This window comes from Oceanobacillus sp. E9 (genome assembly GCF_001741975.1).
In the GTDB taxonomy this organism is placed as follows: Bacteria; Bacillota; Bacilli; order Bacillales; family Amphibacillaceae; genus Oceanobacillus; species Oceanobacillus kimchii.
This window is the reverse complement of the sequence record NZ_LSNA01000008.1, coordinates 115343-230685: the sequence shown is the minus strand read 5'-3', so window position 1 is coordinate 230685 and position 115343 is coordinate 115343. Positions and strand designations below refer to the sequence as shown.

Here is a 115343-nt window from a genome sequence, read left to right as displayed (position 1 = left end):
CAATATTCATGGATAAACTGAATGAGTACTTCGTATTGTAACTTTTCTTTACTCTCAAAGTAATTGTATATGGTCACTTGCGATACATTTGCGTGTGTTGCAATTTCATTTATAGATACATTTTTAATTCCATTTTGTTGGAATAATTCTAAACCCGCATGGATAATGGCCTGTTTCTTCATCTGTTTTCTTCGCTCAAAACCATCCACATAGACACCTCCACTATTATCTTAATAGATTTTTTGAAATATAACAATGAGATTATTTCAAAACTTTTGGAGGAGTTCTATTCTATAGAAAAGGATGTTTCTTTTTCTATAGAGTTTTTATTGCGCCTAACGTAACGTGAGGTGATATGATTTACTTAGGAAAGGGGATAATTCATGACAAACGATATTTTTTCTGTGAGTGAATTTGCTGAATACACAGGTTTATCGATACGAACATTGCACTATTATGATGAAAAAGGGATATTACAACCAAAAAGGGATAAGAATACAGGACATCGTAAGTACGTAAAAGAAGATATGCTTCGTCTGCACCAGATTTTAACACTGAAATTTTTGGGATTTACATTAGAAGAAATTAAAGAAATCATCATCTCAACAAGTGTTGATTTGAGTTTTATTGAAACATTAAGATTACAAGAAGCAAAATTAGTAGAAGAGAAAGAGAAAATTGAAGTGTCTTTGGAGATGATACAACGATCAGTACAACTTATTGAAGATGAAAAAGAAATTGACAAAGACATGTTAGTAAGTTTGCTTGCAAGTATGCAAACGGAAAAACAACAGAAAGAAATATCAAAAGGGATTATGTCAGACCAAGCGATTGATGAATTATTTAAAGCAACTAGTAGTGAAAAGTTGCTCTGGGAGAAAGAAATGTTGCATTTCTATAAAGAAACGAAACGATTAGTAGGAAAGTCAAGTGATGATTCAGAAGTAATGAATCTATTTCAGCGTTTTTTAAATTTTGTTCTAGATATTTTTAAAGTGGAAGGATTTGAGGAGCTTGAAAGCATATTAAAATCTGAAAAAGTGCAAGACGTCAGTGATGAAGAGTTGAATCGTTTTATCTTAGAAATGGAGAAGCTAGTTCCGACACCGTTAACAAAGGAAGAAGAACAGTGGCTCGATGAAATGATGACAACATATATGACAGAAAACAGCGATTTCTGGAAGGGAGAAGCATGGAGTGGAAAAAGATCAACGTAATAAAAAAGCATTTCTATCTTTAATTTTGACTGCGAATATCCCAAAGTTTATTCTTGCTTTAGGATTAATTGGAAGTATTATCACGACGTTGGTAGGACTTACAATACCACTGTTAACAAGGGAGTTAGTCGATGGATTTTCATTAACTTCACTAACCTTAAACTTTATCTTACTCATTATAGGTATATTTGTATTACATGCACTGATTGATGGTTTTTCTACTTATGCATTAGCCTATGTCGGGCAACGAGTAGTGGCGTATTTAAGGGAGTCTATTTGGCAAAAGATGATTCGTCTACCTGTCAGGTATTTTGATCAACAACCCAGTGGGGAATCCGTTAGTAGAGTAATTAATGATACGGGTATTGTAAAAGATCTCGTATCGCAGCACTTTCCACAATTTATCTCCGGACTAATATCTATTATCGGTGCAGTCACCATCTTATTAATAATGGATTGGCGTATGACATTAATGATGCTGGTAGCTGTACCGGTTACAGTAATTGTAATGATTCCATTAGGAACACGAATGTCAAAAGTTTCACGTAAATTACAAGATGAAACGGCTTCTTTTCAAGGGGATATTCAACAAACGATTAGTGAAATTAAGTTGATGAAATCATCTACCGCTGAGGAAGCAGAACAACAAAAAGGTTTAAAGGGTATTGGTAATTTGTTTCGCACAGGATTAAGGGAAGCCAAAATCTTCTCTGTAATTGGTCCGTTTATGTACATGGTCGTGATGCTCGTTATTGTAGTTATTATAGGATATGGCGGAATTCGAGTAGAAGAAGGAACGATGACGACTGGGGCATTAGTCGCTTTCTTACTCTATTTATTTCAAATTACATTTCCAATAACTACATTTGCCATGTTCTTTACTGAATTACAAAAAGCAAAAGGTGCTACTGGAAGAATTGTAGAAATTCTGGATGAGGATGTAGAAGAGACACATAAAGGAATCGATAAAAAAATTGATAATGAAGCTTTACAGTTTTCCGACGTATCCTTTTCTTATGAAAATGGGGAAGAGGTACTTAAAAATATTTCTTTCCAAGCAAATCCAGGTGAGATGATTGCTTTTGCTGGACCAAGTGGTGGAGGGAAGACAACGGTATTTGGTCTTATTGAGCAGTATTATCAACCTGGTAAAGGTGAGATTTTAATTGGAAGTCAACCGATTAATGAAGTATCCATGTTATCTTGGCGTACTCAGTTAGGGTATGTTTCTCAAGAAAGTTCTATGATGTCAGGGACAATCAGGGATAATTTAACTTACGGGCTTCGAGATGCGGATAAAATAAACGATAGTCAGCTGTGGGAAGTTGCGGAAATGGCATATGCTGACCAATTTATTAAAGAACTTCCAAATGGTTTAAATACTGAAGTAGGGGAGCGGGGAACGAAATTATCTGGTGGACAACGACAGAGGATTAATATAGCAAGAGCTTTTTTACGTAATCCAAAGTTGTTGCTTCTAGATGAAGCGACAGCTAGCCTTGATAGTCAATCTGAACAAGTAGTTCAAAAGGCGTTGCAGCGTCTAATGGAGGGGAGAACAACATTTGTTATCGCCCATCGATTGTCAACGATTGTAGATGCGGATCAAATTATTTTTATTGAGGATGGACAAATAACAGGAAAAGGAAATCATCAAGAGTTGATTGAATCTCATCCATTGTATCGACAGTTTGCGGAACAACAGTTGACTTGATGATACAAATGCAAACCATTGATTCTGCTGGATTTGAATAATGTCACAGCGTAAAATGTGAGATGCTCCTCCCTGCAAGCACGAAACTATGGGAAATGATTTCGGAGCTTGTGCTTTCCGTGTGGAGACACTCACATTTTATTGCTGTAACAAATTTGAAAGCCATTAAGATTTTAAATAGTTGTTACATTACAACTGTAATCTCTTTAATGAGTCGGTGATTAATGTACAACAAAATTCCTGCAAACACAATACTCAATACAATGGATAATGGGAAGGATTGTAAAGATAAATGTGGGAAGAAATTAATATGAGATAGCCCCCACAGTAAACCAGTAATATTTACAAATATTAGTGCTAGCGGTACAAAAGCTAATGTACCGAGAACCCAGCCCAATCGATAATATCCTAAACCAATCATCCAACCAATCAAGTAGTATAGTGCGTGGATTAGTGTGTAACTAATAAACACTTCGATAAAGGAAAAGAACCCTGTGGGTGATACTTCATTTGTCCATGTAATATCCCATCCAGCATTCTGAACTAATAGGTGCAACAATCCATTCATAAGAAATATGGTTATAGAAATTGCTATAGCAAGTAACACTGAGGCACCAATGGTTGCCTTGAAAAAGTTTCTCCGTGTAATACCTTGTTTTGCAAAGTAATCGAAAAAGCTATAAGTGGATAAAATTCCAATTATTAACATAAATATAGAAGACGATCCATTAGAAAACATGGAAAAATCTGTGAATTCAATTGCTTCTACATATACTTGATATAATAATACAGCAATATAGATAAGAAGAATTGTAAATGCGTACCATAAAGACCATTTGAATTGCTCTCTGAATATGCCTAACCCAAGTTTTTTTGTATTCATGCTTCATCTTCCTCCTTTGTTAAATGAATAAATAAATCATGTAATGAAAGAGGACCAATATCCAAGTCTAAATCTTTTGCTTCCCTTCTTTTTTGTTCAGTTAATTCTCCGAACACCATTACTGATTTTGTTCCACCTAAAATTTGACTATTTAAAACTTCAAGTTCATTTGTGAATGCATCTACATGGTCTTTATTTCCAGTAATGGAAAAACCTTTAGAAATAACATTTTCATTTGTGTCTTGTAAGAGAATTTTACCGTGATGAATGATGGTAACTTCATCAAAAAGGTAATCCATCTCAGATACTAGGTGTGTGGATACGATCATCGTTCTAGGATGTTTTTCTTGATCAGCCAACAATTCTTTATAAAATAATTCTCTTGTTGGAGCATCCATTCCTAAATATGCTTCATCGAAAATGGTTAATGGCGTACGGCATGCTAAACCAATAGTTACTTGTAGCGCAGACTGTTTTCCTTTGGATAATTGATTAATCTTCTTTTTTAATGGAAGCTTGAATTTCTTGACTAATTCATTGGCATAGGATGCGTCAAAATTTGGACGAAAGTCGGAGAGCTCTTTTAACACGTCGCCTACTTTTTCGTATTCATAGGTTTGATCTTTATCATAGATAAAAGCAGTACCTTGCATAATACGTGGGTGGTCGAAAGGATCTTCCCCATCAATTGTAATCGTTCCTTCCTCTGCTTTGCGGAAGTTAGAAAGAATCGATAGTAAAGTTGTTTTACCTGCTCCATTTCTTCCAAGCAATCCATGGATTTTTCCTTTGTTAAGTGTAAAGCTAACTTGATTAAGTGCTTTAAAATCTTTATATCGTACTGTTAAATCATTGACTATTATTTCATAGCTCATGATTGAATCCTCCTTTTCGCTTGTTTTATTAAATCGAATATTTCTTGCTCTGATACTTTTAACTTCTCTGCTTCTTGAACGAGACCGATAACATAGTTATCCATAAAAGATTCTTTTCGTTTTTGAATCAACTTCTTTTTGGCTCCTTCCATAACGAACATACCTACACCTCGTTTTTTAAATAAGATATCTTCCTCAACTAACTGATTGATTCCTTTCGAAACTGTCGCATGATTTATTTTGTAAAACTGAACAAGTTGATTAGTTGAAGGAGCTTGATCTCCTTCTTTCAACTGGTCATTCACAATTTGATCTTCAATCATTTCTCGAACTTGGATAAATATTGGTTTATCACTATCTAACTGGTTCAATGTTTTCACCACCTACTATACCGTTATGGTTATATGGTTATATACTCATGTGTATAACTATAAAACTAAAAAAGATTAAAGTCAATAGGCAAGTGAAATATTTTGATATACTATGGTGATAAGAGGGGTGAGCGTCAATGAAAAACGTTGTTCGTGTGAAGAATTTATCTATCGGAGAGGGAAAACCGAAAGTGTGTGTTCCGATAACAGGAGCTACTAAGAAAGAAATAAATGACGAGTTAGATTTACTACAAACAATCAAAGTTGATTTAATCGAGTGGAGAGGAGATTTATTCCAAGAAATTGAAAATAAAGAAGCGGTAAAAAGTATGCTACAAAAAATAAACCAAGAAATACCCAATTTCCCTCTATTATTTACTTTCCGGACAAAAGAAGAAGGTGGAGGGAGAAAAGTCACTCTGGAAAAATATAAGGAAATTAATCGTTTCGTTATCGAGTCAGAGCTGACCAACATGATTGATGTTGAACTGCATCGAGGTGAGAAGTTAGTAAAAGAGCTTGTTTCTTTTGCTCATCTGCATAACCAAAAAGTGGTTATTTCTAATCATGATTTTAATCAGACGCCTTCACATGAAGAAATCATATCGCGTCTAAAATTAGCAGCTGATTACGAGGCTGATATTGGAAAAATTGCTGTGATGCCTCATAGTAATACAGATGTTCTAACTTTGCTTTCTGCAACATCTGATATGAATGAACAAAGTAAGATACCAATTGTTACCATGTCAATGGGAGGAGAAGGAGTAATAAGTCGTTTAGCTGGAGAAGTATTCGGTTCAGCAATCACATTTGCTTCAGGTAAACAAGCTTCAGCACCGGGACAGGTTGAAGCAAAAAAATTACATTCGATTTTAAATGTTATTCATGATTCCTTGAAAGGATAAGAGGTTGGGGCATAAAAAGTTTTGTTCAAAAGACGAGTGGATTAGAATGAACATAAGAAATATACGAAGATTTTTTTTGAGGAATACAAAGGTAAGTTTCCCGATGCATAGTGCAGTATATTTCTAAAGCAGTTCATTTAAATGTATCTTTTGAGTAAATACTATTGCCCTGACCTCTTTTTTTATAGTAAAAAAGTTTCCTTGGCGCAAAAAAGTATCCTGCATAAAATTTACTTGACAAAATAAAAAACTAAGCATAATGTAGGGATTAACGAATAAAGTTTACCTAAGGCAAAATTGAAAGGGGAACACAAAATGAAAAGTTTTAAGAAAAACATATGGGGATTAGCAATGATTGTTGGACTATTATTTTTAGCAGCATGTGGATCAAGTGAAGAGACTACTAGTAATAAAGAGGAAAAAATAAATGTAGTCACGACTATTGCGCAAATCGGTGAACCTCTATCTGTAATTGGTGGAGAACATGTAAATGTTGAAAGTTTGATGGGACCTTCGGTGGACCCGCATTTATACAATCCGACACAAAGCGATATCTCAAAAGTCGATAGTGCAGATTTAATCTTTTATAATGGGTTAAATTTGGAAGTGAATATGGTCGATGTATTTGATTCTATCGGTACTGAAAAACCTGTCTTAGCAATTGGAGATACACTTTCAGAAGAACAATTACTAGAAGACGAAGAAGGGGCGGTAGATCCGCATATTTGGTTTGATATAGACCTTTGGGAGAGCGCTCTAAATGCAGCGGTTGAAGAATTAAAAGAATATGCACCAGAACATGCAGACGAATTTGAAGCGAATAAACAAGCCTATTTTGAAGAGTTAGATAGCTTACGAGAGAGTGCAGAAAAGCTAGAAGAAATACCGGAAGAGCAACGTGTGTTAGTAACTGCTCATGATGCATTTGGTTATTTTGGAAACCAGCATGACATGGAAGTAGTTGGACTACAAGGTCTAAGTACAGAAGGTGAAATTGGCGTTTCAGATATTAATGAAACTATTGGATTAATTGAGGAATACAAAGTGCCGGCAATTTTTGTTGAAAGTAGCGTAAACCAAGATTCCATCAATGCAGTTATTGAAGGTGCTTCGAGTAATGATGTAGATGTACAACTTGGTGGAGAATTATTCTCGGACGCAATGGGTGAAAAAGGTACAGATGAAGGTACTTATATTGGCATGTATCAGCATAATATAGATACCATTCATGAAGCATTAACTAGGGGAGATGATTAAAGTGGGGTCATCTGTCATACATGTAGATGATTTATCTGCTTCTTATCAAAAAAATAAAGTATTAGAGAATGTTCAGTTTCGAGTGGAAGAAGGTACACTAACAGGAATCGTTGGACCAAATGGTGCAGGAAAATCAACTTTAATTAAAACGATGCTCGGACTTCATCCAATATTAACTGGTAAGGTAAACTTTTGGGGACAGACGTTCAAAAAAACGAAGAAAAAGATTGGATATGTACCGCAGCGTGGTTCGGTTGATTGGGATTTTCCTACTGATGCCTTAGATGTAGTGACGATGGGGCTCTATGGCAAGATCGGTTGGCTCCGTACACCTTCGAAAAAAGACAAAGGGAAAGCGATGGAAGCGTTGGATAAGATGGGGATGAATGCCTATGCGCATCGTCAAATCAGTCAACTTTCTGGAGGGCAACAACAGCGTGTCTTTTTAGCACGTGCTTTAGTTCAAAATGCTGATTTATACTTTATGGATGAACCACTAGCTGGAGTAGATGCGTCTACAGAAAAAGCAATTATGGCAATTCTCCAGGAATTAAAACAACAAGGAAAAACAGTAATGGTTGTGCATCATGATTTACAGACAGTTCCGGAATATTTTGATCATGTATTATTTTTAAATCGTACAGTATATGCGTATGGAAAGACGGACGACATCTTTACCAAAGAGAACATAGCGAAAACATATGGCGGTAATATGCAATGGATTGGAGAGGGAGATCAGTATGTGGTCCACACTACTTCATAGTAATACAATGTGGGTACTACTTAGCACTGCTATCTTAGGAATAGCAGCAGGTGTTATTGGCTGCTTAGCTTATTGGAAAAAACAAAATCTAATGAGTGATGCGCTTTCTCATGCCGCCTTACCTGGAGTAGTTATTGCCTTTTTAATCATTGGCGAGAAAAATTTATTATTGCTAGTGCTTGGAGCGGCTACGAGTGCGTTGCTTGGGGCCTTTTTAATCCAATGGATAACAGGATCTAGTCGAATAACCGAGGATACAGCAATGGGTATGGTTCTTTCTGTATTTTACGGTGTTGGAGTAATGCTGTTATCTATTGCTAATCGTTCTGCGGGTGGTAATCAAAGTGGATTAGACAGCTTCATCTACGGGCAAGCTGCCGCAATGGTTCGCTCTGACGTAGTGACAATGATTGTACTTGCTGGGATTGTTATATTTATCGTATTTATTGGATTTAAAGAATGGAAGCTTTACTTATTCGATGCTTCTTTTGCAAAAGGAATAGGGATGTCTATACGTGGAATGAATGCACTTTATACACTTGTTCTCGTAACCACGATTGTAATCGGGATTCAGGCAGTTGGAGTCATTTTAATGGCAGCGATGCTTATTATTCCAGCAGTTAGCGCAAGATACTGGACGCATTCCTTTAGATATATGATTCTACTATCTGCAACATTTGGAGGGATATCGGGAGCAGTTGGTTCATGGATTAGTTCAACAGGTAGTGGCCTGCCAACTGGACCATTTATCGTTGTAGCTTCTGCGATATTCTTTATTGGTTCTTTATTATTTGGAAAAGAGAAAGGTATTATCATTCGTTATATTCAATTTAAGATACAACAACGAAATTCCAATAGTATATTAGCTATAAAAGATGGTGATGCATCATGACGTATACAGCTTGGATTATTTTAACTGCTGCACTTGTTGGCCTTTCCTGTGGATTAATTGGTGTATTTCTGATTTTGAGAAAGCAAGCGATGATGGCGGATGCAATAAGTCATACGGTTTTATTAGGAATTGTGTTGGCCTATATGGTTACACAACAATTAAGTGGAACTGCGATGCTAGTTGGAGGAATTTTAGCTGGAATATTAACAGCATTTCTTGTTCAAATGTTAAACTCCCTAAAAGTACAACATGATGCCTCACTAGGGATTGTATTTACTACGTTATTTGCTATCGGTGTCATCTTAATATCTACTTCAGTTGGGAATGTTCATCTTGATGTAAAACACGCATTAATGGGTGAAATTACGTTTATTCCGTTTACAACTGTAAGTCTCCCGATAATCGGAGATATACCTCGGGCTACGGCATTATTAGCGATAGTATTATTGATTGTTATTTTCTTTATCGTTGCTTTCTATAAGGAATGGAAAATAACGTCCTTTGATCCAGCTTTAGCTGCAAGTATTGGTATACCAGTATTGTTACTACATTATGTGTTTATGACACTAGTCTCGGTAACCACTGTAGCTTCTTTTGATGCGGTAGGTGCGATACTCGTTGTGGCCATGTTAATTACTCCAGCAGCAGCAGCGTATTTATGGACAGATAAGTTGATTGTTATGTTACTGTTGAGTGGAAGTTTTGGTGTATTAGCAGCTATCGTTGGATATTGGATTGCAACTTGGCTAGATACATCTATTTCTGGATCAATGGCATTTGCAACTGGACTTATTTTCTTAATAAGCTTTCTTTTATCACCAAAGCATGGATTAGTATCAAGATGGATGAAACCATCTGAAATAGTAGAACATTCATCTTAACAGGAAAAATGCCGATGAGATGAGTGCCCATAATACGGAGGACGAGGCTGATAAGGTAACTCAAAAGCTTAATGAGTGCCCATAATACGGAGGACGAGGCTGATAAGGTAACTCAAAAGCTTAATGAGTGCCCATAATACGGAAGACAAGGCTGATAAGGTAACTCAAAAGCATGATGAGTGCCCATAATACGGAATACAAGGCTGATAAGGTAACTCAAAGGCATGATGAGTGCCCATAATACGGAGGACAAGGCTGATAAGGTAACTCAAAAGCTTAATGAATGCCCATAATACGGAGGATGAGGCGAAAAAGGTAACTTATAAGCATGATGAGTGCCCAGAATTCAAGAGACGAAGCGGAAATGGTAACTCATTAACATGGTCATATGAAAACCCGAACTACAGATTTGATAGTTCGGGTTTTCATATTTTTTAACTTAATAGGGATCAGCCTCATGTCCTTTGTCTATTGCTTTTTTCGGCGCTTGTTCAGCATCTTTTGCACCTAAAGGATTATGTGGTGTACCCATTTTCTTCGCTTCTGCTAATCCTTCGCGTAAACGTCTGCCATATTCTTCGTCTGCTTCTTCTGCTAACGCAATCATTTTATCTTGGATGCGTTGGTCACTTACAGATAAGTCACCGACTAAATTGGAAATTAATTCTGCTTTTTCCCATTCCTCGAATTCACGGAATGTATGTCCAGCTTGTTTTGTATTATCGTTCCGATCAATGGATTCGCGTACAAGATTCCCCTCAATGTGAGGCGTGTATTCTTTACCGGTTTGTTCTGTTTCTTCTAGGCCTCCAAGTACAGATGGCTCATAGTTGATATGTGGATTTTGTGCAGGTGCTTTATCATTTTTCTGACGCAGTTGACCACCTTCATGGTTGGTAGCGACACGTTTCTTAGATTCATTAACTGGTACTTGCAGATAGTTTGCTCCTACACGATAGCGTTGAGTATCGGAATAAGAGAACGTCCTTCCTTGCAGCATTTTATCGTCAGAGAAGTCTAATCCATCTACTAAAACGCCAGTTCCAAATGCGGCTTGTTCTACTTCTGTAAAGTAATTTTCAGGGTTTTTATTTAATACCATTTTACCGACTGGATGCCATGGGAACTGATCCTCTGGCCACAATTTAGTATCGTCTAAAGGGTCAAAGTCTAGTTCTGGATGTTCACCATCACTCATAATTTGAACAAATAACTCCCATTCTGGGTAGTCTCCATTTTCGATTGCATCGTATAAATCTTGTGTCGCATGGTTGAAGTTGGTAGCTTGAATCTCTTCAGCTTCTTTGGCAGTTAAATTTTTAATGCCTTGCTTTGGTTCCCAGTGATACTTCACAAGTACAGCCTCACCATCTTTATTAACCCACTTATACGTATTCACTCCAGAGCCTTGCATCATCCGGTAATTTGCTGGAATTCCCCAAGGTGAATATATAAACGTCACCATATGAAAGGATTCTGGAGAATTTGCACAAAAATCAAAGAATCTTTCAGAATCTTGAATGTTAGTTACAGGATCTGGACGGAAGGCGTGAATCATATCCGGGAATTTCATTGCATCTCGAATAAAAAAGATTTTAATGTTATTTCCTACTAAATCCCAATTTCCATCTTCTGTATAAAATTTAACCGCGAATCCACGTGGATCACGAACCGTTTCTGGAGAGTGATTTCCATGTACTACTGTAGAAAAACGTACAAATACAGGAGTTTGTTTACCTTTATCTTGAAATACTTTTGCTCGTGTATATTTGGACACTGGATCATTTCCAACAGTACCATACGTTTCAAAGTATCCATGGGCTCCAGCTCCTCGTGCATGAACGATTCTTTCTGGAATTTTTTCACGGTCAAAATGACTAATTTTCTCAATGAAATCATAGTTTTCTAATGTAGCAGGACCTCGGTTACTCACTGTGCGTATGTTTTGATTGTTTGTGACAGGATGACCTTGACGATTTGTAAGTGACATATCATTTTCTAAGTTACTTTTGTTCATAGATTCATCTTTTTTTGTCATGTTTGTTCCTCATTTCATTTGATTTTAGTCAATACAAACAAATATATTCTTTTTTATCTTTTCCAATGGGATTAAAAATAATCGGAATTTCAGTATTTTTTCTGTGTAAATCTCGGTCAATTATAAATGAGGGGTAAGCAAGAAATGGTAGGCATGTTAAAATGAATAAGGTAAATAGAAAGGAAGTTTTGTAAAAAATGAGTGTACGTACAATAAATCAACCAATGTCACCAACCAATGATCCATGGGAAGCTTACATGGATGTAAAGGAACACGGGAAAATGACATTATCTAATATTGAATTTACAACGACGTATATGTGTAATATGCGTTGTGCACATTGCGCTGTAGGGTATACCTTACAACAAATGGATCCAGATGCATTGCCAATGGAACTGATAGAGAAACGATTAGATGAAATCCCACATTTGCGAACGTTAAGTATTACAGGTGGGGAACCAATGATGAATAAAAAATCGGTTCGTCAATATGTCTTGCCTTTACTGAAATATGCCCATAGGCGTGGCATTAAGACACAGATGAATTCCAACTTAACTTTGCCATATAATCGATATGAAGAAATTGTTCCCTTTTTAGATGTATTACATATTTCACATAACTGGGGAACGGTTGAAGAATTTGCGGAGACAGGATTTGCATTAATGGACCGAAAACCTTCTGAAGAAAATCGTGCCAAGTATTTTGAAAGGATGGTAGAAAATGCACAACGATTATCCAAAGAAGGTGTGATGGTTTCTGCTGAAACAATGTTGAACAAACGAACATTTCCGCATTTAGAAAGTATTCATAATCATGTACTGGAAATGGGTTGTGCTCGCCATGAAATCCATCCAATGTATCCAGTAGATTTTGCAGAAAATCTAGAGATTCTGTCCTTAGATGAGATGCGAGAAGGGATTACTCGATTGTTAAATCATCGAAACCAAGACTTATGGATGTTATTTGGGACTTTGCCATTCTATGCATGCAGTGGAAATGATAATGATATCGAATTGCTCAAGCGTCTATACAAAGAACCCAATGTTTCCGTTCGTAATGATCCAGATGGTCGTTCCCGGTTGAATGTAAATATTTTTACGGGTGATATAATTGTTACGGACTTTGGTGATGAACCAAAGCTAGGAAATATAAAAGCGGATTCCTTACCTAACGCATACGATCGTTGGATGGAGACAAAGACAGCTAAAAGCTTAAATTGTCATTGTCCTGCAGTATCTTGCTTAGGGCCCAATGTACTTGTTAAAAATGCATACTATAAAGATGTTGATTTTCAACAGCGAAAAGCACGAATAAGTCAATCGAATTAGAAGGGCTACCAAAAGGAGTATCTATTAGATCATTATTGTACTTCTTTAATTTGCCTATTAACTTTCAGGCACTTCAAAGATTCAACCACCTAGAAACATAGTTAGGAAAGTTAGACCGTAAATAGACAACTATATTCTCACAGTAAAGGTGGCTTAATCTAATGGAAATATGGGATTTATATGATATAAATCGAAACAAAATAGGGAAAACACATCAAAGAGGAATAGAGATTCCCGAGGGGTGTTTTCATCTTGTGGTTCGTGCATGGGTAAAAAATGATAAGGATGAAGTTTTGTTATCAAAAAGGCATCCACATAAGCCTTTCGGAGGATTCTGGGAGAACACTGGAGGCTCAGCTATTCAAGGTGAAAATAGTCTCCAAGCAGTATTAAGAGAAGTATCGGAGGAAATAGGGTTGCAATTAATACCAGAAGATGGGAAGTTAATTCTTCAACAAACTAAAAATGTCTCGCATCAAGATATTTGGTTGTTTCGTTCGAATGTAGCTATTGATGAGCTATCTTTTCAAGAAGATGAAGTTGTCGATGCTATGTGGGTGGATAAAGGTAAATATTATGATATGCAAAATGAAGGTTTGATTGTTCCTACCATTTCAGTATTTTCGGCTTGGGAGGATAAACCATACATCTGAAGTTACAGAAAATGCTACTGTCCTAGTAGCATTTTTTTGTGCATGCATAGAGTTTATAAAAATTTGTGTACTGTGTATAACTAAATAACTTAAATAGCCATGTCCGGCGCATGCGCCTTTGTTCTATAAAATCGGTCCACTAGCCGACGACGAAAATATCCCGAGTCAATAGAATAAAGAGTGTGAGAAATATTCGAGGAGGAGCATACAGATGTTTATTTCAATAGATGTTTATAAAAGTTATGTAGATTATAAAATGGAGGACCTTCGTAAAACATCGGAACTCATCAAAAAAAGTAAAAAAGTAAGTGAATGAAAGGGTAATTATCTGTATCTTTTAGATGAAATTTTCAAAATAGGGTTGAACTTTTCACGTGAGGCTTTACAATAAAAATAACTTATTTGTAATTGTGGAGGGTACGAGAGATGCCGATTAAAATACCGATACACCTACCTGCAAAAGATATATTAGAAAAAGAGAATATTTTTGTGATGGATGAACAACGTGCGATTACGCAAGATATACGACCACTGAATATATTAATCCTCAATTTAATGCCTGAAAAGCAAAAGACAGAAACGCAATTATTGCGATTTCTAGGTAACACACCTCTGCAAGTTCATATTTCATTTTTACGAATGTCCTCGCATGAATCAAAGAATACGAGTAAGTATCATTTGGATACTTTTTATAAGAAGTTTAAAGAAATAAAATCCAAGAAGTTTGACGGGATGATTATTACAGGATCGCCTGTAGAGCATTTGCCATTTGAGGAGGTTGATTATTGGAAAGAATTACAGGAGATAATGAATTGGTCTAAAGATAATGTTACGTCAACATTGCATATTTGTTGGGGGGCACAGGCAGCTCTTTATCATCATTATGGTATTGATAAATATCATTTGCCACAAAAGTGTTTTGGTGTATATGAGCATAAGCTGCTTCATCCGCATGAACGTTTAGTGCGAGGGTTTGATGATTATTTCTTTGCACCACATTCTAGGTATACTGATGTATCTATAGATGAGATTGAAACACATCCAGATCTACAATTATTAGCAAAATCGGATGATGCTGGGGTATTCTTACTCGCTTCAAAAGATGGAAAGCACATTATGGCAACGGGGCATCTAGAATATAGTGCAGAGACTTTAGCAGAAGAATATCTTCGTGACCATCAAAGAGGTATTGATACGGCCATTCCAGAAAATTATTTTCCCGACGACAATCCGAAAAAGGATCCGAAATATCGTTGGAAAAGTCATTGTAGTCTACTATTTTCCAATTGGTTAAATTATTATGTTTATCAAGAAACTCCATATCAGTGGGGGGGATAGCACAGAAAAAGGCTTTCGAATTACTCGGAAGCCTTTTTAATATGACTTGGAGAAGAAATAAGTACGGGATGCTGTTCTAGAGTTGCTTGTTCATAGGCTTCTATAAGACCATGTTGTTGAATTTTTTGTCTGGATAATTGTTTATATTGAATAGAAATAGGAAAAGGTTTATCAAATGGAAAGTTATCCATAACAATGGTGTCTTCATTTTGCCAGTTTATTTGCAGCTGTTCATTGAGTACATGGTGTAAAGTATGATTCGTTGGAATTCCTTTTTTGAAAAATGGATGTTGTTTTTCTCCGGTAGCACCAGGCTCGTTCATACAAGCAAATAATGAAAGATTATCTGAAATTTGGAGCAGTCCGTAATGAAATTCAAACAAACGTTTGTTGAAATTCGGAAGTGTCCCTATGATACGTTCTTGTCTTGTTTCTTCATGTTCAACAAAAGCTTGTGCTTCAAGAGAAGTATTATTAGCTAAAAATCTTTTGTAATGTTCACTACACAGTAATGCAGCGTATAAATCCACTTTTTCTACTTCATTAATTCCATACTTATATAATACGGTTTTAGGTACATTAGGGAAATCGGCAAATGTATAAGGTTGATTGGTGACATCATTCCAAAATGGTTGGCGATCAAATTCTTTCCACCCCAAATCATGTTGGTAAGCAGCATAAAGAACAGAATTTCTCCATTCTTTACCTTGAAAGTGATCCAAATTCCAATTATCGAGTATATCTCCTGATATTTGAGCATGATCATCTTGTGTTATTAATATCAATTCATCTTCTCTTTCTCTAACAATCATTTTGTCCCATCCTCTCTTAAATGGTAGACTTTCAAAAAAGAACCTTAGACTTGTCTAAGGTTCTTTTTACTTTATATGAGCTTATCAAAACGTAGTCGCTTGTGCAAAGCATAGAATAATGGAATACCGATTAATAGTACACCAAATTCTCCAATTGCAGTTGTTAACCAAGTAAACCAAAAAGGAAGTTCTAGTGCAAGGTTCAATGCAAACGCAATGATAAACATATTAAACGTAAATACAATCGTATTTAGAAATAAGAGCGTTAATTTGTCCTTAATATATTTAGATAAGATAATAATAATTCCTAGTGAAATAACAGAGTGAGCAACCCCGAATACGAGGTCATACCAACCAAGTGGTGAATTAAGATTAACGATAAACACTCCAATTACAATTCCAAAGAAATAACGCTTATCAAATACGACTAAATGATTAAACATTTCTGAAATGCGAAATTGTATATTTGTAAAACCGAATGGTGCAATAGCTATAGAGACAACGACATATAAAGCCGCTATTAAGCCATTAATTACTAACGTTTTTACGTTCATATTTAATTGTCCTCCTAGTTTTTTTGCGTGGGATGGTTACGAACCACGTTAAACCTAAATTATGATAACAGTGTTTATCTAGATTTGTAAATAGTATTGTGTAAAATTTGTGTAAAAAGCATTCATAGATTCTCAAAAAACTAATTGCATTGTTTATTACTTTTTGTCCCTTACTAAATTTATAATAGTTGGACAAATATCTATATGAGGAGGGTTGATAAGTTATAGTAATATTTTTGCTAACATAATGTTTTCCCTACTAATTATGTTTTTTTTCGTACATGTATAATCTACATTTTTCTCGTAATTAACGATGAAAACTCTACTAAATCTCCATTAAAAAGAAGCGTGTTTAGGAACACGCTTTTTTAACTTCTTCTTATTTTTCTTTTATACTATAAATAACGTAGGCAATGATTCCGCTGGCAAAACCTAGTATAATTCCTATAGTTATTGACAAGAGTAAGTTTAATTGAAAGACAATGCCTAAAATGATACCGATAATACAACCTAATACCATACATAAAGGCATCACAATAGTCATGAGGTTATTAGCATTTTTTGAATTATCCATATCAAAACTCCTTAAAGCAAACTTCAAATAGTAACTTTTTCAGTTATTCATAAAATTCTAATATAAATTTACATCTTAGACAACCATTAATACAATAGTTGTAATGAACTATATTTGACAAAATTTCATTTAATTACTTATAATCGGTCAAAATGCATATAATCATTATAATTTAGTAAATAATATTTCTAACGGATTGTTAAGTATAGTAAAATTAATTTGATATTTAATAAAGTAGAAGTAGGAAAACTAGCTTCTACGATTTTTTCACGATTCTGTACTTTTGGTTGAGATAGGTTAGGCAATAGTAACTTGTAACTTTTTTTAAAGAAAGTGTGCTTTCTTACCCCTCTCTACGATAAAAAAATAAAAGGAGTGATAAAAATGACTGGAGTAGAAATTGATTTAGTAGTATCAGATAGCTTAAAAGCATTGGAGTATTACGAGAAGATATTTGATATTGAGCGAGTCGAGGTTTCAAAATTCTCGAAGGGTGAGAACGAGGTTATTTTCAGTCTCTATGGAGTACGTTTTCATATGCTGGATGAAAATCCAAAATTTGAATTAATAGCTCCAAGCCAAGATGATCCTAAAACGATATGGTTTAATGTATTAGTTCCTGACATTAATGACACATACACTAAGGCGATGGAACTGGGATGTGTTGAAGTACAAGCCGTGACAGACCTTCCTGACTACGGCGTTTCGAATGCTATGTTTATTGACCCTTTTGGATATTTATGGATGTTACATCAAGTATACAAAGAAGTATCACATGAAGAACGTTTAAAACTTTGGGAAGAAAAAAGAGATAGTATGTAAAAGAGTTTGTTTAAGGTTTTACTTTAACTTTTAAACATGAATGATATTGAATAGAAAACAGACTTTTTAAATGAAGGTCTGTTTTTATTTTACTGCAAATTATTTATCCCACAGGTAACAATAGATGGTAAGCTGGACAATATTGACCAGGTTCAATTATAAAGATATAATTAATTACATAAAGTAAGTTACTATTTAAACATAATAAAAGAGGGAATAAATATGGAAAATAAATTTTTTGAAACACCAACAATGTATATTCAAGACGTTACACTTCAAGTAAGTGATTTAGAAAGATCGATTTTATTTTATGAAGAGGTACTTGGGTTACATGTATTAAGAAAAGAGAATAATCAAGTAAAACTCAGCGCCAATGGTCAAGATGTAATTCTAACCTTGGAGCAACCAACGAACGTAATCTCAAAACAACGAAGAACCACAGGCTTATATCATGTGGCTATATTACTTCCAACCAAGGAAGACCTAGGAGCTTTTTTACGTCATTTTATGCAATTGGATATTTCAAATCAGGTGAAAATTGGAGCTTCTGATCATATTGTAAGCGAAGCGATATATATTTCAGATCCAGATGGAAATGGCTTAGAGATTGCAAGGGACCGTCCTTCTTCTGAATGGTCATGGAATGTAGATAATCAAGTCACCATGAGCACAGAACCCCTTGATGCGCATGGTTTATTAGAAGCTGCTATTCAACATAAATGGAATAGTGCTCCAGAGAATACCATTGTTGGGCATCTTCATTTACATGTGGACGATTTATCAAAAGCTAAGGAATTTTACACAGAGGGTCTAGGGTTTCAAATTGTCACAAAATACCCAGGTGCATTGTTTTTATCCGATGGGGGCTATCACCATCACTTAGCGGTTAATATCTGGAATGGAGAAGGTGCACCTAGCCCGCAAAAAAATGAAGTCGGGATTAAATATTATACGTTGCGTTATCCTTCTGAGGATAAAAAACAAGCTGCTATTCACCGATTAACTCGTTTAGGATACAAGGCAGAGGATGATATCGTCATAGATTCAGCAGGGAATATGATTTTATTAAGTAGTGAACAATAGAAATGGACGCAGTAACCATTAGAAGATAGAATGGATACAAGTTACTTTTTATAATCGAAAGGGTGGAAAACGTGGAGTATGTTTGGTTGGTAGTAGGATTTGCATTGTTAGTAAAAGGAGCGGACTGGTTTGTTGATGGTTCATCTAATATTGCAAAACTACTCCGGGTACCACCGATATTAATTGGGTTAACGATTGTTGCATTAGGAACGAGCTCACCCGAAGCTACTGTTAGTATTATTGCGGCATTACAAGGAACTGCAGATGTATCCATTGGTAATGTCGTAGGAAGTAATATTTTTAATATTACACTCACGGTTGGTTTAGCAGCTTTTATTTTTCCGCTTCGAGTACAAAATGAGACAATAAAAAAAGAAATTCCATTTACTTTACTAGCAAGTGTCGCTTTACTTATACTTATGTCCGATGTTTTTCTTCAAGGTCTTTCTTCGAATATGATAACAAGAAGTGATGGATTTATTCTGTTACTATTTTTAACTATCTTTATGTATTATATTATCGAAGTTGGCTTAAAAAGCCGGAAAGAATCGAGTGAGGAAGATTTTTCAAATGAAGATATTTCGTGGGGGAAGAATGGACTAATTACCATTATTGGTTTAGCTGGAATCATTGGTGGAGGTCAACTTGTTGTAACGAATGCTACTGAAATTGCTTATTCATTAGGGATGAGTGAAACACTTGTCGGTTTAACGATTGTTGCAATTGGAACTTCCCTGCCTGAATTAGTTACTTCGATATCGGCTGCGTTGAAAAAAGAAAGTGAAATTGCACTTGGTAATATTGTTGGAAGTAACATCTTTAACATTTTATTTGTGTTAGGTGCATCATCCGTAATTACACCGCTTGCAGTAAATGAAAAGATATTTACGGATATATGGCTTATGATTATTTTAACTGTCTTACTTCTTATTTTCTCAAGAACGAAATATCGAATTGGAAGAAAAGAAGGATTAGTTTTAGCTTTATTTTACATTGCCTATATGGTGTATATCATTATCCGAAATTAAAGGGGATTGGGGTCTAGAATAAGCGTAAGAAATTTACTCCTGGGAGTAAGGCATAGGTGAGACCCAGATGCATAAGCATCCGGAGGCTCGCCAGCCACCGCTGGATAAGCGAAGTATCTTTCTGAAGCGGGTTTTTTAGAAGTCATTCAATCTGATTTATGTTTTGAGTAAATACTTTTTTGTCCCGACTTCTTAAATTATATCATTTAGTTGTACCAGCTAGCTGCAGTTCTAACTTCGCTAATTGTTAACTGATGTCCATGATTCTCCCAATGAAGCTTTGTTTCAGCACCAGCTTCTTTGAGTAATTGTTCTAACTCCTCAGATTCCTTTGGCGCGCATATTGGATCATTGGTTCCAGCTGCGATAAATACACGTTTACCAGTTAAATTCGGAAGCTCGATCCCTCTTCGTGGCACCATTGGATGATGGAGAAGTGCTTGATCTAAAGAGTTTTCATAATGGAATAATAGACTTGCTGCTATGTTCGCCCCGTTAGAATAGCCAACTGCTGTTATTTTATTGCGGTCAAAATTATATTTCGCACTTGCTTCATTCAGAAATTGATGCAATTCTTCTGTTCGTTTAATTAGGTCCTCCTCATCAAACACACCTTCTGCGAGTCTACGGAAGAATCGAGGCATGCCATTTTCTAACACGTTTCCTCGCACACTGAGTATATTTGCTTCGTTATCAATAATTTCAGCTAGTGGCAGTAAGTCGTTTTCTGTTCCACCTGTACCGTGTAATAATAAAAGAGTAGGTTTATTTTTATTCGAACCAGGTTTGAAAATATGTTGCATTCTTTCACTTCCTTTCATTTATTTCTCCCATATTTTTTGTTCCTACTTTTTTTAATACATCAATAACAGTTTGTTTTTCTTCTTCTGAAATTCCATCAAATAGTTCTTCGATTACCCGTTGGTGTTTTGGAAAAATATCATCCATAATCTCTTTTCCCTTATCGGTAATTTCGATATAAACGGCACGACGGTCATCAGGATTACTCGAACGGGTAAGAAGTCCGTTATTCTCTAATTTATCAATGACATATGTGATAGAGCCAGTATTAATTAATACGGCTTCTGAAATTTCTCGAATAGTTTGCTTGCCTTTATGATACAATGCTTCTAATATCGTAAAATCTGAAGTGCGCATTCCGTGCTTTTTGATATCTTTTTTTGTAATTTCCTCTAGTGTGCGGGAAGCCTTCATAATGACAACAAATGCTTTTAATGAAAAGTTCTCAGACATTATTATTCCTCCTTAATATTTTTAATTAAACTATCTTTAATTAAGTTTATTTTATCGAATGTATATTACCTTGTCAACTAATCTGAAAAAAGAAGCTTGTACAATGATCACATGCTCCTCTAAAGAAAAATCTCACATGCTTTAGAGTGCAGTAAATTCTGTACAAGCTTCTTACTTTTTATACATCAACTATTATTTTGCAAAAAGCTCACTAATCATACTGAATTCATTATCAGTAAGTGTTACATCTAGTGCCCTAAGGTTATTAATGACTTGTTCAGGCCGTTTAGCACCAGGGATGACAGCATCAATTGCGTTATGCTTTAAATACCAAGCTAATACAATATGAGCAACTTCGGTATTTTTATCAGAAGCAAGCTGTTTTAACTGATCTACTTTGGCCAGTATTTGTTTAAATTGATCACCTTGATAATGTGGCATATCAGAACGGAAGTCTTCGAACGTACTGTTTACAGAATATTTACCTGCTAAAATTCCAGAAGCGAAAGGGAAGTAAGGGATAAAGGTAATATGATTATCCAAAGTGTAAGGGAAATAATCTGTCTCTGCATCTCGTTTTAATAAATTGTAATGTCCCTGTAGTACATCCACATATCCATCCTTATTGGCTTCTTTCACTTGTTCTGGTGAAAAATTTGATATTCCTATAGCTCGTATTTTTCCTGCGTCTTTTAATTCTTTTAGTGCCCCGACTGCTTCATCTTTAGGCGTCTTTTCATCAGGAAAATGGATATAGAATAAATCAATATAATCGGTTTGCAGTCGTTTTAGACTGTCGTCAACAGCTTCTTTTAAGAAGGTTGGAGAATTATTAACTCCTGCTTCTCCATCTATGACTGTTTGTGCAGCCTTGGTAGCAAGAACAACATCTGATCGATTTCCCATACTTGTTAATACTTGTCCAATTAACTCTTCTGAGCGACCATTTCCATAACCATATGCTGTATCAATAAAATCTAGCCCGTTTTCTATTCCAGTTTGAACCAGAGATTTTCCAACTTCTTCATCTAAATTTGGATAAATATTGTGGCCGCCAACTGCATTAGCGCCTAAACCAATCGGGTTAATGATTACATCTGACTTACCGAGTTTTACGTTTTGGGTCATTTGTATCTCTCCTTTAGGTTTTGATATTACTATTGTAAAAGTCTACAAGCGCATATACAAGCAAATAAACTTCAATTAGTTTCCTTGTTTCGTACGTAATTTTATCATTTGCATTTTTTCATTAAAGAGCGTTGGGTAAGATAAGAAACCGAGCATAATACTTGTTACGGAAGCAGTTGTTAGTAATAAGAATAAGATAAGTAATTGAAATTGAACCGCTTGAATTGGATCTGCACCAGCAATTATTTGTCCACTCATCATACCAGGTAATTGAACCAATCCGATTGTTTTCTGACTCTCGATAGTTGGAATCAGGCTTGCCTTAATAGAATGAATTAACGAAGTATGGATTGCTTGTCGGGGAGTACCTCCAAGCGAAAGAATTAATTCCGTTTCATTTTCTCTCGTTTCGATCTCAGAGGTAAAACGATTTAAAAATAAAATTGATAATACCATGGAATTCCCAACCATCATTCCGCTAATTGGAATAATATATTGCGCAGTTGCTGGTGTAATTTGAAATCCTAATAAAATTGTTTGCGTGAGCACTTCAATAAGGACAAAAGTTGTAACGAGCTTCCAAGTGATACCCTTAATAGAAGCTCCTTTTTTTCGAGCATTGTGTGTGGCTGCTGTAATCATTAATACAACCATAAGTATAATAAAAATGTAGTTGTCAGCTTCAAATACTAAAGCAAGCACATAACCAACTGCAAATAACTGAATGATGGAACGAATCGTTGCTATAAGTGTGTCTTTTTCTAATCCTAAATTTAATGATTTAGACAATACAAGGGGAATAAGGACGAAAATTAATGAGAGTGCCAGCGCTGCTATGGTCATGATAATTCCCCCTTTACAAATTCACGAACTGCTGGACTCTTAGGATTTTCAAGAAGTTTACTGTCACCTGATTCCAATAGTGATCCGTTCATCATTACCCAACTGTAATCACCGATGGATAAAGCTTGTTCAATATTATGCGTAATCCAAGCAATTGTAACGCCATTTTCTTGGTTTAGCTTTTTAATCAATTGCTCGATGTCTCGTTTAGATATACGATCTAACGAAGAGGTGATTTCATCAAGTAAAAGAATACTCGGTTCATTCACCAATGTTCGTGCGATTGATATTTTTTGCTTCTGACCTCCGGATAAATCTGCTACATTACGATGTAATAATCCCTTATCCAGTCCTACTTGTTCAAGAAGAGAGAGGGCTGTCAATTCATCTAGCGATTCTCCTTTTAATGTTTTAGGTAAAGCAAGATTTTTCATAACTGTTCCACTAAGCATAGTCGCTTGTTGCAAAGCTAGTCCCACATTTCTTCTTACGGTCGTAGGCTCTAATGTGGAAATAGATTCTCCAAAAAGACGGATTTCACCTTTATCAGGTGAAATTAGACCATTACACAGACGGAAAAGAGTTGTTTTTCCAGCTCCAGATGGTCCTACAAAAGTGGTGATTTTTCCTTTTGGAATCACCCCTGATACTTGTTTTATAATCGATATGTCACCATCAGAGAAGCTGACATTCTCTAAATGGAGGGCTGTTTCTTCATGATTGTGTGAATCTGACATGGTATGTTCCTTTCTTAGCTCAGTTTTCGTTGTATATGTTTAGTTATACCCTTAATATAATTTATCAAAAGTAAAAAGAGAACGCATTTCGAAAAGAAATGCGTCGTCAGTTACATTTTATTATTAATTTGCTCAATAACTGTTTTTTTCTCTTTTAGTAGTTCTTGAAATTGTTGATCTAATTCTTCAGATGGGTTTAAGCTAAGTTTCCCTAATACTTCTGTGATTTTATTTTCGATAATCAATTTTTGCTGCTCAAGAGCATCTTCTTGTTCATGGGTTTTAGTTTGTACATCTTGATATGATGAATAACTACCATCGAAGGCATGCAATTGTTTTTCTTTGATTTCTACTATTCGGGTTGCTATTTGATTAATGAAATGACGATCGTGAGATACAAATAGTATGGTTCCTTCATACCCTTGTAATAAATCTTCTAGTGCTTCAACTGCTTCAATATCGAGAAAGTTCGTCGGTTCATCGAGGACAAGCATATTAATATCACTCACAAACAGTTTTGCAAAAGCTACTTTGACTTGTTCTCCGCCACTTAATACATGTACCGGTTTATGCACATCTTCATGGAAAAAGTGCAGTCGAGCTAAAACGGTGCGAATCAGTGATTCTTGTTGCTTCGATGTTTCCTGAACGTTTTCAAGAATGGATTTCTCTGTATTAAGCACTGATAGATTTTGACTGAAATAACCAATTTTTATGGAGGGATTAATAGTAATTCCATTGGGATTATTACTAATGATTTTTTTTATAAGAGTCGTTTTTCCAGTTCCGTTTTCTCCTATGATTGCTAGTTTATCTCCACCTTTAACATAGAGGCTTGTGGATTCCCATAATAGTTTTCCTGATACCTTTCCTTCTACATCTTCCATTCGTATGATGATTTTTCCAGATATTTTATCTTGCATGGGTAAGGCCATTTTTATAGGAGGGGTATCATTTACTTTTTCTACTTTTTCTAAATTTTCTAGCCGTGTTTCCAGTGCTTTTGCTGTCTTCTGTAATTTCTTTTGTTTTTTCGCAAAGTAAGGTTTTGCACCTGTGATTTTAGCTTCAGAGCGGCTTACTTGTTTCGGTTTTTTGGTAGCTCTTTGTGCTCGATGCTCTTTTTTTTCGATTGCGGTTTCAAGTTGTTGTTTCTTTTGTTGATATTGTTCGTACGCATGTTGTTGTTGTTGTACCTCAAGATCTTTTTGTTCTCGGTAGTCAGAATAATTTCCTTTGTAGATTTTTATCTTACTATCTTCTAGTTCCCAAATGCTCGTGCAAAGCTTATCTAAGAAAAAGCGGTCATGGGAAACAATGATTAATGCACCTTCCCAAGCAGATAATTTTTTCTCTACCCATTCAATGTGTTTGGTATCGAGATTCGTTGTTGGTTCATCTGCTAATAAAAGTCCTGCCTTGGATTTTAAGGAATTAATAATATATTCTTGGGTAACCTCGCCGCCACTTTTTGTAGTGTCTTTTCTTTTTAGTTGAGGTAAAAGTTCAACTTGAGTATAGATCTCTATGCTTCCGGAATCAGGGTTTCGCTTTTTTGCCAATAATTCTAAAAGTGTTGATTTTCCAGTTCCATTGGGACCAACTAATCCAATGCGGTCATTGTCCGAAATAGACAGTTGATCAATATTTATTAATGTTCTATCTTTTATCGCATACTGAACATGATTGATTTCCAATATTGTCATATAATCATCTCCTTTTTATTTTTAGGAGACAAAAAAGCCCCCGTTCTTTTCCAGAACAGGGGGTAGCACCGGGTATTGTCTATGGGAAATAGAGCTATCCCATAGCACAAATACAAGGAAAGATAGAAGCTAATCCTGTTCTGGAAAATTCAATTAAACACAACAAAACATATCGATGGTGTTTACACACGATAGTCTCTTATGTCAATATGAATTTTCTTTGATTAATAACAGGATTAGTACTTCATGTTCCCTTGATTCACCCTTTCGATTCAAATGTTATTGTCATTATAACGGAAAGAAAAAAGAATGTCATCCTTATTTTGAAAAATAGGCGATAAAAAGAAGTAAAAGATACCCCCTCAAAACGATGAGTTTTGAGGGGGTATAAATAGCAGCTTACAAAGCCGTTGAAGCAGGGTTATTCATAGATTCTTTTATAGCGCAATTTCTTCCTCTTCCATGGGGAATACACATTGGTGTTCCAAAAATTGGATCACAGGCGATATTGCAACGCATACGAAATACGTCAGAAACCAACTCGCTTGAAATTGTATCTTCTGGTCTGCCTTGTGCATAGACCTTTTTATCTTTTATTGCTATGATGTGATGAGCATAACGGCTAGCAAGATTCAAGTCATGTAATACCATTATGATCGTACGATTATCTTTTTCATTTAGTTCGAATAGTAAATCTAGAACATCAATCTGATGAGTTAAGTCTAAATAAGTAGTTGGCTCATCCAATAGAATGATATCTGTTTCTTGTGCCAGTGTTAAAGCAATCCACGCACGTTGGCGTTGACCACCTGATAAAGAATCAACTGGTTCATTCATTAATTCACGCATATTGGTATCTTCAAGTGCACGTAAAACTGCATCTTCATCTTCTTGAGACCATTGTTTCATCATTTTGCGATAAGGATGTCTGCCTTGTTTTACTAGTTCATAAACAGTAAGCCCTTCAGGACTTGCTGGAGATTGTGGTAATATAGAAAGGTTTTGAGCAACCTCTTTCGTTCGCATTTTTGCTATATTTTGCCCGTTTAGGACAACCGATCCGTCCTTAGGCTTCAATAATCGAGCTAAAGAACGTAATAACGTTGATTTCCCACATCCATTTGGGCCGATGAATACAGTGATTTCTCCTTTTGGTATGGAGATATCTAGTTCATCGATGATGATACGATCACCGAATCCGAGTGTTAAGTTGTTCGCTGTCAATGTATCCAACGTAATCGCCTCCCGGTTCAAAACACGTACATTTTGACGCTATTATCATTTTATTGGTTAAAATGTCATTCGTCAATGATAATGATTTTCAATTAGATTAGAATGTCTCTAATTTATCATAAAAAGTTAACCTTCGACTCTTTAATTATAGCTAAGGAGAAATATCCATAAATGAGGAATCAATGAATAATTGGAAAAAGACTGAAACATAAGTAATCAATCAAAAGATAAATCCAAATAAATGACGTTTAAAATCTACTCAGCTCTTAAGTCTTTGAGTATTTCTTAATATCATTCGTCTTTTGAGCAATACTTTTTTGTCTCAGTCTCTTCTAGTTTTTTTATTTAAAGATATTAATTAATTCATCGATTGTTTGTTCATACGCTTTAATACCACTGTTTGTCCAATTGCTTTGGTCTTCTATGTGATAAACTTGATCATTTTGAACGGCTTTTGTATTTTGCCAAACATTACTATTGTTTAACGTTTCAATACCTTCGTCGTCTTCAAGTCCAAGGATGACTACATGATCTGCATCGAGTTCTGATAACTTTTCTAGAGAAATAGGATCCCAAGTAGCTTCTGTCTCGCCTAAGTCTTTCACTAGTTGAGGAACTTCTACCCCTAATTCTGAGTAAACCATGTTAGCAGCGTGACGATTTTCTTCAAATAAGAAGTATTGACCACCAACTACCCACATAAATGCTACTGACTCGTCTTCTAAAATATCCTCAAGCTCCGTATTTGCTTCTTCTACTTTAGTTTCATAATCAGCTATTGCTTGCTCAGCTTCATCTTCTTTACCAAGTAGCTCTCCAAAACGTGACAATTGTACTTGCCAGTCTGAAGTTTCTTCTTGGCTCATCACATAGGTAGGTGCGATTGCTGAATAATCTTCATAAGTTCCTTCATAGCTATCAAAACTATTTTCTAATATAATTAGGTCAGGTTCATAGCTTAGTACTTGCTCTAAAGGCATTGTCCATTCGATCGTTTCTACATCCTGAAGGTCTTCTTCTAAATAGTTTTGTACACTTTCACCAATTGCCCATTTTGCTGTAGGTGTAATTCCAAGCGCTAGCAGTGTGTCTTCGTGATAAGGGGCTAATATTTTTTCCGGATTCGCAGGGATGGTTACTTCTCCCATTTCAGAATCTACGGTTTGCTCTGTATTTTCTTCGGTATTACTGTCCGAATCGTTATCTGTAGCATCATTATTGTCATCGCTACCACAAGCAGCTAAAAGCAATACTATAGCAATGAATAATACGGCATACAGTCTATTTTTAGATAAGTAATTATACATGATTCAATCTCCTCTATGTTATAATGTTCACCTAACGCCAATGATAATTACTTTCAATTAGAAAGTCAATGTAATCTTCTGTTGTCAGGCAGACGTTTTATTACTTTGAAAAAACGTTCATAAGATACGTAGTTTAAATATATCAAAAAAGCTAAATGGAGCTTGAACACAATTATTCAAAATATGCTTATCTTACTTAGGAGTCTTTACATGAAAACTTTTACACAATCTACCATATCAAAATTGGGTTTAAATATAATTGGTTTATGTTTAATCGTTTTTTCAATTGGAATATCTATTTCCTATGGTGCCACAAACATAGATTTACATACAGTTTGGAACGCTGTTGTAAATTTTAATCCAGATAATCAATCTCACCAAGTTATCCAGGAGTTACGCATTCCTAGAGCATTATCTGCTGCCTTAGTTGGTGCATTTTTAGCAGTATCAGGTACTGTAATGCAAGGGATGACTCGAAACCCATTAGCTTCTCCGTCCATTATGGGTGTTACCGATGGTGCTGCATTTGCTCTGGTTATAATGATGGCTTTTTTTCCTTCAGTATCAAGTGGAGGACTGACGCTAGGATCGTTTATAGGTGCGGGTGTGGCTGTTACACTTGTATTTTTAGTTGGTTCGTTCTCAAGTAGTGGGCTAACTCCAGTGAAATTAGCTCTAGCAGGTGTAGCTATTGGTACGCTTTTACGATCTGTATCATCTGTAATTTCATTGCATTTTCAGCTGGAAAAAGATATTGGTTTTTGGCTTGCGGGTGGATTGGATGGATCAAACTGGGGATCCGTTCAACTGTTAGTCTTGATTGGCATTTTAGGAATGTTGATTGCATTATCTATTTCAAAATCTATTACAGTCTTAAGTCTGGGCGATGATTTATCAACAGGTCTAGGTCAAAATAATATGGTAATTAAGATAATGGGTATCATTTCAGTATTATTATTAACAGGAGTGGCGGTATCGATTGCAGGTTCTATTGGGTTTGTGGGTTTAATTATTCCTCATATCACTCGGTTTATTATTGGTACAGACTATCGATGGGTCATACCTACTTCAGCTGTGTTTGGATCTCTCCTTTTAGTAAATGCAGATTTAGTTGCGAGAATGATTAACGCACCGTTCGAAACACCAGTTGGTGCAATTACATCTATCATTGGAGTACCATTCTTCCTCTACTTAGCAAGAGGTAGCGGGGGTGACAAGAAATGAATGAATTAGAACAGGTAAAGTGGAAACGTTTTTGGACGATTAGTGGAGTATTAATTGTATTAATGATAGGTTTTTCTTTTCTCAGTTTAAATTTGGGAATAATCTCTATATCCCCAAAAGAGGTAATACAAACACTAATGCAAAATGGTACGGATCGGCAAGAACTGGTGTTATTTAATTTTCGGTTACCTGGAATTATTCTTGCATTATTAATTGGAGCAGGCTTAGCAGTTTCTGGAGCTATTATGCAAGGGATTACCCAGAATGGATTAGCCGATCCTGGTATTCTGGGAATTAACACAGGAGCAGGATTTGCGATTGTATTATTCTTATTTTTCTTTCAAGGTGTTATACCGAGTTTAAGCCCGCTGTCTATATTTGCAATGCCGTTTGTTGCTTGTTGGAATTGGTGTAAATGCAGCTTTTAGTGCATTACTGACTATTATGCAATTGAAAATGGACCCGCAGAATTACCGACAAGTAACTATTTGGTTATCGGGTGATATATGGAATGCTAGCTGGAATTTCGTATTTGCTTTATTACCATGGATGCTTATACTCATTCCTATTGCCATTAAAAAGTCAAAATCGCTTAACGTTTTTAACTTAGGGGATGATGTAGCTTCTGGCTTGGGTATCAAAGTGGAAAAGGAAAGAGGATTACTTTTATTCATTGCGGTTGCGTTAGCTGGAGCATCTGTAGCTGCAGGAGGAGCAATTGCTTTCTTAGGGTTAGTAGTACCTCATATAGTTAAAAAAATAGTTGGGCCCATGCACCAATATGTAATACCAATCTCAGCTTTACTTGGTGCAGTTTTATTAATGGTAGCCGATATAATTGGAAGCAATTTATTAGCTCCAAGTTCTGTTCCGGTTGGTATTGTAGTTTCGATAGTAAGTACTCCATACTTTATCTATTTATTAATGAAAACAAAGTAGGATAAACTAGAAAGAAGTTAGAGTTGTTCTTATTAGCCTAAATTTAGTTTTTGTGGCAAATTGGAAACCAATTAAAGTACGGATAGAAACGCCTCCATTGTTGCTAGTGTATGTGCAACAATAGAGGCGTTTTTTCAAACATAGTTGGATTACTTAGTAATATACTGAAGAAATAATTGATTGAAATTCATTCGATCTTCTTCCGTCAATGCTTTAGGTCCTTTCGTACGTTTCCCGCTTTTTCTCTCTTTTGCACTTAAGTATCGAGATTGTAATAATTGATCGATATTATGATTTGTGTAGGCAAATCCTTTATGATGAAGTACATAACAACCTTTTGCTAAAGCTAGAGAGGCTAACCCATAATCTTGTGTGACGATGATATCTCCTTTGCGTGCTAATTGCATAATCCGATAATCCGCAGCATCTGCACCAGTATCTACATAAATAGTTTCGACATGAGCCGGATGTTCATGAAGGGAATAATGAGATAGACTGGTTACAAGAGTAACGGATATATTATGGTTTCCAGCTTCTTTAATAATAATGTCTTTCACTGGACAAGCATCCGCATCCACATATACTTTCATTTATTTCGCTCCCTCATATATACTAAATATATTGTACCGAAATCACCGCTAATTGGAAAATATAAATCAAAAGAAGATTTGAGGTGTCCGATGTGATAATAGTAGAAAAAATGAAGAAATCAGATTGGAATGCAGTATTGAACATATATATTGAAGGAATGGAAACAAAGAATGCAACCTTTGAAACAAAAAAACCAGAATGGGAGAGCTGGGAAGATTGGGACAAGGATCACCTAACAACCTGTAGATTAGTTGTAAAAGAGGGAGCCAAGGTATTAGGTTGGGCTGCATTATTACCTATATCATCTCGACAATTTTATTCAGGGGTTGCAGAGGTTAGTATTTATTTAGATAAGGATAGTCTTGGAAAAGGTATTGGTTCCATGTTAATGGAATCATTAATTGTACAAAGTGAAAAAGAAGGGTTTTGGATGTTGCAATCCGAAATTTTTCCTGAGAATATAGGCAGCATCAGGTTACATGATAAATTTTCCTTTCGTAAAGTAGGAGTTAGAGAAAAGATTGGAAAGATGGAAGGAATGGATAACGGATGGCGAGATGTAGTTTTAATGGAAAGAAGAAGTGAAAAAGTAGGAGTATAATTAGGAGGCAATACTTTGGTAATTGTGTTAAACAACCATGAATTAATTGCTAGAGATGTTAAGTTAAAGGATCAAAATGAAAAAACAGAGTTGTCGTTTTACTTTAAAGTGACGAGTGAAACCTATCACGATATTACGGTATTATTATATGAAAATGATTTTCGAGTACAAATACCAGAAAAAAACATAACGTTTTCAGCCACAATTGGGCAATACGCAACATCAATTAATAATTTATATGAAGAAGGAAAAGAAGGGGACTTTTTCTTATTACTTGTTGAAAAATAAGCTTCAATATTTCATAGTAAACCGTTAATAAGTGAATAACTATATTTGGGGGAATGAGGATGGAACCGATATTAATAGAGTTTCCCGATTACGTGGAGACAGAGAGGTTATTGATTCGAGCACCGAAGTTAGATGATTGGAAGGAATTACATGAGGCAGTACGTGCTTCCAAAGCAGAGTTAGAACCATGGCTTCCGTTTGCACGAAATGATGAATCAGAAGAAGAGCGTAAAGCAAATACGAAGGAAGCATATGTAAACTTTATTGCGAGAAAAGATTTGCGTTTTCATGTTTACAGTAAAGAAACGGGGAAATTTATTGCTTCAACCGGATTACATCGAATTGACTGGAAAGCAAGAAAGTTTGAAATTGGTTATTGGATAGATTCCCGTCAAAGTGGTAAAGGATACGTGACAGAGGTTGTCCATGGATTAACCCGGTTTGCATTTGAACAATTAGAAGCAAATCGAGTAGAAATTCGTTGTGACTCTAAAAATACAAAAAGCAGAGCAGTTGCAGAAAGAGCTGGATTTGATCTTGAGGGAATCTTGAGAAATGATGAGATTGATCATAAAGGAAGTTTACGTGACACATGTATTTTTTCAAAAATAAAACTATAAAGGGTTTCCTTTAGAGGTAGTTAGGATGACAATATGAAACAATTAAAAGTTAAGCAAAACTATGTGAAGAACTTTAAAAACCAGACCCCATTAATTTTAAGTGAAGCGGTAGATAATACTAACCATTTTATAGAAGGAGATATTATTGAATTAGTAGATCCTCGTGGAAGTTTTTTAGGAAAAGGGTATGTTGGTTTTCAAAATAAAGGAATGGGTTGGGTACTAACATTTAAAGAGAACCAACCGATTGATCGGTTATTATTCAAACAAAAGATACTTACAGCACTAAATAAACGTACTTCCTATTATCAGGATGAAATGACAAATGCTTTTCGTATTTTTAATGGGGAAGGAGATGGCATAGGCGGACTAATCATCGATTATTTTGATGGATATTATGTCATTCAGTGGTATAGTGAAGGCATTTATCAATTTAAAGAATGGGTACTTGAAGTGTTTGAAGAACTTGGTGACTACCGTGCAATTTATGAAAAGAAACGTTTTGATACGAAGGGTAAGTATATTGATGATGATGACTTTGTAAGAGGAGAGCGCGGGGAGTTTCCGATTATTGTACAAGAAAATGGGATGAACTATGCTGTTTATTTAAACGATGGCGCTATGGTAGGTATTTTCCTTGATCAGCGTGATGTACGAAAGGCAATAAGAGATAAATATGCCAAAGATAAGCATGTATTAAATACATTTTCGTATACCGGTGCTTTTTCTGTAGCTGCAGCATTAGGTGGAGCGTATAAAACAACTAGTGTTGACTTAGCAAAGCGCAGTAAGGCTAGAACGGTTGAACAATTCAGTGTAAATGGAATTGATTTTGAGCAGCAAGATATTATTGTTATGGATGTGTTTGATTACTTTAACTATGCGAAGCGTAAAGAACTGCTTTTTGATGTAGTAGTACTCGATCCTCCAAGTTTTGCGAGGTCCAAAAAGCGTACGTTTCGAACGGCAAAGGATTACCCAGAATTAATTAAGAATTCCATTGATATAGTACAAAAAGATGGGATGATTATTGCATCTACCAATACAGCATCATTTGGTATGAAGAAGTTTAAAGAAATGATTGATCGAGGTTTTAAGGATAAAAATAAAAAATACGCTATTGTAGAGGAATTTACACTACCTGGAGATTTCTTGGTGAATAGCCGTTATAAACAAGGCGATTATCTAAAAGTGGTTGTATTGCAATTGAAATAGACATGAGAGGGAGGAGTTATTATTGTCTAATATTCAGGATTTAGAAAATATGATTCAAAAAGTGGAAAGCATTCGTTCGGAGAATAATGAAGTTCTTCAAGATCCTATTAAAGAAGAAAAGTGGTCGATACGGGAAATTATCGGACACCTTTATGGATGGGATATATACAATGCAGAAGAAATGGTACCTTTGATGAAACATGAAGAGACACTACCTGAGTTCCCAGAACACGATTTATTTAATGCACAAGTGATTCAAGGATTAGATGGCTTCTCTGTCGAGGAAATTATAGCTATGTTTATTGATGAACGCAGAAAACTTGTGGAAAGACTTGAAAATGTAGATCCTAATGCGAGATTTACGATTGGATCAGGGAAGAGACGTTTTTCCGCAGAGAGCTTTGCGAGCATATTTGTAAAACATGATAACCATCATTTGAAACAAATACAACAAAAAATAAGTGAAGTATAGGTAATCGATAATAGCTGATATATATTTATAGTTGAAGTGAATTAGAAGAAGCAGGCTTCACTATATTATCTATTTATAATAATGTAGCAGGAGAAGCATTTATCGAGGGAAATGATACGATTGCCCTGTTAGTTGAAAAATAATAAGGTTGGGGCATAACGAAAATTCTTGGACAAAAGACGGATGATAACTAAAATAAGCGTAAGAAATATACGGAGACTCCTATGGGAGCAAGGCCTAGGTGAGACCCCCGGAATGCGGAGCATACGGAGGATCACCAGCCGCCCATGGAAAGCGCAGTATATTTTTGAAGCGGTTTTTCAACACCCATTCATTCGGATTTCTCTATTGATTAAAAACTTTTGTCTCATCCTCATTTTAATTGAGTCTCTATAAATTTTTCCATATACTGTAAGTTGGTTATTTGTGCATTACAACTGTCACTATCGCTACAAATATAATTTCCTCTGTTCACATAGGTTTCTTTACCACTTTTTGCACGTGCCATAAATAGCCCGACATCATTAAGTTGATTACATAATGAACAAATTCCTTTTGTGTAAAGGGGTTTAAATGTTCCTCCAAACCCTTTAAAACCATTTTTATATTCAAAAATGATATATTTTCTCTGAGCGCGAGTATCAAACCAACTTAAATAGGATAGTTTTGAAAAATTACTTTCTTGAAGATTTGGAAGCTGTAATTTTTTAGCTTTCGGAAATTGTTTAAGAATACTTTTTTCTGTAATTGGACCAAAAGGTATAATATAAGGGATTATCCCTTCCAGAAATTGTTCAATGTGTTCTTTTTCTTTTAGATGAACTATATGTTTTATCAGTGTTTCTTGTTCATCATCCAAATAAATTTCATTCGTTATTTTTTCTAATGCACTAAACTTTACTGCTTCAATAACTTTCTTATCTTGAATAGTGGAATATGCATTCACGATGTTGAGTGCTTGATTTTTAATGTGATTATACTGATGATTTTTTATGAATTTTTCCATTTCTGAAGACTCCTTTTTAATTGAATTTACATATTCAATGGAGCAAAGCCATATTCAGAAATGAGATTGGCGATTAATTACGAACTATCTCACACAAAGTATCGCCATTCCAAATAGGCTTTGCATGAGAGTTCACCAATTCTGGGTTCAGAGTTTTTCTAATACCCATCAGTTATCACCTCCACTTTTATCATATATTACTCCTTTCACCACTTCAATAAAATAATATTACTAATTTATATATATCTATTGTATATTTATTCTTTTTGTTGCATAATAATTCATACAACCAATTTGGAAAGGTGTGCGTGAAGAATGGCGACGAATACTCAGGAAATTCATTTTCAACAACAGGAGTTAAAAGGAAAAGATTTCTTAACTTTAGCGGATTATACAAAAGATGAGATCGAATACTTAATTGATTTAGCGGATTACTTGAAAAAACAACAAAAAGATAGAGTTATTTTTGAGCCTTTAAAAGGAAAAATATTAGGTATGATCTTTGAAAAGTCTTCCACGAGAACAAGAGTATCTTTTGAAACGGGAATCTATCAACTTGGAGGCTTGGGGATTTTTCTGAGTTCCAAAGATATTCAGATTGGCAGAGGAGAGACCATTGCCGATACGGCGAAAGTTCTTTCTGGATATTTAGATGGTATTATGATTCGAACGTTTGCGCAAGAAGATGTGGAAGAACTAGCCAAGCATGCTAGTATTCCTGTTATTAATGGATTAACTGATTTGTATCACCCTTGTCAAGTATTAGCCGATTTACAAACGATTAAGGAGGTTAAAGGTAAACTTCAAGGAGAAAAATTGGTATATATTGGTGATGGTAATAATATGACTCACTCTTTAATGATAGGAGCTTCATTAACAGGCATGCATATGGTAGCCGTAACACCGGATGGATATACACCTAATAAAGAGGTACTAACTAAAGCCAAAAGTATAGCTGATCAACATGGAGCAATTATTGAATGGACAACGGATGTAGAGACAGCAGTACAAGGCGCAGATGTTCTTTATACTGATGTATGGGCCAGTATGGGGCAGGAAGAAGAGCAACAGCAACGAGAAAAAGATTTTGAAAACTATCAAGTAAATGAAAGGTTGTTAGAAAAAGCAAAAACAGATGCAATCTTCATGCATTGCTTACCAGCTCATCGTGGAGAAGAAGTGACTACAGGAGTAATCGATGGAAAACAATCTGTCGTATTCCAACAAGCAGAGAATCGTTTACATGCACAAAAAGCATTAATGACAGCATTAATGACAGATTAATAATACTCTTAAAATAGAAAGCACCTTGTAAATTCCCTAGAGAATTTACAAGGTGCTTTCTATGATTTTAGTTGAGTCAATTTCATATACTGCTCGATGTTTTTTCTTTATTTGTTTATAAATTAAGTTAACTAATTATGTTATAATTACTGCAAACCATTGATGACGGAGGACTTTTCATGCAACGAGGAACATTTCAATTAATGAAGTCAGTGAATAAATCAATTGTATTAAATACCATAAGAATAAAAGAACAAATCTCTAGAGCCCAAATAGCAAAAGATACTTCTTTAACGCCGCCGACAGTAAGTAGTATTGTTAGAGAATTAATGGAAGAAGGCTTAGTAGTGGAAAGCATATTGGGGAATTCAAGTGGGGGAAGGAAACCAACTTTATTACATATTAATAGAGAATTGTATGTGATAGGAGTCGATGCAGGACCGGAAACCATAGACTGTGCAGTAACGGATGTAACGGGGAAAATTATTACACGAATATCTAATGTCTTGTCCGAAAACATAAGTAAGGAAGACTTTCTTGCGTTACTAGTGTCCTCTATACAGTCTGTAGTCAATGATAAATACATTAATACATCAAAAATCATTGGTATTGGTGTAGCCATGCATGGTGTGGTCGATGTGGACACCGGAACATCATTAATTGCACCAAACCTTCATTTACATGATATTCCGATAAAATCTCGTTTAGAGGAAGTATTTCCATATATGGTAAAAGTGGAAAATGATGCACGAGCAATGGCACTAGGAGAAGCATGGTTTGGTGAACATAGTGATACAGATAGTATGCTGGCGATTAATTTTGGTAATGGCGTAGGTGCAGGTATTGTAATTAAAGGAGAACTGTTACATGGAGCGCAGGATATTGCTGGAGAAGTAGGGCATATGACAATTGATTTGAAAGGGGATATTTGCTCTTGTGGCAATCGAGGTTGCTTTCAATCTTATGCCAGTGGTCCAGCAATTGCTAGTCGGTTTTCGAATAAGTTTCAAACTAAAGAAGCTCTAACTGCTGCAGATATATATGAACAAGCAATTGATGGAGAGAAGCAAGCAATGGAACATCTGGAAAACACAGGAGAAATTATGGGAATAGCAATTGTTAATATTATCCATACCTTGAACCCAGAGAGGATTGTTCTAGGTGGGGGCGTTATGAAAAGTAAACAATTTATACTTCCATCTTTGATTCAAACAGTAGAAAAAAGAGTGTTAACAGAAAGGGCGAAGAATACACAAATTGTAGTATCTGAACTAGGGGATGATGCAACGATGTATGGTGCGGCTTCCTTAGTTTTAGTAGAGTTATTTGACCAACAAGCATAGGGAAAGCGTATGAGTTCACATCAAATGTGAATTCATACGCTTTTAATTTATTATTTCTCAATCAGATCGGTATCGGGTGGAATATATCCGAGCCTTCTACCTAATTTAACGATCTGGCCTTTATGATGAAATTCATGTGTAACGGTGTGGGTATATAGCCAAAGTGTTGTAAATGTTGCTTTGTCTCCGTTACGAAAGATAACAGGAATCTCTTTATCCCAGTTTTCATTAAACTCTGTTAAAAATTGTTCTACGAGACGGTCCGTTTCTGTATAAACTTTACGCATCTCCTTTACGTCTTGAATCGATGCACCATCTATAGAAGGAAGTGATTTTCCCATTGCTCGATTACCTAGCCATACATGATAACAATCTGCTACGTGAGCATGTAAACTACAGATAGAATCTCCATCAATTTCTACCTTATAGTCCTCGAATGACATCGTCTCACAGTATTTAAATAGTATTTCTCTGGTTTTTTGCACCCATTGATATTGTTCTAATAGTAGATTCATAGTATTCTCCTCATGAATACATGTAGTAAACCTATTTTATAAAACTATTTTTGGTTTGTCAGCTATTCATATAGTCGATAAAGCGATTAAAATCATCACGGTTCTTACATACACCTGCATCTTGTAATACTTTAACGAATTTATTTCCTAGTTCTTGTTTAATAACTATATCTAACTCATTCGCATCGGATAGATTTGTATATTTCTGTTTTAGTTCATTGGCCCATTCCTGATGGTATAATGTTACGGATGTAGTGTTGCCAGCGATAAATTCTTTTATTTCTTTTAGTTCGTTAATTAGCCTAGGCGGCAGAACAGCTAATCCCATTACTTCAATTAAACCGATATTTTCTTTTTTTATATGATGAACATCTTCGTGGGGATGGAAGATACCCATTGGATGCGTCTCGTCAGTGCGATTATTTCTCAGGACGAGATTCAGTTCAAATTGATCTTGTCGTTTTCTTGCAATAGGTGTGATTGTATTATGCGGTGTGTCATCAGTGAATGCTCGGATGTTTGCTTCTTCATCCGTATAATACTTCCATTTTTCTCTGATGAATTCGGCAGCTTTGATAATCTCTTCCTTTTTTTCACCCTTTAGTCGAATCACTGACATTGGCCATTTAATGATTGAGGACTTTACGGTTGGAAAAGCATTCAGTTCAAATGTAAAGTCATCTACGGCATTCGGCATAGCAAACTCGTAGTTGCCACCTTGATAATGGTCATGGCTCAATATAGAGCCTCCTACAATTGGTAAATCGGCATTTGAACCGATAAAATAATGTGGGAATTTCTCTGTAAACGTAAGTAAGCGAAAGAACGTATCTTGATTAATTTTCATATCTCGATGCTTTTCTGATAATAAAATACAATGCTCATTATAATAGACATATGGAGAGTATTGTAGATACCATGTTTCATCTTGAAGTATTACTGGTATAATGCGATGGTTTGATCTGGCTGGATGCCCAATACGTCCTCCATACCCTTCATTTTCAATACAGAGAAGGCATTTTGGGTAATTAACATGGGAATGATTCTCTTTCTCTCGCTTGATTTGTTCAGGTTCTTTTTCAGGTTTTGATAAATTAATGGTTATATCCATAACTCCATATTCAGTATCCACTTTAAAAGAAATATTTTTGTTGATTCGATTCATTTGAATATAATTGCTGTTTTTACTTAATTCATAAAAATAGTCTGTAGCAGCTTTAGGAGATTTCAAATAGTATTGTTGAAATTTATTTCTTATTTCAGATGGTTTTGATAAAAAACAATTCATAATATCGGCAGTGAGTATTTCTTTTTCATCCAGAACATTGTCTATGATCTTTTCATTTACTGCATATTCTATAATATGATCTAGTAAGTTTGGTATAGTATCTTCCTTTGGACGTATGATTTGTGGAGAAGACTCTAATTTTAAAAGGTGGAGGACTTGATTTTTAACATAAATTCGGTCCTCTTCTAAGATTAAATTTTTTTCTATGCTTTGTTTAAGTAGTCCAGAAATCAATGAAAAAATCATTGTTTAATCTTCCTTTCCATAACCGTTCGGGTGATTTACATGCCAATTCCAGGCATCGATAATAATTTTTTCAATCGAAGTTCTTTTTGGATGCCAATGAAGTTGATTTTGGGCTTTAGATGCACTGGCAATTAATTTACTCGGGTCTCCAGCACGCCGTACACCAGTTTTTATTGGTATGTTTTTGCCAGTAACTTTTCTTGCTGTCTCGATTATTTCTTTTACAGAAAATCCATTATTACTACCTAAGTTGCAAATAAGGCTATTACCACCTTGATTTAGATAATTCCATGCAAGCAGATGTGCATCAATTAAATCTTCTACATGAACATAATCCCTTACACAGGTTCCGTCAGAAGTGTCATAGTCATCACCAAAAATCGTGATATTTTCTCGTTGTCCTAAAGCCACTTGTAAAACGATTGGAATTAAATGGGTTTCAGGGTGATGATCTTCGCCAATTTCGCTGCTTTCTTTTGCCCCAGCAACATTAAAGTAGCGTAAAGAAACATATTTGATACCATGTGATTTTTCTGCCCAACGCATCAACTTTTCCATCATGTGTTTTGATTCCCCGTAAGGACTAGTGGGTATAGCGGGCATGTCTTCTGTAAGAGGAATAGAGATTGGTTCGCCATAGGTTGCTGCAGTAGATGAAAATATAATTTTGTCTACATGCGCTTTAACCATCGCTTTTAGAACTTGCTGTGTCCCATAGACATTATTATCAAAGTAGTTTAGTGGCTGTTCCATCGATTCACCTACAAGTGAACTAGCTGCAAAATGAAAAACAGCTTCGATATCTTCTTTTTCAAAGACGGTGTGGAGAAAATGTAAGTCACGAATATCTCCATTATAAAAAGTAGCATTCTTATGAATGGCCTTCTTATGTCCTGTGATTAAATTATCAATAACAATGACTTGATGACCTTCTTCGATAAGCTGATAAACTGCATGAGAGCCAATATACCCCGCACCCCCTAAAACTAATACACTCATGCCTTCACTCCTTTAGTGATTTCTTTTGCACCATCATGCATCGTGACGGTATAAAAAGTAGCATCTAACTCAGTTCTTTCTTGATAGATTTGTTGAACCTGTTGTTGAAATTGTTCTTTCTGACTAGTCTTCACAATGGCAATTGCACAACCTCCAAAACCTGCGCCAGTCATTCTTGCTCCAATCACACCGGATTGTTCCCAAGCAGCTTCCACAATTGTATCGAGTTCCTTTCCTGTTACTTCATAATCATCACGTAATGAAATGTGAGATTCCTTCATTAATTGTCCGAATGCTTTTAGGTCATGTTGTTTGAGTTTTTCAAGAGCTTGTAGAGTGCGAGCGTTTTCATAAACTACATGTTTGGCTCGCTTTCGATAAATTGGATCACGAATAAGGTGTTTATTTGCTTCATAAGTATCTGTAGTTAAATCTGCTAATGAATCAATATTCAAGTTAGATTGGAGATCTTGTAGTGCGTTTTCACATTGTAAACGCCGTTCATTATATTTAGATCCAGCCAATGTACGGGCTTTATTTGTATGGATTATTATAAAATTATAACCATCTAAGGGAAGAGGAGCGTAATAATATTGCATAGTGTCACAGTTTAATAGAATCGCATGGTTTTTCTTCCCCATACCAACTGCAAATTGATCCATGATACCACTGTTTACACCAATATATTCATTTTCTACTTTTTGTCCTATTTTTACCATTTCAAGTCGATCTATTTTTTTGTTATACAATCCTTCAAATACTGTACCAGTAGCTAATTCTAATGATGCAGAAGAGGATAGTCCTGCGCTATTTGGGATATCGCCATAAAATAATATATCCGCACCAGTACGGATTTCGTAACCAGCGTTCATTAAGTAAAGAAACATTCCCTTTGGGAAATTAGCCCAACGATGATGTTCATGATATGCAAGATTGGCAAGATCACAATCGATAATTCCTTCATCAGGGAAATTAGCAGAGTACATGTTTAGTTTATTATCACTGCGTTTGGCAGCTAATGCATACGTCCCCATATTAATGGCTGCAGGAAAGACATGACCACCGTTGTAATCTGTATGTTCACCTATTAAATTGATTCTGCCGGGCGAAAAGAATATACGTGGTTGTTGAGTAGTGTTAAAAATGGAAGAAAATAATTGCTGTAATTGAATTATAGATTTCAATAAAAACCCTCCTCAAATAAATGTTAATTTCTATAGACTTAATTAAATTAATTAACTAAGTTGTTGTTAGTTTACTATTTTAGCTAAATAATTGCAATAGGCTTAGTTAAAAAGGGGCTGAGTAAGAAGAAGTATTTAATCAAAAAAATAAGCGCCCCCACTGAATGAAATTTTTGTTTTATGATACTTTGGATCCGTCGATATAGACATCAAGTAAACTAGTTTGTAAGTCAAATGGGTTCCCGTCCCATAGAAGAAAATCAGCATCTTTTCCGGCTTCTAATGAACCTACACGATTATCTACACCTAGGTGTTTAGCAGCATTCGAAGTGATTGTTTTTAATGCTTGTTGTTCGGTAAGTCCATTTTTAATTGCATGAATGGCGCTAGTTAATAAATACTCAATACCGACAACTGGGTGATCGGTAGTTATAGAACATGAAATCCCAGCATCTGTCAATGTCTTGATGGTTTTCCAATTTTTATCCTTTAACTCCACTTTAGATCTTGTAGACATCGTCGGTCCTACAGAAACCATGACATCATGTGTTGCAATATAATCGGCAATAAAGTGTCCTTCTGTACAGTGTTCAATCGTTACATCGATGTCAAATTCTTTTTTTAGCCTTAATACGGTCACGATATCATCTGCACGATGTGCATGAACACGTAGCGGAATTTCTTTATTTATAACTTTTGCTAATTGTTCCAATCCAAGATCAAATGAAGCGTTGCTATTGTTCGAATAGTATTTTGCTTCAAATAATTTCTGTCTTATTGTAGCTGCTACTCCCATACGGGTAGTAGGCATTTTTCCTTTAGACCCGTGGAAAATTTTAGGGTTCTCTCCAGTAGCAGCCTTCATACCTGAAGTTGAACGAATGACCATCTCGTCAATAACAGAGCCAGTTGTTTTTAACACTGACATTTCACCACCGATGACGTTTGCACTCCCAGGCATTACTTGGACAGTAGTAATTCCTGATTCTCTAGCTACTTCAAAGCCATATTCTCGAGGATTGATTCCATCAATCGCACGAACTTCAGGAGATGTAGGGCTCGAAGTTTCATTAAAGTCAGCACCTTCTTTGCCAACGCCCTCTTCAGAAACGCCTAAATGTGTATGTACGTCAATAAGTCCTGGTGTAATGGTTAGTCCATTTCCATCAATAGTTTGATAGTTAGATGGTATGGTAATGTTTTTCGAGATTCGCTCAATTTTTCTGTCTTTAATAAGTATTGTGTATCCTTCCAGTACATCCTCGTTTCCGTTCCATATCGTTGATCCAGTTATAGCAATCATGGTTTCTCCCCCCTATAAGACGTATGATGAAATTGATTTATTAGTTTATTTCATCTATACTTTATTGTTATATTAATAGTTTTAAAAATACAACAAAAAATTAGAATATTCAACATGGAGGTGTCAACATGTCAAAAAAACAAGATGAAAACAAGTTATTGTCATTCTTGAATGCAAAAGGTGCATACCAACCTAGAAAAATTGGGAATAATAGGGGCTTTACGTTTTTGGCAAATCTTACTGGAAGACCACAAGTATGGAAGATAGATGAAAGTGGAGAAGTCTCTGCTTTTCATGAGTTAAAGGATAGAGTATTACAGGTTTATCATTCTCCTTCTGGGGAGCACACAATACTAGCCTCTGACTTTGAAGGGAACGAAAAGCAACAATTCTATTTAACATCAGACAAAGGAAACACAATAGAAGAGTTAGTACTGTCTCCTGAGCATTTTCACCAATTTGGTGGTTGGTCTCCAGATGAGAGCAAAATCACTTACGCAAGCAATAGGAGAAATCCTGGATATTTTGATATTTTTACATTAGATATTGAAACAAAAGAAGAAGTCACTGTGTTTGAATCGGAAACAAATTGTACTCCATTAATTTGGACGGCAGATGGTAAAGGTATTATTTTTTCGTACGCTGTTTCTAATATTGATAATCAATTACATATTCTAAATCTTGAATCAGGAAAGACGACGCCAATTGGTAATGTAAATGTCCCAGCTAGATACCATTCTGTTCAGATAACAAAAGATAATATGTCAGGATATGTTGTAACAGATGAAGGCAGAGACACTTTAGCAATTGCAAAGTTCGATCTTGAAAAACCGAATTTATTAGAATTTATCTATAAAAGTGAACAATGGGACATTGAGGAAGTAAAGATATCCGTTGATGAACAGTATCTTGCATTCTCACTAAATGAAGGTGGAAGTTCACAATTAGGAATCTATTCTTTAGAAAAAAACGCAGTAACAAATATTAAAGATGTACCAGTTGGAGTCTATCAATCATTACAATGGATAAATGATCGAGAACTATTAGTAGGAGTAACGAGTTCTACATTACCAGGTGACATATGGAAAGTAGATATAATAGACGATGAATCAGAGCGATTAACGCATATTGGTGAAAGTCCTGAAGTTGGTCACCTGTGGATGGAACCTGAGGTCTGTCATTTTTCTTCGTTTGATGGATTAGAAGTTCCTTATTTTCTATATGGAAAGAAAAGAACAAATCAACCTGTAATGATATATGTCCATGGTGGGCCTGAAAGTCAAATTCGCAATGAGTATAACCCCGTGATTCAGTACCTTGCTGCATTAGGATATACAATTGCAGCTCCTAATGTTAGAGGGAGCATGGGATATGGTAGAAAGTATGTTCAACTAGATGATATTCGGAAAAGAATGGATGCTGTGGCGGATTTAAACTATCTTGTAAAAGATTTAGTATCTACACATCAAACAGACAGGGATCGTGTTGGAATTATGGGGAGAAGTTACGGTGGATTTATGGTATTAGCTGCTATTACGCATTATCCTAAGGTATGGGCTGCAGCAGTAGATATTGTAGGTATCAGCCATTTTCGCACGTTTTTAGAAAATACCGGTCCATGGAGACGAAGACTACGTGAACAGGAATATGGTTCGTTGGAGCATGATAGTGATTTCTTTGAAGAAATTGCACCATTGAATCATACAGAAAAGATTCAAGTACCATTACTTATTTTTCATGGGAAGAATGATACTCGTGTACCAGTTTCAGAGGCTGAACAGCTTACTAAAGATTTAGAGTCTCAAGGAAAAGATGTTGAGTTAATTATTTTTGAAGATGAAGGGCATCAAACGGAAAAACTCGAAAATCATGTGTTGATGAATAAGAAAACGGTAGAATTTATGGACCAATGGTTGGATAAATAACGCAATATTTTCCAATTGAAAGAAAATTACTTCAAATACATTGTCAATCTATTATTATTTGTGTATATTTAAAATTAATATTTTCATCATTTTTCGACAATTTAATCAACATGATAAAACAAGGAGGAATTTCAAGTGGGAAAAAGAAGTATCTGGCTTATTTTTAGTATGGTTGTAATTGGATTTATTTTAGTTGGTTGTGCTAGTGAACCAGATGAATCTGGAGCAGAAGGAAATGGGGATGGACAGGCTCAACAAGAAGGTGGAGATTTGGTGATTGCAACTGTTTCTGATGCGGTTGCTTTAGATCCTGCAGGAGTAAATGATGTACCTTCCTTTGATGTACAATACAATATTTTTGAAAAGTTAGTGAAACACGATAGCGATATGAACTTACAACCTAGCTTGGCTAAAAGCTGGGAAACAGTGGATGATAATACCTGGCAATTTGAACTGCAAGAAGGTGTAACTTTTCATGATGGCGAACCATTTAATGCGGAAGCTGTCAAAGCCAATATCGAACGAATGTTAGATCCAGAAGTAGCTGCGCCTCATTCCTATTTATTAGATGGAGTGGAAGAAGTTGTAGCTGTGGATGAATATACCGTTCAATTTAAAACAGAGTACCCAATTTCTGGACTACCTTCTAATTTAACACATCCAGTTGGATCCATGATTTCTCCAAAACTAATCGAAGAAGATTATGCAGCTATGGAGAATGGTGAAAATCCAGGTTCTGTAATCAATGAAAATCCAATTGGGACAGGTTATTTTAAATTTGATGAATGGAATACAGGGCAATACATTCGTTTAGTGAAAAATGAGGATTATTGGGATGGAACGGCTAATATAGATACAGTTACATTTAAAGTTGTATCTGAGGACCTAACACGAATCGCAGAACTACAAACTGGTGATTCACATATATCGAATCCGCTTAGTGCATCTGATGTAGAGCAATTAGAGCAATCAGAGGAAATGTTTGTAAATCAACAAGGTAGTGTTTCTTTAGATTATTTAGGTTTTAATATGGAACAAGAACCATTTGATGATAAGCTTGTTCGCCAAGCTATCTCGATGGCAATTAATAAAGATGAGATCATTGATGGAATCGCAAATGGTTATGCGAAAAAAGCGATTGGTCCTCTAGCTCCTGGAGTTGCTGATTATGATGAAGATCTAGCTGGATTAGAATATGATGTTGAACAAGCAAAAGAATTATTAGCAGAAGCTGGTTATCCAGATGGTTTTTCTGCAACTATATGGACGAATGAAACGAGAGAGCGTTTAGATATTGCTACGAATGTCCAGGCGCAACTAAAAGCTATAGGGATTTCTATAGATATTGAAGTATTTGAATGGGCAGCATACCTGGAGGAAATAGGAAAAGGTAACCACGATATGTTCATCTTAGGATGGTCAAATAGTACAGCAGAAGCGAATAATGGTATCGCGCCATTATTCCACTCAGATAACATTGGACCTTCTGGGAATCGTACATTTATGCAAAATGACGAGCTGGATCAACTGCTAGATGAGGGTCTCACAGAGATTGATGAGGAAGAGCGATTCAATAAATATCAGCGTGCGCAAGAGATACTAGTAGAGGAAGCTCCGGTAGTTTATCTTATGCATAAAGATTATTTAATGGGTGTACATGAAAGTGTAAACAACCTAGAAATGTTACCCACAAAAATGTTGTTATTAAAAGATGTTACGATTGAACAGTAAAGTTAAAAGATTCTGAGGGAAATCCTCAGAATCTTTTTTCGAATGCATACATATAGTAATTATTTTAGTTATAATCCAACCTCAACTTAATCTTGAATGGTGATACCTTGATAGTCGATAGGTATGTATTTAATTTGGTAATCCGCTAATAATGACAAATTAGACATATAGCGTTGTAACGTTGCACCTTTTCCTTTTGAAGTTATTGATAGCATAGTTGGTCCCGCTCCACTTAAGATAGTGCCAAATGCACCATGTTTTTTAGCTTCCTCTCGAATATAAGAGAAGTTAGGAATTAGTTCCGAGCGAAAAGGCTCATGAAAGAGATCTTCTTCCATTAATTTCCCCGCTAACTTATAATCTTTACTGTATAAGGCAGCTATAGTTAAATTACTAATGGCGCTTGCTTTAGCTGCATAATCTCGTTTGTAGCTATCAGGTAAGCAATTTCTCGAGACGGAAGTCTTTAATTCTACATTTGGAATATAGGCAACAATATCGACATCAATGTCTTTCAACTGAATATGTTCAATTTTCTCTTCAAATACCGTTGAAATGATTAATCCGCCATATATAGAAGGTGCAACATTATCAGGATGCCCTTCAATCTCCGTACCATATTGTAATTTTTGTTCCGGTGTTAAATGTAGATTTCCTAATTGATTGGCAAGCTCGATACCTGCAACAATAGCAGAAGCGCTGCTTCCTAAACCGCGAGCCAAAGGAATATCGTTTGCTTCCTGTACTTTACAAGCTGGTAGAGTAATACCATGTTTATGAGCAATATGTTCTGCAATATTCCATATAAAGTGGTTTTCTGTAGAAATGGACTCACCGTCAGAATAAAATTGTAAGCTATTTGCCTCCAGTACATTGAGGTGTAAATATAAGCCTAATGCAAGCCCTGTTGAATCAAAACCAGGGCCAACATTACCACTGCTTGCTGGAACAGAGATACGGAAAGGCTTCATGATGTGATCAGCTCTTCAAGATAGTCCATAACTGCTTTTTCGTTGTTTGGTAAGTTAACAGGATCAATCGATAATTGATCGATTGCAGTTTGTGGATCCTTTAATCCATTACCAGTCAATACAGCAACAACTTTACTTCCTTTTGGAATACTCCCACTTTTAACTTGTTGGATCACACCAGCTATAGATGCTGCTGAACCTGGTTCTGCAAAAATACCTTCTTTTTGTGGAAGTAGTTTGAATGCATTTACGATCTCATCATCCGTTACATACCCAATACTACCATTCGATTCTTCTTTTGCATTTAAGGCAAGCTCCCAGCTTGCTGGGTTACCTATACGAATGGCAGTGGCTATTGTTTCTGGTTGCTCAATGACTTTATTTTTTACGATAGCTGCAGCACCTTCTGCTTCAAATCCCATCATTTTTGGTAATCCTGATTGATATTTTTCGTTATATTCTTTAAACCCTTTCCAATATGCACTAATATTTCCCGCATTACCTACTGGAATAGCAAGAATATCAGGAGCTGAACCTAATTGATCGCAGACTTCGAATGCGGCAGTTTTTTGTCCGTCAATTCGATATGGATTAACAGAGTTAACTAATGTAACGGCTGATTTTTCACTGATTTTACGAACCATTTGTAGTGCCTCATCAAAATTACCATCTATCTCAACAATCTCTGCACCGTACATGACTGCTTGAGCTAATTTTCCTAGAGCAACTTTTCCTTTAGGGATGACAATAATTGCGCGTATACCAGCTCTAGCAGCATAGGCTGCAGCTGCAGCTGATGTATTTCCGGTAGAAGCACAAATAATTGATTTGCTGCCTTCCTCGATTGCTTTTGCAACTGCCATAACCATACCTCTATCTTTAAACGAGCCAGTTGGGTTTAAGCCTTCAAATTTTCCGTATAACTCTATTCCCAATTCCCTTGATAAAGTTGGAAAAGACAGTAAAGGAGTGTTTCCTTCCATTAGACTTAATAGTGGTGTCTGGTCGGTGACTGGTAATAATTCCGCATATTCCTTTAATAATCCTTGCCAAGTCATTACATCACTTCCCCTTCCACTTTATAATAGCTTTTGACTTCAATAACTGCTTCAAAACTTCGCAACTTCTCTAACGTATGTTGGAAATTGGATAAAGATGTATCATGAGTTACGACGACAATTTCTGCTGACTCATACTCATTTACAGGCGTCTGTACAATACGTTGGAAGCTTATATCTTGTTCATGGAATAATGATGATATTTTAGAAAGTACACCAGTTTCATCTTTTACATAAAGTCGAACATAATATTGGCTATGCCGTTTATTGACTGGTGTTAAAGTTTTAGAGAACTGCATTTCATTTGATTGATTGCCAGATACACCGAGACGAAGTCCTTTTATTGCTGCACTGACATCAGATAGTATTGCTGTAGCAGTTGGTAAACTACCGGCTCCAGGACCATAAAACATGGTTTCACCTACTGCCTCGCCATATACATAAACAGCGTTGTATTCGTTCTTTACACTAGATAATGGGTGATTTTTTGATAAGAGAGTGGGTTGTACATTTACTTCCAGCTCTTGATCGTTAAAATTCGCAAAACCAATAAGTTTCATTGTATAACCGAGTTGCTTTCCGTAACGTAAATCTTCTAATTCTATTCCTCGAATCCCGTTTACTTCTACATCGCTTAATTCAACAGGAGTTGAGAAAGCAAGTCGACCGAGGATGGCCATTTTTCGTGCAGCGTCTAAGCCTTCAACATCTGAAGTAGGGTCGGTTTCCGCAAATCCTAACCGTTGTGCTTCTGATAGAGCGTCCTCATAACTCATGCCATCTTCATCCATTTTCGTTAGAATGTAGTTTGTTGTACCATTCACAATTCCCATGACACGTTGAATATGGTCTGTGGATAATCCTTCCGTAATCCCTCTTAGAATAGGAATACCTCCAGCAACGCTTGCCTCATAATAGAAGTCACAACGATTTTTTGTTGCTTCAGCTTGTAACTCAGGACCATGTAATGCGACTAAATCTTTATTCGCAGATACTACATGTTTTTTATTTTTAAAGGCACGTAAAATATATTCTTTTGCCTGGTCAATGCCACCCATTACTTCTACTATAATATCGATAGATGAATGATCTAATACATCACTCGGATCTGTCGTGAGCAAATCATCATTAATATGTATATTCCTTGCTTTATCTAAATTTCTTACCAACACTTTTGAAACTTCTACTTCGCAACCAAGTTGATGAGTTAATTTTTCACGATGATCATTAATTAATTGAATAACACCAGACCCAACAACTCCTAAACCTAATAAACCAACAGATACTTTATCTTTCACACTTTCACCCCTCTACGATGATATATTGAATACATTTAAACACGAAAACCAATGTATGGCAATAGTGAATTATTTGAAATTAACAAATAAATGTTGTGTTAATACACTAATAGAAAGAGAGTAGGAGGAAAGCAGATGAGAGAAGCAGTGATTGGAGCAATATTTCTTGTTTGTTTAGCAATCGGTTGTATACTTGGTTATTTTTTCGGAAGTACAGAAACTGGGGGAACTATTGGTTTAGCTTTTGGGCTAGGAAGTATTTTATTATTTCGAAAACGTAGAAGAAAAGATGGCATATAACTAAGAACATTCGTTGGCGTTTCTCAACAAATCATAGAAAAAGCTCTTGAAGTTATTGAGAAGTATTATAGAGAGATTGGGACAAAGGCATTTAGGCAAAAGATAAATCCGAATGAGTAGGCTTTGAAACCCTGCTTCAGAAATATACTACCCTTATCCTAAGGCGGGTGGCGAGCCTCCGGATGCTTATGCATCTGGGTCTCGCCTAGGCCTCTTTCCTATAGGACAAGGAAGTCCCCGACAGCATTGCATCGCATGCAGAAAATCGATTTTTGATTTTAAAGGAGTCTCCGTATATTTCTCAAGCTTATTCTATCTATCATAAGTCTTTTAGCAAAACTTTTTGATATGCCTCAACTTCTCCTTGCTTTTTGATTAATACTAAGAAACCGCCGATTGTTTATCTTTATATCCTTTTAAAGCAATAATCGATACGATAAGACCGATAAATACAATTGCTCCTCCTACATACGCATTTGCTTGTACATGAGACTTTTCAATGACAAAGCTACCTATAAATGAACCAATTGCTATTCCGAAGTGTAATGCAGAATTATTTAGACTTACTAATATATCTGCATTTTTAGGTGCAGTTTCAATTAAAAAGCTTTGGATTGGTGGTGACACTGCCCAGCTCATCATGCCCCAAATAATTAATACAACAAAGAAGATAATTATATTAAATGTAGCAAAAGGCAATGAGATAATCGCTAAAATAAAGAGCGTAATCACTGTAAGAATAGTACGTTTCGGACCAAAATGATCAGATAAAGCTCCGCCAGCACCACCGCCACTAACTGCAGCGATTCCAAAAGCAAAATAGACAACACTAAGCCAGAAACCATTCATATCCATCGTTTCACTAACGAAAGGGTTTAAGTAAGCATACAATGTAGTATGTCCAGCCAATACAAATAAGGTAGTTAGTAATGCGAATAAAACGGATTTGCTACTAAGCATTTTAAGCTGGGTTTGTAATGGTAAAGGTTTTTCGGATGTATAAATCCTCGTCATAAAGAAATATACGCCTATCATAGATAAAACGGTTAATATTGCTATGAGTACAAATGGTGCTCTCCATCCGAATGCTTCTCCAAGTATTAAACCAAAGGGGATACCAAACACTAATGAACCACTTACGCCCATACTAACAATTCCAATAGCTCTCCCGCGGTATTCGGGTTGAACAATGGATGATGCCATCATGATACAAAGCACAATAAGTATCGAAGCACTTGCTGCAGAGACAATTCTACTTATAAATAGCATTGTATAGGAAAAACTAAATACAGCAATTAAATTACCAATAAAAAAAGTACTTAAAGCTATTAATGTTAATTTTTTTCGTTCAATTGAAGCCGTTAGAAATAATAAAATTGGTGCTGATACTGCAAATACAAGTGAAAAGATGGTAATAAGCAATCCAGCCTGTCCCATCGTAACATCAAGATCATTTGCTACTAAATCTAAAATACCACTTATAATTAATTCTACCATTCCAACTACAAAGGAAATGGTCATTAATAGATACACTCGTTTATCCATATTAACACAGCCTTACATAAAATTTCGCAACATGACTATCGTAGACTTATTTTTACAGAAGTACAAGAGAATAGTATTTATTTACAAATTTTTTACACAGCACAGTTAAAAAGGAAAAAAAGCGTTGTATTTGTTATACTTGTAATATCGCATGAATCGGACAAGGAGGAGTCTTTGGTGAGTAATCAAGCAACATTAGATAAAGAAGCAATGAAGGTACTCAAAGAAACTAGTCGAACATTTTACATTCCAATAAAGCTGCTGAATAAAACATTAAGGAAAACAGTTGGTTCAGCATACCTTTGTATGCGTGCGATTGATGAAATGGAAGATCATGAAGCTTTGGATTCTTCTAGTAAGCAGGAATTACTAATCCAAACAAGTCGATTATTACAAGCGGAATCGTTTGATAATGTTGCTTACCAATCATTAATTGATCCGTATCGTAATATTCTCCCAGAAGTAACAATTAGATTAAATGATTGGTTGCTTTATTGCCCTTCAGATATTGTTACGAAAGTTAAGGCTTCTACTAGTGAGATGGCGGAAGGAATGGCAAAATGGGTAGCTAGAGACTGGGAAGTAAACACCAAAGAAGACTTAGATGAATATACGTATTATGTGGCTGGGCTAGTCGGTGTCATGCTATCAGATATTTGGCAATGGTATGATGGAACAGAAACAGATCGTGAGTTAGCTATTGGGTACGGTCGAGGATTACAAGCTGTCAATATATTAAGAAATATTGATGAAGATGCTGAACGCGGAGTAGGTTTCTTCCCGGATGATTGGACTAAAAAAGAAATGTTTGAATATGCAGAGATGAATTTACATATGGGAGATCAATATATGGAACAAATTTCCACAAAGAATATTTTGTTATTCTGTCGTATCCCATTAGCACTTGCGCAAAAAACATTGGACGCATTGAAAAAAGGGAAAGAAAAAATATCACGGGATGAAGTTGAAAACACAGTTGATCACATTATAAATTCATAAATGAAGATATTTTATTAGTGCATAATTTATCCATGCTTCGAACAGATTTTAAAATTAATCCATTTATAATAAGAATTCTGCTAAAAATTGCAGGATTCTTTTATTTTGGTGTAAATAAAGTGATTTGAGGGAAGATTTTATTCTAATTCTTCTCTTTCCTTCTGTATTTAACGAGAAACTATAGGGGATATTATTTGTATGAACAAAAATAAAAAACTATAATTAAAAACTGTGTTTAATAAATGAGCAAGTTGGTGGAATTCTGTTGTGATTCACGTTTTCTCTGTTTTCATTTATCCATCCAACGGTCTTTAAGAACAGTTAATACTACTAACTTTAGACGACTTGCTGTAAAAAACAGGAGGTAAAACGTGAGATCCAAAAATAAAAAGGAACTCGATTGGCCCGTTTTTTATATAAGCGGCGGTTTTTTAATATTATTTATCATCCTTTCATTATTAAGTAAGGAGAAAGTTGGAGAGTGGGTAAATACTTTATTTACTTATTCCTCAGATTGGTTCGGGGCATATTGGCAAATATTACTATTACTTAATTTCTTAATCGGACTAGGATTAGCCGTATCAAAATATGGAAAAGTTCGTTTAGGGAAAATGGATAAACCAAAGTATAGTTATTTTGGTTGGGTAAGTATGATTTTGGTGACATTACTCGCGAGTGGCGGTGTCTTCTGGGCAGCTGCTGAACCGATGTATCATTATATGGATACACCACCTTTGTTTGGTGGTGGAGAGTTTAACTATTTAGACGGTGCAATGGCTCAAGCTTTTGTTCATTGGGGGTTCCTTGGATGGGCGATTCTCGGTACTTTAGCAGTGGTAGTCATGATGTACGTCCATTATCACAAAGGATATCCATTAAAACCTAGAGGATTACTATACCCAATATTTGGTGAAAAAATTTTTGAAAAGAGTGTTGTCGGAACACTTGCAGACAGCTTTTCAATTATAGCAACAGTAGCAGGTACACTTGGCCCATTAGGATTTCTAGGGTTACAGATTTCTTACGGATTAAATCATTTATTTGGAGTACCCAATACACTTGTGATAAGTATGTTAGTAGTGCTTGGTTTAGTCACAGTTGCTGCTATATCTGCTGCGACAGGCGTAGATAGAGGAATTTATCATTTAAGTAATTGGAATGTACAATTTACGATTCTTCTAGCATTACTTGTATTTCTAATTGGTCCAACAACATTTATTATTGATGCTTTTATCGGTGGAACAGGTGCTCATTTACAAAATTTCTTTACAATGAATTTGTTTCGTGGAGATGAAGGTTGGTTATCTGGTTGGACGATATTTTTCTGGGGTTGGTTTATTGGCTATGCTCCAATGCTTATTGTATTTATAAGCCGTATTTCCAGGGGTCGAACAATTCGTGAACTAATTATTGCGGTATCCGTTGTTGCACCATTAGTTACAAATTTCTGGTTCTCTGTTGTAGGAGGAACGGGGATATTCTTTGAAAATGAAAACCCAGGTTCTGTTTCCAATGCTTTAACAGAGGGGGGAATGCCTGCAGCTGTTATGGCAATAACGGATCAATTACCTATGGGAGTTATATTTGGAGTAGGATTTTTATTAGTATCGATTATATTTGTAGCTACTACTACGGATACGATGTCATATACAGTCGCTGCGACATTATCGGGTCATGATAACCCGAAACGTTGGTTACGTGTGTTCTGGGCAATCATCTTTGGTGCTACAACAGCTGTAATTTTAACGATTGGAGAAGACAGTATTACATCAATACAAAATTCTATTGTTATTACTGCAGTTCCTGTATCTTTCTTGTTGTTACCACCATTGTGGAATGCGCCAAAAATTGCAAAGAAAATGGCATTAGAACAAGGGTTAATATGGCAGCGTGAAATGAATAAAAAAGTGGATAAAGATTAAAAAAATAAATATCAAAAAGACGGTCTCATAAGGGCCGTCTTTTTGATATAAACTAATTTTTCCTTAAAAAGGCTTTGTTGTTAATAACATTGAAATGATTCAATTCGACCTAAATCCATTCCAAAGTACACCCAACGGAATCCACTCCAACGGAAACCTGCAATAGAATTTCTTCCCACGAACGTAGGGAAGTACCAAAAACCTCTTCCTCTTTCTGGCCAAATGTAAGTGAAACGGAAAAGACAACGTCTAATTCCACCAGGATCTACTGCAAAAGTTTGGAATGCTGGTTTCTCTGGTGTGAAGCTAGGAGGAGCTGCTGTTGGAGCTTGTTGCCCATCTTGGCCACCACCGCCGGGAAAGCCACCGCCTGGGAATCCACCACCCGGGAATCCATCAAAAATTCCTCCAGGAAATCCCCCCGGGAATCCACCACCCGGGAATATTCGACCAGGCGTATTTGGATCGTCATTGAAATATCCATAAGGATTATTCACATCTGACTCATCAACTTCATGATATCCTTCTGAACTTTCGTAAGGTGTTCCAGTGAACTGCTGTTGATTATAATCGTCACGCTGTTGATTAAAATACTGATTTAACATATCACCAGGTAAGTTATTATTTTGTCTCTGATCTTGTTGAGGTTGCTGATGATATGGATGATTATTATAGTAATCCATTATTTTCCTCCTCATATGCAAAGTTTCATCACATTAGCATATGGGATAAGAGCACAATTTGGGATACATAATTATAATATTGGGCTTATCCAAGAAAAAATAAAGGAAGAAAGCGAAAACCCCACTGAATGTAGGCTTCACTTTATAATCGTTGTACTGCTTGTAAAATATGATTTGTTTCTGTTATTGCTGTAATAAAAGATACACCATCAGCTCCAGCTTGGATGACTTCTTGTGCATTTGTAGTATTAATTCCTCCAATTGCAACTATTGGTAGAGAAGGATGCTGTTTTTTTAAATTTTGAATCCATTCAAGACCAACCGCTTTTTTAGCATCTTCTTTTGTATTTGTTGCAAATATTGGACCAGCTCCAATGTAATCGACTATTTCTAATGGACTATGATTCAACTCTTTATTCGTTGATATGGACAATCCAATTATCTTATTTGGGAATTGTTTCCGCACAAATTCTACAGGTTGATCATCCTGACCGACATGAATACCATCTGCATCCAATTGTTTTGCTAAATCAACATCGTCATTAATAATGAAAGGGATCTGAAAATCATGGCAAATAGCTTTTAAATCTTTTGCAAGTTCAACTTTTGCAGCGCCTTTTAAAGAATGCTTACCTTTCTCACGGAATTGAAAAGCAGTAATTCCCGCAGCTGCTGCCTCTTGTAAAATCTCTCGTGGGTCTCTATGGCAATTTTGACTTCCCATAATAAAATACTTCCGAAGCATATTTTTTTGGAATTTCATAAGCATTTATTCTCCTTTCGTAAGGTCTTGTGGCATTTTTGAAAGAGAATCAATGAATACAGGTAAAAAACTGCCTGGACCACGAACACTTTCTTGATTAGCTGCATACGAAGCTGAAAGTCCATAGAACGAAACCGCTGTAATTAATTGGTCTTTCAATGGTGCTTTTGTGGTTAAACATGCTGCAATAATCGAACCTAATAAACAACCAGAACCGGTTATGGTTGATAGGTAATGATGTCCTGTACCATTATGAATCAAATGATTATCCACATAAATAACATCTGTTTCTCCGGTAACAATAACGGCAGTGTTATATTTTCGACTTACTTTTTGCGCGATTTCATCTAAATTACCGTCACCAACGGAGTCAACTCCCTTTGCTTCGAGTGTGATATCAACTAGACTTGCTAGTTCACCACCATTTCCTTTTATCACAGTGGGACGAACTTCCTCTAAAATTTTATCAATAGCTTTTCGTCTAAAAGAAGTGGCAGCAACTCCGACAGGGTCTAATAATACAGGAATATTATGTTCATTTGCTGTTTTTCCAGCAGCTATCATAGATTCCAATTCAATGGAAGTTAACGTACCGATGTTAATTAAAACGGCATTTGAAATTGCGGCAATTTGTTCTGCTTCTTCTATCGCTTTTGCCATTATTGGCGAACCGCCGAATGAAAGTAACCCATTAGCTGAGAAGTTCATTACTACTTGATTGGTTAGGTGATGCACAAGTGGTTTAGTATCACGAACTTGTTTAATAATATCGACTTGCATATATCTCCCTCTCCTTATTTTCTCCTTTATCTTTCCCGAATTGCCCAGTGATTTGTCGGTCCATTCCCATAACCGAGCTCAAACGATTTGGATATTGCAGCAGTAACAAAGTCTTTTGATTTCTGAACTGCCTCTACCATGGAGTACCCCTTAGCGAGATAACTAGTTATAGCAGCAGAATAAGTGCAACCCGTACCGTGAGTGTTTTTTGTATTAATTCGTTTAGCTGAAAATGTATGAATCGCAGATCCATCATATAGAAAGTCTACTGCCTCTGCTTTCATATGGCCCCCTTTTATTAATGCGGCATCCGCATTGAAATGATCAACGATATGTTTTGCCGCATCTTTCATGTCTTCTAATGTTTCAATAGAATGACCAGTAATAAATTCTGCTTCTGGAATATTAGGAGTCACTAGTGCGGTTTGGGGGAGCAAATATTCTCTTAAAAATGATCGGGCCTCTGTATCTATTAGCGAGTCACCGCTTGTTGCAACCATAACTGGGTCCATAACATAAGGTGCATCCATTTTCTCAATTTTTTTGGAGATTATTTCCATCATTTGTTTATTGGCAATCATTCCCGTTTTAAGGGCATGAATAGGCATATCCTTTATTATAACTTCAAGTTGATCTTCAATCATATTGATTGGCATATGATGGACGGAAGTTACACCAGTAGTATTTTGAGCTACTACGGAAGTAATGACAGACATGCCGTATGTTTGAAGTTCTTGAAATGTTTTTAAATCTGCTTGTATTCCAGCTCCACCACTAGGGTCTGTGCCGGCAATCGTTAATGCACATGATACATTATTCATTATTTATATCCTCCTTCAATGACGGCCACTCCTCAGTAGACATAGCCATTTCCCAAAATAAGTATTCTAATTGACAACTCTTTCGGAAAGCAATTTTCATACTTGCTTTTTCTTTTTCTGAAGCATGTCTCGCATGTTCATCAAGTCGTTCACACATTTCCTCAACATCTTGTTTGGTATTTGCATAACATTGAATCCATATTTGAAATGGGTGATTATCCGATACTTGCCACGTTTCATTTAGATATTTTCCGATCTCATAATACGTCCAAGGGCATGGCAAAAGCGCACTAATTGCTTCACCTGTAGTTCCTGTTTGGGCATGATACATCATATGTTTAACATAATGATCTCCTGTTGGAGGTAATGGCTGTCCTTGTAAGTCTTCGTAGTTTACATTAATATACTCACAGAAACACAGATGGGCTTGGATTTCGTCATGTAATGAAAACTGCATTAGAGCACTAAAGTAAGCGATGTCGTTACGATGATTTGCATTACCAATAGCTGAGCCGATAGTTTTCATAAATCCATTTAAATAAGCATAATCCGCTTGAACATAGTGACGAACTGCATCTACGGATAGTATTCCCTTTCCTATCCCTTCTACAAACGGGTGATTTTTTATAAGTGTAAAAATATCTTCGTTTTCTAATTTTAGTTCTTCTGAGAATTTCATGAGTAATCTCTCCTCTGAGTGTGTGAGAGTTCTGGTTTCACTTTATGAACTCGAGATAAAATAAACCAACCTATGGACGCTCCTGAAACACTACTAATGATGAATGCTGGTAGAAATGCAAGCGCACCAACACTCGATCCCATTAAAAAGTTAGCAAAAGGAACAGCAAGAAAAGAACCAATAATCCCGGTTCCAAGTATTTCTCCTGTAACTGCTAAACGATGATGCCGCCATTTTTGATAAAGTACCCCTGCAAAAAATGCGCCTACCATACCTCCTGGAAAAGCTAGTAATGTTCCTAAACCTAAGAGATTTCGAAGTAAACCGATCATTAAAGCAACTCCAACAGCAGGTCCTGGACCAAGTAACACTGCTGACATAACATTTACTGCATGTTGTACAGGATACGCTCTTGCGACACCAGCAGGGAACCATAATAACTGTGAACCAATCGTTCCAATGGCAACAAGTACTGCCATCAATGTTAATACACGGGTGTTTTTCACTTTATCTCTCCTTTCAAAAACAAAAAACCAAGTCCGAATAAGGGACCTGGTTTTGGTATACTGAGAATGTAATCATCAAAATTATTGACTACTTCCCTACGCTGGTATTAACCAGATCAGGTCCATAAGAGTCGGAAAGTAGGTGCTTTCCTCTCAGCCCACACATCTCATTGGGCACCCCTAGTAGTTGCTTTTCGTATTTATTTACTTCATATTAACTGTAACAAAATAAATAAATTCTGTCATCTGTGTACATAAAATTGGGATTCAAAGGAGATTGAGATAGATGCTTCAATTGAAAGAAATAGAATATCGACATGGGGACCACATATTGTTTTCGACGTTTAATTTAACAATTCAAAAAGGGGAAGTTGTTGCTATTCATTCCTCTTTAAATGTCCGTCAAATGTTAATCAAAATGATTGTTGGAGATAAAAAAATCATTAACGGTAGTATCGAATTAAATGGAAATAAATTAGAAGATAAAGTGGAATATTTTCAAGCATTAGGGCTTCAATTATTGAGTAACTCCCTTTACGAACGGATGAATATAAAAGAGTATTTTCGATTTATTGAAAAATTATATCAAACGAATGTCAACCATCAAGAATTGATTGAAAAGCTACAATTGTATGAAGTGAAGGATAAACGAATTAGCAAATTAACAGAGTCTGAACAAAGGCGAGTTCATTATGGGAAAATAATTATTCAAGATACAAGTATTATTCTTTTTGAGGAGCCAGATTTAAATGTTGACCTAGAGACGAAACGAGTATTGGTTCATGTTTTAAAACATCTTCAGAAGAATAATAAAGGTGTATTAATATTGACATCTAATATGGAAAGCGCAATTACATTAGCAGAAAGTGTATATCGACTTAATGAGGATGGGTTACAAACGGTTGAAATAAAAACAGAAGAAAATGATGAAAAGCAAGAGGAGGTAGACAAGGCTTCAGAAGAAGGATTAGATAAGCAAGATTTTTCTTTTCAGCTAAATAAAATACCATCGAAAGTTAATGACAAGATAGTACTACTTGATCCTCCGGAGATTGATTATATTGAAAGCGATGAGGGTCAAGCGGTAGTACACATGAAGGGGTCATCCTTTCGAACAGCGTTTACACTTCGCCAATTAGAAGAAAAATTAGAACATCAGGGATTCTTTCGATGTCATCGATCTTATATTGTAAATTTGCAAAAAGTACGTGAAGTAATTACATGGACGAGAAATAGTTACAGTCTTGTTTTACAGGATAAAGAAAAAACTCAAGTACCATTATCGAAAACAAAGATGGTTGATTTAAAGCAAATTTTAGGGGTCGATTAAGCTCCGTTTAACCGATTATTTACTCCATTCATCGGAAATTTAGTGCGAAGACCTTGATATAACAGTATTCTGAAGATGCAAATGAAAATTAGATTTTCAGGAGGTAATAACATGACTTCAGTCATTGAAGTAAGTCATTTAGAAAAAGTTTATCAAAATAAGCAGGCACTAAACGATGTGAATTTTCAAGTCGAAAAAGGGGAAACATTTGGATTTTTAGGTCCGAGTGGTTCAGGAAAAACAACAACAATAAAAATATTAACTGGACAATTAACACATACTTCTGGAATAGCAAAAGTATTTGGGATTCCAGTTCAACAATTAAAATCGCCAGCTCAACGTAAACGATTTGGAGTTGTTACAGATAATAGCGGCTTATATAACCGTCTCACTATCTATGATAATCTAAAAACGTACGCGCAGTTATATGATGTACAAGAGAACCGTATTAATGAAGTATTAGAGATGGTACGGTTACAAAATGAAACAAAGCAACAAGTAGCCAAGTTATCAAAAGGTATGACACAACGTGTACTCTTAGCAAGAGCATTACTCCATAAACCTGAAATATTATTTTTGGATGAGCCAACCTCAGCATTAGATCCAGTGAACTCTAAGCACATTCATGAAGGATTAAAGGAATTGAATAAGCAAGGTACAACAGTATTTTTAACAACACATGATATGGAAGAAGCAGATCATTTATGTCATCGTGTAGCGTTTTTGAATAAAGGTTCTGTGCAGTTATTGGATAGCCCTAAAAATTTGAAGAAGCAATATCGTGAAGAGAAAGTGTTACTAGAATTAAGGGATGGGAGAGAATTGGAATTACCATTAGAACCTTCCGTTGCTAATGACATTCAACGATATATTTCAGAAGATCGTGTAGAAACTATCCGCACAAAAGAACCAACATTAGGGGATATTTTTGTAGAAGTAACTGGGAGGGAACTAGTATGACTTTTTCTGTAAAACGTTTTATGGCAATTTTTCAAAAAGATTTAAAGGACTTATATCGTAATTTATATGTCTCTTCAACGATTATCTTACCACTTGTATTTGCACTTATATACGGAAGGATGGATGTTGTTCCATTAGAGATTCATATATTTATCATTAGCATTTCTTTATCGATGGTAGGTGCATTCCTTCAATGTGCAATCATTGCGGAAGAAAAGGAAAAGAATACACTTCGTGGTTTAATGCTTTCTCCTGCTACAATTACTGAGATACTAGCAGGGAAAAGTGCTGTAACAGTAGTAATCACATTATTAATTACGTATATCTCTATGTTAATTTCAGGATTTTCACCTTCTAATGTTTTACCAGTAGTATTAGGTGTTGTACTATCACTTATTTTCTTTATTACACTAGGGACTTGGTTAGGGTTAATTACTCGTTCCGTTTTAGAAGCTTCCATCTATATTTTACCGGTGATGTTTATATTTGGAATGGCTAATATGTTTATTGGATTCGCAGACGACTACCCTATTCTACGAGTGTTAGAGTATACACCTACAATTCAGTTATTCGAAATAGCGAGTATAACCAATGGAACTTTTGCAAATTACTGGCAACCATTTGCAATTATTGGGGCGTGGATAGTGGTGGGTACTGGATTAACAGTATTGTCCTTTAAGAAACGAATGATGGATTAATATAATTCCCAAGTTTTATTAAAAAACCAATAATGAACCAGAATATAAATGTTAATGGTCTGCAATGGAAATCACAGCGTTTTATTCGCCTTTTGTACCAAATATTAGAGTCCTCCGTTTGCTTAAGAATCGGAGGACTCTTCAAGCTGTTGTCTTGGGAAATTGAGTCTATCTATAAAAAACTTAAAAAAATTATTATAGATTCTTTACGGGTTTTCGTTTAATCTATAAGAAGTGTTTTAATTTTTGTGTTTTTTAAAGGGGGGCATCATCATGAATCAAATCCATCGACCAACCGTAGTAGCACTATTGTTAGCAGGATCTTTTATTGCAATTTTAAATCAAACGTTAATGATAACAGCAATTCCTCCTATAATTATAGAAATGGGTATTACGGCAAATAGTGCGCAATGGCTAACAACGGTTTTTATGCTTGTAAATGGAATCATGATACCAGTAAGTGCGTTTTTAATTGAACGGTTTACAACGAGACAATTATTTATGTCAGCAATGGGGATCTTTGCTATCGGTACATTAGTGGCAGGTCTATCTCCTGTTTTTGAGATGTTATTAGTTGGGAGAGTCATTCAATCTATTGGTGCAGGAGTCATGCTACCACTTATGACGACGGTATTCCTACTAATTTTTCCGATTAACCGCCGAGGTTCTGTAATGGGTTTAATTGGTTTAGTTATTTCTTTTGCTCCAGCTATTGGGCCAGCTTTATCAGGGTGGGTAACAGGACATTTTTCTTGGAGATATTTGTTCTTTATTATCTTTCCAATTGCTGTCATTGATATGATTGTAGCTTATTTTGCTTTGAAAAATGTAACAGAGGTAAAAAAGACAAAGCTCGATGTCTTATCTATTATTCTATCGTCGTTTGGGTTTGGTGGAATTCTCTACGGTGTGACCAATGCAGGAAATTATGGTTGGGGAGCTCCAATCACGCTGATAACATTAGCTATTGGAATTATTTCATTAATGTTATTTATTTTCAGGCAGTTAAAACTAACACATCCAATGCTAGAGTTCCGTGTGTTCAAATACGCTATTTTTCCTTTTAGTGTATTTATTGGTTCAATAACATTTATGGGACTCATTGGTACAGAGACATTAATTCCTTTATTTATGCAGAACATGCGTGAATTTAGCGCATTTCAAGCAGGAATGGCAATGTTACCAGGAGCGTTAGTTACAGGACTTCTTGCCCCAGTAATTGGTAGAATGTTTGATCGACACGGTGGGAAATGGATTGTTCTTCCAGGTGTCGTTATTATTACCCTAGCTACTGTTCCATTTATTTTTATAGATACAGAAACGACGTTTGTCTTTATAACCATTTTGTACGCTATTCGTATGTTTGGCTTAGCATTAATTATGATGCCGATTCAGACTGCTGCACTTAATCAGTTGCCTAATGAATTAATACCTCATGGAGCGGCAATGGATGGTACGATGCGTATGACAGCAGCTTCTGTTGGTACTGCGGTTTTAGTTTCTGTTATGACTTCTGTAGAGTCTATGGCAGAGAATCACGTAGCACGTCCAGATATCTTAGGTGTGAATGTATCGTTTGCTGTGATTGCGGTATTAGCACTATGTACGATTATTGCCTATTTCTTCATTAAATTTGACCCATCACCAGCTAAAGTAGCGAAGGTGGAAAGAAATAGGTCAGATAAAGAATTTAAGTAAAAATATATGTAGACTTCTGAGAAAAATGGCTTAAGCGAGCCCCTGATAAATAAGACAACAGAGGCTCGCCAGCCGCCTTTGAACAGTGGAGGATATATTCCTTCGGTGTGGTTTATCTTTTAACTATAAAACACTTTTATAAAAAGTATATTAACTCATTTACTAACATGGAGCAGAATTGCTTTTACGCACTTCTATTTACTTCTTTTTTCATGTGTTCATCTGTATTTTTCTTTCCATATTTCCTCATCGAGTAATTGTATAAAACAAATCCTAAAATAATCCAAGCACCGATGATAAGCCATTCATAAGGCCAGATTAACGCAGATGGCATACCTGGGAGGTAAAGAATCGTTACACCAATAGACATAATGGTTGCTATCCAACCAATCGTAGTTCCACCGGGGAGACGGAAGGGTCTTTCCATTTCTGGTGCTTTCTTTCGCAAAATAATAAATGATATAGCAACCATTAACCAAGCGACAACCAGCCCAAGTCCACCAGCATTGACTAACCAAACCAAAGCTGGTCTTCCTAAAAGCGGAGCTGCAGTTGATAACAATGCAATTAACAAAATTGCTTTATGTGGGGTATTATATTTAGGATGTAATTGGCCGAGAGATTTTGGGAGCATTCCGGCCTTTGCTAAAGCATAAATTGCCCTACTTCCTCCAACGTAAAATCCAATCCAACTCGTTAATATTCCGCCAATACCGCCTAAGACAAGAAAATTCCCCATCATTTCACTATTTCCAAAAGCCTTGGCCATTGCATCAGCTGTAACTAAATTGGATGCATTAATTTCAGTTGGTGTTAACATTCTAGATACACCAAAAATAATTGCTATATACCAAATTATGGCTACTACTACAGATAAGATAAGTAATTCTCCAATTTTTTTCTTCGGTAGATTAATTTCTTCTGCAGCTTGTGGTATAACATCAAAACCAACAAACATAAAAGGTGTCATCATAAGTACAGTCATAATGCCTACCATTCCTGTTTCAAAAAGTGGATTCATATTATTTATACTACCGCTAAACGTACTTCCAGTAATGAGCATGATTCCTGCAATGAAAATTAAAATAGTTAAAATGAAATTAATAACTGAAGATAGTTTAATTCCTCTATAATTAATCCATGCAACTAATGCTGAACCAATAATTCCCACACCAGCCCAAGTTAATGTCACATCCCAACCAGCAATTGTGTAAAGGTATCCTTGACTATAGTGGGGGACAAGGTATTCAAATACCGTTGGTAAAGCTACTGCTTCAAAAGCAATAACTGAAACATAACCAAGAATAATTGCCCATGTAGCGATGAATGAAGTAACTCTTCCCATGGCCTTGTATGTATACACATGTTCCCCTCCGACAAATGGAATTGCAGAGGACAATTCTGCGTATGTTAAACCAACAAACACTACAAGTAAGCCACCGAGTAAAAATGCAATAATTGCACCAAGCGATCCAGCTTCTGATATCCATAACCCAGAAGTTACTACCCATCCCCAACCAATCATTGCTCCAAATGCAAGGGCAAAAACATCTTTTTTATCCAACGATTTTAATAGCTTTTCCGAGTTGTTCATCCAATTCCCCCCTAGAAATAGTTGATTTATTATATCGTCTCGTGTCTTGATTAATCTTGGGCTACACCTAGTTTTTGTTGAACAAATAATATGGCGTCACTTATTCGAGAGATAAGTTCTTTGGTTTCTTGTTTTGTAATAATTAACGGTGGGGCAAAACATAAGATGTTCGAACCATCGTAAGTGACCCCTCTTGATATTACTCCTCGTTCATGTAGTGCATTAATAACAACAGGGGTTATACCAACATCTGGAGAGAATGGTTGACTGGTGGAAGAATCTTGTACAAGTTCAATAGCTCCTATTAATCCGATTGCTCTAACTTCTCCAACAATAGACGATTTTTTTTTGGATTTTTTGGAAGCCATTCAGTAATTCCAATCCTCTTTCTTTTGCGTTAGTGACAAGTGATTCTTGTTCAATGATTTCTATATTTTTTAATGCAACTGCAGCAGCTGTAGGATGACCACTATAGGTAAATCCATGGAAAAGAGTTCCTTTTGATTTTTCTTTTAAAACAGTGTGAATATGATCGGATACGACAACACCGCCCATGGGAATATATCCACTAGTAACACCTTTAGCAAAGGTCATTGCATCCGGTATAACATGCCAATTTTCCATACCAAACATGGTTCCTGTTCTCCCGAAACCGGTAATTACCTCATCAGCAATAAAAAGGATATTATAGAAGTCGCAAAGTTCTCTTACTGCCTCCAAATAATCTGTAGGCGGAATCAATACACCTCCAGCTCCTTGAACAGGCTCTACAATAATTGCTGCTATAGTCTCTTTAGTTTCTTGTTCTATCATGGATTGTAACGATGTGATTGCTTTTTCTGTAGTTGAACGATAAGGTGTTTCTACATGTAAAAAGTCATTCATCAAATGACCCGCCATATTCCAAAATTCAGGTATGCCAGTTATACTTGTAGAGGCGGCAGCCACTCCATGGTATCCTCTTTTTAAAGAAATGATTTTTCTTTTGGTGGGTTTGTTTTGTATTTTCCAGTAATGACGTGAAAGTTTCACAGCGGAGTCATTTGACTCTGAGCCACCTGATGTGAAGAAGACAGCATTTAGTCCTTGTGGAGTAAGTTCTGCGATTTTCTTTGCTAATCGTATAGCAGGTTCATGACTAAATGTTGAGAAAGCAGAACTGAAAGCGAGTTTTTTCATTTGTTCTGATGCAACCTCAGCTAATTCAGTTCTTCCATGTCCGATATTTACATTCCAAAGAGAGGAAACTGCATCGATATATTCTTTATTATTTGTATCTGTTACATAAATACCAACACCCTTAGTCATAATTGCCTTAGCTCCATCTTTTTGTTGCTGCATAATGGATGATGTTGGGTGAATAAAGTGTTTTTTATCCAATTCAAATAAATCTTCCATTTTACAAAACCTCCTTATTTAAATACAAAAACCAGTCATAAAGACAGAATTAACCCGTCGATATAACTGGTCCTTGATCTAATTCCGTGCTTTACGGGTGAAGTAAAGTCAATTAGATTCAACAATTATTGGTTTATATTTTACAGAAAATTTAAACATCTATCAATAGTTAAATTTAATCATTTTATTAATGGAATTATTACTTGAGTTATCAAGCTCTATTTAAAAGCGAATAATTAGTGATACTTCATTTCAAACGTGTTTTACTAGATAATAACAGTAGAAAGCTGATGGGGGCGAGTGAATGTCAGATTTAACTGAATCGATGAAGGCGTGGGTATTAGATCATTTTCCAGAGGATTCATTTATTACGACAATTAATTGTTTGAAAGGGAGTACTACTGCTACTTTATTTGAACTAACAATAGGACATCCTGATAAGATGGAAAACCAAGTGGTATTAAGACAATATAATAAACTTGATACTGTGGGGAAAAATGAAGCAATTGCGTGGGTGGAAAACGAAGCGAAAAGTTTGGTCGTAGCTAATTCATTGCGGGTCAGTAGTCCAAAATTAATTGGAATAGATAAGTATGGTGAAGTAAGTGGATATTCACTGTTATTAATGAGCAAGTTACCTGGGAAAGTGGAATTAAACCCGTATTCCATGTCGGCATGGCTTGAAAAGCTTGCCATAACGTTAGTTAAGATACACAAAAACGATATAAATAATTTTTCAAGTAAACATTATCGCTATCAACAATCAGATGATCTAAACATTCCAGTTTGGTCTCAAAATCCAGAAATTTGGAAAGCGTTATTTGAAATTGCAAAGCAACCAGAACCAATGTATGATCCAATATTTATTCATCGTGATTTTCATCCTGTAAATGTGCTGTGGCAAGATGGGGAGGTGACTGGTGTAGTTGATTGGGCAAATGGTTGTATCGGACATGCAGGTATTGATCTTGGACATTGTCGTTGGAATTTAGCAATGATTTATGGTGTGTATGAAGCAGATCTTTTCTTAGAGTACTATTTAAACCATGCCGGAAGTAGATTTCGATATGATATGTATTGGGATAATGTTTCTCTGATGGATGTTTTTATGGATAGACCATCTGTTTATCCTGGATGGGCAGAGTTTGGACGGAAGGAAATAACAAAAGAGGTCTTAATTGAGAGAATGGATCAATATGCTCTATCTTTATTCAATAGAATAAAACAGTAAAATAAGGCGCTAGGAAGTTACAAATAACTCATAGGTAGATTCTTTAATTTGTATGACCTAGCGCTTTAATTTAATTTAATTTAAATTAATTATTTGTATTGAATGTAGACAACATGTGTTTGTAGAAATTCTTCTAACCCATGCTTACCGTCTGCTCCTCCAATTCCTGATTTTTTCCAACCAGCATGGAATCCTTGTATTGCTTCGAAACTTTCTCTATTAACATATGTTTCTCCGAATTCTAATTCATTACTAGCGCGCATCATGTAATTCACGTTATTTGTAAAGATAGCCGAAGTTAGTCCATATTGACAGTCATTTGCCAATTCAATCGCTTCATCCAATGAAGTAAAAGTAGCAATTGGTAATACAGGTCCAAACACTTCTTCTTTCATAATTTCAAAACTATTATCGACATTTGTAAGTACAGTAGGTTCATAATAGTATCCAGCATCAGTATTTACTCGGTTTCCACCTGTTAATACAGTTGCGCCATTTTCTACTGCACGATTAACCATGTCTTCTACATTTTTAAGACCTGCTTCATTTGATAGTGGTCCCATATCGACTTGTTCATCTCCAAGAGGATTGCCATAACTAACATTGGACATCGCTTTTGTAATTTTTTCAATAAATTCATCAGCCACATCTTCATGTACATAGACTCTTTCTGTACAGTTACAAACCTGTCCCGTATTGATGATTCGAGAGTCAAGAACGGATTTTACAGCCAAGTCAATATCTGCGTCCTCCATAACTATCGAAGGCGCTTTACCCCCCAATTCAAGAGACACTTTTGTGATATTTTTCGATGCTTCCTCCATTACTCTTGAACCAGCTTCTGTACTTCCTGTTAAGCTTATCATTCCGATTTTTTCGTTTTTAGACAATTCTTCACCAACAACGCTTCCTGAGCCAGTAACTATATTAATAACACCTTTTGGTAAACCGACTTTATCTAAAATCTTTGCAAAAGCTAAAGCATTATTAGGAGAAACACTACTTGGTTTAATTACAATCGTATTTCCAGTTAATATTGCAGGTGCAGCTTTTCGTGCAATTAAGAAGAATGGGAAATTCCAAGGTAATATACCAGCTACAACACCAATTGGTTGTTTGAATACAAGGATGTTTTCATTCTCTCTATCACTTGGTACGATTTCACCTTCATACTTTCTCGCCCAACCAGCAATATATTCAAAGTACTCAGCAGTAACACTGACCTCTACAACAGCTTGATCAAGAGGTTTCCCCATTTCCTCAGAAATAATCTTTGCATATTCATCAATGTTTGATCTGATCTCCTTACTTATTGCAAATAAATAAGTTGCTCGTTCGCTTGATGGAAGCTTTGCCCACTCTTTTTGCGCTTGTACAGACCCATCGATTGCTCTTCTAGTATCTTCTAAGCTAGCTTTTGGAACTTTCGAAATTACTTCCTCTGTTGCAGGATTTGTAACGTCAAGTGTTTCATTACTACTAGCATGGACAAACTCTCCATTAATGTACATTTGATATGTTGTTATCGCTTTCAATTCTGACATATTTTCTCATCCTTTCTATTATTCAGAAGTTATTATAATACTAGACAGAAAAAAAGAGACTGTCAACAAAAAACAAACATAAACAGAAATTAATCGCTTTGTTTATATTGATAAACATATGAATATATATATAAAATATGCTTTAAATTAGAGGTTAAAATGGAAGTGTGGTAATTGATTGAGATGAAATAAAAAATTTTAAGTATATAAACAAAACATTTCAAAAATAAAATTGTTTATTTGTGTTGACTTCGAAATGAAAGCGTATTACTATAAAAGCATCAAGTTAGTGTAATCGTTATCATTTTTACTGTTCAGAAAGAAGGGGATTTAATGAAGCGAAAAGGGTTCATTATGACGGTCTATCCGGATAAGCATGATGAATATGAAAAACGACATAATGAAATTTGGCCGGAAATGGTCGAGGAACTAAATCAACATGGCGCCCGCAATTACTCGATCTTTTTAGATAAACAAACGAACCAATTATTTGGTTATATAGAAATAGAAAATGAAGAAAAATGGGACAAGATGGCGAAAAATTCAATCAATCAAAAGTGGTGGGAGTTTATGAAGCCAGTTATGAAAACGAATTCAGATAATAGTCCTGTATCAATAGATTTAAAAGAAGTTTTCCATATGGACTAGAGGAGGAAATAAAGAATGGGGAAGCAAAGATTTGCGGCTAAAAACGTGACTGGCTGGAAAGCGACTATTGCAATTGCGATGGCGAATTATATTGAAGCTGGATCAATTATTGCTGCAGCTAGTAGTCTTACATTATGGCAAGCCTACCTTGGGTTTGATAGTTTAGGAGTTGGGTTGCTTAGTGCACTTAGTGCGAACGCTTTAGGTGCAGCAATTGGTGCACTTATTGGAGGGCCCTTAACAGATAAATATGGAAGAAAAATAATTTTTAGTTATGATTTATTAGTTTATATGATTGGTGTTGCTTTGATTGCAGCATCTGTAAACTTCCCAATGTTGTTAATTGGTACGATCTTTACTGGTATTGCGGTGGGGGCCGGAGTTCCAGTTTCTTGGACTTATATTGCTGAAGAGTCACCAAAGAAAAAAAGAGCCGCGCATGTTGGGGCCGCTCAGTTAGCCTGGTCGATTGGCCCAATGATTACATTTGCTTTAGCAGTACTTGTAGCGCCGTTAGAGTTATTGGGATCTAGATTAATCTTTATTCACTTATTTATCGTTGCTGGTGTAGCTTTGTATATTCGTAGGGGTCTTCCAGAATCTAAGATTTGGGAAGAACAAAAAGCGAAAGACGATGCGGATAAAGCAAAAGGTATTGTTAAAAAAGGTACTTTAAAAGAGTTATTTACACTGAAACCAAATAGAGAAGCTTTATTCTTATTACTTGGTATTTACTTATTTTGGAACTTAACAGCGGGAGCGATGGGATATTTTATGCCATACATTTATGAAAATGTAGGTGGTTTAAGTAATATGCAAGCAAACTTATTACAATCGTTCCTATGGATGTTCACCGTGTTAACCACTTTCTTTATCTTCATGAAATTAGGGGATAAAATGAGTCGTAAAACATTGTTTACGATTGGTGCACTTATGGGTGTGGCTGCCTGGATAATCTTAACATTTATGCCAATGACTTGGCCGACGCTGATTGCCTTTGTTATTTTGTGGGGATCTGCAGCTGGTATTGGTGCTCAAGCATTTTATGCACTTTGGACGAGCGAATTATTCCCAACAAGATATCGTGCAACCGCACAAGGATTTATGTACTTTATTGTACGAACAGGAATTGCGCTTTGGTCAGTCGCGTTACCAGTAATTATGGACACGTTAGGATTTGTAGTTGCAGGGATTGTAATGATTATATTCCTCGTTATCCATTTAGTTATTGGAGTTGTTTTAGCACCTGATACTAGAGGTAAAACATTAACAGAAATTGAAGAAGAGCGTTATGGCAAAGAGCGAATAGCAAATTAATAGGATACAACAAAAAAAGTAACGGTACTTACGTTGCTTTTTTGTTTTTATTTGGTAAAAAGGAAAGGAAACAAAAATAATCTTTGTTTATTTTTGTTTTTGTTGACTAATCAAAAAGATAACGTTATCATAAACGTACAGAAGGTATGATTACTTAACTTGACGATTTTATAGATAGAAAGATGGCAGTATTCTATTGGTTTCAAGGATGGTGAATTAGATGCAACAACAATGCAACTTAGCGGTAGATATAGGAGCTTCCAGTGGGAGAGTTATCGCTGGGTACTTACGAAATGGAAAATTGCAATTAGAGGAAGTTCATCGTTTTGATAATAAATTAATCGAATTGAACAACTATTTTTGTTGGGATATCGATCGGATTTATCATGAAATATTAACGGGTATTAAATCTGCGGTTGATAAAGGGTACCAGCCTATAAGTCTAGGAATTGATACATGGGCTGTTGATTTTGTTTTGTTAGATGAAAATGATAAACGATTAACAGATGCAGTTTCTTATCGAGACCCACGGACAGATGGAATGATGGAGGAAGTCTTCTCTCAAATAAGTAAAGAACGTCTCTATTTAGAAACAGGAATTCAGTTTCAAAAATTTAACACGATTTATCAATTACAAGCATTAAAGAATAGCAACCCTGAGTTGATAGAGAAATCAACAAGTTTTCTAATGATACCAGATTATTTAAATTTTTTACTTACAGGGAAAAAGGTTAACGAATATACCAATGCAACAACCACTCAATTAGTCAATGCATTCACAAAAAAATGGGATATCGATTTAATTGAAAAGTTAGGTTTTAATTCGAACATGTTTATGGATATCCAACCTCCAGAGTCAGTAATTGGTAATCTTCGCCCAGAACTTCAAGAAGAATTAGGTGTTGATTTTAACATTATCTTACCTGCGACACATGATACTGGTTCAGCTGTTGTAGCTGTCCCTGAACTAGAAGATACGCTTTATATTAGCTCAGGGACTTGGTCTTTGATCGGGGTGGAAAATCATTTTCCCATCTGTATAACAAAAGCACTAGATTATAATTTTACGAATGAAGGCGGAGCAGATTATCGGTTTCGTTTTTTGAAAAACATCATGGGGTTATGGATGATTCAAGAAGTGAAGAGAAATTTTAATGATGAATATGACTTTGCCGACTTTGCTGCTATGGCGAAAGAAGAGTCATTTAGTTCTATTGTTGATGTTGATGATAATCGATTCTTAAAACCTGAAAATATGATTAAAGAAATAAAAGCATATTGTGAGGAATCCAACCAAGCTATACCTCAATCGCCAAGTGAAGTGGCTAAATGTGTATTTAATAGTTTAGCAGTTAGTTATCAACAGGCAATCTCTCAAATTGAAGAAATTTATGAAATTGAATTTCCGACCATTCATATTATTGGTGGAGGTTCAAAGAATGAAATGTTAAATCAATTAATTGCAGATACAACAGGAAAAATAGTAATCGCTGGTTTATCTGAAGCTACAGCTATTGGAAACTTAATTGTTCAAATGATGGCAACTGATCAAATAGATGATATTGAGCAAGCTAGACAATTAATTAGAGCATCATTTGATTTAAATACCTATACGAAAGTAACAATGGAGGGGTAAATATGGACGTGAACCAAAATTATGAACAAGCGAAGAAACAATATGAAAAATGGGGAGTTAATGTTGAGGATGCATTAGAGAAGTTGAAACAAATTTCGATTTCAATTCATTGTTGGCAAGGAGATGACGTGACAGGATTTGAAGTCAATCAACAGGAATTATCCGGGGGTATCGATGTAACTGGAAATTACCCAGGTAAAGCAACTACACCAGAAGAATTAAGGAATGACCTTGATAAAGCTTTATCACTTATTCCCGGTAACCACCGAATCAATCTACATGCGATTTATGCAGAAACAAATGGAGAAGCGGTGGAACGTGATGAGATTGAGCCTAAGCATTTTGAGAACTGGGTTAAATGGGCAAAAGAAAACGGGTTAGGACTAGACTTTAACCCAACATTATTTTCTCATCCAAAAGCAGATGACGGCTTAACGTTAGCGCATCCAAATAAAGAAATTCGAGATTTTTGGATTCGTCATACGATTGCCAGCCGTAAAATCGCAGCTTACATGGGGAAAGAGTTAGGAACTTCTGCATTAACAAACATCTGGGTTCCAGATGGGTATAAAGATATACCAAGTGATCGTCTGACGCCGAGAAAACGTCTAGAAGATTCACTAAACCAAATCTTTGAAGAGGAAATAGATAAGGAATATAACGTTGATGCAGTAGAGAGCAAATTATTTGGAATAGGATCTGAAGCGTATGTAGTAGGATCACATGAGTTTTATATGGGCTATGCATTGAAGAACGATAAATTATGTCTACTAGATACAGGACATTATCATCCTACAGAAATGGTATCTAATAAAATTTCTTCGATGCTATTATATAGTGATGAATTAGCTTTACATGTATCTAGACCAGTTCGTTGGGATAGTGATCATGTTGTTATATTAGATGATGAGTTGCGTGAAATTGGCTTGGAAATTGTCCGAAATGATGCCTTAGATAAAGTAAGAATCGGCCTAGATTTCTTTGATGCAAGTATTAACCGAATTGCCGCTTGGACAATTGGTACTCGTAATATGATTAAATCGTTATTATACGCGTTATTAACCCCGAATGAGCACTTAAAACAATTACAAGAAGAAGGTAATTTCACCGATCGTTTAGCCATAATGGAAGAATTAAAAACTTATCCATTTGGGGCTATTTGGGATTACTACTGTGAATCTATGGATGTGCCAGTTGGAGAGTCATGGTTAAAAGATGTAAAAGAATATGAAAAAGAAGTTTTATCTAAGCGATAAGTTTAGGCAGATATAAAGTGGAAAGGAAGAGAATCATGACACAAGAAATTACACAACAAGATGTATTAGAAGCACCGTTTATGAAAGAAATGATGAATACAACATATGATATGTGGAAACTTGGATGGGATGAACTAAATGGAGGTAACATTAGTTATCTATTAAAGGAAGAAGAAGTAAAAAGTTATCTTGATTTGAACCAAGTAAAACGAACTATTTCATTAGATTTTCCAGTGAAAGAATTGGCAAATCAATATTTTCTTGTGACTGGATCGGGTAAATTCTTCAGAAAAATTATAGAGAATCCAGAAGAATGTTTAGCAGTAATACGCGTAACTAGTGGTGGAGAATCTGTGGAGCTGTTATGGGGATTAAGTGATGGAGGAAGACCGACAAGTGAATTAGCATCTCACTTTATGAGTCATATCATTCGATTAAAACATGATCCGGATCACCGAGTGATTATGCACACACATGCAACAAACTTAATTGCAATGACATTTACTCATGAATTAGATGAAGTTCCATTTACTCGTACATTATGGCAAATGTGTACGGAATGCTTAGTGGTATTTCCTGAAGGAGTAGGGATACTTCCTTGGATGGTTCCTGGAACTTCTGAAATTGGAAAGGCTACTGCTGAAAAAATGAATGAATTTCGTTTAGCAATTTGGCCACATCATGGAATTTTTGGTGCGGGAGAAACAATTGATCAGGTGTTTGGATTAATAGAAACGGTGGAGAAAGCTGCAAAAGTCTATAATCTTGTAAACGCACATCCAGATGGTGCTAAACAAGTAATTACTGATCAGCAACTGATCGATTTAGCAGAAGCTTTCCATGTGAATCCTCCTAAAAAATACTTTCCTTAAAAGGCTGATGCAATTATGAAAAAACGAAGCAGTAGTAATACAAATGTTTAGATCTTTCCATGTAAGTTAAACCTAGTATAAAATGGGTAACATATAATAAAAATATGGTATGCTATTTTAGAGAATATGTTAGAGGTAAGAGAAGGAAGTGGTTAGATGCTTGTAGCAGAAAGACATCACAAAATAGTTGAATTAGTGAATGAGAAGAAGAGCATTCGAGTTTCTGATATGAGTAAATTATTTGCTGTTACAGAAGAAACGATTCGAAGAGATTTAGAAAAGTTAGAGAAAGAAAATAAGTTAGCTCGTAGCCATGGTGGTGCAGTTAGCTTACATCCAAATGATTCTTTAGAAATCCCTTATTCACAAAGAGAAATTATGAATGTACGTGAAAAACAAAAAATTGCGATGGAAGCCATTAAACATGTTTTTGAAGGGGATAAAATCATTTTAGATGCAAGTACAACTGCCTGGTATATGGCAAAAGCATTACCTGACTTACCTTTAACCGTCATGACTAACTCCATTAAAGTTGCAATGGAACTGAGTAACAAACACCAAATTAATGTCATTTCAACTGGTGGAACACTGCTTTCTAAATCACTCTCTTACGCTGGACCTTTAGCAGAAGCTTCGTTTGATAGTTATCATCTTGATAAGGCATTTATTTCTTGTAAAGGTCTGCATCTAGAAAGAGGAATAAGTGAGTCAGATGAGCAACAATCTCGCATTAAAAAGAAAATGATTGATAGTGCTGATTCTATTTATTTAATGATAGATTATAGTAAATTTGGCAAAACTGCTTTTTCAAAAATTGATCAAATTGAAGTCGCACATCATTTGGTTACAGACAGCAAGGCAGATCAAACATTGATTCAGTTGCTAAAAGAAAAAGGAATCCGTGTAACGGTAACGGAAGTACAGCATGATAAATAACACAATAATATAGACCATATATTAACAGCCGTCACTAATGAAGTGCGGCTGTTATTTTTATTAGATGGAGCATAGCGGGCTCGAACCGCTGACCTCTTCACTGCCAGTGAAGCGCTCTCCCAGCTGAGCTAATGCCCCGTTAATGAAAGTATATCTACTCTATAAAACTATTTCAATATAACTATACTTCATAGAGGAAAACAAGTCTATACTACTGTTTTCCTCTTTTTATAGGATAAAAGTTCTGAATTTACACTATTTTTACAAAAAAGCAATGGAATAGAGAGAATTTTTGTGCAATATTTAAAGAGAAACGATTGTTTATGTCGAAATAAATACAATCGTATTAAAAAATGGTAACGGAGGGAAAATATGAGAAAGGTAAAGAGATCGTTTAGTATGTTAATGATCTTTGCACTAATTATGATGAATGTAACACCAGCGTTATCAGTATCTGCTGAAAGTGCTACAACTGTAGATACAGTTGCAGAAGATCTAATTCTTTCGGAATATGTGGAAGGATCTTCGTTCAATAAAGCGATTGAAATCTTTAATGGTACAGGAGAAGCTGTGGATTTATCGAATTATTCCTTAGAATTATATAGTAATGGAGCTTCTTCTGCTAGTCAGTCTTTATCACTATCAGGTACTTTGGCTAATGGTGATGTTCTTGTTCTAGCACATCCGAGTGCAGATCAGGAAATCTTAGATCAAGCTGATGTAACAAATGGTTCTGTGATTAATTTTAACGGTGATGATGCAATAGCTCTATTAAATAGTGGAGAGAAACTAGATGTTATCGGGGAAATTGGAGAACGGACCAATTTTGGTCAAGATGTTACGTTAGTTAGGAATGCGTCAATTATTTCCCCAAGTACGACGTTTAATGTAGAAGATTGGACGGAATACGATCAAAATACGTTTGCATATATAGGTTCTCATACCATGGATGGAATACCAGAGGAGCCAGGTGAACCAGAAGAACCTGGAGAGCCGGGAGAACCAGACCCAGAGCAGTTACCTATCTCGGATGTTCGTGACCTCTCAGATGGAGAAGTGGTTACAGTAGAGGGAATTGTAACGGCAGATAATCAAGCGATTAGTAATGGCAGTCAATTTACTACATATATCCAAGACGAGACGGCTGGTATTAATCTATTTGCTTTTGAACAAGGTGAAATCTCTGATGTTACAAAGGGTGACAAAGTTGTCGTAACTGGTGAACTTGCTACATATAATGGATTAAAAGAGATTGTACCTACTTCATTAGAAGTGATTGATTCTGGTTTAGATTTACCAGAAGCACAAACAATAAGTTTAGAGGAATTACAAGATGAAGAATTAGCCGAATCACTAGAAGGGCAACGAGTTCAAGTCAATGGTTATATTCGATCCATTCCAGATAGTCCTGCCGGTGGTGGATATAATATTACAATTACCGATGCAGATTTTAATGGAATGACGCTTCGTGTCATGGAAAATGCGCTTGATATTTCTGAAGTAGAATCAAATACTTGGTATGATATTACCGCTATCGTAAGTCAATACAATACGTATCAATTAATTCCTACGGAGCAAGCAGATATCGAAGTTGCAGATGAACAACCAGAACCGCCTTCTTCTGAAGGGTATTATGAGACTACAGTAGAAAGTGTGACAGATGGTGATACCATACGTGTGGCTGAACCTGTTTTTGGTGAGAAGCGTGTTCGATTTGTAAATATGGATACTGCAGAAACGTATGCTGCTCATAATGATGATCCTGCACGTGAAGAAATTAATAACAACCAGAAGTATTACGGAGATTTAGCAGCGGATTATATAGGGGAAATCATTCAACCAGGTGATGAGATTTATCTAAAGGTTGGAGATGAACCAACAGATGACTATGGACGTATATTGGCAGAAGTTATCCGTAAAGATGATGGTTTAAATGTAAATTTAGAAATGGTAGAAGCAGGATATGCATCTACGTACTTTATTGCACCGATTGATGAGGAAGCATACCCTGAATATCAACAAGCAGTGAAAGAAGCAAAAGATGCTCAGTTAGGAATTTGGAATCCGGAAGATCCACTTTTAGAATTGCCATTTGTCTTCCGTGCAAATGATGATCAAAAAGGATTCCAACGATATGTTGGAAACTCCGATACAATGCAATATGTAGTACCAGATAATTGGGCAGATGTACCTGTGGAACATCGTATCTTCTTCTCAAGTCCAGAAGAGGCTGAATCTTATGGATATACACCGGTTAGTAATGGAGAAGAGCCTTCCGAGGAAACGCTAGATTTACAGCTTATTAGTATGAATGATTTACATGGGAAGATAGATCAGGAATATATGCTAGATTTAGAGGGAACTGGCGAATCTGAATTGTATGGAAGAATAGATTATACAGCTTCTGCGATCAAAGAGCGTCAAGAAGGAAATGAACATTCGATGCTTGTTCATGCAGGAGATATGATAGGTGGAAGTTCTCCAGTCTCAGGTTTATTACAGGATGAACCAACAGTAGAAATTATGAATGCAATGGGGTTTGATGTTGGTACTGTCGGAAACCATGAATTTGATGAAGGTTTACCAGAGCTACTAAGAATGATTGAAGGTGGCGATCATCCGGAAGGAAAAGGGACAGAAGGATATGAAGGTATGGATTTTCCATCCCTTTGTGCGAATTGTGTATATGAAGATACTGGTGAAACTTTCCTCCCCCCGTATATTATTGAAGAAGTAGATGGTGAAGAAATTGGATTTATTGGAGTAAACACTCAAGAAACTGTCAATATGGTTATGCCTTCTTCATTAGAAAACGTGAAGTTTACGGATGAAACAGAAGCTGTAAATGATGCAGCGGAAGAATTAACGAGTAAAGGTGTAGAAGCGATTATCGTGTTAGCGCATATGCCAGCGTATCAAAATGGAGATGATGCAACAGGTGCTGCTGCTGATTTAGCACGAAATGTCAATGACTCGGTTGATGTGATCTTTGCTGGACATAATCATGTGGAAAATAACGTATTAGTGGATGATAAATTAATTATCCAAGCAAATGAATACGGAAAAGCATTTGCGGACGTGCAATTAGTTTTAGATCGTGAAACCGGTGATATTATTGAAAAAGAAGCTGAAATCGTTTATGTAAAACAAAGTGATTATACGCCAGATGAAGAAATCACTGCAATTTTAGATAAATATGCTGAAGAAATTGCTCCGATTATAAACGAAGTGATTGGTTATAATGCACAAGACTTAACGGGTGATTATACCAATGATGGCGATCACGGATTAGGGAACTTATTATCTGATGGAATGAAAGAAGCAATGGATAGTGATTTTGCCTTTATGAATGGCGGTGGGATACGAGATGACCTCTTAGCAGGTGATGTCACTTGGGGAGATCTATACAATATCCAACCATTTGGAAATACATTAATGACAGTGGAAGTTACTGGTAATGATGTTTACGAGATATTAAATGAACAAATTCACCCGGAATATGGCCCTGATTATAGTGTGAGTGGTTTGCATTATAAGTGGAACCCAGAATTAGGAGAAGTGATTAACGTTACTTTCCCTGATGGTACACCAATTGATTTGGAAGAAACGTATATCTTAACGGTTAATAACTACATGGGAACTTCGGAAGGACCGATTAAAGATCTGGGAGAAAATCCGACTATGGGTCCTGAGGATATTGAAGCTACAGTCGAATTTATCCAAGCGATGAACAGCTCAGAAGATAATCCAATTGTATATGAGGCAGAAGGAAGAATTTCACAAACAGATGAAGAACCAGGTGAACCGGAAGATCCGGGAGAACCAGAGGAACCTGAGGAGCCAGGAGAACCAGATTATATTATTGAAGCTATACCAGATAGAGGATTATTAGCAGTTGTTCGAACTAGAGATCTTTTGTTTGTAGAAGAAGGATCAGATGTGTTAGTCGATGTTTCGAATGAAAGTAGATTACGCATGCTTTTAATGACGCTTCCTCAAGTATATATATTAAAGAATAAGCAAGTAACACTTCATGTCACCAATGGCGAAGAAACAAAGACATTTAATATGGCAGAAGAGAAATTAAGAACAATGATAGTCTTATTAATGAAATAACTAGAAGTCGAATTTACCTGTAGAGAACGGTTTAGTTCTCTACAGGTTTTTCATGTTTACAAGTCGATATTAGTTACCTTATAGTTGTTATAGTAGTTTTCTATTTTAAGGTAGGAGATTAAAAAATGACAAAACAAAGACAAAAAATAGACGCAAGGTTTAAAGTAGCGAATAGAGAAGCTTTAATTGGAGTAGGTTTAGTTATATTTAATTTTATTTGGTGGTTCGGTTTTGCCTATGGATTGGGAGGTAAAGATCCAGAAGATTATTCGTATATATTGGGGTTTCCAGCTTGGTTTTTTTATAGTTGTATTCTTGGATTTATTGTAATGGTCATATTAACCGTAATAGCAGTTAAATTCTTTTTTAAAGATATACCACTTGATGATGAAGAAGAAAATCAATCTTAATACCGAGTCAATGGGTTTAAAGCGAGGAGACAAATGTAATGAATTGGGAAGCGGTTATACCATTATTCTTATTAATTTTTATCATATTTTTAGTTGGAATTTGGTCAAGTAAATTTGTGCGGAATACAGATTCTTTCGTACAAGAATATTTTCTTGGTGGTAGAAGTTTAGGTGGCTTCATATTAGCGATGACTCTTGTAACCACTTATGGAAGTGCAAGTAGTTTTCTCAGTGGGCCGGGAACTGCTTATAACGAAGGGTTAGGTTGGGTTCTTTTATCCATGACTCAATTAGCGACAGGTTATTTTGTGTTAATGGTATTGGGCAAACGATTTGCGATTGTTACACGAAAGTATAAAGCAGTAACTATTGTAGATTTTTTAAAAGAAAGATATGAATCCAAATGGGTCGTTTTATTATCTTCATTCAGTATATTAATATTCTTGTTTTCTGCAATGTCAGCTCAATGGATAGGGGGAGGTAGGTTAATTCAATCGCTTACTGGTATGTCTTATCTTTCTGCATTATTTATATTTTCTGCTGCAGTACTTATCTATGTCATTGTCGGGGGATTCCGAGCAGTAGCAATTACGGATGGAATTCAAGGAATTATTATGTTTATTGGTACATTAATATTATTAATTGCTGTAATTGTTGCCGGTGGTGGAGTTCCACAAATTATGGAAGATTTACGTGCAGAAAATGTGAATCTTATAACGCCTTATGGTGAAGATGGTGGGTTAACACCAGCGTTTGTATCTTCTTTTTGGATATTAGTGGGTGTCGGTGTCATTGCGCTCCCCCAAATTGCGGTACGAGCAATGTCATATAAAAACTCGCGCTCACTTCATAGAGGCATTATTATTAGTACGATTGTAGTTGGGTTTATTATGTTAAATATGCACTTAATCGGAGTTCTTGGTAGACCAGTAGTACCTGGAATTGGAGTAGGGGACACGGTAATGCCAATACTTGCACAAGAAGTACTTCCTGGATGGCTGGCTGGGATTGTACTGGCAGCACCGATGGCAGCAATTATGACAACAGTTAATTCATTATTGTTAATGGTTAGTTCCACGGTTATAAAGGATGTATATTTAAATTATATTGAGAAAGATGCTACAGATAGAAAAGTGCGTGGTTTGAGTATGGGAGTGACTGCCCTCATTGGGATGATCGTGATAATTATGTCACTACAACCTCCAGATTTAATTATATGGTTAAATCTATTTTCGATGGGTGGCTTGGAAGCAGCGTTTATTTGGCCAATTGTACTGGGATTATATTGGAGGCGAGGCAATAAATATGGTGCAATAGCTTCTATGATAACAGGTGTGTCAAGTTACATTATTTTTGAATCTTTCTTTCCACAACCATTTGGCCTGCACTCTGTTGTTACATCGATAACCATTGCATTAATAGCTTACATTATCGCAAGTTTATCAAAACAACACCCAGTATCACAAATGAGTTAAATGACTCAAATCTATTTATTATCCTACAAAAGTTTATATATTTGCTAAGTTTATTTTTAAGTATCGCTCATAAAACGAGCGATACTTTTTATTTTGTTAATGGGAAGTACTAAACTTAACCTATTTCAAGAAAATTTGGATCAGCCAAAAGGAGAAGTGAGGGGAGCGAAAAATCACCACTGGATCACTTTATGTAGTGCTGTCAGACTTAAGTCGTAGGATAAATCCACCTTTAGGGGTTCGTTATTTTTTAAAATATTCGTTATAATCAATATTAAGGAGGTATCAAAATGTTATTTTATAAACCATCAAACCAAATAAATGAACAGAAAAAGATTACTAACAATCGTATTAACTCAATTACTATTCAATCTGGATGGGCAGACGTGAATGTTTATACACATAAGGAAAATCATATCTCCTTATTTCTAACCTCCATTGAACATGGACCATATTGGATCGTAGAAGAAAACAAAGATCAATTACGTCTAGCTATAGAACCAGGAATTAAAAGATTACATTTTCGATTCACTCCAACCTTTAAATTAGATATATATGTTCCAGAACAAAATAACATAGACTGGGACGTTGAAACGGGTTCTGGAAATGTTTATTTTAACGAACAAATTGTTCAAAATATTACACTAAGAGTTGGATCTGGAAACTTCAAAGGCAAGAGTCTTACAGTAAAAAATGCCTCAGTAGAAGTTGGATCAGGTGATGTGAATATCAATAATTTTAATGGGAAAAACCTTCAGCTAGTAGGTGGATCTGGAGACATTAAATTAGTAGATGTTACATGTAACACAATCATGTCCAAGATAGGATCTGGTAGTATAACACATAATCATGTTCGATATAAGGAAATGATTTCAGAAGGCGGATCAGGTAATCTATTTTTGGAAAATTTCGAAGGTGAAACGAATATGAAAGTAGGAAGCGGAAGTATAGAAGTAATATTAGATAAACAACCAAATATAAAATGTGATTTACAAACTGGTAGTGGAAGTATTATAACGGGGGGAGAACGTGTATCCAGTAAAAAAATCCATAAAGTGTTTGGTAAATCAGAGTGTGCACTGTCATTAACCAGTGGATCCGGTGATGTAGTGTTGAAACAGTCCTATGATAATAAAAAATAAACCAAAGGAGCGTTATATATGATAGGGAGAAACGGAGCAATGGAACTAATTACAAAAGTAATAAAATGTAATGATGTAAAAAAGATACAGATGGACATCTCGGTATCAAATATCACAGTGGAGCCATATGAAGGAAACGATATTGAACTTACTTATACTCAAAAGATCGATAAACCATTGTGGGATATACATGTCCAAGAAGGGATACTATCTATTCATTTACAACATAAAACCACAATTATAAGACGAACCGAAGACTATAAATTAAAGATTAAATTACCTCGTGAATTTATTTTAGACGGGTCTCTAAACAATGGTGTTGGTCATATTAGATTCACTGAACTTACAATCGGTGAATTTAGTATACAATTAGGGTCAGGTGGAATCCATTGTGAAAAGGTTGAAGCCAATGATTTGAGCATTAATGTTGGAGCGGGCCATTTACAACTTCAACATATACATGCGACAAATCTTGATGCTCAAACAGGAACCGGATCTATCTCTACGAAAGATCTAAAGGGAAATGCAGATTTAAATAGTGGAGTAGGTAATATAAATATAGCTTTAGAAAAAGATTCTAATATTAAATTAGATTTATCGACAGGTATTGGAAAAGTAATAAAAGATGGGTGGTCAGAGTCTAGTCCTTCAATTGGAAATACGAGTATATTACAAGGAGAAGAAGAATATTGTATATATGCTGTAACTGGTGTTGGGAACATAAAGGTGCATAAAGAGTCAGAAACAGTTGGTAATTCTTAATCATCTTGGGAGGGTTAGAATGATTATTCGTAAGTATAAATCGAGTGATACAGCTGAGTTAGTGGATTTGTTTTATGAAACCGTTCATGTTGTTAATAAACAAGATTATACAAAAGAACAATTGCATGCATGGGCACAGGTTTCAAACAAGCAGCAAAAAAAAGACAGATGGTATCACTCCCTGAATAAAAATATTACTTATGTAGCCGTGATGGATAACATCATTGTTGGCTTTATTGATATGGAAAAGGATGGCTATCTTAATCGCTTATTTGTACATAAAGACTATCAGCGACAAGGAATAGCAAAGCGGTTATATAATAGTATTGAAGATGATGCGAAACAATATAATATAGAAAAGCTATATACGAATGCAAGTATTACTGCTAAACCTTTTTTTATACAATGTGGATTCACTATAATTCAAAAACAAGAAGTAAATATAAATGGAGTGATACTGGTAAATTATAAGATGAGTAAGATAATAAGGACACAAAAGAATGTAAAGCGACGCTGGAATAAAACAATTCAATCAAAAGAATAATTCAAACAAACGACGACTCTTCAACTATACTTTGTTGTGTACTGGTCGTCTTTCACTGCAATTCGTAGCTCTAATCTAACCTAGGGAGGTTCTTCCCGTTGGAGTTTACGTAAATTCATGTTCTTTCATTATTCATCTTGACGTTATATTTGTTTTTCCCAGCGTCTGGTAACTTATTTATTCCACTCTTTGGCTAAGTTAATAAAATATTCGATAGCACTTTCGTTGATGAGTGATCCTTTATTCATAACTTGCTCGATACTTGCGCCCATTAATATTTTCTTTATGGGAACTTCAATTTTTTTGCCATTTAATGTTTTAGGTAATTCTTTAACTTCAAACATATGAGTAGGCACATGTCTTGGTGAACAGTGCGTTCGTAGGTTGTTTTTAATAGATCGCTTTACTTCATCCGTAAAAGGCTTTCTATCTTTCATAACTACAAACAAAGGAGTAATCGAATCTCCGTTTGGTTGAGGCAAATCTATCATTAAACTATCTTCTACTTCTTCAATTTGATCAACAGCTCGATAGATTTCACTTGTACCAATACGAATACCTCCGCGATTTATGGTTGCGTCCGAACGACCATAGATAATAGAGGTGCCTTTTTCTGTAATTTTTATATAATCACCGTGACACCAAACCCCGCGATAAGTGTCAAAATAACTATGATACATTCGCATACCATCATCGTCATTCCAGAAGAAGATCGGCATACATGGAAATGGTTTTGTTAGCACTAACTCTCCAATTTCATTAACTAATGAATTTCCATTTGGATCATAACTTTCCACTTTCGCTCCTAGACCGCTACACTGCAGTTCTCCTGCATAAACTGGTAAAGTTGGAGAACCAAGCAAAAAGGCCGTACATACATCGGTTCCGCCACTCACAGAAGATACCCAGATATCTTTCTTCACATGAGTATAACACCATTGAAATCCTTCAGGAGGTAACGGAGATCCAGTTGAACTTATATTTTTTAAATTGGAAAGATCGAATTCTTCACCTGGATGGATATCCTTCTTCATCGATGAAGTTAAGAAGCTCGCACTGGTTCCAAATACAGTCATTTTTGTATCCTCAGCAAATTTCCATAAGTAACGTTCATCTGGATAGGTTGGGCTTCCATCGTATAAAATAATACAACTTCCAGTAAGGAGCCCTCCAACAAGAAAATTCCACATCATCCAACCTGTTGTAGTAAACCAGAAAAAACGAGAATCCTTATCTAAATCGAGATGTAAGTGAGTGGATTTTAGATGCTCGAGTAACATCCCACCTTGGCTATGAACGATTGCTTTAGGTTTTCCGGTTGTACCAGATGAATAGAGTACCCAAAGCGGGTCATTAAAGCCAACCGGTGTATAGGTTAGTTCTAAAGGTTTACTAGCGTGAACGGCATCTGTCCATGTTATTGGTCGTTTTAAATTAGAAAAACCTGCATCGTCATACAAGTAAGGAATCGTAATCGTTGCTTCTAAAGAAGGTATTGTTGACTGAATCTCTTCGATAATAGCAATTCGATTAAAGCTTTTACCACCATATTGATAACCATCTATGGTAATCATAACTTTAGGTTCAATTTGCTGGAATCGTTCAATAACACTTTGTTTTCCAAAGTCAGGAGATGCACTGGACCAGATTGCTCCGAGACTAGAAGTGGCCAGAAAGGCAACAATAGTTTCATAAATATTAGGAGCATAACTAGCTACTCGGTCGCCTTTTGTTACTCCGATATTCTTAAGTGTTTGTTGTAGTGCAGCTGTATCTTGATAAAGTTGTTTCCAGGAAATTTCTTGCATTTCTCGCGTTTCTGAAGCATGTATAATGGCAGGATTTGAATTATTTTTATGCTTAAACACATGTTCTGCATAGTTTACTTTTGCCTCTTTAAACCACCTAGTTCCAGGCATCGATGTACTGGATAATACATTTTGATAGGGGTGGTGAGAAATTACATTAAAGTATTCCCATATCGTTTCCCAAAAGGAAGTAATATCGTCTACTGACCATTTCCACAAAGAAGCATAATCGTTCAAATGAAGTTGTTTTTTTTCTGCTAACCATTGCTGATATGCATACATATTTGATTGTTTAATTTGTTGCTCGTTCGGTTCCCATAATAATGTACCTTCTTCTACTTTCACACTCTCTTCCCCCTTTGACTCTAAACTCTTTATATCTTATTATATGAAAACGTTTTCTTTGCGTAAAGGGTACTTTTATCCCGCGTGTAACGAGCCTACTTCAAGAATATAAGGATTAGTTAAAGAAAATAAGCGGGGGATAAATTGACCTTAATTTTCCAATTCAAGAGCCTTGCTCATACCTTTATTAGTGGAGAAGGAAAACACCCAAGTTTCATCTTCTTATCATGCTGAAAAAAGGCTGATCTCATAATCAGCCTTTTTTCGTAGCTTGTGTCATTTGATGCCATACTGATCCTTGGGCTTCCTTGCCACCTCGAATACGTTCAAGCGCCATATTTATTTGCATTCTTACCTCAAATTCGGGGTCATCTGCAGCATCCTCAAGCGGAGCAATAGCTGATTCATCTCCAACTTCATATAGGAACATAGCCGCACGCCAACGAACTAATCGGCTTTTGTCTTTCAATGTCGTAATCATTTTTGGTGTAGCTTCTACAAATCCAAGGTCAGATATACAATCACCAGCAGTACGTCTTACATTAACAGCTTTATCTTCTAAGGCTAAATAGAGCAATGGTAGCACTTTTTTATCTTCAATCATCCCAAGATATGCCGTTGCAAGTCGTCGAATCGATGACTTTTCATCGTGTAGTGCTTTTTCTAACAGATCTAAATCATCGATAGTAGGATCTAGTCGGTCTAAAGCAGCATAGCGATTTTTCCAATTAGGATCATCCAACTTTTCAATAGGCACAGATTGATAATAGCTGGAACTCTGCTCGGTTTTATCAGTTTGGAATGCTACGTTTACAAGTGTTCGAAGTCTTTCTTCGTCATAGCTAGCTTTTAGTTCTTCAACAACTTCTTCCCCAATTTCATCCATATCACCATATCTTGGGTGTTGTTCCACCCATTTACGATCCATAATTACATTTGTAGATGCTGGTGAAGCATCCATGACAGCATTTGTAAAAAGCTCAGGTAGTCCAAAGCGTTTCTCTTCATCGTCTTCTTCAAGTTTTACTTGCATCGGAATACCGAGGAACATCTGAATAAAAACACGGACTTCACCAAAACTATCTTGCTCAACAGAAGGTGTAACATTTTGGATTGATATTTCTTCTGTTGTACCAAGAACTTCACGTACTTGTGGCAATAATTCTTCCCATGATGTCTTTGGGTGTCTCGCTAATGCAATAAAATCTACCACACGATAAATATTTTTAACACCTGTTAATGAAAATAATTGCTGTACATAGTTAGGCGCATTATTTAAATCGTCTTTTTCATTGTAATTATACGTTTCGTCTGGAGGTAGGGATTCATTCAAATTAATTTTCATTGAATGTGGGCTAGGTGTTGGTTCAATAGATACTATTTTCATAACCAATATACCTCCTATTTATTTGCTAATACATTAATAAATTCTCGTAAATAATCTGGTAAATCTGGTGGGCGACGACTTGATACTAAATTCTCATCCACAACGACAGGTTCATCAACCCAAGTCGCTCCAGCATTTGTCATATCATCTTTTATCCCAGGAGTACTTGTTACTGTTTTTCCATTAAGGATATTCGCAGATATAAGCACCCATCCAGCATGACAAATTTGACCGATTGGTTTTTTTGCTTGGTTCATATTACGAACCATATCAAGAACTTCTGGAAATCTACGTAATTTATCTGGTGCCCAGCCGCCAGGTACAAGAATCGCATCATAATCAGCATCGTTTACATCCTTATATGCAAAGTCAGATTCTGCAGGCACTCCATATTTGCCTATATATTTGTAATTTGCTTCTTTTCCAATAAGGTCAACCTGTGCACCTTCTTCGCGCAACCGGAGGACAGGGTACCATAATTCTAAATCTTCAAAGTCATGATCAACAAGTGCTAATACTTTTTTATTTTGTAATTGCATCGTTTTATTCCTCCATTCTATATATAAGTTTAACAGACGTTGTACCTGTTGACGATTAGAATGATTAATAAGTAACCGTAAAAACATAAAAAAACGGTTGGAATGAATCAACCGTTATATTCTGCATATTTGATAAAGCTTTGTTCTTCTTCAATAAGTCCGCATGCAGCACATTGTACTTTTAATTTAGGACCTTTATATAACTGATGAAAAACTTCAACATTTTCATCGGTGTAAGCGTTAATTGTTTCACCAGTTTGTGGGTCCATCTTCACAGGAGTTGCATGCTGTTCAATTAAATTAAATCTTGATCGGTTTGTTTTACAATTGGGACATCGATATGCATGTGTCATAACATCACCTCCAACAATAGTATTCCTTTGATGGAGAATTTTATCACGCATGGAACGTGGATGAGATTTAACAAAAAGTTTTGTTCAAAAGACAAATGATAGATAGAATAAGCATAAGTAATATATGGAGACTCCTTGAAAATCAAAAATCGATTTTCTGCGGGCGATGCAATGCTGTCGAGGTCTTCCTTGTCCTATGGGAATTAGGCATAGGTAAGACCAGGAATGCGGAGCATCCGGAGGCTCACCAGCCGCCACTGGATAAGCACAGTATATTTCTAAAGCGGCTTTTTAGAGTCTATTCATTCGGGTTTATCTTTTGCGTAAATACTTTTGTCTCTCCCTCTACTTCTGTCACTATTAAAGTTTTACTTTACGAAATTTCTCTTTGCATAGTGATTAATTATTTAAACCAAGATTTGATCCGATCCACTATTCCTTGTTCTTTTTGACCATCATCTTCTACGCTGTCTGATTCTTCCTGATCGTTGTCATTTGAAAGATAGATATCTTCTTTATCAATCGCATGATTGTAAGTTAATACGGCTCCAATTTCTGTTTGGTGTTCTTGATTACTAATTGTTGTATGTGAAATCTTATATTTATCAGCTAAATCCCTTTCTTGCTTTAAGAATTTATAAGCTACGCTACCATTCATTAATAGTGTGGAATTAGGATGTTTTTTCATTTCTATTTCTAACTTTTCTAATCCACGATCGGACATCACTTCACCAATTGTTAAAGCGAGAATCACACGTTCACGTAACGTACCTAAAAAGTGCTTCCGTTCAGCCTCTTTTGGTAAACGCGTACCATACATGCCTTCTTGTAAATAGTCATCAACATTTTTCTTTGTCATATGCTTTCATCCTTTATATTACTGTTATTGTTAATGTACACCATTATTGTATGTAAAAACAAAGAAAATCTATCAAAGAATTTTCTAATGGAAAAAGCATTTATGATACTATAAAAGTAATGAAATGCAAACTGATAGGAGGTCTAGTGAAAATGGAACGAAGTCATAAAAGACCAATTTCTTTAGGAAATGGTATCTCACTGATAGACGGATATGATTTAGATGTAGAGAGTAGGACAGGTGTTTATGTTTTGGAGGAAGAAGAACTAACCATTATTGAGACAGGCCCAAGCCCATCGGTTCCTTATATCAAAGAAGGTCTTGAAGCGTTAGGACATGATTTAACAGAAGTGAAATATATAATACTTACACATATTCACTTAGATCATGGTGGTGGTGCAGGTCGGCTACTACAACTATGTCCAAATGCAACAATAATTGTCCATCCTAAAGGAAAGCGACATTTGGTTGATCCGAAAAAGTTAGCTGCAGGAGCAAGAGCTATTTATGGAGAAAGTTTTTCTGATTTGTTCGAACCAATTATACCAGTGCCTGAAGATCGTATTGTCGTAAAATCAGAAGGGGACAACCTGACTATTGGTTCAGATCGTAAACTTGAATTTTGGGATACTCCGGGACATTCTCGACATCATATAGGAATTTATGATCCATTGAGTAATGGGATGTTTACAGGAGATACTGCTGGAATACGTTATGAACAGCTAATACCACATGGCATTGATTATTTCCTGCCATCTACATCTCCTAATCATTTTGATCCTGTGGCAATGAGAGCTTCTATAGAGAGAATGCGTAAGAAAAACTTGGATTACATTTACTTTGGCCATTTTGGTGCAACAGATTTAGTTAATCAAACGTTTAATCAAGTTGAATATTGGCTCGATATTTTTATACAGCAAGGCGAAAGAGCCGTAGCAGAGGAAGAAGGTTATGACGCAATAGCCAAAGCTTTATTGAAAAAAGTTCAAGCAGATTTACAGGATAAGGGTATACCAGATGACCATAAAGTATATACAATTATTAATTTGGATTTACAAGTGAGTGCTTTAGGAATTATTGATTATTTACAAAAGCAATCGTCCTAATAAAGTAAGTCATATGATTAAGATAACCCCCCAACCTTACCTGAGCATGAAAGTTCAGGTGAAGTTGGGGGTTACTTTAAGGTTATATGTTCAGTAGCTTTGAAGGAGCGACAATTTCTACTTTAATACGGTCAGGGTCTTCAAAATAAACAGCGTAGTGATTCGGTCCTCCAGCAAAAGGATGGCAATCTTTATACAGAATAGGGATTTGTTTTTCCTTCAATTGTTCTGTAAGTGTATCAACATGTTCTTTTGATTCAGCGTGGAAAGCTATATGATTTAAACCGACTCTACGACGGTGATAAGCAATATCTAAAAATTTATCTTCAGCTTGGACAAATACAATATATGATTGACCTAGCTTCCAACTTTGACCTTTCTCCCATTCTTGATAAGGCTTATAACCAAGATTTTCTAATAACCATCCCCAGAATTCTTGAGATCGTCGTAAATTGGAAACATAAAATTCAATATGATGTATAAGTCCTTTCATCTTCGCCAACTCCCATTTGCATTAATTGTTTTTCATCTATTACAAGTCCAATAGGGCAATGATCACTCCCTAATACAGAAGAATGTACTTCCGATTTTTTTAGAGCAGGAATAAGTTGTTCTGATACGATGAAATAATCGATTCGCCATCCTATATTTCGTTCACGAATAGTTTTCATATAAGACCACCATGTAAAGATGTCGTCTTTATCGGGATGAAAATGACGAAGTGTATCGACAAATCCGGCATCTAGTAATCGCGTCATTTTACTTCTTTCTTCTTTTGTAAATCCAGAATTTCCATGATTTGTCTTATCATTTCTTAGATCAATTTCATGATGTGCGACATTCAAATCCCCGCAGTAAATAAGAGGTTTTTTCTTATTTAATTTCTGTAAATAATCAAATAATCGGTCTTCCCATTCAAGTCGATCTTCTAAACGGGTTAAATCACGCTTGGAATTTGGAGTATATACATTGATCACGTAAAAAGATTCGTATTCTAAGGTAATAATTCTTCCTTCTGGTTCAAAATTATTGGAATCTAAACCATAGAAAACATGAAGTGGTTCCCATTTGGTGAAGATTGCTGTTCCTGAATAACCTTTTCGCTCGGCGTAATTCCAATATTGATAATATCCATCTAAATCTAATTGAATTTGACCTTTTTGTAATTTTGATTCTTGAATACAAAAGAAATCTGCGTCCATCTCTTGGAAAAAGTCTAAAAAACCTTTTCTAACGCAAGCTCGTATCCCATTCACGTTCCATGATATAAAATGCATATCTGTTCTTCCTTCCTCAGTAATCTGATAGTCATTTTATCATAATTCGTTTCTTCCCTGTTGAAATCACGATTATTTTGTAAAATAACATTTCCCGGGAAATATGTTGTCGAAAGGCTTTAGACAAAAAAGGGAAGAGAAGGGGTTTATTTGCTATATCTATTTAGTAATAATACATGGATCTTGTTAAGGGCTAATAGAATATGTAAATAAATGTTTGCTGCTATAATTCCAAACAAAACAAATATCATGAATTCACGTATATCAAATGGTCCATCATCAAATACAAATAATACACTGATGATTATGCAAGCTGCTAATGAATATAAAATTAGTTGTAATAAATAGTGTGCAAAATTCGATGAAATATTTATTCTCTTAATAACCATATCAATTACCATAGATATAATAGCTCCTGCAATAAACGGAGGAATGCTAAACATGAATACGAAAATAAATGTTTCCCAAAAACCGAAGTAATATGTATTAGGTGCACGTTGGGAAACCGGTATATAAAAAGCCCATGAATAAAGTGTACTGAATAATATTATTGAGAGTATCGTCGTATGTAATCTCTTCAAACTATTTATCCCCCTAATTCTATGAATTTCATTACCAATTTTATCTTATTTAGATGATGAATCAACAAAAAGTAATGAAGAAATTTGATTATTGAAATTAATTTTTGTGAAAAACAAAAAAGTCACTTGTATCCATAGTGTATTAATCGTATAATACAGTGAGTGTATTATGCGATTAATACACTAAATGAATCCAATTCCTGGTTTCAAGATGAAGGAGAGAAAGCAATGAAATTGCAATTCAATAAGCGAGAACCTGTTTATATTCAGGTCAAGAGACACCTAAAAGAACAAATTGCAACTGGAAGATTAAAACCTGGAGAAGAAATCCCTTCACGAAGAGAGTTGGCTAGTCAGTTAGAAATCAATCCAAATACCGCTCAACGAGCGTATAAAGAAATGGAGGAAGAAGGATTGATATATACAGAAAAGAATCTTCCTAGTTGTGTTACTTCTGACACAAAGAAGATAGAAGATATTAGAGAGGAACTCATCAATGGTGCTATTGAACATTTTTTACAAGCAATAGAACCTATCCGTTTATCGAAAAAGGAGATTATTGATCGCATTAAGATCCAATATGATGTCACAAATAGGGAGGATTAGAATGATTGAATTAACTGATGTATATAAACGTTTTGGAAGAAAGTCTGTGCTAAACGGAGTTACGTTTCAAGCAGAAAAAAGTGCAATAACTTGCTTGATCGGTATTAATGGATCTGGAAAAACGACTATACTCCAATCAATTATGAATCTTACTCCAATTAGTAAAGGAAAGATCACTATCGATGGGAATCTGTTAAATAAGAATACGTATGAAAAGCTTACGTATATTCCAGATACCATCACGCTATTACCAAGAATGAAAATTAAGGAAGCATTTATTTTTATGGATGATTTTTATTCAAACTGGAATCAAAAGCGTGCGGATGAGATGTTAAGCTTCTTTAAACTTGATCGAGAAGAAAGAATCATGAATCTTTCTAAAGGAAATAAATCAAAGGTGAATATGCTAATGGGACTTGCGATGGACGCGGATTATATTCTTATGGATGAACCTTTTTCCGGAATCGATATCTTTAGCAGAGAACAAATTACTGATGTATTTACTAGTCATCTCGTTGAAGACAGGGGAGTTATCATTACAACTCATGAAATTAATGATATTGAACATTTAATTGACAAGGCAATTTTAATAGATAATGGAGTAGTTGTTAAAGAATTTAATACAGAGCAATTGCGAGAAGATGAAGGGAAATCTGTTGTTGACGTAATGAGAGAGGTGTATCGCACTTGAGTAATTTTGGGAAATTAGTGAACTTTGAATTTAGACGATTTTTACCGATATTCTTACCATTAGTAGGTATTTTAGTCTTGAGCCAAGTAATAGGGGCTATTGTTTTTTCAATGCGATATCTGAGTGATATGGAACGATATCTGATTCAAGGTCAGCGGACTACTGAAGATTTCATTTTAGAGTTTGGAAAACTGTCAATGATGGAAGTGGTAAATTCAATTTACTTTATGGGACCAATTGGAGTAGCCGTAGTTTCATTGCTTATTTACCTTTTATTTATTTGGTATAGAGACTGGATAGGAAAAAATACTTTTGCGTATCGATTACTTACGCTTCCTACGAACAGATTAAATCTATTTTTCTCTAAAGCTAGTACAATATTCATTTTTATATTCGGTTTTATAACAATTCAATTAATTATGATGCCAATTCTTCAGTTTATATTAAAATTATTTGTTCCTGTTGATTATCGGCTGGATATGGCGTTAGGAGCTATGGTCCAAGCGAATTATTTTTTGTCTATACTATTACCACAGACAATTAGCGGTTTTTTTATTCATTATGGTTTAGGTATTGTCTTTACAATTGGAATTTTTACAATGGTTTTATTAGAAAGAAGTTATCGTCTTATAGGTATAGGGTTTGCTTTTCTTTATGCAATTATAGTGTGCACATTTATATTTACGCCGTATTATTTTCAATACTTTTTTCATTTGTATACACATGAAGCTTTTTGGTTAGAGACTTCTGTGATGATTATAATAAGTGTTCTGTCTATATGGTTAAGCAGCCATTTATTAAATAACAAAATAAGGGTGTGAATAATAATGAAGCATATAAAAAAATATTGGGGGTTATGGGCAATTATAATTACTTCTACAATAGCGATAGTTATCTATTATGTTCATATGGAAACTTCTAAAATCAATCTAGAATGGAAAACTGTATCTGGAGAAGAAAAGATTGTAGAGGATTTAAGTGTTAAAGGACACTTATTCACTCCATATCAAGAAGATTATTTTTCTTCTACTCCAAATAATTTTGAAAGATCTAGTCAAGAAAATGTGTTATTAAGTAATGGTTTAAGTATTTATCAACATGAACGCTTAAATCGTTTTATCGACGAGTACCAATCATTTATGAGAGGGAAATCAATGGATGATAGTTTGTATCATGAAACAGATGAAAAAATAATATATACGAGTGTGGACGATGAGGAAGAAAATCTGTTGATTGAATTACTAGATAAACAAACAAAGGAAGTTTATAAATTTGAGTATCCTTTTGAAAATATAGAGGGTAGTTATATAAGTGTTAATTCTACTGAATATGTGGAAGATGAATTATATATTATTATAAGTTCTCTAGATATTAATGGGGAAGCTGGTGAAAATTATGAGTACTATTTGTATACAATCGATATGAAAAACAATCAATTAGTAGAAGAGCGTAAAATTATTGGTAAGGAAGATCAAGAGAAAACGGATATTATCCAATTGATTGATGATACATTTACGGAGAACCAAAAGGTAGTAATGTTTGAAAAGTATAATAGTCCTGAACTTATTAGTTACACTAATGAAAATGGAGAATATGTTTCTGAGCGGTTAATGGATGATAGTGATGTAGAAGATGTTAGACAATTATTTTTATTGGATTTGATTAATAATGAAAAAATTGAAATTCCTAACACTATTGCACTTGGGAGTAATCATATAATACGTAATCAATTTGTCTATTACCTAAGGGAAGAAGCTGAGGCTAGGTACATAGAACAGTATAATATTAATAAGCAAGAGATAGATACAATTGCAACTTTAAATGGAGAAGACACTGGATATGGAACGTTATTACAAGAAAAAAATGGTTATATGTATATTGCAAATCTTAATAGTAACTTAGAAATCAATTTAGAAGTTATTAATATAGAAAACGGAGACAGTTCTTATAAAGGACATATTGTAGTTAGTGAATTATCAGAACAATTACTTAAAGAACAAATTCAAATTATGCCTCAAGAATTGGAATTCCGATATTAAATGAAACTTATTATAAAAAATGTATGTTTGCATTGATACATGTGACGATACGTGTTTGCAAATTTTCACATATATTATATTGAATCTAGACAAGATTTGTCATAGATCAACTTCCAACAACCCATGAATAGGAGAAACCGCAAGACGGTTTCTCCATTTTTTTATGATTACATAAAATTCAACTATATAATAAGGAAGTTTCTATTTGGAATTTTTTAGGTAATCCAAATTTTTAACTATATGGCATGATTTGGGACTAATTAAAAAGCGATGGCACCTAAACGGAGCTCATTCCGGTGTATGGATGTTTATCGCTATTAATCACGTTTAATCCGTTTTGACGAATTGGTAAATTATTTATATTCTAAAAGACGTGATTGTTCAAATAATTTGGAGGTGAAAGCATCACTACGATTTTAGATGTTGCTGAAAAGTTAAAGGTAGATACGGATGAGTATTACTTTAGAAGACCAACAAAAGAAGATGGGGGTCCCGTTTGGGAACTAGTTAAAGAGATAGGAAATTTAGATTTAAATTCATCGTATAGTTATGTATTATGGTGTGAAGTTTTTGCGGAATCTTCCATCGTCGTAGAGCATAAAGAAACACAACAAATTGTCGGATTTATTTCGGGATTTATGCATCCTGAAAAGGAAGATACCCTCTTTATATGGCAGGTTGCCGTTTCTTCAACGCAAAGAGGAAAAGGATTAGCAACCAAGATGCTACTTCAATTACTTGAGTGGAACGAGTCGGTTAATTTTATTGAGGCGACAGTTGCCCCTTCAAATAAACCATCCAATTACTTGTTCCTAGGATTAGCAAGAAAGATTCATACAAACTGGAAGATTAGCGATTATTTTAAAACAGAACATTTTCCGGCTAAAGATGAAGAACATGAAGAGGAACTACTTTTTAGAATAGGGCCAATGAGAAAAAATAAAAATAAAAGGATGATATAATGACAACGATTGTTGATAAAGCCCGGAATGATATGACTGCATTTGAAGAAATGGAATCAGCGGTAAGAAGCTATAGTCGTGGCTGGCCGGTAGTATTTGAAAAAGCGAAAGGCTATAAGCTTTGGGATAAAGATGGAAACGAATATATTGACTTCTTTGCTGGGGCAGGTGCACTAAATTATGGTCATAACCCAAGTGAAATGCAAAAAGTCATGATTGATTATATACAAAATGATGGTGTCATTCATAGCCTTGATATGGCTACCACACCACGAAAAAAATTCTTAGAGTCATTTAATGAGGTTATTCTAAAACCACGTAACATGGATTATAAAGTGATGTTCCCTGGCCCTACAGGCACGAATACGGTTGAAAGTGCTTTAAAAATTGCTCGTAAGGTAACAGGAAGAGATACGGTTATTGGTTTTACTAATGCGTTTCACGGAATGACAATAGGTTCATTATCTGTTACAGGTAATTCCTTTAAACGCAGTGGTGCTGGGATACCGTTAAATCATGCAGTTTCTATGCCGTTTGATCAATATGTAGATGAGCAAGATTCAATTGCATATATTGAACGTTTCCTCGAGGATTCTGGAAGCGGGGTAGCGCTACCAGCTGCATTTATTTTAGAAACAGTTCAAGGAGAAGGCGGGATTAATGCTGCTCGCCTTGAATGGGTGAAGAAAATCGAAGAAATTTGCAGAAAATGGGACATTCTATTAATCATTGATGATGTGCAGGCAGGATGTGGAAGAACGGGTACTTTCTTTAGCTTTGAAGAAGCAGGAATTAACCCAGATATTATTTGTCTGTCAAAATCAATTGGTGGAGTTGGGTTGCCGATGGCGATTACATTAATTAAGCCTGAATTTGATCAATGGGGACCAGGTGAACACAACGGTACATTCCGTGGGAATAACCTTGCATTTTTAGCAGCTACAGAAGCATTAAATAATTGGAAAACGGAATCATTCTCTCAAAATATTAAGAAGATGAGTTCTCTATTCCAAGAGAGAATGAAACGTACTGTAGAAAAGTTCCCTCAGTTAAATGCAGATTTAAGAGGTAGAGGATTAATGCTCGGTATCGGAGTTCATGTAGATGGACTTGCAGGCGAAATTTGCGCCGAAGCATTTTCTAGAGGGTTAATTCTAGAGACATCCGGAGCTAAGGATGAAGTTGTAAAATTCCTTCCACCATTAATTATTGATGAAGATGGTATTAAAAAAGGAATGGACATCTTAGAAGAAAGTATTCAAGCAGCACTAGAGAAATAAGGAGGAGTTTTAATAATGATCGTAAAATCATTAGAAGATATTCAAGGTACAGAGGATCATCAAAAAGGGGAAACGTGGGAAAGCAGACGTTTTGTTTTAAATAAAGATAATGTTGGATTTAGCCTTAACGATACGATTATTAAGGCAGGGACAGAAAGCTACTTCTGGTACAAAAACCATATTGAAGCAGTATACTGCATTGAAGGTGAAGGAGTAGTAGAGAAAAAGGATACTGGTGAGGTATGGCAGTTAAAACCAGGAACGATGTATCTTTTAAATGATAATGATAAGCATTATTTACGTGCAAAAACTCAAATGCGTATGGTATGTGTGTTCAACCCAGCGTTAGTAGGAACTGAAACACATGATAAAGATGGAGTATATCCATTATTAGCTGAATAATTAAAGATGTAAAGAACCTGACTTCTATAGGGAGGAGGGTTCTTTTTTGCTAGAAATTAAAGAAAAATCAAAAGGGTTGTAAATTGTTTCAAAAAAGACTACTATTTATATAAACTATCCAGTCAGTTTTATAAAGAGGTGCAATCATGGCTCCACGAATTTCTGAAGAAGAAAAAGAAGCACGTAGAGAATATTTATTGGAAGCAGCTTTAGAGTGTTTCTCTGCCAAGGGATACTATGCATCAACAGTTGACGATATTGTTCGATATTCGAATTTAAGTAAGGGATCAGTCTACAACTACTTCAAAAGCAAAGAAGAAATTTTTATTCATTTGCTGAAGAAAAAACGTCAGGAAATGGTAGAAGACCTTACTATTAAATTAGCAAAAATCAATAGTCCACTAGAAAAACTGAAATTTTGGATCCGAGAAGATATTCCATTTAGTCTTGAAAAGAAAAAATTTATGCGTGTACATGTTGAGTTTTGGTTATATTCTACAGACTCACCAGAAGTTCAACATATTTTAGTTGAGCGGTTTGACGACATGTTTGGATTAACGAAAGAGATTATTGAGCAAGGACAGAAAACAGGGGAAATCAAGCAAGACATTGATGCTGAAGCAGCTGCATCCATGTTTTGGTCGTTGCATGATGGAATTTGGTTACACGCTGTTATTGGTTATGATGAGTCAAAGCTAGAGGCACGTATTAAGGAAATGGAAAGAGTGCTTATCGCATATTTAACAGCTAATGCCTAAATTTGGAATCATTTTAGATGGTTCCTCATATATTAAGAAACTGACCGGTCATTTTAGAAAAGGAAGGTGATAGTAATGTTGAAGAAATTATTTAGATATCGAAATCAAAAACAAGATATTTATATGAAAAATGAAGAGCATTTATTACGCGAGAAATTATCCGTGCAATATGACTATATTCGTTCAATAACTAGATAAAAAGCAGGAGTCCACGAAGTTAAGGTGGGCTCTTTTTAATAAAAAATGTGTATCTTCCCAGAAAGAAGATACACAGACAAAAGAGGTAAGATAAATAGTATTTATCTTACTAAATAGAAATACGTAACAAAATAAGGTAAGATAAACAAAATTTATCTTACCTTATTAAAAAGGTGTACTCTAATAGGGGCATAGAATCCATATACAATAAAATGAACAGATTACTTTATTACTTCTACTTCTATACTCTCTTGAATTAGAGAAGAAATTGCTTCTTCATCACCCTGTTCAAATAACTGAACAATTTTACTTCCTACGACTACGCCATCACAAGCAGCAGATAGTTCTCTTGCGCGTTCAGCAGTAGATATGCCAAATCCAGCTAAAACTGGTACATAGCTTACTTGCTTGAGTCTTTTTAAAAAGTGATACGCATCTTTCTCGTGTTGAGCACGTTCTCCTGTTGTACCAGTTACAGATACTGCATATAGAAATCCCTCTGATCGTTTTGCTATTCTTTCTAGTCGATCTTCTGTGCTCGTCATGGCAGCTAAGCGAATAAATGCAATCTCGTGCTGAGTTAACGAAAATGCTACATCGTCTTCTTCTTCCATTGGAATATCTGGAATAATTATGCCATCAACACCTGCCTTCGAGCAATCTCTAGCAAATTGATCGAAGCCATATTTCCATACAGGATTAATGTAGGTCATAAGAACAATAGGGATATTTCTTTGCAATTTATATTTTTCTAATTCTTCTAATACAGAACTTATCGTAGTTTTATTTGCTAGCGCACGTTGTCCAGCATCTTGAATTACAGGTCCATCTGCTACTGGGTCAGAAAAAGGAAGACCGAGTTCGATGGCAGAAGCACCTGCTTCTTCTAAAAACTGAATACGATTGTTTAAATTATTCATGCCACCATCTCCGGCCATGATATAGGGTACAAATATAGGTTTATTTGCTTGCTTTTTTGCTTTCAATACACCATCTAGTTTACTTTTTCCCATTATTGTTCCCCCTCTAATCTTTCTTTGACTTGTTCTACGTCTTTGTCCCCTCTACCAGATAAACAAATAACTATAGACTGTTCAGGATTCATTTCCTTCGCTAATTTTGTAGCATAACTAACTGCATGGGCACTCTCTAATGCAGGGATAATGCCTTCTGTTTTGGATAAAAGTCGAAAAGCTTCAAGTGCTTCCTTATCAGTAATTGAGGAGTATGTCACTCTTTTAGTCTGATGAAGGTGACTATGCTCTGGACCGATTCCTGGATAATCAAGACCTGCTGAAATAGAGAATGCTTCTTCAATTTGTCCGAAATCATTTTGAAGCAAATACGTAAATGTACCATGTAGCATACCTGGAGAACCACCAGTTAGGGTTGCTGCATGTTGATTGGTATCTAATCCTGCTCCTGCAGCTTCTACACCGAATAAGGTCACTTCCTTATCGTCGATAAATGGGTAGAACATGCCCATCGCATTGCTTCCACCACCAACGCATGCTACAACAGCATCAGGTAAGGATCCTATTTTCTTCATACTTTGCTCTTTGGTTTCTTTTCCAATCACAGATTGAAAGTCACGAACAATTTTGGGGAAAGGATGAGGGCCGACCACCGATCCAATGATATAATGAGTATCATTGACATTATTTACCCAATAGCGAAGAGCCTCGTTCACAGCGTCTTTTAAAGTTCCACTACCTTGGGAGACACTGACTACTTCTGCCCCCAGCAATTCCATACGAAAGACATTTAGCTTTTGACGTTTAATATCTTCTTCACCCATAAAAACAATACATTCTAATCCTAATAAAGAACATACTGTCGCAGTCGCAACACCATGTTGACCTGCACCAGTTTCAGCCACAACTTTTTTCTTACCCATTCTTAAAGTGAGTAGTGCTTGCCCAATGGTATTATTAATTTTATGAGCACCAGTATGATTTAGATCTTCACGTTTTAAATAGATTTGTGCACCGCCCGCATGTTCAGTTAACTTTTTAGCGTGATATAGAGGAGTTTCACGTCCGATGTATTCCGTTAAATATGTCTGAAGTTCCTCCGTGAATTTCTCATCTTTCAACGCATCTTCATAGGCTTTTTCTAATTCAAGTACTGCAGGCATTAATAATTCTGGTACAAATCTTCCACCGAATTCTCCGTATTTTCCTTTGATGTCTGGAAATGAATAAGTAGTCATTGCAATACATCCTTTCTTTCTTTTTGTACTTTAGTAATAAATTGATTGATCTTCTGGACATCTTTTTTTCCGTTTAGTTCTACTCCGCTTGAGACATCAACTCCAGCTGGTCTTACAGTTTGGATAGCTTCAAGTATATTGTCTGTATTTAAACCACCAGCTAATATTAATTTGTCAGTAAAAGGCTGATCTTTGAGCATATTCCAATTGAATGTTACACCGTTTCCTCCTCTTGATGATTGAACAGGGGGACTGTCTATTAAAATATATTTAGCCGATGATTGGTTTGCTTGTTGTAATCCCTCTGTAGTTGCTGGAAATGCTTTAATAATGGGAATTGGAATCTTTTTTTGATAGGCAATAGATTCATCGCCATGTAACTGGACAATATCGAGATTTAGCTTTTCGATTATTGATAGAATATTCTCTAAAGGTTCATCTACAAATACCCCCACTTTTTGAATGGTGTGAGGAAGTTTTTTTGCTATTTCCTCAGCTTGAGGGATGGATAATTGTCGCTTACTTGGGGCAAATACAAATCCAATCATATCAGCGTTAGCATCCGCAACTGCTAGAGCAGTATCAATGGAAGAAATTCCACATATTTTTATAAACATTTATAAACTCCTTTCAACAAGGGGCACGCGTAGATTATTAAAATCTGTTTCTAATTGATTTGATTTCATAAACGTCTCTCCAACTAAAATAGCTTTCGCTCCAGCTTCGGCAGCTAGCGTTGCATCACCAGCTGTTCTCATGCCACTTTCGCTAATGATTATAGTATTATTATCAACTAGTTGAGCCAGTTGTTTCGTAGTTTGTAAATCAACTTCAAAGGATTTTAAATCACGGTTGTTAATGCCAACAATAGCTGGTGATATCGTTAAGGCGTTTTTTAACTCTTCTGCAGTATGCACTTCACAAATGACCTCAAGTCCTTTATTTGAAGCATAATTATATAATTCCTGGAATCTTTCTAATGGTAAAGCTGCTAGAATTAACAGGATAATAGAAGCCCCTGCATCTTTTGCATCATCAATTTGAATCTCATCAATAATAAAATCTTTACAAAGAACTGGAACAGAAACTGCTTCGCTTACTTTTTGTAAATCCTTTAATGAACCTCGAAAAAAATTTTGATCTGTTAATACAGATATGGCAGATGCACCTGCTTGCTCGTATTTTTTAGCTTGCTCGACGGGATCAAGGTCCATTTTAATTTCTCCTTTTGAAGGAGAAGCGCGTTTAATTTCAGCAATAATAGATAGTGAGTTTGCTTGGTTGATTTGACTTATCAACGAATAAACAGGTATACTTCGGGTCCCTAAATCGTTTTTCTCTTGTTTTCTAATCCTTACTTCAGTTTGTTTTTCTTCTAAGATTTTTGCTAGAAAAGTCATCTAAACCACCTCGCTAACTTTCTTACTGAAAGTGATTAGGTTATTGAGTTTGCTTAATGCTGAACCAGAATTAATACTTTCTCTAGCAAGTTTAACGCCATCATAAATGGAACCCGCTCTTCTTGTAGTAAACAATGCAATGCCTGCATTGAAAAGTACGGTATCCAGATACGCGCTTTCTTCACCACTTAATATAGAAAGTAAGATATTTGCGTTATCTGTTGCATTTCCTCCTTGAATTTCATCATTCGGATATACAGATAAACCAACCTCTTCTGGATGAATTGTTCTTTCCTCTAATCGGTCATTTTCAACGAGTATATATTGATTTTCTCCTTGTAAAGAAGCCTCGTCTAAACCACCAGCACCATGGATCACAATTGCTCGTTCTCTTCCAAGTAGTTGTGCAGCTTTTGCCACCATTGGAAGAGCTGCTGGATCATAGACTCCAATATATTGAGAATTTAAGTGAACAGGATTCGTTAATGGTCCGATGAAATTAAAAATAGTAGGTATTCGTAAATCTTTTCTTACTTTGCTCACCTGTTTTAGCGTCGGATGTACATGTTGTGCGAACAAGAAAGCAATTTGATTTTTTTCTAACATTTCATTTACTTGTTCTTTTGTAAAAGCTAAAGATACGCCTAGTTTTTCTAAGACATCCGCACTACCTGTTTGACTTGATACACTTCTATTTCCATGCTTTGCTACGGTTACACCAGCTCCAGCTAATACAAAAGCAGAACAAGTACTGATGTTAAAACTGTTTGAACGATCTCCACCAGTTCCGCAATTGTCCATTACTGGTTGATGAAAGTTTAATAGGAAAGGAGAATGTTCTTGAATAACTTGAGACAATCCAACTACTTCTTCCGCGGTTTCTCCTTTCATTTTTAATGAGATAAGAATAGCTGCTAGTTCCGAATCAGATACTTCTTCTGAAAAACAATGTGTAAATACTTCTTTTATTTCTTCTGTGGATAAATCTTGTCGATCAATAATTTTATGAAGTGAGTGCTTCATTATTTTCATCCTCCTGTAACGCCTTGATTTGTAATAAAAAATTCCGAATGATTTGCTTTCCATCCTTTGTGCCAATGGATTCTGGATGAAATTGCATTCCAAAAAGTGGTAGTTGTTTATGTTCTATCGCCATAATCTCATTATCATCCAAGGATCGTGCAGTCACTTGGTAATTTGGAGATAGACTTTTAGAATCAACTATAAGTGAATGGTACCGCATGACCTGTATTGGATTCTTAAGTGAATGTAATAACTGTGATTCCTTTATTGATATAGTTGATGTTTTTCCATGTTTTATCACCTTGGCTTGCTTTATTTCTCCCCCTAAAGCTTCTGCTAGTACTTGATGGCCTAAACAAATACCGAGTATTGGGAATTCTCGGTATAATTTCCTGACAATCTTCAAACAATTTCCTGCTTTTTCTGGAGAACCTGGCCCAGGAGATATAACAATGGCTTCTGGTTGCAGTGCTCGAATCTCATCAGGAGTAATAGCATCGTTTCGAATAACATGGACTTCCTTATCAAATTCAGAAATATATTGATAGAGATTATACGTAAATGAGTCATAGTTATCGATTAATAAAATCATGATCGTCCACCTCCATAAAAGATTTGGCTTTATTTAATGTTTCAATATACTCATTTGTAGGTATGGAGTCATAGACTATTCCTGCTCCTGCTTGTAAGTATGCTTTATCATCTTTAACGATCACAGTTCGAATAGCTAGAGCCATGTGTACATCTTGTTGAAAATTGATAAAACCAATACCTCCACCGTAAGGACCTCTTTGGTTTTGTTCTAACTCGTTGATTATCTGCATTGCGCGTATTTTTGGTGCTCCAGATACCGTTCCTGCTGGTAAACAAGAGATTAATGCATCAATACTAGAGTAGTTTGATTTTAGAATGCCAGTGACTTCAGAGACCATGTGCATGACATGCTGATATTTTTCTATTTTCATATATACCGGAATATCAATACTTCCAATTTCACATACTCTTCCAAGGTCATTTCTACTTAAATCTACAAGCATTTGATGTTCTGCTCTTTCTTTTTCATCAGAGAGCAATTCCTCTGTCAGCATTTGATCAATCTCTTCAGTACTACCTCTTTTTCTTGTACCAGCTATTGGATTTGTGATGATTTTCTTTCCACTTGTTTCAATGAGACTTTCTGGTGAAGCTCCGAGAATGAGGTAATCATTAAAATCCATATAAAACATATAAGGTGAAGGATTCGATTGTCTCAGTTGTTCATAAAATGAGATGGAAAATGTTTCTGGATTTTCGACTTTTGCCTGCATTCGTTGGGATAATACAACTTGAAAAATATCTCCTTCTTCAATATATTTTTTTGCGATAGCTACATTACTTTCGAATGTTTCTTGGTCCATTTCTGGAGTAAATGAATATCTCGCAGGGAAGGGGAGCATTGTTACTCTTGCTTTCTTCATAATTTCTCTGAGTTGTTCTAGACGTTTCTGTAAAATATGTTCAGAAGCTGATGAATCCGTATCAATCACAAGTAGGTAGCATGTATCTTCTTCATGATCGAATATGATCGTATCTTCGAACAACATCAGATGTATGTCTGGCATGTTTCGTTTATCAGGTAATCTATCCCCGATGTGCTCAAAGGAACGTATCGTATCGTAGCTGATATATCCGATTGCTCCCCCATAAAATGGAAAGGAAATATCGATTTCTATTTTAGGTAGATGCTGTTTTATATAATGTAAGGCATGTTGTTCAACCCATTTATCTTCATGAGTTTTATAGTTACAAATCTTTGTACGATTATCGAAACCAAGGATTTCTTGATATGGACTCCTTCCAAGAAATGAAAAGCGTCCTTTTTCTTCATGTGGAAAACTGCTTTCCAATAAATATTTCTTTGGACTATCTAGTTGTGTTAGAACTTGAATAGGTAATAATTGATCGATTGGTTGCTTCTCAATTACATAACGGATACTCATGTCTTCGACTCCTCATTAAATTTGGTTGAATAAAAAAAGTCCCCTATAAACACAGTAATGTGCTTATAGAGGACGATAGGAACCGCGGTGCCACCTCATTTGAGAAAATATTTTCCCAACTCATTTTCAGATACGGGAGCAACTATTCTCCGATATCCTATCCGTATAACGGCGGAAACCCGTTTTTCCCTACTAGTCTATGTTTCAAGAAAACTCTCGTAAGTCCATTCAATACTCTTCTACGTGCTAGAATTTCACCAACCTCTAGCTCTCTGTAACGCTTCCTGAATATCTACTCCTCTTACTCAATGATTTGCAATTATTTAGTTGTCTGAATACAAAAAAGCCCCTAATCCTAAAAAGGACGAGGGACCGTGGTACCACCTTTATTAGCTGAAGTTCAGCTCACTTTAAAAGTAGGATAATAAATTATCTACTTAGTCTCGATAACGAGAGACAAATTCGCCAAGGCCTACTTCAGTTAACGGTTCGGTTTGGAGCTCAGAAGTCCATTCCTTAATAAAATATCCCACTGATTCCCACCAACCATCAGCTCTCTTTAGGGTTTTTATTAAGTACTCTTCTTCGTCAGTGCCGATTCATCAATTTGTTGAATTTATCTTACCGGAAAGGACAAGCAATTGTCAATAACCTTTTTGAAATTTTTTTCTATAGTCCAGTCACTTAACTCTATTAATCGACCGAAGTCTCATGTTAGCCCAGAAAATTTTCAAATTTATCATCGACCGAGATTCGTTCTTTCTGTGGCGGTATTTCTTCAAAGTAACCTAAATGAAGAAAACCAACGATTTTTTCATTTTTTTGAATGTTTAATTTATCTTTAACGTTATCATCGTAAATATGCGGGTTTGTTTTCCATACAACTCCAAGTTTCTCTTGCCATGCAAGCAACCAGAAATTCTGAATCATGGAAGCAACAGCCCCGTAGTTTTCGTCCCATTGCTTTGGAATATCAGACTCTTCCATAACAACAACGAGTATTGCATTAGGTTCATTTAAATAATTTTCTCTGTTTTCTTGTCTTTCTACAGGGTAAGTAGATGCAACTTTTTTTGCGAAAACAGGCAAGTGTTCTTGACTGACAAACAAAAAGCGCCAAGGCTGTCTCATTCCATGTGTGGGTGCCCATATTGCATCTTCTAATAATTCTTTTATTTTATCTTCAGTGACTTCTTTATTTGTGTAACCTTTTTTTATGGCACGTCGTTCTCTAATAAGTTTCGCTAATGCAGTTCTTTCCATACCCATACCCCTATACAATTTAATTGATAATTGTTATCAATTAAATTGTAACGGAAGCGCACATTCTTTGCAAATTTTGAGTAAACTACTTTACAACTGACTTGTAAAGAGGTAAAATGAACTAATATCTTTTTTGAAAGGTATTTGCGAAAATTAACTGAATAGAAAATATTGTTGCGCAGTAGCTATATAGTCTGTGCTTTTTTCATACATGTTTATATTCGGTGAAATTCGGTAATTAAATTAATATACACGAAAGAAAGGAGCATAAGTATGGAAAGAGTTACTTTGGAACAGATTTTTGTTCACCCAATCACAAAGAAGTATTTACAACGCTCTGGGGTTGCCCATGCAGTGGCAGTGGCGGAATACGCATATATTTTTTCTAAGCGACTTGCAGTAAATCCAGATCTTGCCACAAAAGCAGCACTCTTACACGATATTGGTCACTATACATGGTATCGTAATGGTGAATGGGATTATAATCTCTATAAAGAAAATGATATTCATGCGATTAAAGGTGCGAGTCGTGCGCATAAACTTTTAATTCGAAATGGTGAAGAGCGACAAGCAGCAAAAGAAATCGCTGTTGCTATTTTACTTCATACTGACTCTTATCTGCCAGAAGGCGAATTGCAACTAAATCCACTTCAACAAGTTGTGGCAATGGCAGATGAAGCTGATGAAGAGTATGGTGGCAATCATCACTATAAAGAAATCGACCCCGAACTAGCGCTAACAAGAATTCGAGCATTAGATAAACAAATTGATGATGCTTTAAATAAAGCAGATACCTCTTCTAAGCATGCATAAAAAGAAATGCATGAATTTAGAGGTTACATATTTTTTCTTACTCCTCTATATTAGCAAAATCTACAATGAAAACGCCCTCTAATTTAGAGGACGTTTACGAATTATTTCTCCAAATATTCTTCTAAAGTAATGTTTTGATTCATGATTTCTTCTGCTGCTTTTTGCCCTACATATCGTAAATGCCAAGGTTCAAATTGATATTTAGTAATTTCTTCTTTACCTTCTGGGAACCGAATTATAAAACCATAGTTCGTAGCATTTTCTTTTACCCATTTTCCTTCTTTTGTTTCACCAAATTCTGTTTCTAGACTAAAGTTAACTTCCGGACTTGTTACATCCATAGCCAGTCCCGTTTGATGTTCACTTTCTCCAGGACGAGCACTATACTTGTTTGCGTGCTTTTCACCATTTTCAGCGGCATTTGCTGCAAAAATAGTATCCTGGCGGTCGTATGATCGGTATCCAGATTGTGCATATAGCTCTAAGCCTTCTTCTTGTGCATCAGCAAACAATTCTTCTAATGCGTCAGCGGCAGCTTGGCGCATATATTTTTTTGGAATGTCCTCAATGAAAGGGAAAGGAACATTTGGTATAACTAAATCATCTGGAATATAGTCCGCAGGCAATGAAAAATCTTTATTAACAAGAACTAACTGATCATATGGGTTTGAAATAACTTCTGTACCTGCATCTGTAAACGCAGGTTCTGTCGGTGCTGGTAGCCCCTTACCTGGTTTATATGTCTTCTCGGATTGAATGACTTCCTCTATTTTTTGTTTGGTGTCTTCATCGTATATCCCAGAGACCAATAAATCTTCTTGTTGTATTTGAAAATCAGTTATAGCCCAAGTCACCTGTTCGTTATAGTTACCTTGATCAGAAAAGCTGTACCCTAACTGTTCGAGAAAATACTGAAGTGCAACTACCTGTTCTCCTTGATCTAGTTTTTGTAGAGGAGTTTTGGGTAACTTTTCATATTCTTGATTAGCTGTTACATCTTCTTCATCTGACGGATTCTCTGAATTATTTTGAGAAGATGAATTGGTATCATCATTAGATTGGCATGAGGTCATGAAAAATAGTAGTACACCGATCAATAGCAACAACCAAAGCAAACGTTGCATAATTAACGCTCCTAACTCTTACTATGTCATTTTCTGTTTCGAGGTGTGAAAGTGTGCGTAAAATTTATTCGACTAGCCTAAAATAGGATAAGGACATTCACACCCTGATAAGTCTTCATTATCATTATTACAGAAGTAAAAAACCAACGATTATGGAAGGCTCACTTTATATATATTTTGTTAATTTGTAAATAGAAATAATTAATTTTGCAGATTATATCTTCTCACATTTTTATGAGGTTGAGTAGCTAAAACTATAAGTAAGTAATTTCTGAATTTATAGCAAATTAAAGAGGGTTAGTTGATTTAGTGAAGGGTTTTGTTTTGAACCAGTGGCAAGTTAATTACCACTGATTCAAAACTAGAGGTAACTTGATTAGTCTTTGAATTTCTCGGCAAATAGTTTAGCGATACCAATAATCGTTTTCGTGGATTTTTCCATATTTTGAACAGAGATATATTCATATTTACCATGGAAATTCTCTCCACCGGTAAAGATATTTGGAGTTGGTAACCCCATATATGAGAGTTGGGATCCGTCCGTTCCCCCACGTACTGGTTGAATAATAGGATCGATATCTAATTGTTTCATAGCTTCACTAGCTATATCGACAATTTCTTTTACTGGCTCAATTTTCTCGCACATATTATAATACTGATCTTCCATTTCCACTTGAATAGCATTCTCTCCATATTTACGTTGCAAGTCAGTAGCGAATTTTTGTAATGTCGCTTTTCGAGATTCGAACTTATTACGGTCATGATCACGTATAATGTAATAAACTTTGGTTTTCTCTACATCACCTTCGATAGATATTAAATGATAAAACCCTTCATATCCCTCTGTATGTTCGGGTGAATCCTGATCGGGAAATTTTGAGATAAATTCAGCAGCAATCTTCCCTGAATTGATCATTTTATTTTTTGCAGTTCCGGGGTGAACACTATTTCCGGTAAAAGTGATTCTTGCTGCTGCTGCATTAAAGCTTTCGTATTGAAGCTCTCCTAATGGCCCACCATCGATGGTATATGCGTATTTAGCGTTGAAACGAGTAACATCAAATTTGTGTGGACCACGTCCAATTTCTTCATCCGGTGTAAATGCAATACGAATGGTACCATGTTCTATTTCTGGATGTTGGATGAGGTACTGCATAGCTGTCATAATTTCAGCAATTCCTGCTTTATTGTCAGCTCCTAAAAGTGTTGTACCATCGGTAGTAATTAATGTATGCCCTTTATAGGTAAGAAGCTCTGGGAATTCCTTAGTAGAAAGTATAACTTGAAGTGTTTCATTTAAGACAATATCCCCGCCATTATAATCAATGATTTGCGGATTAACATTCTTACCAGTAAAATCCGTAGCAGTATCTACATGGGCAAGAAAACCTATTGTCGGGATATCATTGTTCGTATTTGCTGGTAATGTAGCCATGAGATATCCATATTCATCTACTTCGATCTCTTGCATTCCAATTTCTTTAAGTTCATTTTGGAGATAGTGAATTAAATCCCATTGGCCGGGAGTTGATGGCGTAGTACTAGATTGATCGTCAGATTGCGTGTCTATTTTCGCATATGTAATTAATCGATTGATAAGTTGTTTTTGCATATCGTATCTCCTCTTCGTTTTTTCTATTAGTTTACCATATATTGATTATTTAGATATCTGTAAATTATTTTATAAAATGATATGATAGTAAATAAATAGTTGCAGGAGGGATAGTATGAAAAATTTAATTAGTGTACAGCGGTTGATGCGTAGATTTTCGCAAAATCATATTGTAATTGTGGATGTACGATTTAATTTAAAAGATCCCGATGCTGGACGTAAAGCGTATTTGAAAGAGCATATACCTGGTGCAATTTATATGGACTTAAATAAGGATTTATCTGGAAAGGCAGGTAAACACGGAGGTAGCCACCCTCTACCAGATTGGGATTTATTTACAAATAAACTAGGGCAAATAGGGGTAACGAATGAAACAACGGTTGTAGTCTATGACCAAGGAAATGACATGTTTGCACCTCGATTCTGGTGGTTAATGGATTATGTAGGGCATGATAAAGTTTATATTCTAGAAGGTGGATTAGATCAATGGAAAGAAGAAGGAGGAGCGGTAACAACAGAAGTTCCCTCTTTAAATCCAGTCACTTACCAGCCTAAATTAAAACAAAATCGTACAGTCGATATGAAGGAAGTGCGCGATAAGATTTCTAATGGCAACACGATATTAATCGACTCACGTTCTTATTCAAGATATTTAGGAGATGAGGAACCATTGTACCGAAGAGCAGGACATATACCTGGAGCGGTTAATTATTTTTGGAAAGATGTTCTTACGAAAGATGGTAGAAGGTGGAAAGATAAAGAGCAGTTAGAAACCTTATTTGCTAATCTTTCAAAAGACGATGAAATTATTGTGTCTTGTGGCTCTGGAGTATCTGCTTGTCCAAACATACTTGCGTTAGAGACAGCAGGATTTCATAATGTGAAACTGTACCCTGGTAGTTTTAGTGATTGGATATCTTATGATGATAACGATGTGAAAGTAGGAGAGGAGGCCCCGTAATGTTAGGACGTTGTGGTTGGGTTACCGATGAACCTATCTATATTTCTTATCATGATGAAGAATGGGGAGTTCCTGTTTATGAGGATGACCGATATTTGTTTGAAATGTTGTCTTTAGAAGGAGCTCAAGCAGGGTTAAGTTGGATAACGATACTTAAAAGACGAGAAAATTATAGAGAAGCATTTGACCATTTTTATCCGGAAATAGTAGCAACTTATTCAGACGAAAAAGTCGAGTCATTACTGTTAAACGAAGGTATTATTCGAAATAAGCGAAAGATAAGCTCAGTGATTAATAATGCGCATAAATGTATTGAAGTGGCCAAGGAATTTGGCTCTTTTCATAAATATATTTGGAGTTTTGTAGATGGGCAACCAATTTTAAACACGTGGGAAGATGATAAAGAAATTCCTGCTTATACTGATCTTTCTGAAAAGATGAGTAAAGATATGAAAAAGAGAGGGTTTCGCTTTGTAGGCCCAACCATTTGTTATTCATTTATGCAAGCTATTGGAATGGTTAATGATCATACAAAACAATGCTTTTTATACCATGGCAAAAATCAATAAAATAGCAAGGAAAACTTGTAAAGGTGAATTCTTCATGTTTACAATATAAAACCGAACTACAATCCAGGCATGATATACTCCTTCTTGAATTTTTACTTTAGCGAAGTAGATTAGAGACTGGAAAATAGTTCGGTTATTTATTTTATTTGAGTTTAAATACTTGTAATTGATTATTTAAATCAATTGCAAGTTCTGCTAGACTGTTGGCACTGCCTGCCACTTCTTCCATTGAGCTAGAAGTCTGTTGAGCAGCAGCAGATGCTTGTTCCACACCAGCAGCAGACTCTTCTGAAGTCGAGGCGATTTCTTCAATAAGTTGATTCATATTGGTACTATTTTCAACGATATTTAATAAATCTGATGTAATATGTTCAATTTTACTTACCATATCATTAACGCCATGTTGAATTGTTTTAAAGTTATCTCCAGTTGATTCGATTTGGGTTGTTCCTTCTTGAACTTCTTTGTAACCATTATTAAGGGAACTAACAACTTCTTTCGTTCCATCTTGGATATTGGAAACAATAGTGGTGATTTCACCAACAGAATTAGATACTTGTTCAGATAGTTTTCGAACTTCATCTGCTACAACTGCAAATCCACGTCCATGTTCACCGGCTCTTGCAGCTTCTATGGCAGCATTTAAAGCTAGCAAGTTCGTTTGTTCAGAGATATCTTTAATAACGGATATCAGATTCGATATATCTCTTGATTGTTGATCTAGACCTTTTACTTTGTCTACAGAAACTTTAACAATTTCATCGATTCGATGCATTTGCTTCATAGAATTTCGCATTAAAGCAGTTCCTTGATTCGTTTGTTCTAACATCTTTTCTGTTGTACTTGTAATTTCATCTCCATTTTCACGAGACTTGTTTACTACCTCTACAAAGCCTGACATTTTTTCGGATAAGTCTGAAGCACCATTTGCTTGTGTTTCTGCACCGGCTGATAATTCTTCCATTGTAGCTGCTACTTGTGAATTACCTTCTTTTACTTCCGTTGCAGCTTGGGTAAGATGATCGCTTCGTTCTAATACGGAACTACTTGCTGAAGATACCTTCGTTAGAATAGCTTTCATATTATCTTTCATTTGATTCACAGAAGCACTTAATTGGCCAATTTCATCTTTACCGTTATATTCCATATGGGTTGCGGTTAAATCCCCAGCTGCAACTTTAGATGTGATTTGTACAACTTGTTTCAGATTTCTGGAAATTTGAACACTAACTATACTAAAGATAGTTACTCCTATAGCGATGGTGATTAAGTTTGCCATTGTTAGTGTTGATGAAATTCGATCCATACTATTTTCTGCAGCTTCTGAAGCCTTAGTTTGAGCTTGTTCTTTTTCTGATATCAATTCATTAATTATATCAACATTGCTTGTACGGAAACGATAAGTTGTTTCTCTTAGTGTATTTGCCATTATATTATCATTGTTCTCTATTGATGGAATTACCTTTTCTTCAAATGTACTGTTGATTGTATCATCAGACCGTTTTAACTGACTTATTTTAAAATATTCATCTTCCGTTTTTAAAAACTCTTCGACTTCAATTATTAGTTGATCTACTTGACTCTTATATTCATTAAATCTATCAACATATAAATTATTGCTCGTTAGTAGGTAGTCTGCAATTTGTATATCTTTACCTTGAATTGCTAGTGATAGTTGATTGAGTGTACTTACCTGTTCGCTATATGTATACACTGCTTCAGTGTCTTCTTTAGATTGTTTAACTTCTTGATTCACAAAAAACCAAGCACTGAAAGTGAAAAAGATAACAACTAAAAATGATAATAAATATTTGTTTCCTATACTTAAATTATTAAAGGCTTTTATATTAATGGAAAACTTCCGCTTTGATGTTTCTTTATTATTTTTCCATTTTATGAATGAAAATGGAGATGATTTTTTCTTTTTTATATTATCTTTAGGTTTAATCTTTTTGTTCTTAAAAAATTTCATATTTTCCCCCGCCCGTTTATATGTTTTCTTTAATATCGGTAAATAGGTAGAAAGTATGAAGGGAATTGTTAAAAATTTATGAAAGATTTGATATTATAAGCCTAATTAATCGTATGTAACTATGGAATAAAGTATAATAATAGACACTTTATATGAAAGGGATGAAAAGTATGGAGTATGTAACTTTAAATAATGGTTTAAAAATGCCACAACTAGGTTTTGGGGTTTGGAAAGTACCCAATGAAGAAGTTGTTTCACCAGTAGAACACGCTTTAAAAGTCGGATATCGATCACTTGATACAGCAAAAGTATATGGAAATGAAGTTGGAGTAGGAGAAGCCATATCTAATAGTGGGATACCA

General features: G+C 35.6%; 110 protein-coding genes, 1 tRNA gene, 3 pseudogenes, 2 riboswitches and 2 other annotated features (2 of these 118 running past the window's edge). Of the genes and pseudogenes, 58 read left to right on the top strand and 56 right to left on the bottom strand.

Annotated features, from left to right (window positions below; translation table 11 throughout):
* Positions 1 to 209: the 5' end (the start) of a TetR/AcrR family transcriptional regulator gene (locus AQ616_RS14805; protein ID WP_017795493.1), read on the bottom strand. 382 nt of this gene lie to the left of the window's left edge; 209 of the gene's 591 nt are visible here — the first part of the coding sequence; its start codon is at positions 207 to 209; its stop codon lies beyond the left edge, outside the window.
* Positions 210 to 383: 174 nt separating this feature from the next.
* Here AQ616_RS14805 and AQ616_RS14800 point away from each other — a divergent pair, with 174 nt between their 5' ends.
* Positions 384 to 1217, top strand: coding sequence for a MerR family transcriptional regulator (locus tag AQ616_RS14800; RefSeq protein ID WP_069686124.1), 834 nt, complete (start codon positions 384 to 386; stop codon positions 1215 to 1217).
* Positions 1198 to 2931 carry an ABC transporter ATP-binding protein gene (locus AQ616_RS14795; RefSeq protein ID WP_069686123.1) on the top strand — a complete coding sequence of 578 codons (1734 nt, stop codon included), beginning with the start codon at positions 1198 to 1200 and terminating at the stop codon, positions 2929 to 2931. Before AQ616_RS14800 ends, AQ616_RS14795 begins: the two co-directional genes overlap by 20 nt.
* Positions 2932 to 3115: 184 nt before the next feature.
* Here the strand turns inward: AQ616_RS14795 and AQ616_RS14790 are convergent, their stop codons facing one another.
* From AQ616_RS14790 to AQ616_RS14780, 3 genes are read right to left on the bottom strand one after another with little or no spacing between them, the layout of a single operon-like run.
* A complete protein-coding gene (locus AQ616_RS14790) occupies positions 3116 to 3814 on the bottom strand; it encodes a hypothetical protein (protein WP_069686122.1) in 699 nt (232 codons plus the stop codon).
* The gene (locus AQ616_RS14785) at positions 3811 to 4689 is read right to left on the bottom strand and encodes an ATP-binding cassette domain-containing protein (protein WP_069686121.1); all 879 of its coding nucleotides are present in this window, start codon (positions 4687 to 4689) and stop codon (positions 3811 to 3813) included. The genes AQ616_RS14790 and AQ616_RS14785 overlap by 4 nt, the downstream gene beginning before the upstream one ends.
* Positions 4686 to 5012, bottom strand: a complete 327-nt coding sequence (locus AQ616_RS14780; protein WP_083900543.1) for a GntR family transcriptional regulator — start codon at positions 5010 to 5012, stop codon at positions 4686 to 4688. The genes AQ616_RS14785 and AQ616_RS14780 overlap by 4 nt, the downstream gene beginning before the upstream one ends.
* A 185-nt stretch (positions 5013 to 5197) precedes the next feature.
* Between AQ616_RS14780 and aroD the strand changes: the two genes are divergently transcribed.
* The 5 genes from aroD to AQ616_RS14755 all read left to right on the top strand — a co-directional run bounded on the left by aroD (position 5198) and on the right by AQ616_RS14755 (position 9758).
* Positions 5198 to 5965, top strand: a complete 768-nt coding sequence (gene aroD / locus AQ616_RS14775) for a type I 3-dehydroquinate dehydratase (protein ID WP_069686120.1) — start codon at positions 5198 to 5200, stop codon at positions 5963 to 5965.
* 315 nt (positions 5966 to 6280) lie between these two features.
* A complete protein-coding gene (locus AQ616_RS14770) occupies positions 6281 to 7222 on the top strand; it encodes a metal ABC transporter solute-binding protein, Zn/Mn family (protein ID WP_069686119.1) in 942 nt (313 codons plus the stop codon).
* The gene (locus tag AQ616_RS14765) at positions 7215 to 7985 is read left to right on the top strand and encodes a metal ABC transporter ATP-binding protein (protein WP_069686118.1); all 771 of its coding nucleotides are present in this window, start codon (positions 7215 to 7217) and stop codon (positions 7983 to 7985) included. The genes AQ616_RS14770 and AQ616_RS14765 overlap by 8 nt, the downstream gene beginning before the upstream one ends.
* Positions 7963 to 8877, top strand: a complete 915-nt coding sequence (locus AQ616_RS14760) for a metal ABC transporter permease (protein WP_069686117.1) — start codon at positions 7963 to 7965, stop codon at positions 8875 to 8877. Before AQ616_RS14765 ends, AQ616_RS14760 begins: the two co-directional genes overlap by 23 nt.
* Complete coding sequence (locus AQ616_RS14755) at positions 8874 to 9758, top strand: metal ABC transporter permease (RefSeq protein ID WP_017795503.1); 885 nt, start codon at positions 8874 to 8876, stop codon at positions 9756 to 9758. The genes AQ616_RS14760 and AQ616_RS14755 overlap by 4 nt, the downstream gene beginning before the upstream one ends.
* Before the next feature lie 439 nt (positions 9759 to 10197).
* Here the strand turns inward: AQ616_RS14755 and AQ616_RS14750 are convergent, their stop codons facing one another.
* Positions 10198 to 11796, bottom strand: a complete 1599-nt coding sequence (locus AQ616_RS14750; RefSeq protein WP_069686116.1) for a catalase — start codon at positions 11794 to 11796, stop codon at positions 10198 to 10200.
* A gap of 197 nt (positions 11797 to 11993) precedes the next feature.
* On the opposite strand from AQ616_RS14750, the gene yfkAB reads away from it, so the two are divergent.
* From yfkAB to metA, 3 genes are all read left to right on the top strand, one after another.
* Positions 11994 to 13124: a radical SAM/CxCxxxxC motif protein YfkAB gene (yfkAB, locus tag AQ616_RS14745; RefSeq protein WP_069686115.1), complete on the top strand. Its 1131-nt coding sequence runs from the start codon at positions 11994 to 11996 to the stop codon at positions 13122 to 13124.
* A 161-nt stretch (positions 13125 to 13285) separates the two neighbouring features.
* Positions 13286 to 13777 carry an NUDIX hydrolase gene (locus tag AQ616_RS14740; RefSeq protein ID WP_017795506.1) on the top strand — a complete coding sequence of 164 codons (492 nt, stop codon included), beginning with the start codon at positions 13286 to 13288 and terminating at the stop codon, positions 13775 to 13777.
* A gap of 426 nt (positions 13778 to 14203) precedes the next feature.
* Positions 14204 to 15115 carry a homoserine O-acetyltransferase MetA gene (gene metA, locus AQ616_RS14735; protein ID WP_017795508.1) on the top strand — a complete coding sequence of 304 codons (912 nt, stop codon included), beginning with the start codon at positions 14204 to 14206 and terminating at the stop codon, positions 15113 to 15115.
* Positions 15116 to 15135: 20 nt separating this feature from the next.
* Here the strand turns inward: metA and AQ616_RS14730 are convergent, their stop codons facing one another.
* The 3 genes from AQ616_RS14730 to AQ616_RS14720 all read right to left on the bottom strand — a co-directional run bounded on the left by AQ616_RS14730 (position 15136) and on the right by AQ616_RS14720 (position 17055).
* The gene (locus AQ616_RS14730; RefSeq protein ID WP_069686114.1) at positions 15136 to 15927 is read right to left on the bottom strand and encodes a DUF3891 family protein; all 792 of its coding nucleotides are present in this window, start codon (positions 15925 to 15927) and stop codon (positions 15136 to 15138) included.
* A gap of 71 nt (positions 15928 to 15998) precedes the next feature.
* Positions 15999 to 16481: a QueT transporter family protein gene (locus AQ616_RS14725; protein ID WP_069686113.1), complete on the bottom strand. Its 483-nt coding sequence runs from the start codon at positions 16479 to 16481 to the stop codon at positions 15999 to 16001.
* 8 nt (positions 16482 to 16489) lie between these two features.
* Positions 16490 to 16534, bottom strand: a riboswitch (PreQ1 riboswitch).
* Positions 16535 to 16860: 326 nt separating this feature from the next.
* Entirely contained in the window at positions 16861 to 17055 is a 195-nt protein-coding gene (locus AQ616_RS14720; protein ID WP_017795511.1) for a hypothetical protein, read from the bottom strand.
* A gap of 384 nt (positions 17056 to 17439) precedes the next feature.
* Here AQ616_RS14720 and AQ616_RS14715 point away from each other — a divergent pair, with 384 nt between their 5' ends.
* The 3 genes from AQ616_RS14715 (at position 17440) to AQ616_RS14705 (ending at position 19988) form a co-directional block, all read left to right on the top strand.
* Complete coding sequence (locus AQ616_RS14715; protein WP_017795512.1) at positions 17440 to 17877, top strand: VOC family protein; 438 nt, start codon at positions 17440 to 17442, stop codon at positions 17875 to 17877.
* Between the two features lie 222 nt (positions 17878 to 18099).
* On the top strand, positions 18100 to 18960 hold the full coding sequence (locus AQ616_RS14710; protein ID WP_069686112.1) for a VOC family protein: 861 nt from the start codon (positions 18100 to 18102) through the stop codon (positions 18958 to 18960).
* 71 nt (positions 18961 to 19031) lie between these two features.
* Positions 19032 to 19988, top strand: a complete 957-nt coding sequence (locus tag AQ616_RS14705) for a calcium/sodium antiporter (RefSeq protein ID WP_017795514.1) — start codon at positions 19032 to 19034, stop codon at positions 19986 to 19988.
* Between the two features lie 206 nt (positions 19989 to 20194).
* Here AQ616_RS14705 and AQ616_RS14700 read toward each other — a convergent pair whose 3' ends face one another.
* The 8 genes from AQ616_RS14700 to AQ616_RS14665 all read right to left on the bottom strand — a co-directional run bounded on the left by AQ616_RS14700 (position 20195) and on the right by AQ616_RS14665 (position 28196).
* Entirely contained in the window at positions 20195 to 20791 is a 597-nt protein-coding gene (locus AQ616_RS14700) for an alpha/beta hydrolase (RefSeq protein WP_069686273.1), read from the bottom strand.
* A 4-nt stretch (positions 20792 to 20795) separates the two neighbouring features.
* The gene (locus AQ616_RS14695; protein ID WP_017795516.1) at positions 20796 to 21242 is read right to left on the bottom strand and encodes a MarR family winged helix-turn-helix transcriptional regulator; all 447 of its coding nucleotides are present in this window, start codon (positions 21240 to 21242) and stop codon (positions 20796 to 20798) included.
* 192 nt (positions 21243 to 21434) lie between these two features.
* A complete protein-coding gene (locus AQ616_RS14690; RefSeq protein ID WP_069686111.1) occupies positions 21435 to 22370 on the bottom strand; it encodes an aldo/keto reductase in 936 nt (311 codons plus the stop codon).
* 75 nt (positions 22371 to 22445) lie between these two features.
* Positions 22446 to 23213, bottom strand: coding sequence for an ABC transporter permease (locus AQ616_RS14685; RefSeq protein ID WP_017795518.1), 768 nt, complete (start codon positions 23211 to 23213; stop codon positions 22446 to 22448).
* Positions 23210 to 23950, bottom strand: a complete 741-nt coding sequence (locus tag AQ616_RS14680) for an ABC transporter ATP-binding protein (RefSeq protein WP_017795519.1) — start codon at positions 23948 to 23950, stop codon at positions 23210 to 23212. Before AQ616_RS14680 ends, AQ616_RS14685 begins: the two co-directional genes overlap by 4 nt.
* Positions 23951 to 24060: 110 nt before the next feature.
* Positions 24061 to 25656, bottom strand: a complete 1596-nt coding sequence (locus AQ616_RS14675; RefSeq protein WP_069686110.1) for a Vga family ABC-F type ribosomal protection protein — start codon at positions 25654 to 25656, stop codon at positions 24061 to 24063.
* 399 nt (positions 25657 to 26055) lie between these two features.
* Positions 26056 to 26889, bottom strand: a complete 834-nt coding sequence (locus AQ616_RS14670) for an ABC transporter ATP-binding protein (RefSeq protein ID WP_017795521.1) — start codon at positions 26887 to 26889, stop codon at positions 26056 to 26058.
* A gap of 341 nt (positions 26890 to 27230) precedes the next feature.
* A complete protein-coding gene (locus AQ616_RS14665; protein ID WP_069686109.1) occupies positions 27231 to 28196 on the bottom strand; it encodes an iron-hydroxamate ABC transporter substrate-binding protein in 966 nt (321 codons plus the stop codon).
* Between the two features lie 210 nt (positions 28197 to 28406).
* On the opposite strand from AQ616_RS14665, the gene AQ616_RS14660 reads away from it, so the two are divergent.
* Both AQ616_RS14660 and AQ616_RS14655 read left to right on the top strand, forming a co-directional pair.
* Complete coding sequence (locus tag AQ616_RS14660) at positions 28407 to 29420, top strand: FecCD family ABC transporter permease (protein ID WP_017795523.1); 1014 nt, start codon at positions 28407 to 28409, stop codon at positions 29418 to 29420.
* Positions 29417 to 30359: pseudogene (locus AQ616_RS14655) on the top strand (FecCD family ABC transporter permease). Before AQ616_RS14660 ends, AQ616_RS14655 begins: the two are co-directional and overlap by 4 nt.
* A 149-nt stretch (positions 30360 to 30508) precedes the next feature.
* On the opposite strand, the gene AQ616_RS14650 reads toward AQ616_RS14655, so the two are convergent.
* Positions 30509 to 30949, bottom strand: a complete 441-nt coding sequence (locus AQ616_RS14650) for a YaiI/YqxD family protein (RefSeq protein ID WP_017795525.1) — start codon at positions 30947 to 30949, stop codon at positions 30509 to 30511.
* A gap of 92 nt (positions 30950 to 31041) precedes the next feature.
* On the opposite strand from AQ616_RS14650, the gene AQ616_RS14645 reads away from it, so the two are divergent.
* The 5 genes and pseudogenes from AQ616_RS14645 to AQ616_RS14625 form a co-directional block, all read left to right on the top strand.
* Entirely contained in the window at positions 31042 to 31551 is a 510-nt protein-coding gene (locus AQ616_RS14645) for a GNAT family N-acetyltransferase (protein WP_268258094.1), read from the top strand.
* A gap of 24 nt (positions 31552 to 31575) precedes the next feature.
* The gene (locus tag AQ616_RS14640) at positions 31576 to 31839 is read left to right on the top strand and encodes a DUF3219 family protein (protein ID WP_230199327.1); all 264 of its coding nucleotides are present in this window, start codon (positions 31576 to 31578) and stop codon (positions 31837 to 31839) included.
* A gap of 59 nt (positions 31840 to 31898) precedes the next feature.
* Positions 31899 to 32459: a GNAT family N-acetyltransferase gene (locus AQ616_RS14635; RefSeq protein WP_069686108.1), complete on the top strand. Its 561-nt coding sequence runs from the start codon at positions 31899 to 31901 to the stop codon at positions 32457 to 32459.
* A 33-nt stretch (positions 32460 to 32492) separates the two neighbouring features.
* A complete protein-coding gene (locus AQ616_RS14630) occupies positions 32493 to 33674 on the top strand; it encodes a class I SAM-dependent rRNA methyltransferase (RefSeq protein ID WP_069686107.1) in 1182 nt (393 codons plus the stop codon).
* A gap of 13 nt (positions 33675 to 33687) precedes the next feature.
* Positions 33688 to 34146, top strand: a pseudogene (locus AQ616_RS14625) (DinB family protein); the annotation flags it as partial.
* 373 nt (positions 34147 to 34519) lie between these two features.
* Here the strand turns inward: AQ616_RS14625 and AQ616_RS14620 are convergent.
* Positions 34520 to 35152: a FusB/FusC family EF-G-binding protein gene (locus AQ616_RS14620; protein WP_069686106.1), complete on the bottom strand. Its 633-nt coding sequence runs from the start codon at positions 35150 to 35152 to the stop codon at positions 34520 to 34522.
* A gap of 315 nt (positions 35153 to 35467) precedes the next feature.
* Between AQ616_RS14620 and argF the strand changes: the two genes are divergently transcribed.
* Positions 35468 to 36436, top strand: a complete 969-nt coding sequence (gene argF / locus AQ616_RS14615; RefSeq protein ID WP_069686105.1) for an ornithine carbamoyltransferase — start codon at positions 35468 to 35470, stop codon at positions 36434 to 36436.
* Between the two features lie 179 nt (positions 36437 to 36615).
* Complete coding sequence (locus AQ616_RS14610; RefSeq protein ID WP_069686104.1) at positions 36616 to 37779, top strand: ROK family transcriptional regulator; 1164 nt, start codon at positions 36616 to 36618, stop codon at positions 37777 to 37779.
* Positions 37780 to 37829: 50 nt separating this feature from the next.
* Here AQ616_RS14610 and AQ616_RS14605 read toward each other — a convergent pair whose 3' ends face one another.
* The 5 genes from AQ616_RS14605 to AQ616_RS14585 all read right to left on the bottom strand — a co-directional run bounded on the left by AQ616_RS14605 (position 37830) and on the right by AQ616_RS14585 (position 43314).
* On the bottom strand, positions 37830 to 38294 hold the full coding sequence (locus tag AQ616_RS14605) for a DinB family protein (RefSeq protein WP_069686103.1): 465 nt from the start codon (positions 38292 to 38294) through the stop codon (positions 37830 to 37832).
* A gap of 58 nt (positions 38295 to 38352) precedes the next feature.
* Positions 38353 to 39828 (bottom strand): UDP-glucose--hexose-1-phosphate uridylyltransferase, encoded by a 1476-nt coding sequence (locus AQ616_RS14600; RefSeq protein WP_017795536.1) that lies wholly within the window; start codon positions 39826 to 39828, stop codon positions 38353 to 38355.
* A gap of 3 nt (positions 39829 to 39831) precedes the next feature.
* A complete protein-coding gene (galE, locus tag AQ616_RS14595; protein ID WP_017795537.1) occupies positions 39832 to 40827 on the bottom strand; it encodes a UDP-glucose 4-epimerase GalE in 996 nt (331 codons plus the stop codon).
* Positions 40824 to 42011 carry a galactokinase gene (locus AQ616_RS14590; RefSeq protein WP_084822490.1) on the bottom strand — a complete coding sequence of 396 codons (1188 nt, stop codon included), beginning with the start codon at positions 42009 to 42011 and terminating at the stop codon, positions 40824 to 40826. Before AQ616_RS14590 ends, galE begins: the two co-directional genes overlap by 4 nt.
* A 178-nt stretch (positions 42012 to 42189) precedes the next feature.
* Positions 42190 to 43314, bottom strand: coding sequence for an amidohydrolase (locus AQ616_RS14585; protein ID WP_069686102.1), 1125 nt, complete (start codon positions 43312 to 43314; stop codon positions 42190 to 42192).
* A gap of 128 nt (positions 43315 to 43442) precedes the next feature.
* Between AQ616_RS14585 and AQ616_RS14580 the strand changes: the two genes are divergently transcribed.
* Positions 43443 to 45239: a S9 family peptidase gene (locus tag AQ616_RS14580; RefSeq protein ID WP_069686101.1), complete on the top strand. Its 1797-nt coding sequence runs from the start codon at positions 43443 to 43445 to the stop codon at positions 45237 to 45239.
* 135 nt (positions 45240 to 45374) lie between these two features.
* Positions 45375 to 46970: a glutathione ABC transporter substrate-binding protein gene (locus tag AQ616_RS14575; protein WP_084822489.1), complete on the top strand. Its 1596-nt coding sequence runs from the start codon at positions 45375 to 45377 to the stop codon at positions 46968 to 46970.
* An 86-nt stretch (positions 46971 to 47056) separates the two neighbouring features.
* Here the strand turns inward: AQ616_RS14575 and thrB are convergent, their stop codons facing one another.
* The 3 genes from thrB to AQ616_RS14560 are packed head-to-tail and all read right to left on the bottom strand — an operon-like array spanning position 47057 to position 50297.
* Positions 47057 to 47941 carry a homoserine kinase gene (gene thrB / locus AQ616_RS14570; protein WP_069686100.1) on the bottom strand — a complete coding sequence of 295 codons (885 nt, stop codon included), beginning with the start codon at positions 47939 to 47941 and terminating at the stop codon, positions 47057 to 47059.
* The gene (thrC, locus tag AQ616_RS14565; RefSeq protein WP_069686099.1) at positions 47938 to 48999 is read right to left on the bottom strand and encodes a threonine synthase; all 1062 of its coding nucleotides are present in this window, start codon (positions 48997 to 48999) and stop codon (positions 47938 to 47940) included. The genes thrB and thrC overlap by 4 nt, the downstream gene beginning before the upstream one ends.
* The gene (locus tag AQ616_RS14560) at positions 48999 to 50297 is read right to left on the bottom strand and encodes a homoserine dehydrogenase (protein WP_069686098.1); all 1299 of its coding nucleotides are present in this window, start codon (positions 50295 to 50297) and stop codon (positions 48999 to 49001) included. Before AQ616_RS14560 ends, thrC begins: the two co-directional genes overlap by 1 nt.
* Before the next feature lie 135 nt (positions 50298 to 50432).
* On the opposite strand from AQ616_RS14560, the gene AQ616_RS19645 reads away from it, so the two are divergent.
* Positions 50433 to 50597, top strand: a complete 165-nt coding sequence (locus AQ616_RS19645) for a hypothetical protein (RefSeq protein ID WP_017795545.1) — start codon at positions 50433 to 50435, stop codon at positions 50595 to 50597.
* Positions 50598 to 50978: 381 nt separating this feature from the next.
* Here the strand turns inward: AQ616_RS19645 and AQ616_RS14555 are convergent, their stop codons facing one another.
* Positions 50979 to 52142 carry an MFS transporter gene (locus AQ616_RS14555; RefSeq protein ID WP_069686097.1) on the bottom strand — a complete coding sequence of 388 codons (1164 nt, stop codon included), beginning with the start codon at positions 52140 to 52142 and terminating at the stop codon, positions 50979 to 50981.
* A gap of 177 nt (positions 52143 to 52319) precedes the next feature.
* Here AQ616_RS14555 and AQ616_RS14550 point away from each other — a divergent pair, with 177 nt between their 5' ends.
* Positions 52320 to 53141 carry a squalene/phytoene synthase family protein gene (locus AQ616_RS14550; RefSeq protein ID WP_069686096.1) on the top strand — a complete coding sequence of 274 codons (822 nt, stop codon included), beginning with the start codon at positions 52320 to 52322 and terminating at the stop codon, positions 53139 to 53141.
* Positions 53142 to 53512: 371 nt separating this feature from the next.
* The gene (locus tag AQ616_RS14545; protein WP_069686095.1) at positions 53513 to 55063 is read left to right on the top strand and encodes a BCCT family transporter; all 1551 of its coding nucleotides are present in this window, start codon (positions 53513 to 53515) and stop codon (positions 55061 to 55063) included.
* 80 nt (positions 55064 to 55143) lie between these two features.
* Here AQ616_RS14545 and AQ616_RS14540 read toward each other — a convergent pair whose 3' ends face one another.
* From AQ616_RS14540 to thiW, 6 genes are all read right to left on the bottom strand, one after another.
* Positions 55144 to 55746, bottom strand: coding sequence for a hypothetical protein (locus tag AQ616_RS14540; RefSeq protein ID WP_205634388.1), 603 nt, complete (start codon positions 55744 to 55746; stop codon positions 55144 to 55146).
* A 142-nt stretch (positions 55747 to 55888) separates the two neighbouring features.
* On the bottom strand, positions 55889 to 56509 hold the full coding sequence (gene thiE, locus AQ616_RS14535; protein ID WP_069686268.1) for a thiamine phosphate synthase: 621 nt from the start codon (positions 56507 to 56509) through the stop codon (positions 55889 to 55891).
* 6 nt (positions 56510 to 56515) lie between these two features.
* Positions 56516 to 57289 (bottom strand): hydroxyethylthiazole kinase, encoded by a 774-nt coding sequence (gene thiM, locus AQ616_RS14530; protein ID WP_017795551.1) that lies wholly within the window; start codon positions 57287 to 57289, stop codon positions 56516 to 56518.
* 26 nt (positions 57290 to 57315) lie between these two features.
* A complete protein-coding gene (thiD, locus tag AQ616_RS14525; protein WP_069686094.1) occupies positions 57316 to 58110 on the bottom strand; it encodes a bifunctional hydroxymethylpyrimidine kinase/phosphomethylpyrimidine kinase in 795 nt (264 codons plus the stop codon).
* Positions 58103 to 58789 (bottom strand): thiaminase II, encoded by a 687-nt coding sequence (gene tenA / locus AQ616_RS14520; RefSeq protein ID WP_069686093.1) that lies wholly within the window; start codon positions 58787 to 58789, stop codon positions 58103 to 58105. Before tenA ends, thiD begins: the two co-directional genes overlap by 8 nt.
* Entirely contained in the window at positions 58786 to 59295 is a 510-nt protein-coding gene (thiW, locus tag AQ616_RS14515; RefSeq protein WP_084822488.1) for an energy coupling factor transporter S component ThiW, read from the bottom strand. Before thiW ends, tenA begins: the two co-directional genes overlap by 4 nt.
* Before the next feature lie 76 nt (positions 59296 to 59371).
* Positions 59372 to 59487, bottom strand: a riboswitch (TPP riboswitch).
* Between the two features lie 94 nt (positions 59488 to 59581).
* Between thiW and AQ616_RS14510 the strand changes: the two genes are divergently transcribed.
* The 4 genes from AQ616_RS14510 to AQ616_RS14495 all read left to right on the top strand — a co-directional run bounded on the left by AQ616_RS14510 (position 59582) and on the right by AQ616_RS14495 (position 63981).
* Positions 59582 to 60625 carry a LytTR family transcriptional regulator DNA-binding domain-containing protein gene (locus tag AQ616_RS14510; protein ID WP_069686092.1) on the top strand — a complete coding sequence of 348 codons (1044 nt, stop codon included), beginning with the start codon at positions 59582 to 59584 and terminating at the stop codon, positions 60623 to 60625.
* Positions 60626 to 60736: 111 nt separating this feature from the next.
* Positions 60737 to 61585 (top strand): ABC transporter ATP-binding protein, encoded by an 849-nt coding sequence (locus AQ616_RS14505; protein WP_069686091.1) that lies wholly within the window; start codon positions 60737 to 60739, stop codon positions 61583 to 61585.
* On the top strand, positions 61582 to 62283 hold the full coding sequence (locus tag AQ616_RS14500) for an ABC transporter permease subunit (protein ID WP_069686090.1): 702 nt from the start codon (positions 61582 to 61584) through the stop codon (positions 62281 to 62283). The genes AQ616_RS14505 and AQ616_RS14500 overlap by 4 nt, the downstream gene beginning before the upstream one ends.
* 273 nt (positions 62284 to 62556) lie before the next feature.
* Complete coding sequence (locus AQ616_RS14495) at positions 62557 to 63981, top strand: DHA2 family efflux MFS transporter permease subunit (RefSeq protein WP_069686089.1); 1425 nt, start codon at positions 62557 to 62559, stop codon at positions 63979 to 63981.
* Positions 63982 to 64165: 184 nt separating this feature from the next.
* Here AQ616_RS14495 and AQ616_RS14490 read toward each other — a convergent pair whose 3' ends face one another.
* Positions 64166 to 65575 (bottom strand): APC family permease, encoded by a 1410-nt coding sequence (locus AQ616_RS14490; RefSeq protein WP_069686088.1) that lies wholly within the window; start codon positions 65573 to 65575, stop codon positions 64166 to 64168.
* Positions 65576 to 65625: 50 nt separating this feature from the next.
* Positions 65626 to 66973, bottom strand: a pseudogene (locus tag AQ616_RS14485) (aminotransferase family protein).
* A gap of 304 nt (positions 66974 to 67277) precedes the next feature.
* Between AQ616_RS14485 and AQ616_RS14480 the strand changes: the two are divergent.
* The gene (locus AQ616_RS14480) at positions 67278 to 68204 is read left to right on the top strand and encodes a phosphotransferase family protein (RefSeq protein ID WP_017795571.1); all 927 of its coding nucleotides are present in this window, start codon (positions 67278 to 67280) and stop codon (positions 68202 to 68204) included.
* Positions 68205 to 68293: 89 nt separating this feature from the next.
* On the opposite strand, the gene aldA is transcribed toward AQ616_RS14480, so the two are convergent.
* The gene (aldA, locus tag AQ616_RS14475) at positions 68294 to 69748 is read right to left on the bottom strand and encodes an aldehyde dehydrogenase (protein WP_084822487.1); all 1455 of its coding nucleotides are present in this window, start codon (positions 69746 to 69748) and stop codon (positions 68294 to 68296) included.
* 333 nt (positions 69749 to 70081) lie between these two features.
* Here aldA and rhaM point away from each other — a divergent pair, with 333 nt between their 5' ends.
* The 6 genes from rhaM to AQ616_RS14445 all read left to right on the top strand — a co-directional run bounded on the left by rhaM (position 70082) and on the right by AQ616_RS14445 (position 76413).
* Positions 70082 to 70396, top strand: coding sequence for an L-rhamnose mutarotase (gene rhaM / locus AQ616_RS14470; RefSeq protein ID WP_069686087.1), 315 nt, complete (start codon positions 70082 to 70084; stop codon positions 70394 to 70396).
* 15 nt (positions 70397 to 70411) lie between these two features.
* On the top strand, positions 70412 to 71713 hold the full coding sequence (locus tag AQ616_RS14465; RefSeq protein ID WP_069686086.1) for an MFS transporter: 1302 nt from the start codon (positions 70412 to 70414) through the stop codon (positions 71711 to 71713).
* 220 nt (positions 71714 to 71933) lie between these two features.
* Positions 71934 to 73349, top strand: coding sequence for a rhamnulokinase (rhaB, locus tag AQ616_RS14460; protein WP_017795575.1), 1416 nt, complete (start codon positions 71934 to 71936; stop codon positions 73347 to 73349).
* 2 nt (positions 73350 to 73351) lie between these two features.
* Positions 73352 to 74605 carry an L-rhamnose isomerase gene (rhaA, locus tag AQ616_RS14455; protein ID WP_017795576.1) on the top strand — a complete coding sequence of 418 codons (1254 nt, stop codon included), beginning with the start codon at positions 73352 to 73354 and terminating at the stop codon, positions 74603 to 74605.
* 35 nt (positions 74606 to 74640) lie between these two features.
* Positions 74641 to 75477, top strand: a complete 837-nt coding sequence (gene rhaD, locus AQ616_RS14450) for a rhamnulose-1-phosphate aldolase (RefSeq protein ID WP_017795577.1) — start codon at positions 74641 to 74643, stop codon at positions 75475 to 75477.
* A 156-nt stretch (positions 75478 to 75633) separates the two neighbouring features.
* On the top strand, positions 75634 to 76413 hold the full coding sequence (locus AQ616_RS14445; protein WP_017795578.1) for a DeoR/GlpR family DNA-binding transcription regulator: 780 nt from the start codon (positions 75634 to 75636) through the stop codon (positions 76411 to 76413).
* A gap of 65 nt (positions 76414 to 76478) precedes the next feature.
* On the opposite strand, the gene AQ616_RS14440 is transcribed toward AQ616_RS14445, so the two are convergent.
* Positions 76479 to 76551: transfer RNA gene (locus AQ616_RS14440), tRNA-Ala, on the bottom strand.
* A gap of 234 nt (positions 76552 to 76785) precedes the next feature.
* Between AQ616_RS14440 and AQ616_RS14435 the strand changes: the two genes are divergently transcribed.
* From AQ616_RS14435 to AQ616_RS14410, 6 genes are all read left to right on the top strand, one after another.
* The gene (locus tag AQ616_RS14435; protein ID WP_069686085.1) at positions 76786 to 80529 is read left to right on the top strand and encodes a 5'-nucleotidase C-terminal domain-containing protein; all 3744 of its coding nucleotides are present in this window, start codon (positions 76786 to 76788) and stop codon (positions 80527 to 80529) included.
* Positions 80530 to 80654: 125 nt separating this feature from the next.
* A complete protein-coding gene (locus tag AQ616_RS14430) occupies positions 80655 to 80939 on the top strand; it encodes a YhdT family protein (protein ID WP_017795580.1) in 285 nt (94 codons plus the stop codon).
* 38 nt (positions 80940 to 80977) lie between these two features.
* A complete protein-coding gene (gene panF / locus AQ616_RS14425) occupies positions 80978 to 82414 on the top strand; it encodes a sodium/pantothenate symporter (protein WP_017795581.1) in 1437 nt (478 codons plus the stop codon).
* Positions 82415 to 82704: 290 nt separating this feature from the next.
* A complete protein-coding gene (locus AQ616_RS14420; protein ID WP_069686084.1) occupies positions 82705 to 83556 on the top strand; it encodes a DUF4097 family beta strand repeat-containing protein in 852 nt (283 codons plus the stop codon).
* 18 nt (positions 83557 to 83574) lie between these two features.
* On the top strand, positions 83575 to 84318 hold the full coding sequence (locus AQ616_RS14415) for a DUF4097 family beta strand repeat-containing protein (RefSeq protein ID WP_069686083.1): 744 nt from the start codon (positions 83575 to 83577) through the stop codon (positions 84316 to 84318).
* A 19-nt stretch (positions 84319 to 84337) separates the two neighbouring features.
* Complete coding sequence (locus tag AQ616_RS14410) at positions 84338 to 84862, top strand: GNAT family N-acetyltransferase (RefSeq protein ID WP_069686082.1); 525 nt, start codon at positions 84338 to 84340, stop codon at positions 84860 to 84862.
* Positions 84863 to 85035: 173 nt separating this feature from the next.
* On the opposite strand, the gene AQ616_RS14405 is transcribed toward AQ616_RS14410, so the two are convergent.
* From AQ616_RS14405 to AQ616_RS14385, 5 genes are all read right to left on the bottom strand, one after another.
* Complete coding sequence (locus tag AQ616_RS14405; protein WP_084822486.1) at positions 85036 to 87015, bottom strand: acetoacetate--CoA ligase; 1980 nt, start codon at positions 87013 to 87015, stop codon at positions 85036 to 85038.
* Positions 87016 to 87268: 253 nt separating this feature from the next.
* Positions 87269 to 88402, bottom strand: coding sequence for a conserved virulence factor C family protein (locus tag AQ616_RS14400; protein ID WP_069686080.1), 1134 nt, complete (start codon positions 88400 to 88402; stop codon positions 87269 to 87271).
* 14 nt (positions 88403 to 88416) lie between these two features.
* Complete coding sequence (locus AQ616_RS14395) at positions 88417 to 88941, bottom strand: type 1 glutamine amidotransferase domain-containing protein (RefSeq protein ID WP_017795587.1); 525 nt, start codon at positions 88939 to 88941, stop codon at positions 88417 to 88419.
* A 107-nt stretch (positions 88942 to 89048) separates the two neighbouring features.
* Entirely contained in the window at positions 89049 to 89294 is a 246-nt protein-coding gene (locus AQ616_RS14390) for a hypothetical protein (protein WP_011064911.1), read from the bottom strand.
* Positions 89295 to 89697: 403 nt separating this feature from the next.
* Positions 89698 to 90153, bottom strand: coding sequence for a YueI family protein (locus tag AQ616_RS14385; protein WP_069686079.1), 456 nt, complete (start codon positions 90151 to 90153; stop codon positions 89698 to 89700).
* A 152-nt stretch (positions 90154 to 90305) separates the two neighbouring features.
* On the opposite strand from AQ616_RS14385, the gene AQ616_RS14380 reads away from it, so the two are divergent.
* Entirely contained in the window at positions 90306 to 91259 is a 954-nt protein-coding gene (locus AQ616_RS14380; RefSeq protein WP_069686078.1) for an MBL fold metallo-hydrolase, read from the top strand.
* A gap of 82 nt (positions 91260 to 91341) precedes the next feature.
* Here AQ616_RS14380 and AQ616_RS14375 read toward each other — a convergent pair whose 3' ends face one another.
* From AQ616_RS14375 to AQ616_RS14365, 3 genes are all read right to left on the bottom strand, one after another.
* Complete coding sequence (locus AQ616_RS14375; protein WP_017795590.1) at positions 91342 to 91752, bottom strand: VOC family protein; 411 nt, start codon at positions 91750 to 91752, stop codon at positions 91342 to 91344.
* A complete protein-coding gene (locus AQ616_RS14370) occupies positions 91727 to 92536 on the bottom strand; it encodes an exodeoxyribonuclease III (RefSeq protein ID WP_069686077.1) in 810 nt (269 codons plus the stop codon). The genes AQ616_RS14375 and AQ616_RS14370 overlap by 26 nt, the downstream gene beginning before the upstream one ends.
* A 146-nt stretch (positions 92537 to 92682) precedes the next feature.
* Positions 92683 to 93117, bottom strand: a complete 435-nt coding sequence (locus tag AQ616_RS14365) for a hypothetical protein (RefSeq protein WP_017795592.1) — start codon at positions 93115 to 93117, stop codon at positions 92683 to 92685.
* A gap of 228 nt (positions 93118 to 93345) precedes the next feature.
* On the opposite strand from AQ616_RS14365, the gene AQ616_RS14360 reads away from it, so the two are divergent.
* From AQ616_RS14360 to AQ616_RS20100, 9 genes are all read left to right on the top strand, one after another.
* Positions 93346 to 93723 (top strand): GntR family transcriptional regulator, encoded by a 378-nt coding sequence (locus tag AQ616_RS14360; protein WP_017795593.1) that lies wholly within the window; start codon positions 93346 to 93348, stop codon positions 93721 to 93723.
* A 1-nt stretch (position 93724) separates the two neighbouring features.
* Positions 93725 to 94414: an ATP-binding cassette domain-containing protein gene (locus AQ616_RS14355; RefSeq protein ID WP_017795594.1), complete on the top strand. Its 690-nt coding sequence runs from the start codon at positions 93725 to 93727 to the stop codon at positions 94412 to 94414.
* Positions 94411 to 95235: a hypothetical protein gene (locus AQ616_RS14350; RefSeq protein WP_017795595.1), complete on the top strand. Its 825-nt coding sequence runs from the start codon at positions 94411 to 94413 to the stop codon at positions 95233 to 95235. The genes AQ616_RS14355 and AQ616_RS14350 overlap by 4 nt, the downstream gene beginning before the upstream one ends.
* A 6-nt stretch (positions 95236 to 95241) precedes the next feature.
* The gene (locus AQ616_RS14345) at positions 95242 to 96453 is read left to right on the top strand and encodes a hypothetical protein (protein ID WP_069686076.1); all 1212 of its coding nucleotides are present in this window, start codon (positions 95242 to 95244) and stop codon (positions 96451 to 96453) included.
* Between the two features lie 404 nt (positions 96454 to 96857).
* Positions 96858 to 97415, top strand: a complete 558-nt coding sequence (gene ectA, locus AQ616_RS14340; RefSeq protein ID WP_311200346.1) for a diaminobutyrate acetyltransferase — start codon at positions 96858 to 96860, stop codon at positions 97413 to 97415.
* The gene (ectB, locus tag AQ616_RS14335; protein ID WP_069686074.1) at positions 97415 to 98695 is read left to right on the top strand and encodes a diaminobutyrate--2-oxoglutarate transaminase; all 1281 of its coding nucleotides are present in this window, start codon (positions 97415 to 97417) and stop codon (positions 98693 to 98695) included. The genes ectA and ectB overlap by 1 nt, the downstream gene beginning before the upstream one ends.
* A gap of 15 nt (positions 98696 to 98710) precedes the next feature.
* Complete coding sequence (locus AQ616_RS14330; RefSeq protein WP_069686073.1) at positions 98711 to 99097, top strand: ectoine synthase; 387 nt, start codon at positions 98711 to 98713, stop codon at positions 99095 to 99097.
* A 146-nt stretch (positions 99098 to 99243) separates the two neighbouring features.
* Positions 99244 to 99855 (top strand): TetR/AcrR family transcriptional regulator, encoded by a 612-nt coding sequence (locus AQ616_RS14325; RefSeq protein ID WP_069686072.1) that lies wholly within the window; start codon positions 99244 to 99246, stop codon positions 99853 to 99855.
* A gap of 75 nt (positions 99856 to 99930) precedes the next feature.
* Complete coding sequence (locus AQ616_RS20100) at positions 99931 to 100053, top strand: hypothetical protein (RefSeq protein WP_017795601.1); 123 nt, start codon at positions 99931 to 99933, stop codon at positions 100051 to 100053.
* A 221-nt stretch (positions 100054 to 100274) separates the two neighbouring features.
* On the opposite strand, the gene trpA is transcribed toward AQ616_RS20100, so the two are convergent.
* The 8 genes from trpA to AQ616_RS14285 form a co-directional block, all read right to left on the bottom strand.
* Positions 100275 to 101066 carry a tryptophan synthase subunit alpha gene (gene trpA, locus AQ616_RS14320; RefSeq protein WP_069686071.1) on the bottom strand — a complete coding sequence of 264 codons (792 nt, stop codon included), beginning with the start codon at positions 101064 to 101066 and terminating at the stop codon, positions 100275 to 100277.
* Positions 101066 to 102265 carry a tryptophan synthase subunit beta gene (trpB, locus tag AQ616_RS14315; RefSeq protein WP_069686070.1) on the bottom strand — a complete coding sequence of 400 codons (1200 nt, stop codon included), beginning with the start codon at positions 102263 to 102265 and terminating at the stop codon, positions 101066 to 101068. Before trpB ends, trpA begins: the two co-directional genes overlap by 1 nt.
* Positions 102262 to 102882 carry a phosphoribosylanthranilate isomerase gene (locus AQ616_RS14310; protein WP_069686069.1) on the bottom strand — a complete coding sequence of 207 codons (621 nt, stop codon included), beginning with the start codon at positions 102880 to 102882 and terminating at the stop codon, positions 102262 to 102264. The genes trpB and AQ616_RS14310 overlap by 4 nt, the downstream gene beginning before the upstream one ends.
* Complete coding sequence (gene trpC / locus AQ616_RS14305) at positions 102883 to 103665, bottom strand: indole-3-glycerol phosphate synthase TrpC (protein WP_069686068.1); 783 nt, start codon at positions 103663 to 103665, stop codon at positions 102883 to 102885. It abuts the gene before it with no gap.
* Positions 103666 to 104688, bottom strand: coding sequence for an anthranilate phosphoribosyltransferase (gene trpD, locus AQ616_RS14300; RefSeq protein ID WP_069686067.1), 1023 nt, complete (start codon positions 104686 to 104688; stop codon positions 103666 to 103668). It lies immediately after the preceding gene.
* Complete coding sequence (locus AQ616_RS14295; RefSeq protein ID WP_017795607.1) at positions 104669 to 105280, bottom strand: anthranilate synthase component II; 612 nt, start codon at positions 105278 to 105280, stop codon at positions 104669 to 104671. Before AQ616_RS14295 ends, trpD begins: the two co-directional genes overlap by 20 nt.
* Positions 105261 to 106667 carry an anthranilate synthase component I gene (gene trpE / locus AQ616_RS14290; RefSeq protein WP_069686066.1) on the bottom strand — a complete coding sequence of 469 codons (1407 nt, stop codon included), beginning with the start codon at positions 106665 to 106667 and terminating at the stop codon, positions 105261 to 105263. Before trpE ends, AQ616_RS14295 begins: the two co-directional genes overlap by 20 nt.
* Before the next feature lie 65 nt (positions 106668 to 106732).
* Positions 106733 to 106985, bottom strand: a binding site (T-box leader).
* Between the two features lie 39 nt (positions 106986 to 107024).
* Positions 107025 to 107268 (bottom strand) — a binding site (T-box leader).
* A gap of 113 nt (positions 107269 to 107381) precedes the next feature.
* A complete protein-coding gene (locus AQ616_RS14285) occupies positions 107382 to 107930 on the bottom strand; it encodes a nitroreductase family protein (RefSeq protein WP_069686065.1) in 549 nt (182 codons plus the stop codon).
* A 273-nt stretch (positions 107931 to 108203) separates the two neighbouring features.
* On the opposite strand from AQ616_RS14285, the gene AQ616_RS14280 reads away from it, so the two are divergent.
* Positions 108204 to 108743: an HD domain-containing protein gene (locus tag AQ616_RS14280; RefSeq protein WP_069686064.1), complete on the top strand. Its 540-nt coding sequence runs from the start codon at positions 108204 to 108206 to the stop codon at positions 108741 to 108743.
* Positions 108744 to 108844: 101 nt separating this feature from the next.
* Here AQ616_RS14280 and AQ616_RS14275 read toward each other — a convergent pair whose 3' ends face one another.
* Both AQ616_RS14275 and pepT read right to left on the bottom strand, forming a co-directional pair.
* The gene (locus AQ616_RS14275) at positions 108845 to 109867 is read right to left on the bottom strand and encodes a D-alanyl-D-alanine carboxypeptidase family protein (protein ID WP_017795611.1); all 1023 of its coding nucleotides are present in this window, start codon (positions 109865 to 109867) and stop codon (positions 108845 to 108847) included.
* A 376-nt stretch (positions 109868 to 110243) separates the two neighbouring features.
* Positions 110244 to 111479 carry a peptidase T gene (pepT, locus tag AQ616_RS14270; protein WP_069686063.1) on the bottom strand — a complete coding sequence of 412 codons (1236 nt, stop codon included), beginning with the start codon at positions 111477 to 111479 and terminating at the stop codon, positions 110244 to 110246.
* Between the two features lie 115 nt (positions 111480 to 111594).
* Here pepT and AQ616_RS14265 point away from each other — a divergent pair, with 115 nt between their 5' ends.
* Together AQ616_RS14265 and AQ616_RS14260 are read left to right on the top strand one after the other, a co-directional pair.
* The gene (locus AQ616_RS14265) at positions 111595 to 112440 is read left to right on the top strand and encodes a sulfurtransferase (RefSeq protein WP_017795613.1); all 846 of its coding nucleotides are present in this window, start codon (positions 111595 to 111597) and stop codon (positions 112438 to 112440) included.
* Positions 112440 to 113009: a DNA-3-methyladenine glycosylase I gene (locus tag AQ616_RS14260; protein ID WP_017795614.1), complete on the top strand. Its 570-nt coding sequence runs from the start codon at positions 112440 to 112442 to the stop codon at positions 113007 to 113009. The genes AQ616_RS14265 and AQ616_RS14260 overlap by 1 nt, the downstream gene beginning before the upstream one ends.
* 142 nt (positions 113010 to 113151) lie before the next feature.
* Here the strand turns inward: AQ616_RS14260 and AQ616_RS14255 are convergent, their stop codons facing one another.
* Positions 113152 to 114981 (bottom strand): methyl-accepting chemotaxis protein, encoded by a 1830-nt coding sequence (locus AQ616_RS14255; RefSeq protein ID WP_069686062.1) that lies wholly within the window; start codon positions 114979 to 114981, stop codon positions 113152 to 113154.
* A gap of 170 nt (positions 114982 to 115151) precedes the next feature.
* On the opposite strand from AQ616_RS14255, the gene AQ616_RS14250 reads away from it, so the two are divergent.
* A protein-coding gene (locus AQ616_RS14250) for an aldo/keto reductase (RefSeq protein ID WP_069686061.1) crosses the window boundary here: on the top strand, positions 115152 to 115343 show its start. The gene runs 633 nt beyond the window's last position; the window shows 192 of its 825 coding nt (coding positions 1-192); it begins with the start codon at positions 115152 to 115154; its stop codon lies off the right edge, out of view.

Excerpts from the sequence above, each read along its gene's own strand:
- thiM (WP_017795551.1), bottom strand. The coding sequence starts at position 57,289 with ATGCAAGTCGATATTATTAAACAAGTTCGTGATACTAAACCACTTGTG.
- AQ616_RS14325 (WP_069686072.1), top strand. The coding sequence starts at position 99,244 with ATGGCTCCACGAATTTCTGAAGAAGAAAAAGAAGCACGTAGAGAATAT.
- AQ616_RS14770 (WP_069686119.1), top strand. The coding sequence starts at position 6,281 with ATGAAAAGTTTTAAGAAAAACATATGGGGATTAGCAATGATTGTTGGA.
- AQ616_RS14380 (WP_069686078.1), top strand. The coding sequence starts at position 90,306 with ATGGAACGAAGTCATAAAAGACCAATTTCTTTAGGAAATGGTATCTCA.
- AQ616_RS14555 (WP_069686097.1), bottom strand. The coding sequence starts at position 52,142 with ATGGATAAACGAGTGTATCTATTAATGACCATTTCCTTTGTAGTTGGA.
- AQ616_RS19645 (WP_017795545.1), top strand. The coding sequence starts at position 50,433 with ATGAGAGAAGCAGTGATTGGAGCAATATTTCTTGTTTGTTTAGCAATC.
- AQ616_RS14635 (WP_069686108.1), top strand. The coding sequence starts at position 31,899 with ATGGAACCGATATTAATAGAGTTTCCCGATTACGTGGAGACAGAGAGG.
- panF (WP_017795581.1), top strand. The coding sequence starts at position 80,978 with ATGAATTGGGAAGCGGTTATACCATTATTCTTATTAATTTTTATCATA.
- AQ616_RS14700 (WP_069686273.1), bottom strand. The coding sequence starts at position 20,791 with ATGCAACATATTTTCAAACCTGGTTCGAATAAAAATAAACCTACTCTT.
- AQ616_RS14540 (WP_205634388.1), bottom strand. The coding sequence starts at position 55,746 with ATGGATTACTATAATAATCATCCATATCATCAGCAACCTCAACAAGAT.
- AQ616_RS14480 (WP_017795571.1), top strand. The coding sequence starts at position 67,278 with ATGTCAGATTTAACTGAATCGATGAAGGCGTGGGTATTAGATCATTTT.
- AQ616_RS14690 (WP_069686111.1), bottom strand. The coding sequence starts at position 22,370 with ATGACCCAAAACGTAAAACTCGGTAAGTCAGATGTAATCATTAACCCG.
- AQ616_RS14710 (WP_069686112.1), top strand. The coding sequence starts at position 18,100 with ATGGAAAATAAATTTTTTGAAACACCAACAATGTATATTCAAGACGTT.
- AQ616_RS14465 (WP_069686086.1), top strand. The coding sequence starts at position 70,412 with ATGGGGAAGCAAAGATTTGCGGCTAAAAACGTGACTGGCTGGAAAGCG.
- AQ616_RS14295 (WP_017795607.1), bottom strand. The coding sequence starts at position 105,280 with ATGATTTTATTAATCGATAACTATGACTCATTTACGTATAATCTCTAT.
- AQ616_RS14260 (WP_017795614.1), top strand. The coding sequence starts at position 112,440 with ATGTTAGGACGTTGTGGTTGGGTTACCGATGAACCTATCTATATTTCT.
- yfkAB (WP_069686115.1), top strand. The coding sequence starts at position 11,994 with ATGAGTGTACGTACAATAAATCAACCAATGTCACCAACCAATGATCCA.
- trpA (WP_069686071.1), bottom strand. The coding sequence starts at position 101,066 with ATGGGAAAAAGTAAACTAGATGGTGTATTGAAAGCAAAAAAGCAAGCA.
- AQ616_RS14740 (WP_017795506.1), top strand. The coding sequence starts at position 13,286 with ATGGAAATATGGGATTTATATGATATAAATCGAAACAAAATAGGGAAA.
- AQ616_RS14780 (WP_083900543.1), bottom strand. The coding sequence starts at position 5,012 with ATGATTGAAGATCAAATTGTGAATGACCAGTTGAAAGAAGGAGATCAA.
- AQ616_RS14430 (WP_017795580.1), top strand. The coding sequence starts at position 80,655 with ATGACAAAACAAAGACAAAAAATAGACGCAAGGTTTAAAGTAGCGAAT.
- rhaB (WP_017795575.1), top strand. The coding sequence starts at position 71,934 with ATGCAACAACAATGCAACTTAGCGGTAGATATAGGAGCTTCCAGTGGG.
- AQ616_RS14725 (WP_069686113.1), bottom strand. The coding sequence starts at position 16,481 with ATGAACGTAAAAACGTTAGTAATTAATGGCTTAATAGCGGCTTTATAT.
- AQ616_RS14355 (WP_017795594.1), top strand. The coding sequence starts at position 93,725 with ATGATTGAATTAACTGATGTATATAAACGTTTTGGAAGAAAGTCTGTG.
- AQ616_RS14505 (WP_069686091.1), top strand. The coding sequence starts at position 60,737 with ATGACTTCAGTCATTGAAGTAAGTCATTTAGAAAAAGTTTATCAAAAT.
- tenA (WP_069686093.1), bottom strand. The coding sequence starts at position 58,789 with ATGAAATTCTCAGAAGAACTAAAATTAGAAAACGAAGATATTTTTACA.
- AQ616_RS14585 (WP_069686102.1), bottom strand. The coding sequence starts at position 43,314 with ATGATTGCTATAACTGGATCAACGATATGGAACGGAAACGAGGATGTA.
- galE (WP_017795537.1), bottom strand. The coding sequence starts at position 40,827 with ATGAGTGTATTAGTTTTAGGGGGTGCGGGGTATATTGGCTCTCATGCA.
- trpB (WP_069686070.1), bottom strand. The coding sequence starts at position 102,265 with ATGACTACTTATTCATTTCCAGACATCAAAGGAAAATACGGAGAATTC.
- AQ616_RS14685 (WP_017795518.1), bottom strand. The coding sequence starts at position 23,213 with ATGACCATAGCAGCGCTGGCACTCTCATTAATTTTCGTCCTTATTCCC.
- AQ616_RS14760 (WP_069686117.1), top strand. The coding sequence starts at position 7,963 with ATGTGGTCCACACTACTTCATAGTAATACAATGTGGGTACTACTTAGC.
- AQ616_RS14420 (WP_069686084.1), top strand. The coding sequence starts at position 82,705 with ATGTTATTTTATAAACCATCAAACCAAATAAATGAACAGAAAAAGATT.
- AQ616_RS14720 (WP_017795511.1), bottom strand. The coding sequence starts at position 17,055 with ATGGATAATTCAAAAAATGCTAATAACCTCATGACTATTGTGATGCCT.
- AQ616_RS14375 (WP_017795590.1), bottom strand. The coding sequence starts at position 91,752 with ATGAAAGGACTTATACATCATATTGAATTTTATGTTTCCAATTTACGA.
- AQ616_RS14600 (WP_017795536.1), bottom strand. The coding sequence starts at position 39,828 with ATGATTTTTTCATTGATTTCTGGACTACTTAAACAAAGCATAGAAAAA.
- AQ616_RS14395 (WP_017795587.1), bottom strand. The coding sequence starts at position 88,941 with ATGCAATTACAAAATAAAAAAGTATTAGCACTTGTTGATCATGACTTT.
- trpC (WP_069686068.1), bottom strand. The coding sequence starts at position 103,665 with ATGACTTTTCTAGCAAAAATCTTAGAAGAAAAACAAACTGAAGTAAGG.
- AQ616_RS14415 (WP_069686083.1), top strand. The coding sequence starts at position 83,575 with ATGATAGGGAGAAACGGAGCAATGGAACTAATTACAAAAGTAATAAAA.
- AQ616_RS14695 (WP_017795516.1), bottom strand. The coding sequence starts at position 21,242 with ATGTCTGAGAACTTTTCATTAAAAGCATTTGTTGTCATTATGAAGGCT.
- AQ616_RS20100 (WP_017795601.1), top strand. The coding sequence starts at position 99,931 with ATGTTGAAGAAATTATTTAGATATCGAAATCAAAAACAAGATATTTAT.
- AQ616_RS14285 (WP_069686065.1), bottom strand. The coding sequence starts at position 107,930 with ATGGAAAGAACTGCATTAGCGAAACTTATTAGAGAACGACGTGCCATA.
- thrB (WP_069686100.1), bottom strand. The coding sequence starts at position 47,941 with ATGAAGCCTTTCCGTATCTCTGTTCCAGCAAGCAGTGGTAATGTTGGC.
- AQ616_RS14620 (WP_069686106.1), bottom strand. The coding sequence starts at position 35,152 with ATGGAAAAATTCATAAAAAATCATCAGTATAATCACATTAAAAATCAA.
- AQ616_RS14435 (WP_069686085.1), top strand. The coding sequence starts at position 76,786 with ATGAGAAAGGTAAAGAGATCGTTTAGTATGTTAATGATCTTTGCACTA.
- metA (WP_017795508.1), top strand. The coding sequence starts at position 14,204 with ATGCCGATTAAAATACCGATACACCTACCTGCAAAAGATATATTAGAA.
- AQ616_RS14605 (WP_069686103.1), bottom strand. The coding sequence starts at position 38,294 with ATGAATCTACTATTAGAACAATATCAATGGGTGCAAAAAACCAGAGAA.
- trpE (WP_069686066.1), bottom strand. The coding sequence starts at position 106,667 with ATGAGTATCCGTTATGTAATTGAGAAGCAACCAATCGATCAATTATTA.
- aroD (WP_069686120.1), top strand. The coding sequence starts at position 5,198 with ATGAAAAACGTTGTTCGTGTGAAGAATTTATCTATCGGAGAGGGAAAA.
- aldA (WP_084822487.1), bottom strand. The coding sequence starts at position 69,748 with ATGTCAGAATTGAAAGCGATAACAACATATCAAATGTACATTAATGGA.
- AQ616_RS14630 (WP_069686107.1), top strand. The coding sequence starts at position 32,493 with ATGAAACAATTAAAAGTTAAGCAAAACTATGTGAAGAACTTTAAAAAC.
- AQ616_RS14265 (WP_017795613.1), top strand. The coding sequence starts at position 111,595 with ATGAAAAATTTAATTAGTGTACAGCGGTTGATGCGTAGATTTTCGCAA.
- AQ616_RS14785 (WP_069686121.1), bottom strand. The coding sequence starts at position 4,689 with ATGAGCTATGAAATAATAGTCAATGATTTAACAGTACGATATAAAGAT.
- AQ616_RS14310 (WP_069686069.1), bottom strand. The coding sequence starts at position 102,882 with ATGTTTATAAAAATATGTGGAATTTCTTCCATTGATACTGCTCTAGCA.
- thrC (WP_069686099.1), bottom strand. The coding sequence starts at position 48,999 with ATGACTTGGCAAGGATTATTAAAGGAATATGCGGAATTATTACCAGTC.
- rhaA (WP_017795576.1), top strand. The coding sequence starts at position 73,352 with ATGGACGTGAACCAAAATTATGAACAAGCGAAGAAACAATATGAAAAA.
- rhaD (WP_017795577.1), top strand. The coding sequence starts at position 74,641 with ATGACACAAGAAATTACACAACAAGATGTATTAGAAGCACCGTTTATG.
- AQ616_RS14650 (WP_017795525.1), bottom strand. The coding sequence starts at position 30,949 with ATGAAAGTATATGTGGATGCGGATGCTTGTCCAGTGAAAGACATTATT.
- AQ616_RS14665 (WP_069686109.1), bottom strand. The coding sequence starts at position 28,196 with ATGTATAATTACTTATCTAAAAATAGACTGTATGCCGTATTATTCATT.
- AQ616_RS14330 (WP_069686073.1), top strand. The coding sequence starts at position 98,711 with ATGATCGTAAAATCATTAGAAGATATTCAAGGTACAGAGGATCATCAA.
- AQ616_RS14360 (WP_017795593.1), top strand. The coding sequence starts at position 93,346 with ATGAAATTGCAATTCAATAAGCGAGAACCTGTTTATATTCAGGTCAAG.
- AQ616_RS14400 (WP_069686080.1), bottom strand. The coding sequence starts at position 88,402 with ATGAAAATAGTATCTATTGAACCAACACCTAGCCCACATTCAATGAAA.
- AQ616_RS14345 (WP_069686076.1), top strand. The coding sequence starts at position 95,242 with ATGAAGCATATAAAAAAATATTGGGGGTTATGGGCAATTATAATTACT.
- AQ616_RS14500 (WP_069686090.1), top strand. The coding sequence starts at position 61,582 with ATGACTTTTTCTGTAAAACGTTTTATGGCAATTTTTCAAAAAGATTTA.
- AQ616_RS14800 (WP_069686124.1), top strand. The coding sequence starts at position 384 with ATGACAAACGATATTTTTTCTGTGAGTGAATTTGCTGAATACACAGGT.
- AQ616_RS14765 (WP_069686118.1), top strand. The coding sequence starts at position 7,215 with ATGATTAAAGTGGGGTCATCTGTCATACATGTAGATGATTTATCTGCT.
- AQ616_RS14610 (WP_069686104.1), top strand. The coding sequence starts at position 36,616 with ATGCAACGAGGAACATTTCAATTAATGAAGTCAGTGAATAAATCAATT.
- AQ616_RS14490 (WP_069686088.1), bottom strand. The coding sequence starts at position 65,575 with ATGAACAACTCGGAAAAGCTATTAAAATCGTTGGATAAAAAAGATGTT.
- pepT (WP_069686063.1), bottom strand. The coding sequence starts at position 111,479 with ATGCAAAAACAACTTATCAATCGATTAATTACATATGCGAAAATAGAC.
- AQ616_RS14385 (WP_069686079.1), bottom strand. The coding sequence starts at position 90,153 with ATGACAAAGAAAAATGTTGATGACTATTTACAAGAAGGCATGTATGGT.
- AQ616_RS14580 (WP_069686101.1), top strand. The coding sequence starts at position 43,443 with ATGTCAAAAAAACAAGATGAAAACAAGTTATTGTCATTCTTGAATGCA.
- AQ616_RS14790 (WP_069686122.1), bottom strand. The coding sequence starts at position 3,814 with ATGAATACAAAAAAACTTGGGTTAGGCATATTCAGAGAGCAATTCAAA.
- AQ616_RS14390 (WP_011064911.1), bottom strand. The coding sequence starts at position 89,294 with ATGACACATGCATATCGATGTCCCAATTGTAAAACAAACCGATCAAGA.
- AQ616_RS14255 (WP_069686062.1), bottom strand. The coding sequence starts at position 114,981 with ATGAAATTTTTTAAGAACAAAAAGATTAAACCTAAAGATAATATAAAA.
- AQ616_RS14410 (WP_069686082.1), top strand. The coding sequence starts at position 84,338 with ATGATTATTCGTAAGTATAAATCGAGTGATACAGCTGAGTTAGTGGAT.
- AQ616_RS14370 (WP_069686077.1), bottom strand. The coding sequence starts at position 92,536 with ATGCATTTTATATCATGGAACGTGAATGGGATACGAGCTTGCGTTAGA.
- AQ616_RS14730 (WP_069686114.1), bottom strand. The coding sequence starts at position 15,927 with ATGATTGTTAGAGAAAGAGAAGATGAATTGATATTAATAACACAAGAT.
- AQ616_RS14510 (WP_069686092.1), top strand. The coding sequence starts at position 59,582 with ATGCTTCAATTGAAAGAAATAGAATATCGACATGGGGACCACATATTG.
- rhaM (WP_069686087.1), top strand. The coding sequence starts at position 70,082 with ATGAAGCGAAAAGGGTTCATTATGACGGTCTATCCGGATAAGCATGAT.
- AQ616_RS14445 (WP_017795578.1), top strand. The coding sequence starts at position 75,634 with ATGCTTGTAGCAGAAAGACATCACAAAATAGTTGAATTAGTGAATGAG.
- AQ616_RS14660 (WP_017795523.1), top strand. The coding sequence starts at position 28,407 with ATGAAAACTTTTACACAATCTACCATATCAAAATTGGGTTTAAATATA.
- AQ616_RS14715 (WP_017795512.1), top strand. The coding sequence starts at position 17,440 with ATGACTGGAGTAGAAATTGATTTAGTAGTATCAGATAGCTTAAAAGCA.
- AQ616_RS14275 (WP_017795611.1), bottom strand. The coding sequence starts at position 109,867 with ATGCAACGTTTGCTTTGGTTGTTGCTATTGATCGGTGTACTACTATTT.
- AQ616_RS14680 (WP_017795519.1), bottom strand. The coding sequence starts at position 23,950 with ATGTCAGATTCACACAATCATGAAGAAACAGCCCTCCATTTAGAGAAT.
- thiE (WP_069686268.1), bottom strand. The coding sequence starts at position 56,509 with ATGAAATTCCAAAAAAATATGCTTCGGAAGTATTTTATTATGGGAAGT.
- AQ616_RS14750 (WP_069686116.1), bottom strand. The coding sequence starts at position 11,796 with ATGACAAAAAAAGATGAATCTATGAACAAAAGTAACTTAGAAAATGAT.
- AQ616_RS14755 (WP_017795503.1), top strand. The coding sequence starts at position 8,874 with ATGACGTATACAGCTTGGATTATTTTAACTGCTGCACTTGTTGGCCTT.
- thiD (WP_069686094.1), bottom strand. The coding sequence starts at position 58,110 with ATGAATAATGTATCATGTGCATTAACGATTGCCGGCACAGACCCTAGT.
- AQ616_RS14495 (WP_069686089.1), top strand. The coding sequence starts at position 62,557 with ATGAATCAAATCCATCGACCAACCGTAGTAGCACTATTGTTAGCAGGA.
- trpD (WP_069686067.1), bottom strand. The coding sequence starts at position 104,688 with ATGAAGCACTCACTTCATAAAATTATTGATCGACAAGATTTATCCACA.
- argF (WP_069686105.1), top strand. The coding sequence starts at position 35,468 with ATGGCGACGAATACTCAGGAAATTCATTTTCAACAACAGGAGTTAAAA.
- AQ616_RS14675 (WP_069686110.1), bottom strand. The coding sequence starts at position 25,656 with ATGACAATATTGGAAATCAATCATGTTCAGTATGCGATAAAAGATAGA.
- ectB (WP_069686074.1), top strand. The coding sequence starts at position 97,415 with ATGACAACGATTGTTGATAAAGCCCGGAATGATATGACTGCATTTGAA.
- AQ616_RS14280 (WP_069686064.1), top strand. The coding sequence starts at position 108,204 with ATGGAAAGAGTTACTTTGGAACAGATTTTTGTTCACCCAATCACAAAG.